Here is a 115,343-nt window from a genome sequence, read left to right on the forward strand (position 1 = left end):
ATATTGAAATTACTCAATACCGAGCAGATTATGTGGATACGCCGCCCAAGCGTTTCTATGAAACAAAGCAACAGGCTACCGAAGTGATGAACGCCATGATTTCAGGTGGTAGTTGTGTACAAGGAGCCTTACATGTTTTGTCTATCTACAAAGGGATTTAAGCACTAACTCATTTAAAACTTAATAACTATGAAACTCATCAATGATGAATTAACAAAGCGATTCAAAGAAGTTGGTAGACAAAATAAAAACCCGCTGGTTATCGCTAAGTTCTTTGACCCTGCTGGGTCAGCAACATGGTACGCTACTGAATATGATGGAGAAACAAACATTTGTTTCGGCTATGTTACAGGACTCGCGTTCGATGAATGGGGAAGTTTCTCCATTACCGAATTAGAAGCGATTAAGCGGCCATTTGGATTAACCATTGAACGTGATATTCACTTCAAAGAAATACCATTTAACACATTAATGAATACTAACTTTTAAAATTACATACACATGGAACACACAAACATTGTTGATGTTTTATTACAAAACATCACTGACGACCAAGAACTTCTTAAGGGCATAGAGCAAAAGATTGATGATGCCAAGGAAGAAAAGAAAGACGTTCAAGAACGCATTAAAGGATATCACAAGGATGCTTCCGCTATGATGAAATATGCAAGTGCAGAACAAATTGCAAAGATTGAAGCCTTAGATATTAATGTATCGGAGTCAAAACAAGGACTCAATTCAGTTGCAACGACCACCTTTGATATCATGATGAATACCAAGAAGAAATTGATGACGAATGGAGAGTTATATCAAGCGTATGTTGATAGCTTGGATGACAAAGAAAAAGCGGTAAAGTATACCGAATTTAATATTAAGTGTCGTCCATTATTTAACAATCAGCGATTGATTCGAACCAAAGGAAGTGACCCAAAGTCGTCACGTACTGATGTTATTACACTCAATGGAAGTTCAAAGGCAGCGATTAAAAAAGAAACAACTAAAAAGAAATAGTAACTAAAAAAACACCCACACAAATGGGTGTTTATCTTTTATAAATTCAATTTTTACTCTACTACTATTTGCTCAATGCAAAATAATTCCCAATTATTTCTAGTATTTTTTTTAAAAGTCCATGATCTGATTCCATTTTCTAAGGTACTTACAAATACCACCGCTATGTCACCATCATCGGAAAAAATGGGAGTAGAGATTGTCTGTATATGATGTCTTCTTTCGTTTTTCCAAAAAAAAGATTCCATATCCTCTCTTTTGATATTTACATTGTTTTCGACTAATTCATTAAGTTTATTTTTATTACTTTGTCTTTTCAACGAAAAATCGGTTATGACATGAGTGCTTGTTATACTGTCTGTATTCCAAGAACTATTGTCTGATCTAAACTTTTTTATATCAAACTTTGAAAATCTTGAGTCTTGTATGTCATTTTCGGGACATTTATTTATCATCTTCCCATTTTCAAATCGTTTAAATCCTGGATTCGTAATAATTTCATTTGATATAGAACTATTTAAAACGACTTTTTTCAAACCTATGCTGTCGTAACGAGCTTCATTAACGAGAGAGTCAATAATGATATTTGTTAGATTATATTTAATATTAGAAATAGATTTAGTTTTACACGATGTAATAATTATCGTTATCAATAGAAGTAAAAAAAAATTGTTGTATTTCATAATTTTAGTCATTACAAGTTAAAGTTGATGCTTTCGTCCCCTTAGCTTCATTTCCAGAAGATATTTCTTGAGCAATTACATTCTCGATCACTATCCTTGCAGGATTTAGAGGGAATGGCGGATATAATTCATCAAAAAATCCAGTATCTCTTAATCCAGACCATGCAAGCATTTTACAATACTGTAATAGACCATCATTTACTTGGTCATTAGGATTACTATCAAATTCAGTAAATTGGGCATCCGTATAATCAGATTTTGTTGTCGCCCATGTGTACATTCCGTTTGCTATTAAATCTTTTAAACCAACCATATAAGTATGTTGACTGATGTTGGTATCACCGATTTGTTGTCTTTTTTCAATGAAAGCTTCAACGAGTTCTTTGTAAGTTGGGTCAGCATTTGCAGGTGTTACCACTAGTCCACCCGAGTAATAAAAATGTAAAAGTACGGCATGAATGGCTTCGTGAATAGTTGCCCCGACAATTTTTAAGTCGGTGGAGTTTGATAATGATTCAGTATTAAAAACAGTCTTAAAGCTAAAGTCATTATCACTAGGATTACCATTGGTATATGCTGTCTGTAGAATAGTTCCTGTATTTTCTGCACTATACGTTACATTTAATGTCCCCCCATTTACATCAATAGCTGAATCACTTTCAAAGATAGCTCTGAATAAATCTAAGATAGGAGTTCTCAGGCTATATGATTCAATAATGATTTTCTTTTGGCAGGGGTAATCATTCAAAGATGAGTGTAGAATAATTTTTTCATCATACTCAACTTCTGAACCATCCATAAATTCATCAATAGCAACATCATTAAAATTAGCTGATTCAGCGTCACAGGAATTGGTTTCTAGGTAATTGAGCATAGGAATTGTTACAATTCTCAAAGCATCCTGCAACCATTGAATTTCAGTATCTAATAATGGTGGTAGTCCAGTACCATTTAAAGAGCTAAAAGAATTAGCGTTCATACAATTAACAATCTGTTGCCATGCAGGAATCACGGGAACTAATGGAATCTCTTCATCATCATGCGGGTCAGTATCATCAGGATTATTACCACCTCCCGATGGACTTCCAAATGGACCGTCGCCTCCTGTTGAGCCACCACCAATTTGTATACATCCTGTTACCACCCATGCTCCAGAGCATACTTCAAAAGCTCTATCACCTCCTTGTGCACTACAAGATTCGCCTGGTCCATGAGTTCCATCTCCTGATGGCTCCATGCAGTTAAAAGCAACACAATTTCCTGCACTTGCATCCCAACTGACAAGTTCTTGCATTGTACCTGTACAGGGATAAATGATTTCGGCATAGAGTAAGCTTTCATCAACAATATTCTGTACGGTTGCTGTTTGCATATTGTGACTTAGTTTTCCATTCACTTCTTCTAATGGGTATGTTGCCAATAGCTGATTGTAGTTTCCATCATCATATATGGTGAGAATATAGTTTTCAGCAGTGAAGATATCATAGGTACCTCTCATTACCTTAAAAGTATAGCTGGTATATCGGTCACTAGAAATAACTTGAATTTCATCGGTTTGAATGGTGAATCCATAATTATTTGAAACCACATCTTCCGTAGATAATTGATTATTCGTATTAAATTGTGTCCGCAAGAATATATCAAGGTCTTTATTGTCCTTAAAGAGTTCTTCTCCTTGTACACGCTTACCGCTCAGTTCATGAAGTGGACTTTGTGATTGTATTTCTTCCTCAGATACTGATTGTTCTTTTTGACATCCTGCTAATAGGAGAATACTTGAAGTGACGATAACTAATGCAACCTTAAAAAAGTGCTTCATTGATTTTAGTTTTGATGATGAAAAAATAGCAATGTTACTATGTTCTTTTTTCAAATTACAGGTAAATATATGCTTTTTCTTACAGATAAGCATCGTGTACAGTTATAACTGTAAGCAGAAACTTTTATTGTATGCGCTTTGATTGATTTGAAATGGTATGACGTTATATTTTTTTATTTCGAATTGGCTGTTCACTACTCCTTAACAATCTTATACGTAGATATTCGATGTTCACTATCAGTTAATTGTAACAAATACATTCCTTGAGGAAGATGACCAATAGAAAGTGATTGATTGTGATAGCTAGACGAAACTTTTTGTCCTTGCAGATTAAACACGTTAACATCACTTATTTGATATTCTGAATCAATTGTTAGAAGGTCTTGGGTTGGGTTAGGGAATATTTTGATTGATGTTTTGAATCTTACATCATTAACTGACAAGACAAATTGTTCATCGCTTAGATACACTCTCAAAAAGTTAACTCTCGTAGCTGATGGTGTTGTAATTGCCCCCACCGAATTATCAGCACTTCTTATTTCAAAATAATACAGGTTAAGAGTATCATCGTATCTAAAGCGAGGTGCTAAACTTTCTCCCCATCCATCGGGAATGCTATACCATTGCGATGGAACGAGAGAGTTCAGAGGATATTGGCTAAAATCAAAGCCGCTGGGGAATACTAAATACGATACGTGCGAGTCGCTTGGCGCAAGCGTACCATTACCCGTTTTTTCAACATAGTTAAAGACTGACGTTGCAGGAGCAACCTGTATCACTTGGTTATATTCACTATCTAAGAGGGGAACATAATTTGAGTTGTACACTACGGTATTAAAACCACCATTGAATTCGGGAAGTAAGGTTCCATCAATTTCGGGAGCATAATTTGAATCTTGCTCGTGTTCTGTTCCGTAGGTTTGAATACATTCTAGTACACCATTATCATATGAGACAAAGGAATACTTCGTTTCTAAAAAGAGGTAATTGTTATTCTCTCCCATCGCATTACCAAAGATGCGCATGTCGTATTTAGGATTCAACTTTTTGTCGTAATACCGAACAGAATTGGAGTAGAGACCAATAGGAGTGTTCACAGGAACGCTTCCGACCTTTGCAAAAATTACATCCTGTTCCGTAAAGAAGATATCGGTACTCACGGTAAAACTAATATGTTCTTTTGTGATATTCCAATTGTTATCAAGTTGAAAAACATCATCGTAATCAATAAGGTAGTAAGTTCCGCTTTCATACGGGTCTTCAGCCATTTCTGAGAAGGTATGCCCTGCGGTCACAACGACAGGCGCAATGATTTGCTGTGTAGTTGGGTTAACACGTAAATAAAAAATATTAAATACATCGTCTTGACCATAAATGGTACCGTTGACTTCCAAGGTTGCGAATGAGGACAGTTCAAGAACAATATCACCATTGCTCGCTTGAAACATATCTTGTGCGCTAAATTCGTTTGATGAGCTAATTTCATCGTTAAGTTTGATATGCCAATGTTCATCTAAGTTATCGTCATAGGCAAGCAGAACCACTTGTACTTGATTACCATTAGGGTCATGTGAAAAGCTAAAGTCATCCGTTCCATTGTTGGGTACATTATCTGGAGGGTCAGTTACATTAAAAAGAGCATAGTGTTCTTGTTGTCCTTTTAACATAGCCTTGCAAGATACATTCACAAGTCGCTTATCAAGCAATGGGGTATCTCCTGTGTTATCATACTTGGCAAACGAGTAGTAAATGTTTGAGAAAATATCCACTCTAATTGAACCAAATACCGCAAATTCAGTGTTGTTGATAAAGTGAGCAACTCTTGGTATTGAAACACAACAGTTATCAGCATTCTCATTGGTAAAGTTTATCGTCGTCCCTATTTGATTAAAATTTTGGTCGAATCTCATAATCTTTCCATAACCAAAATCTAATATGGCATCATCGGGTAGTGATAATATAAGGTATGAACCATCGTCGTTTTTAACAGCGAATTCAAACCAGTCGTCCGCTATATACTTGAAGTTATCAGCGAATTGGCAGTGTCCTATATAGGTAAAGAGGGCGCAAAAAAGGAGTAAAAGTTTCTTCATAATGTTCAGATTTAGATTACACGTTCTGCAAACATAATAAAAAAACATTTACCCAACAATTTTGTTGGGTAAATAATCAATCAATACTCCTATTTTACGAAATAACTTAACATTTCATTGATTGGAGGATAAGGAACTAGCGGAACTAATTCTAAGTATTGGTCAGCGTATACGTGAACTAAGAAAAGAACAAAACATGACCCAACTTGATTTAGGAATTAAGTCGGGTATGGAAGAGAATGCCGTTCAGCGACTTGAAACTGCTCGTACAAGTCCAACGATTAAGACCTTACACAGGATTGCGAAAGGATTGAATGTAGAGTTAAGAGAGTTGTTTTAGTAACTAACGCTCCAATCCTCTATCTTTAGATTTCTTATTCTGCATAGCATTAAGTTCATTCAATCGTGATTGACTACGTTCCTTTTCATACAAACGTTTTCCATCCTGTAAGCCAATAAAATAATCATTACGTGATTCACTCTTGAGAAGATTTTCAAGAAGTTGAGGTTGGTACTCCGCTAGAAGATATGCGTGATTCACTCCTTTGATATATTGTTGTTCATTTGCTATCTCCATTAGAAGATTGATTTACGATGAGTTTCTAAATAGGACATAATGGAATCGTAATCATACAAAATGATTTTCTTCTGTGGTTGCGAATATGAAATTGCTCCTGTATCACGTAGTTTTTGAATAGTCGTTCGACTCTTAACATTAAGAATTTCCATGGCACGTTCTTGTGATACCCACTTTTCTTGGTTGAGTTGTTGCTTCTCTTTTATTCGTCCAACTACTTCTTCAACGAGTTGATAGAATGCTTCATCATGTAAACAGATTACTTCCATGAACTAAAGATATGAAATATTTAGAAGTCCAATACCTTATTCAAAGCTTCATCTTCTTCTTTGTGCGTAAAGTTAGATTGATAGTTAATTGTTGTAGTGATTGAAGAGTGACGATACAATTTCTGTAAAGTTTGTATAGGAATCTTGTCGCCAGATATATTACCAAAGGTATGACGAGCAATATGCATCGTTAGTTTCTTATCAATTTCGCATTTAGTTGCGATAGAGGCGAGGTACTTATTAAACTTCTTGGTAGCGGTTTTTGTTTTAGCTAAGATGTCTTTTGGAGATTTTAGATTTGCTTTTTTCATTTCGGGAAAGATAAAGTCATCATTTCTTTGTTTTGAATCTTCGTAGTGTGAAATGATATCAATAGCCTTTTCGGGTAGTTGTAAGGACAACAGCTTACTATTTTTATTCATCCGATAGTTGAGGCGACCATCATAAATATCACTCCATTTTATCTTTATCACATCGCCAACACGCATTCCTGCAAGGTAGAAGCTAAAGAGCCATACATTTCGTGTGTGCTGTTCCTGTAAACTAAGCTTATCGCTATTCGCAATCGCTTGAACCTCTTCAATAGAGAGTCCAACTTTTGTAGATTCTGGAAATCGAATCACAATCTTATCTCTTCCGAATGGATAGTGTTTCTGTTCAACGATTCCAGCTCTAATTGCTCGGTTAAAGAGTGTTCTAACAACAACAAGATTGTTAACGATTGATCGCTGACTCACACCTTTTTCAATTTTCAAATATGACATAAATCGTCTAAGAAAGATTTCATCAATCTCACGGAAGTTGAGTGCCAGTGATTTTGAAAACTCAACGACATACTTCACACGCACCTTATCAGCAGATAATTGATTCAGTTTGTTGTTTCGTTCTAGTTCATTGAGATAATCTTGTCCAAGCTCATTAAAGCTTTTATCACTCATCGGATTCTTAATCTCCTTTTTGATTTGCTGTGCGCTAATCTCCATATCATTGGATTGGAGTTCAATGAGTGTACTGTTAGCTTCTGCAAGTTTAGATGCAATGAGATTATTTAGTCGTGCTGAATTTGGATGTGATTTTCGTACCTTGCGTTCATCTTCGTTCCAATACTTTTTGTCTATGTAGTGACCGATATATATGTACGAAGGCTTGCGATTTTTAATGATTCTGACCACCAGTGGGTAGAGTCCTTCTTTATTAACTTTGTTCCGTAACAGTACTTTTACACTTGTTGCCATTTTCCCTTCTTTTTATCTAAGTTACGAAATTTAGGTAAAACATAGGTAAAACATTTGGTGTTTTTTCATGGTTTTTTGTGAACAGTGAATTTAGTAAAACATTGGTAATCAATTGATTTTTAGTACACATACGCTCAAATGGGTTCAAATTGAACTGGATTCAAAATCCAGTTCTTTCGGGAGTGTGGGTTCGATTCCCACCTCGAGTACTAAAATGAAAATCTCAACAGAAATGTTGGGATTTTTTGTTTTAAAACTATTGCTCAAATGTTAATTACGGTGTTCCCGTAAGTAGTTAACAATTTGTTTTTATAATTTTCTGTCTAATCAAAACTTTATATTATGTTAGATAAACTTTCAAATCTGCAAGGTGTTCAAACACTGAGCAAAGAGGAGCAACAAATTATTCTCGGAGGTAATTGTTGTCTGAGTTGGTGCTCTAAACATTGTCAGTATCATTAAATTTATTCACAGCGAACTTCGGTTCGCTTTTCTTTTCTCCGTACTTTTCATAGTGCTTTTCTTCATTCTTCAATTAATATTTAAAGTTTCTATAATATTTACTATTCATAGAGACCTTGTTTAGATTTTGAGTTTTTTGATATAGTTTTTTTAATTCTATGTTCTAAGAAGCATTCAAGAAGTAAGAATGAGAACTTAAGAGCTTGTTTATTTTCTTCAAATCCTCAATAAAAAAGGTCGGTTTTAGAAACTTTTAGTGTACACAAAGGCTTTAGCAGAAATGTTAGAGCCTTTTTTTATTAGGTAAAACATAGGTAAAGGCATATCACTTTATCTATCAATTCTAAAAACTTGGCGGTGGCGGACAAATGTTAGGTTTCATAAACTCTTTAGGAATTTGATCAAACTTATCACTTTCAAAAAAATTGAATGTATGATGCCACCAAGCTTTTAAAGCTTTTTTTTCTGTAAATAGGTAAGAACTAACCACTTTATACTCACCATTTATCTTTGAAATCATGATAGAAATCGCAAAAAAGTAAACGTATTCAGCACTATTCTTTTTTAGCGCGTAATAGTTAAAATTATAAAATTCTTTTTTTGTAGTAGGCATAATGAAGCTTCCATAAAGAATAAATTCTTTGGAGTCTAAATCCTTTTTATACTTTGCCAAAGCGGAATATGTCCAAGTGTTTACAGGTGGTTTTCTTTTTTTAAATTGATCTATTTCTCCTATTTTTAAAGGAGTTATAAATTTATAGCCAATATCTTCTACCTTTTCAAATACTGCCGCATCTTGTGCAACAATACTGTTGATATTCAAAAATAAAATAACGATAAAAAATGTATATGTTTTCAATAGAATTATAATTAAATTGCCACTTTAAAAATCGTATAACGCTGTTCCAAATCATTAATATCAGCTTGTAATAAGAATGATTTTTCGCCAGTTTCCATCACTAATTTTGCGTAATTCTCTAAGGTTTTTGTGTATGAATTGTTTTGATCTGCATCTAAAATAGTAGTTAACGCTTCCATTAATTTTATAATTATAAAAGGACTTGAGCTTCCGTATTGTCTAATTAGATTAAAACCAGCATTCAAATAACCTTCAAACGTATCATTAATCGTAATAACTCTCAGTACATCATCTTCATCTTTAATAGCAGCATCTGGAATTTTAGCATTGGTCAATTGACATAAAATAGACGTTAAATTATCAATACAATTCATTGCAGTATACGGATTGTTCACGCCTGGCGATAATGCTTTGGAAGCAATCTCCACAATTTGATGAATCCCAAATTCAACATCTTGAAAAAAGGTTTTCTTCTTAGCGAGTATAAAGGTAGTTTTTAAAGAAAGTTCTTTTTCATCAATCACTTCGTTTTTATCTCGTTGAAAAATCTCAAAAATGGATTGATTCGCCACAATATAAGTGCCTGGTTTATATAATGTCTTAATTACAATATTGTGTTCACGTGCAATTTCGATTAACAAATTCAAATCAAAATATTGAATGTAGCCGCTAAACTCAGAAGGAATACTTTTTATCTTAGTAAGTGTTTCGGTTGGGTTTTCAGATTCAACAATTGTAGCGTTTTCATCAATCTGATGCGGATACATGGTATGAATGCTATTTTCAATTCGAACACGCAATTCGTTGATAATTTTACTCGGTTGAATACTCATGCTAATACTATGAATAAAAATCACCAATAAAAACACATTAAATACGGCAAGAATCAACGCAAATAAAATAGATAAATTTGGTATAAAAGCGTAGTCGTCATTATCTCTTATTGCATTAATCACAATAATACAATACAAAAACACACCAACATATTGTCCTAAAACAACTTGATTCAATCGTTTATACATAAAATTCTGAAGCAATCGCGGACCAAACTGCGAAGACGCAAGCTGTAATACAACAATCGTAATTGAAAACACGGTTCCTGCAATTCCAACCATGGAACCTGCAATAACAGTCAATACATTTCGCCCAGAATTTGAGTTCTCTGAAAAAACAATCTTAAAAACACCTTCAGGCGTAAATGGATGCGTTTTATCAACATATAAAAGAAAAATAGCGGCAAGAATGCTCATCACAATAATCAGTGTCGGTATAAACCAGAAACTATCTCGTATATTTTTAAAAAGGTATTTTAGGTTGAGCATTGGTCGTTTTTATTGATGCGACAAGATATTACTAAATTCTCACTTTGTTGTTTCAAATGTATAAGATTTGATTAATTTCGTAGCATGCTAAAAAATTACGAACACATTGAAGAATTACTTATTGATGCAACAAAAGAACAGTTGTATGAAAAATTAATAGCGCAACTCAACAAAGATTTTACACTCGCTAATATTGAAGAATCTTTCTCGCAGGAACTAAAACCCGATGAACTCAAAACAGAATTACACGAAATTGTATACCGATTAATTCAAGAAAAATTTGCGGAATACCTGAATCTACTCTACATCATGGATGTTTCTGAAGCCAAAATAAAAGCGTTAGATGGTTCTGATATGTTGCAACTTTCAGAAAACGTTGTTTTGCTCATGCTAAAACGCGAATGGCAAAAGGTTTGGTTTAAAAATAAACTCTAAAAAACGGCACCAACGCATTTGCATAAATACTTTTATCATCATCATGTAGCACATTATACCGAACACCAACGGTAATATTACTCGTTGTATACCCAACGCCAAAAAATACGGCTGGTTGCCAATAATTATCATCCACAAAAATTGGATCTTCAAAATTACGACTCACATTCAAATACTCAAACTCACTTGAAAGTTGAATTTCAGGTATCGGATTAAACAATCCAATAAAACTTCCACCAACAACAGTAGACTTAAAAAAATCATCATCATTAAAATAGGTGTAATTCAACGAAACTCCTGCCGCAAACTGCGCGTTAAAATCATAAATAGCACTTGGCGCTACTGTGGCACTAAAAATTCCGTTTCCAAAACTCAAGCCCAATCCGCCACCAAAACGAACATTTTGCCAAAAATCGCTTCCTTGCGAATTATTAGAATTGCGTTGTGAAAATGCGGAAAATGAAATTAAACACATGGAAATTATCAAAAACACGTTTTTTGAGCGGAAAAAAATAGAATCTTTCATTTCTTAAAAATCTTAAATATTAATCATATAAATATATGGAAAACATATGATGTGTTTTTTACAAAAGTTGTATTTTTGATAAAATTTTGTCAAAACAAGACAGGAAGTAAAAAACATGGATAGATTTTCCTTTTTAAATGCAGCGCATACAGCATATTTTGCTGAATTATACGATCAATATTTACAAAATCCTGATAGCGTAGAGCCAAGTTGGCGCGCTTTCTTTCAAGGATATGATTTTGGAACCGAAAGTTATGGAGAAGAGCAAGATGCTACGGAAACCGTTTCAAATGTTGTCATTCCTGAAAATGTAAAGAAAGAATTTCAAGTTGTAAAACTTATTGACGGATATCGTACTCGTGGACACTTATTCACGAGAACAAATCCGGTGCGCGAACGAAGAAAATACGAGCCAACATTAGCGTTAGAAAATTTCGGATTAAACGAAAATGATTTAGACAAATCGTTTGAAGCAGGCGAAATTATTGGTCTTGGAAAAACAACATTGCGAAACATTATTACACACCTAGAACGTATTTATTGCGAATCTATCGGTGTGGAATATATGTATATCAGAAAACCAGAACAGATTGAATGGATTCAACAAAAATTGAATGTAAACGACAATCATCCGCAGTTTTCGGCAGACGAAAAAAAGTATATTCTAAAAAAATTAAATGAAGCTGTTTCTTTTGAAAACTTCTTACACACAAAATATGTTGGACAAAAACGTTTCTCGCTAGAAGGTGGAGAATCGTTAATTCCTGCACTAGATGCAGTTGTTGAAAAAGCAGCAGACAAAGGTGTAAAAGAGTTTGTTCTTGGAATGGCACACAGAGGTCGCTTGAATGTGTTGAAAAATATCTTTGGGAAATCTGCAATAGATATCTTTAGTGAATTTGATGGGAAAGATTATGAAGAAGTAATTTTTGACGGTGATGTAAAATATCACTTAGGATTAACTTCAGATAGAGAAACCGTAAATGGTAAAAAAATCCGCATGAACATTGCGCCGAATCCTTCACACTTGGAAACTGTTGGTGCCGTTGTGGAAGGAATTGCACGTGCAAAACAAGATCGTGATCATGCTCATAATTTCTCAGAAGTATTACCAATAGTAATTCACGGTGATGCTGCAATTGCAGGACAAGGTTTGGTTTACGAAATTGTGCAAATGGCTCAATTAGATGGTTACAAAACTGGAGGAACTATTCATATTGTTGTAAACAATCAAATTGGATTTACAACGAACTATTTAGATGGACGTTCATCAACGTATTGTACAGATGTTGGTAAAGTAACGCTTTCGCCAGTATTACACGTAAATGCAGACGACGCAGAAGCAGTTGTACACGCAGCATTATTTGCGTTGGAATACAGAATGGCATTTAAGCGTGATGTATTTATTGACTTATTAGGATATCGTAAATATGGTCATAACGAAGGTGATGAGCCACGTTTTACACAACCAAAATTATACAAAGCAATTGCTAAACATAATAATCCACGTGATGTCTACGCTGAAAAACTTCAGAAACAAGGAATCATTGATGGAAACTATGTGCAAGAAATAGAAAAACAATACAAAGACTTACTAGAAGAGAAACTAGAAGACTCTCGTAAAGAAGAAAAAACAGTCATTACGCCATTCATGCAAGAAGCTTGGAAAGACTTAGGTCTAGAAAGAGTTGATGAAGAAGCAATGGCAAAAAATATAGATACAACCTATCCAACAGAAAAATTAACTGAAATTGCCAAAGTTGTATCAAAACTTCCGTCAGATAAAAAGTTCTTACGTAAAATAGAACGCTTAATCTCAAGTCGTTTAGACATGTTTGAGCAAGACAAGATCGATTGGGGAATGGGAGAAATGTTAGCATACGGATCTTTATTGCAAGAAGGATTTGATGTGCGGATCTCAGGACAAGATGTAGAAAGAGGAACATTCTCGCACCGACATGCAGTTGTAAAAGCAGAAGAATCGGAAGAAGAAATTATATTATTAGAACATGTAGCGAAAAATCAAGGAAACTTCTACATCTATAATTCATTATTATCAGAATATGGAGTTGTAGGATTTGATTATGGATATGCAATGGCAAGTCCGAACACACTAACCATTTGGGAAGCACAATTTGGAGATTTCAGCAATGGAGCGCAAATTATGATTGATCAATATATTTCTGCCGCAGAAGACAAGTGGAAAACACCAAACGGATTGGTACTATTATTGCCACATGGTTATGAAGGACAAGGAGCAGAACATTCATCGGGTCGTATGGAACGGTATTTACAAATGTGTGCAAAAGACAATATGTTTATTGCCGATTGTACAACGCCAGCAAATTTTTATCACTTGTTGCGTCGTCAGATGAAAGCAGATTTCAGAAAGCCATTAATCGTATTCACACCAAAAAGTTTATTACGTCATCCAAAAGCGGTTTCAGCTGTAGCTGAATTTGCAAACGGAACTTTTCAGAAGTTAATTGATGATGTTGATGTAAAAGCAGACAACGTAAAAACGTTGGTATTCTGTACAGGTAAATTTTATTATGATTTATTAGAAGAACGCGAAAATCAAGGAAGAGAAGCTGATGTTGCTTTAGTTCGATTGGAGCAATTATTTCCGTTGCCGAAAACAAAAATTAAAGAAATAATTGCAAAATATACCAACGCAGACGAGATTGTTTGGGCACAAGAAGAGCCTAGAAATATGGGAGCGTACAGTCATTTACTAATGCACATGGATGAAGTGAGAAACTTTAGAGTAGCTTCTAGAAGATTTTACGGAGCACCAGCAGCAGGAAGTTCGGTGCGATCAAAACGTCGTCATGCAGAAGTAATCACATATGTTTTTGATAAAACTAAAGACAACATGCGTTAAGGATTGATGCGGCATCCTTTTATCGTCAGTTCGAGTGAATTTGTGTGTTGAGCTTAAGCGAAATAACAAATTTGTATCGAGAACAAGATAAAAGATATAGCGGAAAGCCTGACCACAAGAAACCATTGCGCGAAGCAGAAATGGATTTTTGTGGAAACGCCCAAACAAAAATAAAATACAAACTAAAATATAGAACACGATGATTTTAGAAATGAAAGTTCCTTCGCCAGGAGAATCCATCACTGAAGTAGAAATTGCAGAGTGGTTAGTACAAGACGGCGATTATGTAACAAAAGACCAGGCAATTGCTGAGGTTGATTCTGATAAAGCAACGTTAGAGTTGCCAGCAGAAGCTAGTGGAACAATCACCTTAAAAGCAGAAGAAGGCGATGCAGTAGCTGTTGGACAAGTAGTTTGTTTGATTGATACAAGTGCAGAAGCTCCAAGTGGCGACGCACCAAAAGCAGCAAAGAAGGCCGACACACCAAAAGCCGATGCTCCAAAAGCAGAAGCGCCTAAAAAGGAAGCAGCGCCAAAAGCTACCGAACCTGCAAAAACATATGCTTCGGGAAGTGCTTCTCCAGCAGCTAAGAAAGTATTAGCTGAAAAAGGAATGGACGCAAACGCAGTAACAGGAACAGGAAAAGATGGTCGTGTTACAAAAGACGACGCAGTAAATGCGCAACCAAGTATGGGAACTCCTTCTGGTGGAACACGTGGAAGCGAGCGTAAAAAATTATCAATGTTGCGCAGAAAAGTCGCGGAACGTTTAGTATCTGCAAAGAATGAAACGGCAATGTTAACTACATTTAATGAAGTTGATATGTCGCCAATTTTTGCCTTACGTACAGAATACAAAGAAGCGTTTAAAGCAAAGCATGGCGTAGGATTAGGATTTATGTCTTTCTTCACGTTGGCAATTGTAAGAGCGTTAAAATTATATCCAGCGGTCAACTCAATGATTGATGGAAAGGAAATGATTAGTTATGATTTCTGTGACATTAGTATTGCGGTTTCTGGACCAAAAGGATTGATGGTTCCTGTAATTAGAAATGCAGAAAACTTATCATTTAGAGGTGTTGAAGCGGAAGTAAAAAGATTAGCAATTAGAGCAAGAGACGGACAAATTACCGTTGATGAAATGACAGGCGGAACATTCACAGTTTCAAACGGTGGAGTTTTCGGAAGTATGTTATCAACGCCAATAATCAATCCGCCGCAATCGGCAATCTTAGGAATGCACAATATTGTTGAGCGTCCAGTTGCTCTAAACGGTGAAGTAGTGATTAGACCAATTATGTATGTTGCGGTATCATATGATCACAGAATTATTGATGGAAAAGAATCGGTAGGATTCTTAGTAGCAGTTAAAGAAGCATTGGAAAATCCGACAGAATTATTGATGGATAATAATGTAAAGAAATCATTAGAATTGTAGAAAATTCAATTCAAATTATATAAGTAATAAATAACCATTGCAACTGAAAAGTAGTAATGGTTATTTTTTTTTGTAAATTTATAGGTGTTTACTTTTTAATGCTTTATTGTTTAAAACCAACCATTATGAGAACGATTCTTACCATAATTTCTCTTTTTTTCGCAACGTCTGCTTTTTCGCAATACACAATTACGATAGATGCTTTTGTTTTAGATGAACATACAAAACAGCCAATTCCGTATGTGAATATTCAATGTGTTGGAAAAGACATCAAGACAATTACAAATGCTTCTGGTAAATTTACACTTACGTTTGATGAAGATTTTGTAAGCGACACCGATACTTTTCAATTTATAACAATTGGGTATGATTCACTTTCGGTAGAAATGTCAAAACTTAGTAAATATTTGATGGTTTCCAATAAAATATATCTGACAGCGACTAAAAAAGAAACGCTCGGAAATACAATTAATGGAACTGTTTTTAGTGGAAAAAACATGACAATTCAAAATGCTGCTGTTCGTATAAAAAATACATTTATAGAAGTTCAAACTACCGTTGATGGACACTTTGAAATACCAACCAAAATAGGCGATACACTTGTAGTTGATTACATAGGAATGCACGAAAAAGAAATAATTGTTTCTAGTTTGAATTCTGTCAACATAAAATTAAAACCCAACGCAGAACTCTTGAAAGCAGTTTTGATTAAAGGAAATAAAACGAAAAAGAAAAAACGATATGTTGATACTGGATTTGGAAAAGTAGATTTCAATGCGTTTTCATTAGGTTCCATGTTAACTTCAGATGATATAGGTTCGCATCGTGTATATCTTACAGATGTTTTAAGAGGAAGAATTGCGGGTTTAAATGTAGCTATGGGCGAAGGAAATGTTCGTTCTCGATTTAATTCTTGGGCTCGAACAAGCTTTAAATCAGCGACAAGTAAAATAAGAACACAACCTGGACAACCAATTCTCTCCATCAGAGGTCAGGAAGCACTTATATTCTATGACGGATTTCCATATTACGGAAATATAAATGAAATAGATGTAAATACCATTGATACTATTGTGGTTTTAAAATCGTTGGCAACAACAGTATTGTATGGAAGTCAACCCACTATATTAATCACATCTAAAAATAGATTTCTGGAAAAAGATGAAAACGGACAAGCAATTGATGCCGCTTTGGTGACTGATAATTTATATACGGAATCAGTACCTTTATTATCTGGCACAACTCAAAAATCAAATTATATTTCAGCATTGCAAAACGCAAAAACGTATCAAGAAGCATTGAAAATATACAAAGCGCAATCGCAAAACGAGAAATTTCAAACCGTATCTTATTATGTAGATGTTTCTGAATATTTTATGAAGTGGAATCGAGAAAAATCAATAGAAATATTATTAAACATAGAAAAAATCGCGGGAAGCAATCCGAAAGTATTAAAAGTATTAGCGTATAAGTTAGAAGAATTGAAGCAGTTTGAACAGGCAAAATTAATCTATCAACGAATTGCGACACTTTTACCAAATGCAGCACAATCGTATCGCGATTTAGCTTTGATTTACAAAAACACAGGCGATTACCAACAATCGTTGGATTTGTATAAAAAAATGCTTGCGAATTCCATCGAAAACATAGATTTCAAAAGTTTGGAAAAACCATTATTAAGCGAAATGCAACAATTACTTCGAAGATATAGAAGTGAAGTAGCTTATAAAGATTTACCATCAAATGTATTAACGACAACTTTTAAATACGATGTTCGAATTGTGTTTGAGTGGAATACCGCTGACGCAGAATTTGAATTGCAATTCGTAAACCCAAATAGTAAATTTTACACTTGGGAACATTCAATCATTGCAAATAAAAATCGCATGCTTAATGAGGTAAAAAATGGATGTCACATGGAAGAATTCATTATTGATGAAGCGATGGATTCAGGTGAATGGATTATCAATGTGAAAAATCTAAAAGCAGCAAAAGCATTCAGTCCAACGTATTTAAAGTATACGATCTACAAAAATTACGGAATGCAAAATGAGGAACGAACTGTAAAAGTGATACAACTCAACAAGCAACAAGAAAAGGTTACCATTGATAAAATAAAATATCAACCAGCACAATAACTATCATGTTTTTAGAACAATGCATAGGCATTTACACAAAATCCTGCGATTAATAACAGCATCTGGAGTACAAATAATAAAGTAATTCGTTTGTTGTTTTGATTAAGGGAAGTCATAACAAGTTGGTGTTTGGTTTTCAATATGATAAAATTGCGAAAAAAAATAATTCCAAACAATACGTAAAATCACCTGTTTTTTAGTGAAACTCAGTTTTAAGAAGCCTGAAAGGCGAACTGAAAACTGTTAGTTGAACTAACTCCGTCGTAGGACGGAGTCTCTAAGAAGTTCCAATGTTTTTTTGGAGTCAAAGTTAAGAAGCCTGAAAGGCGAACTGAAAACTGTTAGTTGAACTAATTCCGTCGCAAGACGGAATCTCTAGGAAGTAATTTTTATCAAATATTTTAAAAGCCAAAAATGTACATTAAAAGCTGCTAGTTGAACTAACTCTGCATTAGTGCGGAGTCTTTAAGAAGTTATCATGATTTTTTGGAGTTAAAATTTAGAAGATATTAGTGCATTCATTTTTAATAAATTATTTTTAAAATACCAAAATAAGATTATTTCAAATACAAACAATTCTTATTATAATCGATCACAGCTTTTCCTTTTCGTAAAATATCTGCACCAATAATTCCGTGCACAGGTTCCGCTTCATGTTGTGTTAACGCTGTATTTACATGATCTAAATTGAACAAAACCAACGCAATTCGTTTTTTTTGCCATTTTCCAATAGAAACTTTATTTCTTTTAGAAATCTGCGTGTCCATATTAATAGCACCAGCGCCAGCAGCTTTAATCTTGGAATCTTTGGCAATCAAATTAAAAGTTTCAATAGATTCAAAACCAACACATGAAGTAGACGCGCCAGTATCTAAAATAAAACTTCCTTCAATACCATTAATCTTTGCTTTTACTTCGTAATGATTTGTATTAATTCTGTTTAATTTGATGCGCTGATAACCTTTGTCTAACAAAAACTTTCGTAAACTCTTTTTCATGTGTGATACTGCTTATGGTGGATTTATGCTAAAATACAAATCAAAATGCATGCCTACACGGAATTACTGTTTGTATTGTCATGCAAGAAGTGACAAGTGATGCGAAAATGATAGCAAATGTCATACTTTTTAAAAAGAAGCAGTACAAAGTTCCTGTCGAAATACTATTTTTACAGCATGACAATTACAGATACACATACACACTTATATAGTGAAGCGTTTGATGAAGATAGAAATGAAATGATGCAACGTGCTATAAACAGTGGCGTTCGTAGGTTTTTTGTTCCAGCAATTGATTCAACATATACGGAAAGAATGTTTCAGCTTGAAAAGGACTATCCAAACGAAGTATTTCTTATGTCAGGATTGCATCCAACGCATGTAAAAGAAAATTACAAAGAAGAATTAGCGCATGTTGAAGCGTTACTTTTAGAACGAAAATATTATGCAGTTGGCGAAATCGGAATTGATTTATATTGGGATAAAACATTCTTAAAGCAACAACAAGAAGCATTTCAATACCAAATTCAACTCGCAAAAAAATATAAATTACCAATCGTAATTCATTGCCGAGATGCGTTTGATGAAGTTTTTGAAGTATTAGAAAAAGAAAAAAGTGAGTCGCTATTCGGAATCTTTCACTGTTTCACAGGAACAAAAGAACAGGCTGAAAAAGCAATTGGATACAATATGAAACTAGGAATTGGCGGAGTTGTTACGTTTAAAAACGGGAAAATAGACAAATTCCTAAATGAAATTCCATTAGAACATATCGTCTTAGAAACCGATTCACCTTATTTAGCACCAACGCCATACAGAGGAAAACGCAATGAAAGTAGTTATGTAATGAATGTGTTAGAAAAAGTATCAGAAATCTATCAATTGCCAGAAACAGAAATCGCTAGCGTAACCACGGAAAACTCAAAAGCTGTTTTTGGCGTTTAAAACTTTGAATAAAAGTTAAAAGTGATGAGTTAAAAGTGAAAAGTGAAAACGAATTATCGAAAAACAAATCAACAAAAAACAAATTAACAAAAGTTAAAAGTGAAAACGAATTATCGAAAAACAAATCAACAAATTAACAAAGGTTATAAGTTATAAGTTATGAGTTGAGAGTGAAAACAAATCAACAAAAAAGATAAAATTTCAATGCTAATTGATGAATTTTAAATTAAAAAGTTTTTTTTAGCAACAAGCAACAAGCAACAAGCAACAAGCAACAAGCAACAAGCAACAAGCAACAAGCAACAAGCAACAAGCAACAAGCAACAAGCAACAAGCAACAAGCAACAAGCAACAAGCAACAAGCAACAAGCAACAAGCAACAAGCAACAAGCAACAAGCAACAAGCAACAAGCAAAATGACACAACCCAACATATTACTCATATATACTGGTGGAACCATTGGAATGATCAAAGATTTTGAAACAGGAGCTTTGCGTGCTTTTGATTTTGATAAACTCTTAGAGCGTATTCCTGAACTTTCACATTTAGATTGTGACATTGAAACCGTAACCTTTGAAAAACCTATCGATTCCTCAGACATGAGTCCGAAATATTGGATACAAATGGCAACTATTGTTGAGGAAAACTACGATAAATTTGATGGTTTTGTTATTTTACACGGAAGTGACACTATGAGTTATTCGGCATCTGCATTGAGTTTTATGTTGGAAAATTTAGCAAAACCAGTCATATTTACGGGTTCACAATTACCAATTGGAGATTTGCGTACGGATGCAAAAGAAAACTTAATCACATCCATTCAGATTGCTTCTTTACAAGATAAACATGGAAATCCACAAATAACAGAAGTTGGACTCTATTTTGAATACAAATTGTACCGAGCCAATCGAACTACAAAAATAAATGCAGAACATTTTGAAGCTTTTAACTCTTTAAATTATCCGCCATTGGCAGAATCTGGTGTGCATTTAAAAATTTTTAAAGAAAATTTATGGCGTCCAACAAAAGGAAAAGCATTAAAAGTTTACAAAGAAATTGACAATAATATTGCATTAATTAAACTATTTCCTGGAATAACTCGAGCTAGTTTGGAAGGTTTTTTAGTTTCAAACACCATAAAAGCAATTATTTTAGAGACGTATGGAGCAGGAAATGCACCAACTGAAGCGTGGTTTTTAGGATTTTTACAAAAAATAAAGGAAAAAGGTATAATTATTGTGAATGTTACGCAGTGTTCCGGTGGTAAAGTTATTATGGGACAATATGAAACCAGTGTTGCGCTAAAAAACCTAGGGATTATAAGCGGTAAGGACATTACAACAGAAGCTGCTATTGCAAAAATAATGTATCTTTTGGGGCGAAAAATCAACAAAACTGAGTTCAAAATTAGGTTTGAAACAGAAATAAGAGGCGAAATGTCTTAAATATACTAAGATATATTTCAAAAACTAAAATATTTTTTGTTATTTGCTCAACTATAAAGAGAGGTGGCCGAGTGGTCGAAGGCGCACGCCTGGAAAGTGTGTATGCGGCAAAACCGTATCGAGGGTTCGAATCCCTTCCTCTCTGCATAATTTATTGTAAATAATTATAAATTTTTTATATCTTTAACCCGATTAACTAACAAAATTTAAGTTCAAAAGAAATGAAAAAAGGATTTTCTATTATGGCTGTAGCCATGTTAACGATTTTAAACGTAGGTGTTGCAACGGCACAAACTGCGACTGAAGCTGTACCAGAAGCTCAAGGTTTTCACCAAGTATTGAAAGAATACTTTATAAAAGGGGGGCCAGGATTCATGGGTATTGTATTGTTATGTCTTATTATAGGACTAGCAATATGTATCGAAAGAATCATTTATTTGAATATGGCTTCCACAAATAACAAACGATTATTATCTAATGTTGAGAATGCATTAGCAACTGGTGGTGTTGAAGCAGCGAAAGAAGTTGCAAGAAACACAAAAGGACCTGTTGCATCTATTTTCTATCAAGGATTAGATCGTATGGACGAAGGAGTTGACAATGCTGAAAAAGCTGTTGTTGCTTACGGAGGTGTACAAATGGGACAATTAGAAAGAAACGTATCATGGATTTCTTTATTCATCGCAATTGCGCCGATGTTAGGATTCATGGGAACAGTAATTGGTATGATTCAAGCCTTTGATAAAATTGCGGCTGTTGGATCATTAGATGCTTCCCTTATTGCGAGTTCTATTCAGGTAGCCTTATTAACAACCGTATTTGGTCTTATCGTGGGTATTATCCTTCAGATTTTCTATAACTATATTATTGCTAAGATTGATAGTATTGTAAACGATATGGAAGATTCATCTATTTCTTTAATAGATTTATTAGTTCGTTACAAAAAATAATACGGTCAAATCTTATAATAATATATCACTTATATGAAAGCTTTAAAAACAATATTAACAATTATGATTGCAGCTCTTGCCTTGGTAGGAATCGTATTCTATGTGTTAATTTTACTCGAAAAGAACCAAGGTGGTGGAATGATCATCTATGGAGAAATTTTAGTAGTAATTACCGCTGTAATCTCAGTATTCTTCGGACTCTCTAATTTAGCTACAAACCCAGACGCATTAAAGAAATCTGCAATTTCTTTAGCAGTATTTGCAATTGTTGCAATACTATCTTATGTTGCGGCTGGTGATAGCATGCTAGAAGTCGGAGATATTACAATAACAGAACAAACGTCTAAATTAGTTGGAACTGGTATTTACATGTTCTACCTTTTAGCAGCAATTGCTATTTTGGCAATGATTGGATTTGGAATCAAAAAATCACTTAATAAATAATTATGGGAAGAAGAAACATACCAGAAGTTAATGCAGGATCTATGGCAGATATTGCATTCCTACTTCTTATCTTTTTCTTAGTAACAACTACTTTTGAAGTAGACGCTGGTATCAACAGAAAGTTGCCGCCAATGCCACCTCCAGGAGTAATACCTCCAATAATCAAGCAGAAGAATTTATTCACTGTTCAAGTAAACAAGAACAATGATCTTTTGGTTGAGGAAGTGCCGATGGAATTAAAAGATTTGCGTGAAGCAACTATTAAATTCTTAGATAACGGTGGAGGAACTAACGAAAACGGTGAGCCATGTAATTACTGCAAAGGAGAAAGAAAAGATGATTCGTCAGATCATCCTAACAAAGCTATTATCTCAGTTAAAAATGACAGAGAAACAGAATATAAAACATTTATTTCTGTACAAAATGAGCTTGTAGGTGCTTACAATTTCTTAAGAAACAGAGAATCCATGAAAATTTATGGTAAAAAGTTTACCACTTTAGATTCATTGTTCAGTGATCCAAAACTAAAAGATAATTCTCCTGAAAAGATAGAATTAAATAAGAAAATAGAAAGGATTAAGGAAATGTATCCTCAGAAGATATCTGAAGCAGAAACTAATAATTAAAACTGTAGCTACTATGTCTAAATTTAAAAAGAAAAAAAGTGGTGAGTTACCACCAGTATCTACAGCAGCTTTGCCAGATATTGTTTTTATGTTATTATTTTTCTTCATGACGGTAACAACGTTTAAGAAAGATGATTACAAAGTAAGACAAGATTTCCCTCGTGCTGATCAAGTTCAGATATTAAACAAAGAGGATAAAGTAATCTACATTTATGCGGGAAAGCCAAGTGAGAGATACCAAGCTGAAGTAGGAACACAAGCAAAAATTCAGTTAAATGATAAATTTGCTGATGTTTCTGAAATCAAGGATTATTGGTTCAACGAAATCAATAACAATCCAAAGCTTGGACAGCAATTTCAAAATATTGCCATCACTGCTTTAAAAGTAGATGGTGAAACGAATATGGGTTTAGTCTCTGATATTAAACAACAACTTCGTGAAATAAATGCTTTAAAGATTAACTATACTACCAAAAAAGGGAAGTTTAGTGATAATTTAAAGTAATAGAAAATTTTAAATTTTATATTCAAAAAAGCACTCTTTCTAGAGTGCTTTTTTTGTATTATCTTGTTGATATAATTGTGCAAAAAACAAATTCTGAATCAATCATTTTGAAGTTTATTTGGTATAATACAAGAAACAGCATGAAACACATTGTCATAGGAATATTAGTATTCTTTTTTGGATTAAATTACGTGATTGCTCAAGAACAAGTTCGTGACACCATTGCTGATGAAAATTACAGAGAAGATCAGTTTTACATCGGAATTACCTATAATATTCTTCAAAATCGTCCGAGTGGAATTTCTCAAAACAATTTATCCAACGGAATACATTTAGGTGTTATTCGTGATTTTCCTATCAATAAGAAGCGTAACAAGGCAATCGGAATTGGTTTAGGTTATTCCTATAATTCATACTTTCACAACTTAAAAGCTACGAAAACTGACATTGGAATTACGTATGAAGCTATTGATAACGACGAAAGTTTCAAGCGAAACAAATACCGAACGCATGTTGTAGAGCTTCCCATAGAATATCGTTGGCGAACTTCTACAGCTTCTGATTATAAATTTTGGCGCATTTATGGAGGATTCAAAGTTGGATATATCTTTTCTGGAATTTCAAAATTTGTAGGTGATACCGAAAGGATTAGATTTCAAAATGATGATTTGAATCGACTTCAGTATGGGCTCACACTAAGCGCAGGTTATAATACATGGAATTTTCATGTCTATTACGGTTTAAATTCAATGTTTAAGAATAACACAATGACTGTTAGCGGTGAACAGTTTGATATGAATACAATTAAAGTTGGCTTAATGTTTTACATCTTATAACCAATCATACAATACCAATAATTGCGGAATCCAGCCAATAAAAAAGCCAATAATTAATTCTACAAACGTATGTGCTTTCAAGAATAAGCGAGAAGTTCCTACAAGTCCAATCATTAAAATAAGAATGCTCAAAGCAAAAGTAATGTTGATTTGATACGCAATACTCAAAACGATTAAAAACATTACCAATCCAGAAATTCCCATCATATGCATACTTGCTTTTACGCGAAATAAAACTAAAATAAGGCAAGCAATCGTAGCGATTAATGTTGCCAAAAAGAAATCATACAATTCTGCAAAAATAGATTTCGTAATCACTTTGGTGACAATCAGAAACAACACTAAAATATACACATAAAGCGGAATTCTACGTTGTTTTACATCTTTCACAAAAATAGAATCGATCATTTTAAATCGTTTCAACAAAATAAAAAGTAGTATTGGAATAAAAATGGTGAAAATTGAAGTCGTGATAATAACGTCAATTTTAAAATTAGGTTCGTACAATCGTGGCGTGACTAAAAAATAGCCAATTGTTGCCATTGCTGGAATAAAAATAGGGTGGAAGAGGTATGATATTACCTTGAAAAAAGTACGCATTTATATTTTCTTGCGTAATCGTGCCACAGGAATATCGAGTTGTTCTCTATATTTGGCAACAGTTCTACGTGCAATAGGATATCCTTTTTCCTTTAAAATAGTTGCTAACTTTTCATCGGTTAATGGTTTTTTCTTGCTTTCTTCTTCAATAACTGTTTCTAAAATCTTTTTAATTTCTCGTGTAGAAACATCTTCTCCTTGTTCATTTTTCATGGATTCAGAGAAAAATTCCTTAATCAATTTCGTTCCGTAAGGCGTATCCACATATTTACTATTGGCAACACGCGACACTGTAGAAACGTCCATATGAATCAAATCTGCGATATCTTTCAAAATCATCGGTTTCAACTTGCGTTCATCGCCTGTAAGGAAATATTCTTCTTGATAATGAAGAATGGCATTCATGGTAACTAAAAGCGTCTGTTGTCGTTGCTTAATCGCGTCAATAAACCATTTAGCAGCATCCAACTTCTGTTTAATGAACATCACGGCATCTTTCTGCGATTTCGTTTTCTCACGCGTATCTTTATAGCCTTTTAGCATCTCATTATAATCTCTAGAAACATGTAATTCAGGCGCATTTCTGCCATTCAAAGTCAGCTCCAACATGCCTTCCACAATACGAATGGCAAAGTCAGGAACAATATGCTCAATCATTTTTGTATTTCCAGCGTACGATCCGCCAGGTTTCGGATTCAAACGTTCTATTTCTAAAATTCCATCGCGCAATTCAACTTCAGTAATATCAAACTTTTGCAAAAGTTTCTTGTAATGTTTTTTGGTAAAATGCTCAAATGACTTATCTAAAATATTAATAGCAAGTTCAATAGAAGCAGTTGGTTCTTTCCTGCGCAATTGAATCAATAAACATTCTTGTAAATTTCGTGCGCCAACGCCAGCAGGATCCAAATCATGGACAATATTCAAAATTTTCGCTACGTTTTCGTCCGTTGTGGAAATATTTTGTGTAAACGCTAAATCATCTACAATATCTTCCAAAGGTCTACGGATATAGCCGCTTTCGTCTACACTTCCAATTAAAAATTCGGCAATTTCCCGATCTTCCTCAGAAAGTCGAAACGTATTCAATTGGGTTTTTAAATGCTGACCAAACGACGTTCCAGAAGCATACGGAACACTTTTTTCATCATCATCGGCGCTATAATTATTTGCTTGCAAACGGTAACTCGGAACTTCATCATCACTCAAATAATCATCTACATTAATATCATCTGCTGCAATCGTTTCGTTTTCAGTTCCATAATCGTCGTCATATTCATTTGACAAATCAGCATCATAATCTTCTTCTAATTCTTTTCCAGTATCCAACGCAGGATTTTCCTCCAACTCTTGTGACAGACGTTGTTCAAAAGCTTGTGTAGGCAATTGAATTAACTTCATCAACTGAATTTGTTGTGGAGATAATTTTTGAGATAACCTAAAATTTAATTGTTGTTTAAGCATATAATTTGGTTGGTTTCTTCAAAATCTGCCATTTTACGGTCATTTGTTTTGGTCTCAAAAACTAAAGTTTTCTTGTAAAACCGCTTTTGTAATTCAAATATAGAGTAACCTCGTTGGTGATTTTGTTTGGCATTGAATCAAAAACAATACCATAGTCATTAAAGATACTATGTTTTTTTTACAGATAGATTTTAATAACACACAAATATAAAAAACCTACCATGTTATTAGAAGCTGTAATGGAAAAATTAGTGATGCATTTGCAGAGTAGGTCGTACTTTTTCCCGTAGTTAGAAAATATAACAGCAGAAAATTCACTTTAACAACAAATGAATTTTAAAATGAATTGTACAAAATTTGAATTATATTTTTTTTTGGATGAAATAGAAATGAATTTCATCGGTCATTTTAAAGTTAATTTGGCATTACGCATTCCATAAAAAAAGCAGACGTTCATAAATGAAGTCTGCTTTAAGATGTAGTGTACTAAAATAAATTTAAAACGCTGCGTTTTTCGGTGTTCTAGGATAAGGAATTACATCTTTAATATTACTCATTCCTGTTGCAAACATAACCAAACGTTCAAAACCTAAACCGAAACCAGAATGCACAGCAGTTCCGTATTTACGAAGTTCTAAATACCACCAAAGTTCTTCTTCTGAAATATCTAAAGTAGCCATTTTCTTTTTCAATATATCTAAACGTTCTTCACGTTGCGCTCCACCAATAATTTCTCCAATTCCTGGAAATAAAACATCCATCGCGCGCACAGTTTTTTCGTCTTCGTTCAAACGCATGTAAAACGCTTTAATGTTTGCTGGATAATCAAATAAAATTACAGGACATTTAAAATGCTTTTCTACCAAGAAACGTTCGTGTTCACTTTGTAAATCTGATCCCCATTCGTTGATTAAATATTTGAATTTCTTCTTCTTATTTGGTTTCGAATCACGTAAAATATCAATTGCTTCCGTATAACTTACACGTTTGAAGTTGTTGTCAACCACAAAACGTAATTTCTCTGTCAAGGTCATTTCGCTCCGTTCGGCTTGTGGTTTTGACTTGTCTTCTTGAATCAAACGATCTTCTAAAAACTTTAAATCGTCCGGATTGTGTTCTAATATATAACTCAACACAGATTTCATAAAATCTTCTGCTAAGTCCATGTTTCCGCTTAAATCCATAAACGCAACTTCTGGCTCAATCATCCAAAATTCTGCCAAATGACGAGATGTGTTCGAGTTTTCTGCTCTAAACGTTGGTCCAAATGTATACACTTTTCCTAACGACATTGCGTAGGTTTCTGCTTCTAACTGTCCAGAAACCGTTAAGTTGGTTTCCTTTCCAAAGAAATCTTGCGAATAATCAACGTTTCCTTCTTCATCCAATGGCGGATTTTTAGGATCTAACGTCGTAACTCTAAACATTTCTCCAGCACCTTCTGCATCACTTCCAGTAATGAGTGGCGTATGCATATTATAAAATCCGTTCTCGTTAAAATATTTATGAACTGCAAAAGATAATGATGAACGCAAACGCATTACCGCGCTAAATGTATTTGTACGTGTGCGTAAATGTGCTTGCTCACGCAAAAACTCCAAACTGTGTTTTTTAGGCTGTAAAACTGTTTTTGATACTTCTTCTGGATCTGCATCTCCCAAAATAGTAATGTCAGTTACCTTAACTTCTACCTTTTGACCTTTTCCTTGACTTTCAATCAATTCTCCTTTAATAGAAACCGCAGCGCCTGTACCAATACGTTGTAAAGTATCCTCGTTTGTATTTTCAAAATCAACAACACATTGAATATTATTAATGGTAGAACCATCATTTAAAGCAATAAAACGATTTGCTCTAAAAGTTCGCACCCAACCTTTTACAATAATTTCTTGTACTAGCGTTTCTGAATTTAATAATTCAGCGACTGTGTATGATTTCATCTCTGTAATAATTTAGGCGACAAATATAGCTTATTAGTGAAAACTTATGAAATGAGCCACCACAATTTTTTGATGCTAACTTAAATGGTTATTAGAGAATTCAATCTGACAGAATTAATAAGTATAAAATAAACAGATGAATGGTTATGGAATAAAATTGAGCGCACATTTTGTAAGTAACGTGTGTTTTTTTGCTGTGAGAATTTGCTAAAGCGTATAAATACTTAGAAATAAAAGGGTATTACCCGATAAAAAGGGGATTTTTCCCCTTGTCTGAACGCTCAAACAAGACATATATTTGTCATGGCTATTAATCAATTGCAATCTTAATTTATCTTTAACGATAAGGAAATTAAGGTAGGTTTGGGGGAACCTAATAGAGTCTGAATGCTGTAACAACAGCTTCAGGCTTTATTTTTTTGTATCAATTCATTCTTCTTCTTGCGATGCGTCTACATTCTTCTTTAATCCGAAAAGTGATTTTTTCTCCTTTTTCTTCTTCTCAGGAAAGATTCTAAAGTTTGGTTCTTTTAATACACGTTTGTTTGCAATGCTTCTTTCTAGCGAAAGCAATAAGGAAGGTAATAATAATAAGTTTGCCAACATCGCAAAGAGTAATGTTGCAGAAACCAATCCGCCCAAAGCGACAGTTCCACCAAAACTAGAAATCATAAATACCGAGAATCCGAAGAATAATACAATAGATGTATAAAACATGCTGACACCAGTTTCACGCAAAGCTGCATAGACTGATTTTCGAATTTTCCAGTTATTACTCTGTAATTCTTGTCGGTATTTTGCTAAGAAATGGATCGTGTCATCCACAGAAATTCCAAAAGCAATACTAAATACTAAAATGGTAGATGGTTTAATAGGAACGCCCAAAAAACCCATCATTCCTGCAGTAATAAGTAATGGTAATAAGTTTGGAACTAACGAAATTAAAATCATTCGGAATGAACGAAATAAATACGCCATAAACAACGAAATTAAAAAGATGGCAAGCGATAACGACATGATTAAGTTATCAACCAAATATTTAGTTCCTTTCAAGAAAACCAATGCTTTTCCTGTCAAAGTAACGTCGTATTTATCTTTGAATGTGCTATCTATTTTAGTTCGTAATTCTTGTTCAATCCGCTCCATTTTATCCGTTCCAATATCTTTCATAAACGTGGTAATGCGCGCATACCTTCCGGTAGAATCTACAAAACTTGTAAGCAGATTAACATCAGATTTCGATTTTGCCACATACGTAGAAATGATAGCGTTTTCATTAGAAGCTGGCAATGTATAATTTTTAGGAAGTCCGCCAAAATAAGCTTGACGCGAATATTTTGCCAAACTTACAATAGACATTGGTTGCGACAACTCAGGCGTATCTACAATGAGTTGCTCAAGCTGATCCATACGTTTGAGCGTCGGAAGTTTTAGGACACCATTTTTACGTTTGGTATCCACCAATATTTCTAGTGGCATAATGCCGTCAAATTCTTCTTCAAAGAAACGAATGTCCTGAAAAAAATCGGCGCGTTGTGGCATATCTTCAATCAAACTTCCTGAAATACGAATTTGACAGATTCCGATAATACTCAATATTAACAAACTTGCAGAAGCAATGTAAACTCCTTTTCTGTGATTTCGCACCGTTTGTTCCATCCAATTCACAAAACCACCAATCCAACGTTTGTTTAGATGATTTAAGTGTTTTTCTTTCGGCAACGACATGTAACTATAAATAATCGGAATGATTAATAGCGACAGTATAAATATGGCAATGATATTGATAGAAGCTACAATACCAAATTCTTTTAGAAGTTTGCTTTTTGTAATGATAAACGTTGCAAAACCAGCCGCAGTTGTCACATTTGTCATGAGCGTTGCATTTCCGATTTTCGAAATTACACGTTGTAACGACTTGGCTTGATTTCCGTGTTTTTTTATTTCTTGTTGATATTTGTTGATGAAAAATATGCAGTTCGGAATTCCAATAACAATAATTAACGGAGGAATTAATGCCGTTAATACGGTGATTTCGTAATGCAATAATCCTAAAATTCCAAAAGCCCACATAACACCAATAATCACGACAACCATTGAAATAAATGTGGCGCGAAACGAGCGAAAGAAAAAGAAAAATATGAGACTCGTAATGAATAAAGCCGCGCCAATAAACAAACTGATCTCGTCTACAATGTTTTGCGAATTTAAAGTTCGGATATATGGCATTCCAGAAACGCGCAAATCAAGTCCTGTTTCTTTTTCAAATGCAGCAATTATTGGAAGGACTTCATCATAGATAAAATCTTTCCGAACAATAGTATTTACAATTTCTTTGTCAAGATAAACCGCCGTTCGGATAGTTCCTTCGTCATTGAATAATAGACTTTTATAAAACGGTAAATTTTTGAAGAGTTCGTTTTTAATTTCGTCAACTTCTGCTTGCGTTGCGACTTCGCCTGTGACTAAATTTTCTAAATCAAAACGTTGATTTTCTTCGTCTTTAATAAGTTTTTTTAGATTTTCGGTAGAGATTACTGAAGCAACTTCAGGTTTAGCGTTGAACTGTTTGCTAAGTCGATTCCAGGCATTAAAATTTTCAGGTGTAAATACAGCACTGTCTTTTACAGCAAGAATGATTAGGTTTCCTTCTTCCCCAAAAATATTAAGAAATTTGATGTATTCAACATTAACAGGATGATTGTCTGGCAACAGATTGGCTTCTGTATAGGAAAAGCGCATGTTTTTCCATTGCATACCCAAAAAGACAGTCATGGCAGCGATTAGCAGTAGAATTATAATTCTATTTCTAAGAATTAATCTAGCTACAATTCCCCAAAACTGTGTATTTATCCATTTAATCATTATTCCGTTTTTGCAGTGCAAATTTAAGAAAAACCAATGAAGTCAGGCTTAAAAACCTAAATTAAAATAAAAGGTGAATTTAAAGGAAAGGTTATCTTCAAATTGTGGCAAACTGTAAGCTCCGTATCGATACATAAAGCTTAAACCAAATCCTTTGAAGAGTTTATTGATTTCGAATCCAGATTCAGAATATCCATGTTTTAAGGAACTGAATTGTTGTCCTAAGTGACGATCAATGTTTTCTGCATCACCAATGGCAAATCTGGAAATTAAGATCAATTCAGGACGGAATTTTGCAGTAATTTTAAATGGTTTGAATTGATGTTTTGCTTGAAGTGTGACGAATTTGTCAGAGAAAAATTCGTTGAAATACATCGTTTCAAAACTGTTTCTTCCCGCAATTGAAAAACGTTGTAATACTTCGTCTTTATTAGGATTATTTGGTGAAGTGTGATATAAATGTGAGATTGGAATATCGCCAAAACCCAATCCACCTTTTACTAAAAATGAAGTAACGCCTTTGCCAATTGGGCTGATTTCATGCGCTATTCTCAAATCTAACTTTGTAAAATTAAAATCTCCACCAAAAAAAGTATTGATACTTTGTGTTGCCTGAAACGCAAATTGTGGAAAACCACTTTTGATTTCCGTACGTCCGTGACGCGTTTGCATGTATTCACTAAATGGATTCCATTGTACCGAAAAGATTGCTTCTGTAATATCATACGCACTGAAAACGTCGCCATTATTCACAAAACCATAATCGTAAGTAGATGCTATATTACTTTTTGAAAGCATCAAATTTGCTTGCATTTTTGCTGTAATTTGATGTTCTAAGTTTACCGTTAAGCGTTTGGTTTCATAAAATAAATCAATATTGAATAATCGCGGTTCGAACAATGAAAAAGCACGTCTATCTGTGATAAATCGGGAACTTCCAGTTTCTACCAAATCATCGGTATACGACATACCAAACCAAGTTTCCGTACGTTTGTCTAATCGTGCTGCGCCGCCAAAACCAAATTTAAAATCTTTATCACGTGTTCCATAAACTCCGTAACCATTTAATTTATATTTGGTAGAAAAGTTTGCGCTTGTAACGCCACCAAGTCCTAATCGGAACGCTTCGTAATTGTTATATTTTAATAAATAGCGTAAATCTAAATCGATATATTTTGTTGGATAATATCCGCGAAGTAATTTACGAGCTAAGTAAATATCTTTTTCTACACCATCTTTTGCAACAACACTATCAAGGACAACATAGGTTTCTTTTCCGCGTTGCGTGATGCTATCCGTACGAAATTGATTCCAATACATTTCGTCTCTGTTGTGTGCTTTTTCATCAATTTCAATTGCCAATCCGCGACCTCTAATTTTTACAGGTTCGTTAATAGATAAATCAAAATTTTGTGTTTTTGAACTTAAGAAAATAAAATCGCTTACTTTTTGTTCATTGCTTCGAACTGTTGTTGTGCTGTCTTGTGGCTTTTCACGCTGTACATTTACGGTTGCGCCAAAGAGCGATACAGAATCGTCCGTTTTTCCTTTTTGAATTTGAATTTCTTTATCTGTTGGAAACCAAACTTCAAATGTTTTATTATAGTCAAAGTTTTGGACAGCTTTGATGTCAATCACACCTTTTATTTCGGCAATTCCTTTTTGCAATGCGTATGATTCTCTATCAATATAAAGAATACCTTCCAAGCCAGAAGTTTTTCCTTTCTTTTTTGGATTGTAATAAATCATGTACGATTCGCGCCCACTATTGATTACGGTATCAAGTATTTTATAATTGTATTTTGATAAAGCATTATTTGCTAATGGACTTGCATATGAAGTTCCAAAAAGTTCGTATTGATTTTGGTAAAAAGAGAACGACTGAATTTTGATGCCAAGTATTTCGTAAATCGGTTCTTTAAAACCTGCCATGCGTGTTGCCAAAACTTTTTCGCGCTTTCCTTTGGAAGAACTATATGAAACTTCACTGACTTTTTCCGTCAAGTAAATGTGGCTTCGCATCATGTCTTTTTTGAAACTGTAATTGGATGAATCTATTTCTTTAAAGACTAATTTTCCATCTTTTTTTGTGAAGATAGAATCGAGCTGTCCATTGATAGAATCTGGATTTGCAGTAACTAAAAGTTTGTTGTATGAATTTAGTTTGAACGAATTTAGCTTGCGTTCAGGATCGTTTTCTTTTTTACGATCAATAGCATCGCGTATAATTTGCAATGCAGGATTTTCCTTGTTGTATAAAACAACGGCATCTAATGATTCTTGAGAAAGTTCTAATTGTATTTTAAAATAGGTTGTATTTTTTTCTATAGGAATAGTTACTGTTTTGTAACCGATGTATGAAATGCGAATAGATGTGATTTCGCTTTTTAAATATATGGTAAACTTTCCTTCCGCATCTGTAATTGTGCCTTTGGTTGGAGAAATATAAATGTTAGCAAATGGTAATGATTCTTTGGATTGTTTATCGGTTACAACTCCCGAAATTTTTTGTTGCGCAAATGCAGCAATTGAAGTGAGTAGTAAAATAAAAATCAATACTGATTTTTTCATCTGTTATGGTATGTTTTCAGAGATCAGATGGAATGATTCCTGATGTGTCTTTTAATCTTCGTCGATAATTACTTCCGTTGATTACATTGTTTTTTACACTGTATTTGCACGGAGCTATTTGTATAACGAATAATATAGCATAATGTTACAAAAAATAAAGCGACCACTGGCCGCTATATTCTTAGTTTATTATAAGTTTAACGTTTTTTAAACCGTCATAATTTCTCTTTCTTTAATGACTAAAACGTCATCTATCTTTTGAGTGTAGCTATCTGTTAATACTTGTACATCGATTTCTGCATTTTTCTTTGCATCATCAGAAACATCTAACTTTTTGATTTCTCTATTTGCTTCTTGTCTAGCATTTCTGATTCCAACTTTGGCATCTTCACCTTCACCTTTAGACTGTTTTGCTAAATCTCTACGACGTTCTTCAGTTAATGCTGGCACGTTGATAATTACCGATTCCCCATTATTCATAGGATTAAATCCAAGATTTGCTAACATAATTCCTCTTTCAATTTCTTGAATCATACTTTTTTCCCAAGGTTGAATGGTAATTGTACGTGCATCGGTACTATTTACGTTTGCAACTTGCGATAATGGAGTTTGTGAACCATAATAATCGACCATAACATTAGAAAGCATTGCAGGAGAAGCTTTTCCTGCTCTAATACCCAATAATTGCTTTGATAAGTGTGCAATAGCATGATCCATTGATTCTTTTGTGGTGTCTATGATAAATTTAATGTCTTCGTTCATACTGTTTAAAATTATTAATGAAAGCGATTTACTACTTTCTAAATCATTACTAATTTAAAATATTTTTTTGTTATTGTTCGAATAAAATCAAAAATCAAGCCAAATTTTATATTATAAGTTGACTTTAGTCCCAATATTTTCTCCTAAAACTACTTTGAGTAAATTTCCACGTGTATTCATATCAAACACAATAATTGGCAATTCATTTTCTTGACTCAGCGTAAAAGCAGTTGTGTCCATCACTTTTAATCCTTGCTTTAAAACTTCATCAAAAGAAATATAATCAAACTTTACAGCTTCCGTGTTCTTTTCAGGATCTTTATCGTAAATTCCATCTACACGAGTTCCTTTCAAAATTACATCTGCATGCACTTCAATAGCACGTAATACAGCGGCAGAATCCGTAGTAAAATATGGATTCCCAGTTCCTGCACCAAAAATAACAACACGTCCTTTTTCTAAATGACGAATCGCTTTTCGTTTAATATAAGGTTCAGCTACTTCTTTAATTTCTAAAGCTGTTAACAAGCGTGTATGTACATCTGCGTCTTCCAACGCACTTTGTAATGCCAAACCGTTAATAACAGTTGCGAGCATTCCCATGTGATCTCCTTGTACTCTGTCCATGCCATTACTGGCACCAGCAACACCTCTAAAAATATTTCCACCACCGATAACAATGGCAACTTCGATTCCTAGCTCGACTACTTCTTTAATTTCTTTCGCGTATATGGCTAAACGTTTTGGATCAATTCCATATTGTCTATCACCCATGAGCGCTTCGCCTGATAATTTGAGTAAAATTCTTTTGTATTGCATTGTTTGTTGTGATGAGTTTTGCAAATATAGCAAATAATGAAGTGTACAAAAATGTTTTTAGTTGTAAGTATGATTAATCACAAATAATCATTCACAATAAAAAGGGAAGAATCACTCGAAAAGATTAAAAAGAACAAGCATGCCTTTTTTATACAATTATACAGCCTTTTGCGGATTACCGTAATTATATGTAAAAATTATGATTTACTTTAGTTGTAATACACTTACAAAAGTAAGATATTTTATATGTTTATAAATCCAAAAGCTTTAATTATGAGAAAATTACATCTATTATTAATTTTTACTACAATATTTTTTGTTGCTTGTAGTAATGATACGGAAAATCTAACAAATGATACACTTCAGCCTCTTAACTTTTCTTTATTATCTCCAGATAAAGTTTCGATTGCAAATTCAGTTGAAGAATTAAATGATAGAATTACGAATCAAAAAGGAACTATTATTGATATCGTATATGAAAAGGCAACAGATCAATCGATTGTTGCAACGATACATTATGAGTTAGAAGGTTTTGAATTTGCTATATTATTTGTGCGCGGTATTACAGATTTCAAATTTGAGAAAGATACCGTGATTAAGTTTGAGCAAGACACTGAAATTTCCAAATCTACAAATCAAGACGATATATACATTTCATGCTCAGGTGGCAATTGCTGCTATCCAAGCGGAACCTATAATCCTAATAACGGAGCAATCACTACTTCTTGCAAATGTGAAGGTGGTAATAATTCTGTTTGTGTAATGAGGATTAGTAAAAAAGCTCCAGAAGTAACGCCGAATTAATTGCTGCTTGTATATTAAAAACACAAAAAAGGCTCGTCAAATTGACAAGCCTTTTTATATACTTATAACTCCGAAGAGTAAATTTGTTTATCCTAAAGATACACGTTTGAAACCTGTTACAGCAACGTCTCCGTAAGAAGCAACATATTTAGCAACCGTAGACTTTTCATCTTTGATAAAGTTTTGGTCTAATAAACATTGCTCTTGATCTAACGTAGTGTTATCTGAAATAAATCTTTCCATTTTACCTGGTAAGATACGATCCCAAATTTTCTCTGGTTTTCCTTCAGCAGCTAATTCCGCTTTTGCATCCGCTTCTGCTTTTGCTAAAACTTCGTCGCTTAACTGAGACATAGAGATATATTGAGGAACATTTTTCAATGTTTTCCCTAAACGTACTAATTCTTCGTTATCTTTTTCAATTGCAGCAATTCTCGCTTCTGTTTCAGATGCAACAAAAGCAGGATCGAAATCTTTGTAAGATAATGTAGTTGCTCCCATAGAAGCAACTTGCATAGCAACATCTTTAGCTAAGGCTTCAATGTTATCAACTTTTGCAGAAAATCCTACAACAGCAGCAATTTTATTGATGTGTACATATGATCCAACATAAGCAGCTTCGATTTTTTCAAAAGCATTTATCTCAATTTTCTCACCAATAACACCAGTTTGCTCAATTAATTTTTCAGCAACAGTCATTCCACCGAAATCAGCAGCTAAAAATTCTTCTTTTGTATTATGCTCAATAGCTAAGTCTGCTAATTCTTTTCCTAAGGCAACAAAACTATCGTTTTTACCAACGAAATCAGTTTCACATCCTACAACAATTGCAACACCTGTAGTATTGTCTGCATTTACTTTTGCAACAGCAACACCTTCACTTGATTCACGATCTGCTCTTTTAGCAGCAACTTTTTGACCTTTCTTACGAAGAATGTCAATTGCTTTATCGAAATCACCTTCAGCTTCTACTAATGCCTTTTTGCAGTCCATCATTCCTGCACCTGTAGTTTTTCTTAATTTACCTACTTCTGCGGCTGTAATTTTTGCCATTTTATGTTTGTTTTAATGTTCATACGCTAATTCAGTATTTTCAAAATCAACAGTAAAACCGCTTATTTCTTTTTATTGAATTAACGTATCAACGTTAAATAATAATTATTTTTTATCTTCTTCTTTTGCTGGAGCTTCCTTTTCAGCTTTTGGAGCAGCAACTTCAGTTTCAGCTGGAGTTTCTTTAGCTTCTGCCTTTACTTCAGGTTTTGCTTCTGCTTCAGTTTTAGCTGTAACTTCTTTGGTTTCTGCCTTTACTTCAGGTTTAGCCGGAGCTTCTTTAGTTTCAGCTTTTGCTTCAGGTTTCGCTTCTGCCTTTGGAGCAGCAGCTACTTCTTTTTCAACTTTTTTAGCATCTTTTTCAGCTTTTCTCTCAGATAAACCTTCGATAACTGCATCAGTAACGTGCGTTAAAATGTTCTCGATCGATTTTGAAGCATCATCATTTGCAGGAATTACATAATCTACCTCTCTTGGGTCAGAATTTGTATCAACCATTGCAAAAATTGGAATGTTTAATTTCTGAGCTTCTTTGATTGCGATGTGTTCACGTTTGATATCAACTATGAATAATGCACCTGGAAGACGCGTCATATCGTTGATAGAACCTAAGTTTTTTTCTAATTTTGCTCTTAAACGATCAACCTGTAAACGTTCTTTCTTAGATAAAGTAAGGAACGTTCCATCTTTCTTCATTCGGTCAATAGTAGCCATTTTTTTAACGGCTTTTCTGATCGTTACAAAGTTAGTTAACATTCCACCTGGCCATCTTTCAGTGATGTACGGCATGTTAGCTTTCCCTGCTTTTTCAGCAACAATGTCTTTTGCTTGTTTTTTCGTAGCTACGAAAAGTATTTTTCTACCAGATGCTGCAATTTTTCTTAAAGCTTCATTAGCTTCCTCAATTTTAGCAACAGTCTTGTATAAGTTGATAATGTGGATTCCATTGCGCTCCATGTAGATGTACGGCGCCATGTTTGGATCCCATTTTCTTGTCAAGTGTCCAAAGTGTACACCTGCTTCAAGTAAGTCTTTAACTTCTATGTTATTTGCCATTTTTGTAAATAGTTTACGTTCGTTGAATTAGCAATAGATGAGTAGCAATTTGCATTGGTCTTATCTATTTAGATGCTAAACTAATTTCCGCTGTATGCGAAACAACGACAACATTATTTTAATTTCAATAATAAATGAACTGTACGTTTTTTTCGAAAAACGACAAAAATTAACGTTTCGAGAACTGGAATTTCTTACGAGCTTTCTTCTGTCCAAATTTCTTACGTTCAACCATTCTTGGATCTCTTGTAAGTAATCCTTCTGGTTTAAGTGCCAATCTGTTTTCAGGATCAATCTCGCATAATACTCTTGAGATTGCCAAACGAACAGCTTCTGCTTGTCCAGTAGATCCACCACCAAATACATTTACTTTTACATCGTAAGCATCAACTGTTTCTGTTAAAGCGAACGGTTGTTTTACTTTGTACTGTAATGTTGGTGTTGGGAAATACGTTTCAAACGATTTCTTGTTTACGGTAATGTTCCCAGTTCCTGGAGAAACATATACACGAGCAACAGCCGTCTTTCTACGACCAATTTTGTGAATAACTTCCATGTTACATTAAATCATTTAAGTTAATAGTTGTTGGCTTTTGCGCATCTTGATCGTGCTTTGGTCCAACATAAACTTTTAGGTTACGGAATAATGCGCTACCCAATTTGTTTTTTGGTAACATTCCTTTAACTGATTTTTCCACTAATTTTGCTGGGTCTTTGTCATAAAGTTCCGTAGCTGTTAGTGATCTTTGACCACCTGGATAACCTGTGTGACGAATATAAGATTTGTCAGTCCACTTGTTTCCAGTTAAGATGATTTTCTCCGCATTGATAATAACAACATTATCTCCGCAATCAGCATGTGGTGTAAAGCTAGGCTTGTACTTACCTCTAAGTAGTTTTGCTACCTTAGAAGCCATACGCCCTAGCGTTAGTCCTTCAGCATCAACCAAAACCCATTGCTTATCTGCAGTAGCTTTGTTCGCTGAAATTGTTTTGTAGCTTAATGTGTCCACACTAAATTTATTTAATTATTAAACATTCCTATCTCTTAAAAAGAGTCTGCAAAGGTAAGATTTATTATTTAGATAACAAATACATTGGGAAGAATCCTGAAATTAGATAAACGTATTGGTTTTCAATATTTTAAAAAATGTCTCAAAAAAGCAATTTTACTACTATCTTTATCGAAACTTTTATGAATGAAATTTTTGCCAAAAATAAAGAAGTTTTTTATTAATACAGCGATTGTTGTAGTGGTAACTTTTGTGTTGTTTGAAGTTTTATATAGATATTCGGTAATTGATTTTTATAAAGCAGAAACCGCTCATTTGAATACTGAAACTGACTTGGCAAATACTTCCGTAGATTTTTTAGTGTTTGGCGATTCGTTTTCGGCTACAGCAAAAGAAATTAATTATATAGATAAGTTACGAGAAAAGAATCCGAAAGCATCATTTGTAAACGTGAGTGTTCCAGGAATTGGAGTTCGGCAAGTGAATACCTTCGCGAAAGCAAAAATTAAAAAACATCAGCCGAAAGCTATAATCTATCAAATTTATGTTGGAAACGATTTGGTTGACGTAAATCATTTATGGAGTTGGGAAAAGTTTTCTGTTGCCAGAAATTTGTATTGGGAAGCTTCCGATCATTTTCTAAGTTTATCATATTTGAATCACAAAGCAACCGTTTTTAGTCCGCGCGTAAATAGTAGAACGCACACAATGGCAACCGACGATTTTTCTATTGATTTTTATGATGAACGCACCAAACGATTTTTAAACTTTGATCGTTCTTTTTTTAACAATACATTGCTGCTAAAAGAGCCTTTTAAAGCACGTTATGATGTTTGGTTGGGTTATATGCAAACTTTCCTAGAAACGATTCCAAAAGATATTCCTGTGTATTTGGTGTGGATTCCACATTGCTCGCAAGTGAATGATTATTACTTAAATAATTTGAATCAATTAGGAGCAACTTTTGATGATAAAACAACTGTTCAACAACTAAATTATCCATTCTTCGCGCAAGCAAAAAAGGATTTAAAAGCATTCACGAATGTGACACAATTAAATCCTTTAGAAACTTTTCAAGCAAACGACACAGAAAATTATCGTTTGTATTTTGCCAACGATCCACATATTAATGATAACGGAAATGTGGTGTTGCGTGATTTTTTGCAGACTGAGATTTCTTTTTAATCAAAACGTCAATTCGAGTAATTTTTCGAAATGAAATAAAGAAAAATTGTATCGAGAATCATTTACAACTTCAAAGTGGATCTCGATACAATTTCTTGTCAGAAATCACTCGATCTGACGAATTCTGTGTATGAAAACCATTCTTACACTTCTTCCTGTTTCTCAACAGTTTTTTCCAGCATTTCTTTCTTAGCTAATAAATTTTTCTGGTAACGACCTTGTACAATATCAATAATTACTAAGGTAATAATGACAAAGTAGAACGTTGCTTTGCTCATTGGCGTTACTTTGTTTCCAAAAAATTCTAAATGTGCAATATGTCCGCCTTCTGACAGCAACATGATTCCCACAATGAACAGAATAAATAATCCCAATACTTCGTACATTTTGTTCTTTTGTAAAAAGTTGGATACTTTATCCGCCATTACAATCATCAATAATCCACCTAAAATAACGGCAATTGTCATTAAAATTATTTGTGGTGTTTGTTCCATGTCGCTTGTTAATGCCATTGCGCTCAAAATAGAATCAAACGAGAATACCAAGTTCATCACCACAATCCAAGTAATGACACTTTTTACAGATCTTTTACTTTTAGTGCCTTCATTCTGCGCATGTTCTTTCATCAACATCATATGCCAAATTTCTTTTACGGCGGTGTAAATGATAAAAACGCCACCTGCCAATACAATAAGACTGTGTCCGTTAAATTTGAATCCAATAACTTCATTACTGACATTCCAAAATGACTCTTGGAAAAAAGAAATCAATTTTATCAATACAAATAATAATACAATTCGTAAAATTATAGCCAAACCAACTCCCATTTTTCGAACGAATGATTGTTTGTCTTTTGGTGCTTTTTGCGATTCTAACGAAATGTACAATAGGTTGTCAAATCCTAAAACAGCTTGCAATAAGACAAGCATAAATAAGGTAAAAAGACTATCTAAGGTTAAAAGTTGTTCCATGTTTCTTTATATAATTAGTTATTGATTTTTGTTAGTTGTTCAGTTTCTGGTACTATTACAGTTTCGGTTGTTTTTGGTGTTAATTCAGGTTTTAAATATTCAAACATTCTGGCAGCGACCAATTGATTTCCTAATTCGCCAGTATGGCAAAAATCACTAAAAATCGTTTTGTCAGAAGCATCAAACACATCGCTAATATCTATAAAAGTGCTATCATTTTTCATCAACGAATTTTTCCGAACCGTTTCATACGACAAGTCATATAGGTTTTCATAATACTGCTGATCGCGAAAATAACCTTGTTCAGCTTCAGTTAGGTTCTCTTTTGAATAAATTACTGGCTGTAAAAAATTGAACACTTTAAAATTGTAATTGTCTTCTAAACTTTTTGAAATTTTTACGTAACCTACATACGTGTCAGCAATGTCTGTTGCCAACGCATCCGAACGTTCGCCGAGTTGTATATATGCCGAATTTGTAAAGAGTTTTCGTTGCAATGTTGTGATAAATCGGTATAAATTACTAGACGTAATCATCAATTTAATGCGTTTCTTGTAATTGTGTGCAAGTTTGAATTCTTTCTTCCGATTATACCCATTTGATGGCAATCCGGCTTCGTTGTTTTGATGTGCCGAAATGACTTCGTTTACGCCATCATAAAAAATGACAATATCAGGAATATTGTTTTTAATCAATTCTCGCTGAAGCTGAATATTCTCTGTAGCACGCGTATATCCGTGACACCCAAAATTAGTAATTTCTACATTTTGATCGGGAAAATTTGTGTGAATCAATTTTGATAATTCAGACGGAATTGTATGTGCATCGCGTGCGCCAGCGCTGTACATGGTAGAACCGCCAAAACAAAATATTTTTAAGGCTGTCGCCGAATCTTTCAAGCTGAGATTTACTGTTTTTCGGCGCCCATTTTCGTAAATTGTATTGTGTTTTCCGTTCATCGGTTTAAAACGATAATGCAAATATGGTTCCCATTGCATGTCTTGTTGACGAAGTTCTCTAAAAATTTCTTTGACAGTTTCATCTTCCAAACCATCAAATGCGCCAGAAGCAATAATGCGTTCAGTATTTCCATCAATTCCACTTTCATCATGATAACTGTAAAAAATTCCCAATCCAATTTCTAACAAAAGAAAAATGATGAGCACATTTCTGAATAATATATAGGCAAATTTGAGTTTACTTTTCACGAATAAAACAGTTTATAAAATATACTTCAATTTTTTGTTCAGTTGAATCAACAAATAACTTGCAATCACAGAAAGTACAATAGTTACAAATGTTCTCACTGTGGGCGACAAAGAAACTACATTATAAATTAAAAAAATAATTAACGGATGCACTAAGTAAATTGCAATTGAATATGACGATACTAATTTACTATTCAAATTGGAGGTAATTTTGAACGTAAACGCTGCAATCAATAATGCTGGAGCCAAGAATACATAAGAAATATAGGTGTTAAGAATTGCTTCGCCAGTTATATAATAATACGTAATCAAATTCTCTGCAATTAAAAGTGTTAAACTTATAATGAGTAAATTTTTGACAAATTGTTTGCTGAGTTTCGTATGAAAATTTGTGCGTCGTATCACATAACCAATACTTAAAAGTGGTAATGCGAATAGCAAAAAATTTCGATGTAACGGAGGATAATTAATCAACTTATCTAATATTGGTTGTTGTGAAAATACATGAAGTTGTCCTAAATATTGAATGACGATTCCAATCAAAAATAGAATAAAAGCACTTATAATTAATAGCGTGTTTGAAGCATTCCGAAGTTGATACAATACCAATCCGCCAAGGATGAGCGCAGCCAAATACCATAAATGATTAAAACCAAATAGGAATGTTGAAATAATTTTTAACAAATTAAAGTCATTTAAATACACCCAAAAATAGCTGTAAATCAACATCCAAATGAGATATAAAATACCAACGCGTTTTGTCCAAGTTTGTATGCGATTATTTTTAAATACAGTAAATAAAAAGAAACCGTTCACACAGAAAAAAAACGGAACGGCAATTCTGAAAATTCCGTTTGTAACAATTTGAGATGCTAATTCACTATATTCAAACAAAAAGCCGCAATGTGTGCCAATCACAAAAAGTGAAGCAATGACTTTTAAAATATCGAGCAATATATTCCGCGAAGTTTTTTGCAAATCGGTTATAATTTTTGAATACTAAAGATATAGTTTTTCTCTTTGACAACACTTTTTTCTAAAATAAGTGCAAACGAAAGTCCGTTTTTAGAAGCGAGTTGTTTAATATGTTCTATTTCGCAATCTTCTGATAAAATCATCCACGTATTTGGAGCAATATGTTGTGGAAGTTGGGCAAATAATTTTTCAAAATACTCGAAATTTTCTCCGCAAAACCAAGCACGTTCTTTATCATTTTTCGGTGCTTTTGGATAATATGGCGGATTTATAATAATATACTCAAATGTTTTATCAACTAAATTTTCAAACAAATCAGAATAGACAATAGTTACATCAATTTCATTTTTGATAGCAGCGAGTTTTAACTCGCCAATTGCAATTTGATTAATATCAGAAGCAATCACTTTTGCACCTTTAGAAGCCGCAAACAAGGAAATAATTCCAGAGCCGCAACCGAGTTCTAAAAAGGTTTTATTGGTTAAATTTAATGGTTTTATAAAATCGAGCAGAATTTTTGTGCTTAACGTAAAATGTGGCGGAAATACTTCTGCGCTGATCTTGACTTCAATGCCTTCATATGTATAACTTCGTTGTTTCAAAGTATATTTGTCAAAGGCGAATTTCGCAACAGGAAATATGATTTTTTTAAGTTTCTTAAACATATTTCTGAGAATTATTCTGAATAGAAACCTTCAATTTCTGGCTGACGATATTTCCAAATTTTATGTAAAACTTTAATCTCGTACGGAAATTTATACCAACCATATTTAAAACGATAACCAGAAACTAATTTCAGCAACCATTTTTTATAGCCTTTAATTCTGAAATCGGAAGCAGTTGGATAATAGCCATTTAGCACCGTTTCAAAATTCTGAATCGTATCAATCATATACGGTTTTAACCAAGGCGTTAGCGGATTTCTTCGCAAATCGAATTTTTCCCAACTTGGTTCAATCCATTCTTCCAATTTCTCTGGAAATGAAAAACCTGCGTTTACAATTTGCTGATACAACTCCGAACCTTCTGTCGGCACCGGACTGTACAAATAAATAATAATTTCCGCATCTTCATTAATTGCTTTTATCTCACGAATAAAATTAATATCCCATAAAATCTGTTCGTAGACTTTCTTTTCGTTTGGTCCAGGCAAACCTAACACAAACGATAATTCAGGAATAATATCGACATTTTTCATGCGTTTCACAAAATCTTTAATCATTTGACCAGATTGTGTTCCACCTTTATTCATCTGCTTCAACACTTCATCGTTTCCAGTTTCTGCACCCAAAAACATCATCCGACAACCTGCTTTTCGCATTAAGTGTAATTCCTCGTCGGAGTATTTATTAATCGTATCAATTCGTCCTTCGCCCCACCATTCTATATTGTCATCTATGACGAGTTTGGAAAATTCCATCACACGTTTTTTGGACGTAAAAAAGTTATTATCGTGAAACTCTACGGCGTCAATATTGTACTCTTTTTTGAAATATTCTATATCTTTATAAACTGTCGGTGCAGCTTTTGCTTTCCATTTTGCGTTGTAAATTGGCACAACCGCACAAAAAGAACAACTAAACGGACAACCCATACTTGAGTGATACGCAAATGTTCTTCTTCCCATAAAAGTCTTTGCCAAATAATTTTCTAACGGATAAAACGTGTTGAAATATTCATACGGATACTGCGGTAATGAATCTTGATCGAGCAATGCTTCTTTTACGGTTTGCACAATTTTGCCTTCCTCATTTTTAAAAATCAAGTTGCGAATCAACATGAGTTTTTCGTCACTTTTCCCTTCTAAAACATCTAATAATTGCGGAAACGTATTGTCGCCAGGGCCATTAATAATATAATCCACATACCCAGAATTCATACAAGGTTTATATTGGTTTGAAGCAAAATATCCGCCCCAAATATTGATTGCTTCTGGATACAATTCCTTAATCTTTCGAGCAAACGGAATTGCTTGTTTCAATTGTGGTCCAGGCATCACTGTGAGACAGAAATACTTGTATTCGCCCGTAGCAAAATAATTAGAAATCTTTTCCCACGGATCCGTTTCCATGTTTCCATCAACAAAAACATATTCATATTTTCCATGAATTGCGGCACCAACTTGAATAATAGTATTCGGCAATCGATGCTTTGCATTGGCACTTCTTGGATTGAATATGATGATTTTATTTCCCATTAGTTGTTGAATATGTCATTTCTATTGGCTAAAATATAACTTGAAAGCTTCTCTGCAAAGATTTGGTTCGCTTTTCCGTTCGGATGCGGATCTAATTCGTTCACAATATAGTTGAATAGATTTTTATCTTGAAAAAACTCAGAAACATCTAAAAACAGTAAATTGTTTTTTTTAGCTAATGCTTGAATTTGTTGAACGCGAACTGAATCATACACCAAATCCATATAAAAAACGAGTCCTTTGCTATTATTTTTGGTTAAAATATCTTGAAATATTTGAAACTGTTCGTCCATATATTGCACATGTTCAGCTTCATATACAATTGGTTTCTGTTTTTGAGATTTTAGTTTGATGCTGAGTAGTTTCTTTAAATACGAATCCCAAAAAACATTTTTTCTTGGTTTAATGGTAAAATCGTCCATAGAAAAATCGGTGCCAATACGATAATGATCGTTAGAAGCACAAAACCCAATAACCACCAAATCTGGATTGTGTTTTAAGGCATTTCGTTCTAAAATCGTTATATAATTTGTCAACGCATAACCAGAAACGCCATAGTTGAATACTTTATAGTTGAATTCTGTAGCTGATTTATTCAACATGTTTTCTGTTTGTGGAACATACATTTCTTCTTCATGCACGCCAGTTCCCATGGTGAATGAATCACCCAAAACAGCAATCTTTTTATCACTTAGATATACTTCATCATACCGACCACGGAAACCTTCAGCATTGGTATGAAAATCGGCAAGTTTGTATTTGGTGTCTAAATTTGGAAGTAATTCATAAGTCAATTCATCTGAATCGGAATATTTCAGCAAGCCTGAATTATCTAAAATTCCAAACGAATTTGTGCGTGAATATGAAAACGCCGCGCTACCAAAAAAATAGACTCTGGCAACAATTTCTCCCAAAAATAGACTGAGTAAAAGCCCAATTCCGATGGAAATAATTTTAAATTTTAGATTCTTCATTGAAGTCATATAAACTTTTTGAAATGTAGCGAAAATTTAAGATTTTTTGCTTTAATAAAGCCTTTACTAAAAAGCACTACAACATCTACTGCAGGCAGTCAATAAACCGCCATTTTCATGTAATGTTGCTCTGAATTTTTTTAGCACACGACCATTCCAAATTTGCTTTAGATTTTCATCGTAAATATTTCCGAGTGTTAAATTATAACATCTTCCATGTGCAGGAATCACACTTCCGTCAGATTTTATCATGATATTGGTAAAAACGTCATTGCACATTTTTCCAATGATTTTTTCTGGTTTGTGATAAAACTCATGAAGCTTTTCTTTGGAAGCTATTTCTGGAGAAAAACTCACGGGAAACTTATAATTGGCTGCTTTAATTTCTGAAATTTCTTGCCAAAGTACGTCTAAATCAAAATTATCAATATTAACTTCATCTACGTTAGAAGCTGTTGCAGGATAAGATTGTGCCCAAATTTCATTGTGCGTATCCGCAATATGTTGTTTCGTAAAATTTGAATGCATAAACCCAATTTGACCTAACGGATATTCCTTGAAAAAATCTAAAAATTCCTTTAAATAGCCAATATTCCATTCAGTAATCACGCAAAATATAGAAATCGAAGCTTTTGGTTGCAAACGCAATAATTCTTCGATGCCTTCCACAGCTTTTTGAAACGATTTTTTATGACCTCTAATTTCGTTGTGAATATCTTGTGGTCCATCTAAGGAAATGTATAAATCTGTAACATTATTCTCAGCTAAAATCTTTGCTTTCTGTTTTAACGTTAATGCATTTGTTGTAATCGACGTTTGTACATTTTTCTTTTTGGCATATTCCAAAGAAGCTTTTAAATGCGGATATACCAAAGGTTCTGTAAATGCATATCCCAATTTTGATTTTGGATAATGCAATGCCATTTCGTCAATAATTTTTTCAATCAAAGGCAAAGGCATATTAATTGGATGTGTTCCTACTAAATTTTGCGCAAAATTAGTATCTAAACTTTTTGTGCCAACATCACACATTTTACAATGCAAATTACAAACATTATTCACGCCAAGAACAATCCATTCAGGAGAAAAAAGATAGTTTTGTGGTGCGTACTTTTTGTTAATATTTTTAAGCAATGTAGAACTCATCGATGAATTGTAATTTTTGATAAAGATACATAAGTATCAAGGGATTTCTAATTTTTTTTTGGTGTGAATAAAGATTCTTCTCGCAGAGACTGTATATTTGTTTGAACTGATCAAATTCCCAAAAGAACCATTTTGCTTAAAAAGTATATTTTCAAACCGCTCAAAAACCTGATTATCATTTTCGGGATTACGTTTATTTTGCTCGAAATTGTACTCGCAATCTACATTCGCACAGCAGAAATAAAGATAGAATTGCCAACGTATACGTTTCAAAATACACAGAATTTTTGGTTTGATTTGAATGAAGATTTTGGCACAATTCATTTGCCAAATGATGTGTACAGACAGAAGAAATATTGTTTTGATGTTGTGTATGAATCAAATTCAAAAGGCTTTCGCGATGCAGAACGAGAAGTAATTGCTGAAACCAAAAGAGTTGTAGCATTAGGCGATTCGTTCACGGAAGGAATTGGCGTGCAAGTGGAAGATCGCTTGACAAATTTACTTGAACAAGAAACAGCAATTCCACACCTCAATTACGGATTAGCAGGAAATTTTGGGCCTACACAATATTTTATGTTATATAAAACGCTTGCGCGAGAATATACACATGAAGCAGTTTTAGTCGGAATTTTACCTTCCAATGATTTTATTGATGACGATTATGAAATTGGTTTGCGATTTGGAAGTGACAGATATCGTCCGTTTTTAAAAGGCAACTATCCAAACTTTGAAATGGTATATCATACGGATAGTATTCACAAATCTAAAGCGTTGCCACGAAAGCAAAACTTCATCAACAAGGTTTTAAAGAACTTTACAAACTCATATAATATGTATAATTATATGCGTGTCATGCGAAGAGTAAAAGCAATCCCGCAAGATAAACTGTTGGAAGCTTCCAAAGTGCCAAGTTATTTCAACTATTCTGAGAAGCAATTCAATCGGATGCGATATACAATTGAAGAAATTAAAAAACTGGCAGGAAATCGTCCTGTAATGATCTATAGTATTCCGATTGAGAAAGAAATTAAGGCATATCGTGAACACGGAAAAAATCCGTTAGGAAAAGAACTCAAAGCAGTTTGTGACAGCATTAATGTTGAATATTTAGACTTGTTGCCAAAAACAGAAAACTTCACAGAAGAAGAATATAAAGCATTATTTTTATCTTGTGACGGACATTGGAGCGAAGCAGGAAATGCATTCGCGAAAAAACATATTGAATCGTATTTTAGCTACTATAAAAAATGATCAAATTTCTTAAAAAACACCAAGATCAATTTGGATTACTACTTTTGTGGTTGTTGGTGATTTTTATCATAAATCCAACAGGTGATTTCCCACTGAATGACGATTGGTGTTATGGGAAATCTGTCAAAACTTTAGTTGAAGATGGTTATTTAAAACTTTACAATTGGGGAGAAATGACCTTGGTCGGACATGTGTATTACGGCTATTTCTTTACCAAAATATTTGGGTTTTCATTTACCGTTTTGCGTTGGTCAACGTTGGTTATGGGATTTGCCACAATTCTTGGAATTTACGAACTTTGTAAACTCGCTAATATTTCTCGTTGGATTGCTTTATTCGGAACGGTTTTATGCATGATGAATCCGATATTTCTCTCGTTGTCGTTTTCGTTCATGACGGATATTCCTTTTTATTGCGTAACCATTTGGGCATTTTACTTTTTCGCGAAAGCGATCAAAACTGACACTTGGCAACCTATTATTTGGGCAATTTTCTTTTGTTGTTGGGCATTTACAATTCGTCAATTAGCGTGGGTTTTCCCGATTGTTTTTCTGCTAACTATTTTATTGACAAAGAAACGAACTGTGAAAAATCTCGCGAAAGCGATCGCTCCAGTATTCTTTTTAATTGTCTTTTCATTGATCTTTTCCTATTTCATGGAAACGAATGATTTGTTGCAGGAACGATACAATTCTAAGTTTGGTTTATTGATAGAAAACATCAAAAATGTAGATAAAAACATACTGATTCTCGTGTTTACATATTTCTTTAGATGTATGGCGTACATTGGATTTTTATTAGCGCCAATTCATCTATTTTACATAAATCGTTACAAATTTAAAGGTTATAAAATTTGGACAATCGTTTGGACAGTTCTCGTTACAGCTATTTTAATTAAAATCGGGCAAATATTGCCAAGTTTAGATAATATTTGGATTGATTTCGGCGTTGGTCCAACCACATTAGCCGATCACGCAGGAAACTTTACGACAAGTCCATCGCCACGTGCGCCCGAATTGTTTTGGCAAATAGTGACAGCAATTGGTGTGTTTTCAAGTGTTGCGTTGATTTTCCATTGTAGAACATTAATTATTTCAGCATTTAAGAAAAAAGAAGTTTCGCCAATCGTAGTCTTATCGTTTGTGTTTTATGTTGTGTATTTAACGCCATTTTTAATTGTTGGCGTATACGACAGATATTTATTGCCGTTGTTTCCAATTGCGATTGTGTTTTTGGGTGCGAATTCACAAAAAGTTCCACAAAAAATGTATCAATATTTCGCTTTTGGCTTTTTAGGATTACTCACACTTTTTTCAGTTTGTGCCACACACGATTATTTATCTTGGAATCGCACACGTTGGAATGCACTAAATGAACTTACAGCTTCAGGAATTCCTGAAAATCAGATTCAAGGCGGCGTAGAATATGTCACATGGAATTTCTTCTCAGAAGAAAAAGAAAAATGGTGGGAAGATGTAACTCCAGTTTATATGTTAGTTTTTAAACCTGCTAAAGACGATAAAGTTGTTAAGGAATATGAATATTCACGTTGGTTGCCTGGTGATGGAGTTATGTTTTTGGTTTTTAATGATGGGATTTTGGAGTAGTGGCTTTAGGACTTTTTTAATATTAATCCTATCTGCTTATGTACTTTAAAATTGATTTTAATTAATATAGATACTGAACTTAGGGTAATTCTCAAATAAAGAAACCTTTATGTTCCTGTTCAGTATAGTTTCTAGTAATCATATGTAATTGCAGTAATGTTTTAATCATAAAACAAGTTTACTGATAACTTCTCCTCAAATTATTTATACATAGCTTGGTAATAATTTGTTCCATGAAAATTAATTTTCCCATTCGCTTTAAACGAACCAACAGGTACAAACCCTATATCCATTAATTTGGTTACATTCTTTTCTAAATCAGTAAGAGTCGTCGCATTTACTATTCTATATGCCATTTGTTTTAAATTTTAATTATTTTCCTTTTTAATGTTTTCCACAATGAATAAAAAATTGGTATCATAGGAATCCCTATTATTTCTCATAAAAGTAAAACAAGAAAATAATTATATGTTACGGTTTTCCACAATTACATACAATTTCAATAATGAATCATAATCCAAACACTTATTTCAAAACAACAACACAGAAATAACTTCAATCACTCTCATAAAGCCTCAACCTGTTTTTTAAGGTATTTAATTCATTTCGCAACTCCATTTCCTTTTGTAGCAAATTAAACACAATATCAATGCCTTCTAAGTTGACATTTAGCTCGTTGTGAAGTCTTATGATTTTTTCTAAATCACTTATTTGATCTTGATGAATGCATTGAACTTGCTCCATAATTTCTATGTGAATAAGTCCCATTTTGTTCAAAGCATCTACAAATGAAATTTCAATGTTATAATGTGAACAAATGGTTTGTGTCGGTATTAAATGTTGTGCTTTCATTTGGCTTTTATTTTTTGAAGTTCTTTGAATAACTCTATTTCTCTTTCACTTAAATCTGTTGGTATTTTTATATGATACGTAATAATTAAATCGCCAAATACGCCTTCTTTTTTATACTTAGGAAATCCTTTTCCTTTCAATTTTACTTTCGATTCATTTTTCGTTTCAGGCTTTATTTTAAGTTTAACCTTTCCGTTAAAAGTAGCTACGGTTAGTTCGCCACCCAAAATAGAAGTGTATAAATCCAGCTCAACATTCTGATATAAATTATTGCCTTCGCGTTTGAATTCTGTGTGATTTTCGATTATAAATTTGATAAACAAATCGCCATTTGGACCGCCATTAACTCCTAATCCGCCTTTTCCTTTAATCTTTATCACTTGTCCGTTTTCAACTCCTGCGGGAATTGTAAGCCTTATTTTTTTGTCGTTGACAGTCAAAACTTGTTTTTGAGACGTATAAACATCTTTTAAATTCAGGTGTAATTCCGCATTATAATCTTGTCCTTTAAACTTTGTTCTATTGGCTTGACTGTAAGATGATCTTCCGCCTCCAAACATAGATTCAAAAAAATCTGAATATTCTTCATTCGAAAAATCTTGCGCACTTGATTGCTGTCGAGATTGCCGTTTGTGTTGCTGTTGGGCTTTTTCATATTCTTCGCCATGTTTCCAATTTTCTCCGTATTTATCATATTTCTTACGGTTTTCAGCGTGACTTAACACTTCGTTTGCCTCGTTTATTTCTTTAAACTTTAGCTCAGATTCCTTATTATCTGGATTCAAATCAGGATGATATTTTCGAGCAAGTTTGCGATAGGCAGTTTTAATTTCCTTTTCAGATGCGGTTTTTGAAATGCCCAGAATTTTATAATAATCTATAAATGCCATTATTTTTATGTTGTTTTAGTTCTTGATTGTCATACACAGAAAATTGAGATAGATAGTTTATATATGAAATTTTAATCCCGAACGCTGGTTATTTCTTATAAAAGTAAAACAAAGATTACACGTATGCAATGAGAGTTTCCGTAATTATTACAAAAAACACACATAAGATTCTGAATTGATACTGAATGAAGTTCAGCAGATGATTTAGAATGATAAAGAAAAAAGTAATAATCAAAAAATCACCTTTTCATAAAGTAACTCACCAATAATACGATGCGCATTTTCATTAATATGTAAATCTTGATCCCAATATACTTTTTCGGTTGCGTTTTGTAATGCAGGTTTCAAGTCGAAAAATTCAATATTTTCTTTACTAAGGAAGTCAGCCAATTTTTTTGATAACTCTTGGTTGATATTCATCGTTGCATCATCCAAATTGTGAAGTGTTTGTACTTCTTTTCGAAACGTTGGATTTACATCTAATTTGGAAGGCAATAAAGTTACGATCAATCGAATGTTTTCCTGTTTGCATATTTCTTGAATCTTCAATAAATACTGTTGCGCCAATTGCATTGTGCGTTCTTTTTCTGCTGGAAACGATTCAAAAAACAGCGTTTGTTCCAATCCTTGATTATACGGAATTGCTTTTTGATCGCTTGACTGAAACTTTCTGCGGAAGCGCATCCAAACACTTTTATAAACATTGGAAACACTCGTGCGATCATCTTCAAAAATAGCCGCTTCTCGGAAATCATTTCCTGTAAACACATTGATTAAAAATACTTCGGGTTTCAAATCTGTATACTTTTTTAAAAAGCCATGATAATTTCGAAACGTGTAAAAACCACTGCCGCCATTCATACAATTGTACTGAAATATACTATCGGAAGCATTCAGTTTTTCTTCCCAAATATTAATAAAAGATTCAGTATTGTGTTTCAAAACTCCATCGGTATGCGAATCGCCAGTAACCAAAATTCGATATTCGTTCGGTTGCTTTTCCACAATATCAACATCTTCCCGAAACCCTAAATTATTAGTGCGTCTTTCGGTGGAAATTTTCTCTTCTGGCGTTCCCCAATTATCCAAAAGATGAATATTAGGTTTGTGAATAAAAATTGCGATAGAATCTGGTTGAAAATACACTGCTTGTGCTGGCGCAGTAAAAGTGAAAAATGTCTTAATCCGATTGGCTTCTATAAAATACGCAGCAATACTCAAAATCAATAAAAGTCCAAAAAAAACGGCTACATTGATCAAAACAAGACGTATATATTTCATAAGAATAAGTTTGAAACAAAGGAACTAAAAATATACTAGAAACAAAAAAACTGGTATTTGTAATTTTAATAAGTTAAATCGCGCCAAGCGGACAAATAAAAAAATGGCAAACATATATTTTTAGTACATTTACGCTCGCATTTTACGAACAAACTATATGATTTTTGATTATTCAAAGTGGAATACAACCTTAGCAACGGATACAGAAAAGTATCAAAAAGCTTCGCCGTATTCGCATATTATTTTTGATGATTTTTTAGAAACGGCTGCTGCCGAAAAAGCATTGAACGTATTTCCGAAAATCAAAGATAAAGGTTGGATTCATTATGTACATGTGAATGAAAAAAAACATGGACTGAATAAACTAGAGTTGATTCCCGAATTTATTCGTGACGGAATTATCAAAGAATTAAATTCGCCCGAATTCATTCAATATCTTGAAAACCTTACGGGAATTTCTAATTTATTACCTGATACAACCATTGAAGGCGGCGGAATTCATCAAAGTGAAAATGGCGGATATTTGAATATTCATGCAGATTTTACCGTACATCCACACAAAAAAACGTGGCGACGTCGCGTAAATGTTTTAGTGTATCTCAACAAAGATTGGGAAACTTCTTTTGGTGGCGATTTGGAATTGTGGGAAAAAGACATGTCGAAATGTGCTGTAAAAATTGAACCGATTTTCAACAGAATCGTCATTTTCAATACAGATGAAGATTCGTATCACGGTTTTCCTGATCCGATGCAATGTCCAGATAATGTGACGCGAAAATCGATTGCATTATATTACTTTACGGAAGAAAAATCGGGTTCATTCAAACGAAGAGCTACCAATTATCGTGCGCGTCCAAATGATGGTTTCAAAGCTGTTTTTATTTGGCTTGATAAAAAAATGATCGCAATCTACACGTGGCTCAAAGGAACTTTAGGAATCAATGACGATTTTGTGAGTAAAGTGTTGAATTTTTTTCAAAAAAAGAAATAATTTTTTTGATTGAAAGATTAAAGAATTCAAAGATTTAAAAATCGCCTACGAATTCACAAATATTTTCTTTTCGTCATTACGAGGAGTTTGCGACGAAGTAATCTGTTTATCAATAAAAAGATAGCTTCATTTCATTCGCTATGACGTTTTTAACTTAGTTTTCAACACGTGCCAACAAACAAACTAAAAACTTTAAAACTTTAAATCTTTAAATTTTTTAATCTTTCAATCAATATTTACGAAAACCTCCTATATACTTTATAAACCAACAACACAATCCATTGCGTAATGCAAACACTTACTAAAATACCTAAAATTTCGTAGGTTTCAATCAGGAGGAAAATCAAGCTAATATTTACAAAAAAGCCAAAGAAACTAATGTAAATAATGGTGCGTTCTTTATGGTTTTTCATGAGTTCCATAATATTCAATGTGTAGAAATAACAAGGCAACGCAATCAATCCGCCAACTATATAATATTCATACGAAAAACCTAATTTTACAAAATATTCCATGATGTACCAAATGGAAAATCCGCCAAAAATAGTCAACGGAATTGAAACTGCATACAATTTATATTTGATCTTTTGTACAACTTCTTCCGACACACGATACACATGTTTTGTAAACGGAATTGTAATATAAGCCGCCAATGCTTGTAACATTAAAAATGCTGTGATTAGTAATTGGTATTCTGCTAATTGCGATTTTTCTAAGTAAAAATCTACCACATAAATATCCGTTTTTGAAATCAGCCAACTGCTCAATCCGAGAATGAAAAAAGGCAATCCAGCTTTAAACTCTTGTATGGAAATCGTTGCAGAAAATCGTTCTTTCCAGAAATTTAGTTGCAAACTTAAGGTTACTAATTTAATAGAAATTGCAATGGTGTAGATTTTTAAAAACGTTTCTAAATTGAACGTTTCCACGTAAAAAATACTTCCAAAAATGATTGCAAATGCTATAATTTCTGCCAATAATTGCGCACTAAATTTTTGATGATATACAACTAATGTGCTTAATGACGAATATGTAAATGTTAATACTACGAGTAAAATCGCCCAAAAGGCAATTTCAAAAGGAAAAAACAACAATAATAAAAGTGCAAAAGGTAACAGTAAACTTCTTGACAAAAAGTTGCTAAAAAATGCATGATACATTTTTCCGGGTTCTTGACTGTATTTTCGGAGTAAGTAATCTCTATTTCCCCAACCGAACATAAATGTTGCGAAGAAAACCCATAACATGACGTTGATTAAACTCGCCCAATCAGCTTTTCCAAAGATTTTTACACCGAAAACCACAATCAGAAAATTAAATGCAGGACTAGCAAATCCGCGAATTGTGTTCATTCCGATAGTGATCAATCTACGCATAATACAAATTTAGATATGCGTTTATAGATTGTTTTTCTGAACTCAATTCAATGCGATTTTTAGTTTTTATTTCTGTCGAAAGAAGTGTTTTGCAAGCTTCAATTAACTCGGTTTTACTGTTGCCAACGTTCCAGTTTTCTGATGTTTTTGCGAGTCCAACATCATACGAAACAAGTTGCATTCCTGAATATAAACCTTCTAAAAACACAAACCCAAACGATTCGTAAAAGCTTGTGTGTAATAGTATATTTGCTTGCGCCATTTTTTCTAAAACTTCGGTTCTTGGTAGTTTTCCCAAAAGTGTAATAGTGTTTTGCAAACCTTCTTTTTCAATTTCAGTTTCAATTTCAGTTTTCAATGTGCCATCGCCAATAATGACAACGTTGAGGTTTTTATATGTTTTCGCTATGGCTGAAATAATTTCGATAAAATCTGAATAATTTTTGATTGTATTCAATGAGCCAACTCCTAAAATATCAATTGTATTTTCTTGTAATTTTGGAAATTCAGCAACATCCAAATACCACGGAATAATAGTTGAATCTAAATTATAAGTTTTTAATAATTCTGCTTGATGATTCTCAGAAAGCGTCACCATTTTTGCATTTGAATTGATCAAATTTTTCGCATACGAATTCTCAATCGAAGCATCTTGTCCCATAACAGTTACGACATGATTTATGTTATGTTTTTGTGAAAAACGTTCTCCAATTCGTGAACATTCGCCAATCCAAAAACTATGAATTGTATCAATATTTTTCTTTTTGTGTAATTTTTCAAGTGTTTTAGATGCTTTTTTCCAAGTCCACAATTTCTTTAACTTTTTGTTTTGTCCGTTTAGCGGAATGACTTCAATTCCGTGCCAATCGTATTTCTTTTTCGTAAATGGAAACTGAAATGTAAGCAACGTTAATTTCGCTTTTGGCAACGCTTTTCGCAATGATTTTAAAAAAACTTGTAATGCAGGAATTGTGGTAGAATCACTTTCAGATTCCGCAAAACCTGGTGTTAAAAATACGATATGTTGATTCGTTGTTTTCATCTTCATTCCCGCCTTTCGACTCCGCTCAAGATAAACTCGTTGGGAATCTATCTCTTTGTTTTTAGTTATTCAAAATACGTCAGTTCGAGTGTTTTATCGTAATGAAATGGAGATAAAATGTATCGAGAACTGCTTTTTAGTTTCAAAATGTTCTCGATACAATTTTCTATCGAAAATCACTCGAACTGAAGTTTCGTTATTATTTTTCCGTTACACGGAGCGGAGCGGAAGTGTTCCACTCCACATTCGTAAACACCAAATCTGTTTCTTTAATCAATTCTGGTTTGCGCTGTAAATCTTCAAACGAAATCTGTGTGCCGTTGGTTTTATAAATGTATGTATATGCTTTTACATCGTCATACAAATTTGCGATTTCCTTTCGAATTTTCTTTTTAAATAATGAAAACCCAAACGTGTTTTCGAGTCGTATCAAAAGCTTATTCAAAAATACAGATGGAATGTTTTTGTGATATAATTGTTCGTTTAAAAAACTATAATGAAACGATACAAATAAGGTTGGATATTTTAACTTTTCTAGCGCTTTTCCAATAGTTGGTAAAATTTTAAATTCGGCACCTTCAACGTCCATTTTAATGAAATCTACTTGTTTAATTTGCTCCTTTTCTAAAAAATCAAACAAAGAAATCGTTTCTAATTCCAACGAGTTTTCGGTGTCGCGTTTTCGTTCTAAAATACTACTTGAAGAAGCTCCATAAGCTTCACGTGCAGACAAACGAACAGTTTTTTTCGTATTTGAAATAGCGGTTTTGTACGTTTTTATTTTTTCGGCTATAGCCGGATTTAAAGAAATATTCGTTTCCAATTCACTAAAACACACAGGATCAGGATCGAGCGCATGCACTTCTTTGGCAGTTTTTGCAGCATACAAAGTTAAAACGCCACTCCAAGAGCCAATATCTAAAACGGTAGATTTTTCATTGATGAATTTGTCAAAAATTGCAAACGTATTTGGTTCCCAATCGCCAGAATTAATGTGCTTCCAATGCAATTTATTTTGACCAGGATCTATCTGAAATGTGTGATTTTTGAGTTGAATTTTCATGTTAAAACGTATCTAAATCTGAATAGGTAAATATAAAATCTTTTAAATCGATTTCAGGATCAAAGTCTAAAAATCCAACTAACCAAGATTCTTTTGGTTGTACAATTGTTTGTAATTGTTTTGCCATTGTGGAAGTCGCATCTACTTGAAAAAGAAATTCTGTAATGCCTAAGAAAAATGCTTTTCGTTGTAATTTTTTGATCGCTTTTTGTAACGCTTCCGCAGATGGCGCATAGAACAATCCAACATGAATGATTGCTTGAATTTTCACCCAAAATACGCAATCATCAATCTCAATACAGTAATGACTTTTGAAACTATTCTTATACGCTACAAAGTCGTTTGTAAATTTCATTCGGTACTTTTCTTTGTGTTCACTTGTTAATTTATCAATTGCATCTTGCGAGAATTTCTTTTTAAAAAATAGATCGTAGAAGTTATTCCAACGAAATTTATTCAGCACTTTTGCTAACGGAAACGTTGGGACTTTTACGTGAAATCGCTGCATCCGTTCGTGTTCTTTCCAACCCAATTTTTTAGTGCTTCGATATGAGTTTTCACTATGAAATCCGCATATACATTTAATGTCGTTTTCCTTCATGATTTCATATGCGAATTTTGCCAATGCATTTTGCAATCCTTTTCGCTGATGATTTGGCAATGTACTCGTGTCGCTCGAATGCGCTATATATATCTCACGCTCATTGTTCTTAAATTTTTGAGGAATCGCACCATAAAAAGCAACGGGAATTTTGTCGCAATACGCAATGCTACAAATGTAATTTATACCTAAATATGACGTATTGTATTTGTTCTGTAAATACTGTAATGAAACCTTTTTCTTGAAGACTTTCCAGAACAATTCTTTGATTGCTGGAAAATCATTGTTGTCAACTCGTTTGAGACGATATATTTCTTTGTAGATCATATGTTAAAAATAAGAACCTTTTAGTAAACATGCCAATTGTTGTTCCAAAGAAATGTACGGATTCATTACAAAACGATTCTTCCACGCTTCGTTTTTGACATCTTCTTTTGTGTTGTAATCGACTAATAAAAGGCGTTCAAAACCTATTTCGGAACAATAATCAGCTAGTTCTTGATTGTAAAAACCAAACGGAAACGCAAATTCTGTAATTGGCTGATTGCAAATAGTTTCCAATTGTTTTTTACTGTTTAAAATTTCTTGTTTTGCAGCTGCTAATGGAATATCAATTAGACTTGCATGTGTTTCGCCGTGTGCGCCAATTGTAAATAGCGGATTGTCTGCAATTTCTTTGATTTGTTTTGCGTTCATGAGTTTCCAATAATCTTTCAAATCTTCTGTTGGTAATGCTTTCCAATCATCTTCAAAAACTTGATAGATCATTTTCAAAACATCGTAAGGCAATGCTTTGGCAACATTTTTTATAGAAATTTTATTCCAGATAAATTCTTTTTTTGCGCTTTTTTGATACAAATTCCGTTCAAAAACTACTGATGTTTTCTCTGTGTGATACGAAACTAAATCTAGAAAATCTGCCCATAAATACGGTGCTTTTTCGTGAATTGTTGTGATATAAAAACATGCAGGAATGTTGTATTTTTCTAGAATTGGAACTGCATATTTATAATTATTCAAATAACCATCATCAAACGTAATGGCAATATTTAAGGTGCCTTTTTTGAATTTATTCTGATAGAAATCATCCAAAGAGATCACATTATAATGTGTCGTAATATATTTGATAAATTCCTCAAAAAACGCCTTTGAAATAAAACGACTATTGTATTTTGTTTCGCCAATTGCATCAATTCCATGAAACAGCAAAATACGTTCACCATAGCGATTTTTCAATAGCAATTTCCCTAAACCAAGTTTGAACAAAATGGTTTTGTAAATTAATCCTAATCGATATTTGATACGCATCCAAAGCATACTTTTTGGTATTTTAGATTTTAATGTTATTCTGCAAACACATTGAGTTAATGTCAAAATGTGATTTGAAATCTATTTATTATTATATTTTTCAATACGTCACTTCGAGTGATTTTTCAAAGAAAAATTGTATCGAGAAGTGCTTTTAAGTCAGAAAGTAAATTGATGTTCAAAAGCTGTTCTCGATACATTTTATCTTCATTTCATTCTAATAAAACACTCGAACTGACGTCTTGTATTTATTTATAATATTTGATATTATTTTTTAGTTTTAATCTGATATAACTTCCATCCTTCAGGATGTATTTCTAAAATTTTCAACTTGTAATTTTTTTCAATAAATTCCCAGTTTAACATTGGATTTTTACCGTTCCATTGCACTTTATAACGTGACGGATCAAACAGAATTAAATCATTTTTAGAAAAATCTTGATAGCGTTCTAAATACATGTTTTTATAGTTAAAATCCAGTCCACGACCTTGCATTGCCAAATCTACATCAAAACTGTATAAAGTTTCTCCTTGATACGGTTTTATTAGTGTCGCCAATTCTTTTTCTATAATTGTACGTTCGAAAATCAGTTTAAAAGTCATTGTAAAAAAGATCAATTGTAATACGACACAGATAATTCCGACTGGAATAAAAAATCGTTTGATGAGCTTTATTTCCATCAATTTTGTAAAAGCGGGAAATAATAAAACTAATATCAGCGGAAATACCAAACCGAGAATTCGTGGGTTTTGAAACGGAATTCCTGCCAAAAAGAAAATGTACAACGCACTACAAATGAGCAGCATTTTTTGATGAAATGTAAAAAGTGTTTTATAATTTTTTAGTGAGATGAGACTCAGAATAAATCCTATAAAAATAAATCCAGGATGAAAGAAAACATATAATGTGTAGATCAAATTTGGGAACATATAACTAGTTGTGCCGTCTTCTGTAGCAAAACTCGATTTAAAATAATTTGCAACCGACCAAACTTTTAAAAAGTAGTTAGAAGAAGCTTCAAATAATGCGCCCCATTGGAAAATGAGAAATGGAATTGCAGCAATTAAACTTAATAATGTTGCGATAATGAGTTGTTGAAATTTTCTTCTTTTTACTACTAAATACGAAGAATAAACGATGATCGGAAATGTTATGAAAAGTGAAGCATAACGCGTCATGAACGCACACATTGCAAAGATGAAAATAGGTGCAAGGTTTGTGTTTTTATAATATGATTTAAAAAAAAAATAGAATGCTAAGACTACAAAAACCAACGTTAATGCGTCTGACATGACAATCAAGCCCATTTTTAATAGAAACGGGCAAAAAACTGCAAAAATCAACACGTAAAAAAAGTCAAATTTTGAATTTGGATAGAGTAATCGAATCGTTTTTAAAATGTAAACACACGAAATTGAAAAACTCACGCAACTTATCAATTGCAACGCCAATGCGCTTCCAAAGATAAAACCGAGCAAACTTCCTAATGTTGGATATAATACAGGCCAAAAATAATTTCCAGGATGAATTCCGCCAGAAATATATTCTTGAATAGCATTTGTATAGCGCAAATATTCATAGGAATCTTGTCCATATAAGCCATCAAAACCAGCTATTCTCAAGATGAAAATAAATAGTATTGGAATGCTAAAAAGCGTCAAATTCCCGTAAAAAGTAGTGGTGAATTTATGTAATTTCAATGGTGGTTTTGTTTTGCGTATATAAATATAGTTGTTAAATTGTCGAACGTAAAAGAATAGGAATATTTTTTGCGTTTTAAGCGCAAATAAGCCAAAATTCATGATTCAAACTAAAAAAGTAATCGTTGTACTTCCTGCGTATAATGCTTCGGAAACACTGCAAAAAACGTACGAAGAAATTCCGTTTGATATTGTTGATGAAGTCGTTTTGGTGGATGATAATAGTACTGACGAAACACTTCGAGTTGCGAAAGAATTAGGCATCATACATGTATTGAAACATGATGAAAATAAAGGGTATGGCGCAAACCAGAAAAGTTGTTATAGGAAGGCTTTATCGTTAGAAGGCGATATTATTATTATGTTGCATCCTGATTATCAATACACGCCAAAATTGATTCATTCCATGGCATATTTGATTGCAAATGATGTGTATCCTGTAGTAATGGGATCGCGGATTTTAGGAAAAGGCGCATTGCGCGGCGGCATGCCAATGTATAAATATATTGCGAATCGTTTTTTGACTTTATTTCAAAATATAGTAATTGGTCAAAAGTTATCCGAATATCATACAGGTTTCAGAGCTTTTTCTGCGGAAGTATTAAATTCATTGAACTTAGAACACAATTCAGATGATTTCATTTTTGATAATCAAATGTTGTGTCAAATCTTTCACAAAGGTTTTGAAATTGCCGAAATTACCTGTCCAACCACATATTCCGAAGAAAGTTCATCTATTAATTTTCAACGAAGTATGACGTATGGTTTGGGCGTTTTGAAAGTTTCAGTTCAATATTTTTTACACAAAAAGAAACTCATGTCGTTTCAAATCTTCAAATAGTCAGTATCTTTAACAAAAACCAATACCTGCTTTGAAAAAACACAAAATCCTCCTATATAATCCACTAGCCGTATTTTTTGACATGCCTTTAGCCTTGTTGGCGATTGGTTCTGTGTTGGATCCTGAGAAATATGAAGTCATTATTGTAGATGGTCGTATTGATGAAAATCCTTTGGAAACCATTGGAAAACATATTGACGATGCGTTGTGTTTTGGAACTTCAGTTTTAACGGGAAAACCTATAAAAGATGCGTTGGCTGTGACGCAAGCCGTTAAAAAGATGCGTAAAGATATTCCTGTTATTTGGGGCGGATGGCATACATCATTGTTCCCAACGCAAACCTTGAAAGATGAAATTTGTATTGATGTTACGGCGCAAGGACAAGGAGAAGACACATTTCAAGAATTGGTAGAAGTATATGCAACTAATGGCGATGTTTCTGATGTGAAAGGAATTTGTTACCGAACTGATGAAGGCGAAATTATAAAAAATCCGCCGCGTGTTATTGTTGCAATGGACACGTTTGCAGACATCAATTATGAATTGATTGATGTTGAAAAATATTTTGAAAAGAAAGGAAGACGACAATTGGATTATATTTCTTCGACTGGTTGTTATTTTAGATGTACTTTTTGTGCTGATCCTTTTGTATATAACAGAAAATGGACAGCCATTTCACCAGAAATTATGGTGAATAAATTAGCAGAGTTACAAGCAAAATATAAATTTACAGATGTAAATCTTCAAGATGAAACCTATTTCACATACCGAGATCGCGTAATTGAGATTTCAGAACTTATGATTGAAAAAGGATTGAATTTTACGTGGGCAGCAACAATGCGCGCCGATCAAGGTTCAAGAATGTCTGTGGAAGATTTCAAAATTTGTGCAAAATCTGGATTGCGACGTTTACTTATTGGAGTCGAATCTGGTTCGCAAGAAATGATGGATTGGCTTAAAAAAGATATTAAACTGGAACAAGTATATATGTGTGCCGAACGTTGTAAAGACTTAGGTATTGCCGTACAATTTCCATTTATTGTTGGTTTCCCAGAAGAAACTGATGAAAGTATCCGAGAAACAGTAAAAGTTGCACTCGAATTGAATAGTATGCATCCAAATTTTCACACACCAATTTTCTACTTTAAACCATATCCTGGAACTACGATTACACAAAACGTTGTGAAAGATGGCTACAAATTACCAGAAACGGTTCACGAATGGTCAGATTTTGACTTTGTAGGTTCGTCAGGACCTTGGGTAAGTGCTGAGAAATATGATTTTTTCGAGAAGTTTAAATTTTACTTAAAATTTGCATATTCTAACCAGAAAATGATTTACAAACCATTGCAATTAATAGCAAGATGGCGTTGTAAGCACAAATATTTTAACATTCCTGTGGAGAAGAAAATTGTAGATACTTTCTTTAAGAAACAGCAACTTGCATGATGTACGATTTTTGATTGCTGATTTTTGATTTTTTTCGCCATTGCGAAGAGTTTTGACGAAGCAATCTGTTTCTCGATAAAAAGATAGCTTCATTCCATTGGCTATGACGTTTCAATTCATAATCTTAAAAGTCTAGTTCGTCAGATCGAGTGAATTTGTGAAACAAATTTGTATCGAGATCTTCTTTGAAACTCGAATTAACGGTATGAATTTATTAAGTTAAGTTGCGAAAACTCATAACCCAAAACTCACAACTTTCCTTCACTCTTTCAGCAACATTTTTAGCGATTGCGCAATCTGATCTGAAGTCAATTCCGCGCCAGATTCATTGAAGTGAAAATCGTCATAGAAAGATTCCGTAGTTTTCGGAAGTTTCAAATCTACATAGGAAATATTGTTTTGATCGCAGACTTTCATCAATCGTTCATTAAAAACTTCCATGCCTTCATAAAATGCTTTCGTACTATAAAATGCTTCGTTGTTGGCAAATCCGCTTGTAACCATTAAATCTTCGTATTTTTTTTCTAAATCAGGTTTCCACATCGTGGCTTGCGTTACGAAAACTAACTTAATTTTCTTTTCGTTTGCTTGCTTTATGAGGTCTTTAATATTCTTTTCATAATGAGCTAAACCAGCTGTTAAATCGGGTAATTCATCAATAATTTTAGATTTTTGTTTTAATAGTTTGATGTCTTCAACTGCTTTTGTCAAATGGTCACTATGTTTAAAATAAAACAAAATATTTCTCTTTGCGCTAGAACCTAATTTGTACAAGGTAAATCGTTTGTAAAAAGGAAGATGATCGTCAGGAATATGCTGAAAAGCAAAACGTTTCAAGTCTTTATTTGGAGAGTTTAGATAGCTATCAGCTGAAATTAAATACGCAACAAAATCGTTCACGCCTTGCATAATGACAACTGTTTTTACATCACTCAATTCAGGTTTTTCTAATATATGTTTAAACTGCAATACATGATGATTGCTACTATTTCCGGGTCTTCCAAAATTTCCAACCCAATATGAATCGCCTAATTTTTTCTCCAATAATGCGGGCCAATCTTTTGATTGTGTCAATGCAAAACAAGCTGTTGTACTTCCGCCAAAAACGACAATTTTATGTTCTTTATCTTGATACTTTGAAATTGATCTCGCGCCTAATTCATCAAAGGAAACTTCCGAATCTTGATAAATTCCTGTAATTTCTTCTGAATTTATTTTCCAAGTAAATCCAGAATTTGGAGTCATTGTATAATAATCAGCAGGGAAAAGTTGAAAAAATGACAATATAATTTCTACCAAAACCAATAGAATCAATGTGAAAACACCTGAGAGTGCTAATTTTTTAAGGAATTGTTTCGAAAATAACTTCATGAAAATAATTTTTATAAGTATACTGAAAACTCTTTAATGTATTACGTACCACGAAAATGGCGAATCTTTTTTGCCTAAAATCTTATGAATGATATTCCGTTTATATGAATACAAAACATCAAAATGTTGGACTAAATTTTTGTTGTGATGATGATAATTCGCTGCCATTTCTGGAACACCTAGTTTGGTATAATATGCTTTTGTGCGTTCTTTTGCGGCAGGAATTTCAGAAGCTTCATAAAAAGGACTGTCTATAATATGAATTTCTCCTTTTGGCTTTAAAAACGATTTCAACAACGTTATTAATCCTTCAAAATCTTTAAAATATTGAACAGCACCATTTAATGTAATGACATCAAATTTCGCTTCAAACTGTTCGGAAACTTTGAAAATATCTGCGTAGACAAAATGTAAATTCTCTTTACGAAAAATGCGCGCTGCTTGTTCTAATTCTTCACGATTTACATCTAAACCAATCACTTGATTTTTTTCAGAAACTTCCGCAATTGTATTTGAAAACCAACCATTTCCACAACCAATATCCAAAATTTGCAAGTCATTATTTTTACAAGCAATATAATTCACAAAACGTTCTGTAGATTTTACTCGAAAAACCCATTCATTACGTTGTAAATAAGGTAATTGTCTAACTTCTGCATCTGTCAAAATACGATTTTCTTTTTCGCGCACAGCGAGATAATGCTTTGAAAAATTAGCATTTTCAGGCGTCAAATAATAAACGTTCTCTTGTTGTATGATGTGACTAAAATCTAGCATTATTTATATAATTTCATTGCAGTTTGCGCTAGAAGCGATTTCGTTTTCAGCTTTGCAGCAATAATCAAATTTCTATTTTTTCCTTTAAGAATTTCCTTGTTATAATTTACTTCATTGACAATTCGCCGAACGGCAAAATCATAAAATTTTCTTGAATACGTTCGGGTAAAATCAATGTCACGATCCGTTGAAGTATTCCATTCAGGTTGCACCGTAATTTTATCTTCAATTTCATTATACAACGAAGTTCCTTTAATTGGATACGCAATTGTAATTGTAAAATGTGTCGGATTTGCCGCTTTTAAATACGCAATCGTTTCGTTGATATCTTGTTCGTCTTCGCCAGGATACCCAACCATAATAAACGTTCCTGTTTCAATACCAAGTTTGTTCGTTTTCTGAATCGCTTCTTTTACAACATTCACATCTACACGACGATCCATTGCGTCAATAATTTTCTGCGAACCGCTTTCTGCGCCAATCCAAATTCGGAAACAACCAGCTTCTTTCAGTAATTGTAAAATATGATCGTTCAAACGTTCGGCGCGCGTGATACATTCAAACGGAATTATGGCATCTTGTTTTATCACTTCTTCATGAAAACTTTCAATCCATTTAAAGCTTACGCTGAATACATCATCTACAAACCAAATTCCATCAGGATTGTACGTTTCTTTCAACATTTTTAATTCGGCAGCGACCATATTTGCAGGTCTTCTTCGGTAACTTTGCCCGTAAACTGCCGTGCTACACCATTTGCACGTATACGGACAACCGCGTTGTGTACTTACCGTCATCGAACTTTGTCCGTGATGTGTTTTCCATGTTTCTAAATATTTTTGAACAGGAATTGCAGCTCTATTTGGCAATGGCAATTCTTGTAAACTTTTCATTTTTACGCGTGGCGGCGTTTTTTTGACTTCATCATTTTCTAAATACGCAATTCCTGTAATTTCATGTATATCGGAATCATTTTCAATTGCTTGATACAATTCTAATGTTGTTTGTTCGCCTTCGCCAATAATCAAATAATCAACGCCTGTATTGAGGTAATTTTCACAATTATACGTAATATCTGGTCCGCCCAAAATAATTTTTGGAAAACCGTATTTCTTGTCTGTTTTTAGAATATTTACCAACTTGATTACGTTGATTTTTGTCATCAAATTAGCGTAAATCGCAATAGTTTTTGGTTGCTTTTCTTCAATAAAAAGGAGTTGATCTTTTTTAGAATAAAATGTAGAGTCATACACATGATTTTCTACTTTATGTTCATTCAAATACGAAGAAATATATAATAAACCCAACGGCGCATACGGACGCATGATGCTTTGTTCTTTCTCATCTTCAAAAAGATAATATGTGTGTGTGAGAATGATGCTCATTTTGTCGCTGTTCGCTCTTTTGTTAATTTGTTGATTCGTGGGTTTGTTTCAACATTGTAAATATAAAGATGTTTTGATGACTTCTAAAGTGTAATGTTGTGTATTTCCTTATTTATAATATAGTTATATACAATTCTGAAAAAGAGTTGAACAACAGTAATAATAACTAGATAAATGTTGAATTTCAAATAAACAAATAAACAAATAAACAAATCAACAACCCAGCTCAAGTTCAATCAAAAAATGATCTGCGTATTTTGCTAATGCAGAAGCTGTTAAAATGGAATCTAATCCTTTGAAAATGTTTAACATCGGAAATTTAGCTACAAATGACTGTTCTAAGTACGATGGCGGAATTGTGACACCAATCGGTTTTATCTTTTTTGTTGTGTAAAATTTGTTCGCTATGGCGGAAATATCTTGTGGGTTGTAATACCAAGTTTCTACGCCAACGCCATCAACATTGGCAACAACGCTTTTTGTGGTGTTTCTGCGATTTGCTTTCGTTTTGTCTCCTTTTAAGGTAAAATAGAAACGTTCCCAAAGGCAATTTTTAGGCATTAAAACCAAGACTAATTTTCCGTTTGGAAGTAGTAAATCGCTTGTTTTTTTTATGAAATCGTGTAGCTGTTCGTGCGATAAACAATTAATTCCACCAAAATCAGAGAAAATTAAATCGAATTTTTTGTCAAAAGTGTTCTCTGTAATTGTATTGATATCTTGAACTTTAAATTCTAAGTTTTTTGGATGATTTTTTGCTTTCGCGATTGCAATCATTCCTTCTGAAATATCTGTTGCAATTACATCATGATTCATCGCTGCAAACGAAATTGCATCTGCGCCAGTTCCACAATTTAATTCTAAAATGGATAGTTTTTTCTCTTGTGAAATGATTGGATTTATATACTTAAATACCAACTTTCGTTGCGCTTTTCCAATGTTTGAATACGTGAAAATATCATCATATAATGGCGCGGCTACATCAAAATCGCTATGCATTGGTAGGTTTCATGTTTTTAAGTTGAATTTTATCTAAAAATGCTGATGGAACATAATATCCAAAAAGCAACATTGATCGTACTTGTGTTTTTGTAACTGAAAATGGATTTTTGAAGAATTTCTTAAAGTTTTCTATCGCTTGACTTTTACGATATTCTTTATGAACATATCGTTGCAATTTTCTATAAAACTCCGTACTGAATGTTCCGTTAAACATCATTGCTAAATCGTCAGAATCTGTCCAATTGGCTTTTAGTTGTAAATCGTCTTTTACTTTGTCGTAAAATTTAGTTCCTGGAAGCGGATACGAAACCGAAATTCCAATATTATCAGGAACCAATTCTTTTATCATATCAATTGTCTTCTGAATATCTTCTTTGGTTTCTTCCAAATATCCAAATTGAATGAAGAATGCCACACGCACATTTTTTGCTTTCAACAAACGTGTCGCTTCATAAATTTGCTCCACTTTGGTTTCTTTGTCCATTGCGTCCAAAATAGCTTGCGAACCACTTTCTGCACCAACCCAAACTTCTTCCAAACCACTTTCTGCCAACGCATCAATGGTATCTTCTTTCAATAATAAATCAACACGACTTTGTATGTAATACGAAATAGAAAGTTGTGCTTTTTTAAGTTCAATATTAAAATTTTGAACCCAATTCGGCTTTAAACCAAAAATATCATCACACATCCAAAAACGGTTTACACCGTAGGTTTCACTCAAATATTTTATATGTTTTGTGATATATTCGGGAGAATGTGAGTTATACCGATTTCCATAAATTGGTTTTGCACACCAATTACATTTAAACGGACAACCACGTGTTGTTGCCATATTTAGCGTGAATTCATTTCCGCCGTTTTCCCAAATCTTTCGGTAGGATTCTACATCAATTAAATCCCAAGCTGGCATTGGTAATTCGTCCAAATCGCGCAAAACTGCATGTTTCGGATTCTTTATAATTTCTCCGTTTTTCTCGAAAACGAGTCCTTTTATGGAATCTGTATTTTCATTGTTTGATAATGCATCAACCAATTCCTTTAACGAAATTTCGCCTTCTCCTTGAATGACAAAATCTGCGCCAGCTTCTAAATATTTTTCATAATGATCTGTAGAATCTGAACTACAAACAATGATGTTACAATTGAGTTTTTTAGCAATTTTAATCATTTCAAAAGCGGCTTCACGCATTGTGGTTAAGCACATTTTTGTCAAATAATTAAAGCCATCATCATACAAAACAAATGTTTTCGGTGTGTGTTTTTCTAAGTATGGTTGAATCGTTTTTGGATCGTCTAATAAATTCGCGTCAAACACACCAACTTTATAACCGTTTTCACGCAAATACGAAGCTGCATACAAAGTTCCCAATGGCGGATATGGTGTTTGATTTTTCCATTGTTTGGAATCAAACTTATAATAATACGAATGTGAAAAAACAACATCAAGCATGTTTTTCGGGATATTTCAAATTATATTGTTTGATAACTTCATTGTAACGTTCTTCAAGACGCGTCGTTACTTTATTTTGATAATTTTGTGGATGATGTTTAGAAACATGTCTCGTAGATTTCATAGCAATATCAAAATCTTCTTTTTCCAAATGTTTGAACTTCTTAATCCACTTTTTTAGTGTTATTTTTTGTAAAAACTTGTCTAATTTCAATCCTAAAGAACCATTGAAAATTTTTTGAATCAACTTAGATAAAGCACTTTTTTCCGTATCTCGTATTGTACTTGTCTTTGTAGTTGGTTTATTAGGAAAATAAGGTAATGCCCAAGTATTTTCTTTTAAGAAAGCTTCAAAAGTAGCTGTGCCATATAGCGGAATTAGTGTTGCAATTTCGGTTGCTGTAAATAAATTTTGTTCAGCAATTTCTAACTTATCAGTACTAATAAAATAATTTACGCAAAAATACTTCTTTGAGTTTAATAAGAATACTTTTTTGTAGAGTACTAATAATGTTCTGGCAATCCACAAACGATTTGGTTTTGTGATAATAAAAAAGTCAAAATCACCATCGTCATCATAAAAACCTTTTGATAATGCGCCAGATAAACACACACCTTTTACATACGGAAATTTCGCTATTCTTTTGGAAACTTTTATCGCTTTTGGCATAATGTTTCGCGCCATTTCATTTCCTTTCAATCTACGTTCTATACGATCAGAATCGTTTACATCAATATAAAAACCATCAAAATTAAAAATCACACCTTTGTCCAATAGTAAATCAATTTCACTATCAATTTCTTTTTGATTCGTATTGTTAGAGAATTGAAAAATCTCAGTTCTCGTTAACGGATACTTGAAAAGGGAAAAATATAATATGGTTTTTAGGGCACTCACGTAGTATAGGTTTTGCTACCAAAAGTACTTAAAATTCTAGTTTTTTGAAGTGCTATTTCTAATTAAAAACGACTGAAACCACAATTAATTCTACAAATAAGTGTTAATGTTTACGTAAAAGTAAATTAGATTTTGTCAACTTTCTTACATTTATAACAATCAATCAACCAAAAAACGACTCATGAAACCTTTCCTGTTTTTATGTATAGGATTTTTGTGTTTTCCCCTTTCGGGAATTTCGCAAGAAGCAACCAACACCATTCCCAAAAGAATTTACACCACAAATACCGTTAAAGGCGAATCGCCAAAAATTGATGGAATCCTAGATGATACTAGTTGGAATTCTGTTGAATGGGCAACCGATTTTATAGAAAATAGACCTGACGAAAATACGCCGCCAACTGAGCAGACAAAGTTTAAAATTATGTACGACGCAAAGTTTCTATATGTTGCGATTCGTGCTATTGATTCAAATCCTGATAAGATTGTAAAACGCTTGTCGCGTCGTGATGGTTTTGATGGCGATTGGGTCGAAATTAATATAGATAGTTACCACGATTTACGTACAGGTTTTTCGTTTACCGTAACTGCGGCTGGCGTAAAAGGAGACGAATTTATTTCGAATAACGGTAATAATTGGGACGGAAGTTGGAACCCGATTTGGTATACAAAAACTAATGTTGATAGCGAAGGTTGGACAGCCGAAATGAAGATTCCGTTGAGTCAATTGCGTTTTGGAAAAAGTGCAGCACAAGTTTGGGGATTGCAAGTGCAACGCCGATTTTTTAGAAAAGAAGAACGTTCTACATGGCAACGAATTCCGCTTGATGCGCCAGGTTGGGTAAGCGAATTTGGAGAATTGCACGGTTTAAAAAATATAAAGCCACAGAAACAAGTAGAAATTCAACCGTATATAGTGACAAAATATGATACATATCCTGAAGAAGCTGGAAATCCGTTTCGTGATGGAAATGATTTTAAATTAAATGGCGGAATAGATGGAAAAATTGGAGTAACGAATGATTTGACATTAGATTTTACCATAAATCCAGATTTTGGACAAGTAGAAGCCGATCCGGCAGCAATTGCGTTGGATGGTTTTCAGATTTTCTTTCAAGAACAACGACCGTTTTTTGTGGAGAATAAAAACATCTTCGATTACCAATTTGCTAACGGACAAGATAATGTGTTTTATTCCAGACGAATTGGACGAAGTCCGCAAGGTTTTCCAAATACAACAAGCGGCGAATTTGTAGATCAACCAAAAAATTCAACCATTTTAGGCGCAGCAAAATTTAGCGGGAAAACTAAAAATGGTTGGTCTATTGGAGTTTTGGAAAGTGTGACAGGAAAAGAATTTGCCGAAATTGATAACAACGGAACCCGAAGAGAAGAATTGGTTGAACCATTTACAAATTACTTTGTCGGGCGTTTGCAAAAAGATTTTAATGAGCGAAATACATATGTTGGTGGAATTTTTACCGCGACAAATAGACGTTTGGAAGACAATCTTAATTTTCTCCACAAATCTGCATATACAGGCGGATTAGATTTTAAACATAATTGGAAAGATAGAACGTTTTACGCAGAAGGAAACCTCGTTTTAAGTCATGTGCAAGGAAGTAAAGAAGCGATTGCAGGCACGCAACAATCATTGACACATTTGTTTCAACGTATTGATGCTGGACATGTTGATGTTGATTTGAATAGAACTTCGCTGACAGGAACTGGCGGAAAGTTTGAAGCCGGAAAAGCTGGTGGCGGAAATTGGCGTTATAACGCAGGAATTATTTGGCGTTCGCCAGAATTGGATTTGAATGATGTTGGTTTTCTGCGGCAAGCAGATGAAATACGTCAATATGCAATTGTTCGGTATCAAACGACAAAATCGGTTGGAAAATTTAGAAGGATTTCTGCAGGGTTTTCACAATTTACAACCTATGATTTTGAAGGAAACTACAATAGAATTCAATATGAATTTAGCGGAAATATGCAGTTTCAAAATAATTGGTGGATTGATTTTGGCGGCGCGCACAAACCACGAATTTTTATCAATACATTTTTACGCGGCGGTCCACGTTGGCGTTTTTCAGAAGAAAATTTTGGATATTTTGCATTTGGAACCGACGAACGAAAAAAGTTGCGTACAAGCTGGAACGTTGTGTATTCGCAAGCAAAAGAGAATAATTTTAGCTTTTTTGAAATCGGCGCTGATGTGACATATCAACCAACTGATGCAATGCGAATTTCTATCAATCCGTCGTATAATAGAAACCCGAATAAAACACAATATGTAACTCAAGCAGATAGTAACGGAACAACGCGTTATATTTTGGGGAGTATTGATAATCAGACGTTGAGTGCGTCAATTCGGTTCAATTATACGATCAATCCAAATTTATCAATTCAGTATTACGGACAACCTTTTGTATCTATCGGAAGATATAAAGATTTTAAATATGTGACCAATTCGATTGCAGATAATTTGAACGATCGTTTTTATCAATATCAACCGAATGAAATTACGTTTGATGCAGCTTCAGATTCTTATTTGGTTGATGAAGATACAAACGGAAACGTAAATTATTCTATTGGAAATCCAGATTTTGCTTTTGTGCAATTTCGCTCGAATTTAGTGTTGCGTTGGGAATATATTCCCGGTTCCGAATTATTCTTAGTTTGGTCGCAAGGAACCACGGGTTTTGGAAATGTGAAAGATCATTTGCTGCGAAGTTTGGATACTCAAATTTTAGGACAACAGCCTGAGAATATCTTTTTGATGAAGTTTACGTATCGATTTGTGTTGTAGTTTATTTTAATCGTGCCTGCAACTCAGGAATAATGTTTGTGTATGAACGCAACACACGATCCCATTCTTTAAATAATTCATCGCGTTTTACGCTAGTAATTGGCATTCTAGATTGCTCACTAACTAGCTTGACTTTAAAAACTAATGGATCGTCAGAAGATTGTTTTATAATAATTCGAGTTCTAACAGTATTTTGCTTAAATGTTTTAGCCGACCAAGCTGTTCGTAAATAACCAGTTTCTTTATCGGTCATTTCAATAACATCTATATAAGAGAGTACAATTTGGTTGATGAGACGCCAAGCTTTGGTTTTAGTTATTTTTTCGCATTTGAGTTCAATGTCTAAGTTTGCAATATCTGTTTGTTCTGAAGCATCGAAAGAATCATCTCTTTTAAGTTCTAAATAGTATGATTTAGGCGGTTTAGGGAAATTTCTTTTATTACAAAACTCGATTTTCTCTGTTAAGAAACCAATTTTTTTTACAATTACCACAATACAGTCTTTTCTTGGAATTACTAGTTCCATATTGCCTTTTCCTAATAATTTTCCATTGACAAAAATTTCCGCATCATTTTCAGAACAACCAAACTCGATTTTTCGTTTCCCTAAAGTTTCTGCATATTGTTCAGTTGCATATTGCGGAAGCGTAAATAATATTAAAAAGAAACTCAGTACTAGACTTTTTTTTGACATGACAAGTAGTTTTAGTAGTTTGTACCAAATAAACTTCAAAATGACCGACTAAATTCGTTTCTATTTCCTTTATATTTTAATATAAAATAGAACCGTAACTAAGGCTATGCTTACATTTTCTATTTCATCTAAAAAAAATATAATTCAAATTTTGTATCAATTATTTTAAAATTCAATTGGTATTACTAATGTAGTATCAAATTAAAATAAAAAAAATACCTAGTATTAGGTATTAGGTATTAGGTGTTCGCCGGAAAAATGTTGGTTTTAAGATAATTTTTTCAACGCATAGTTTACCAAACCTGTATTGCTTTTGATTCCGAGTTTTTTGTGAATATTTTTTCGATGTGTATCAATCGTGAATTTGCTAATTTTGAGTTGTTGCGCCATTTCTATGGTTGTGCGTCCTTTGGCGAGCAATCTTAGAATTTCTTTTTCTCTTCTAGTAAGCGTTCCTTCAATAGTGACGCTCTTTTTTTTGAACCAATGTTGAATTTCTTTGGGAAGATTTTCACTGATATAATATTCACCTTTTGTTACGGTATGAATGGCTTGAATTAGTGTTGCTTTTTCAACATTTTTGGTCACATAACCTTTTGCGCCAGCTTCTAACATTTCAATGACATCAACACTTTGATCAAACATACTTAAGGCGAGTACTTTTATTTTCGGAAAGTTTTTGTAGAGCATTTTAGTTACAGAAACGCCATCTAAAATAGGCATTCTGATATCTGTTAAGACAACATCTGGAATTAATCCATCTTCAATAAGTTTGTATAAAACCAAGCCGTTATTGGCTTCTCCAATGATTGAAATTCCTATTTCGTTGACTAAAATAGATTTGATTCCGTCGATGAATAATTGATGATCGTCTGCTATAATGATGTTTACGTTCATAGCGGAATGTTTAAAATGATAGTCGTTCCATTTCCTTCTGATGCATCTATAAATAAGTCTCCTTTTAACTTTTCGATGCGTTTTTCAATATTAATCAACCCAATGCCTGAAACTTTTTTTGTGATGTTGAATCCTTTTCCATTATCTTCTACAACAATATTTAGCATGTTATTTTCTTCCGAAAACTGTATCGTTGCTTCTGTAGCATTTGCATGTTTTATAATGTTGGTAAGCAATTCTTGTATGATTCTAAAAAGTTGTATTTCTAAGGTGTTTTCGAGACGTTTTTTTACATCAATATTAATGACATCAATGTGTAGTTTTTTCGTTTCCGAGATTTGTTTGGCAATCGCTTTTGTAGATGGAATCAATCCTTTATCTATGCGAGCACCGAAGTTTTTATTTTTAGAAATGTTTCTAATTTCGACATATGTAGTATCTAAAAGCTTTTTGATTTTATCATAATATGCCGTAAAATCTTCTTTATCATCATAACTTTCCATGTATAGTTTTAACGTCGCGACTTTGCTTCCTAAATTATCATGCAAATCGGCAGCCATATCCATGCGTTCTTTTTCTTGTGCGTCCAAAATGGCGTCAATTCCTTCTAATTCTTTTGTTTTTAATAATTGATTGAATTCTTGTTCTTTAATCGTTAAACTTTGTGCTGTGATGATACGTTTCTTCTTTGCATTTTTAAGCAGAATATATATAATAAATAAGGAAATTAGTAGAATACCTAAAGCTGCAAAGAGTAGATTTCTATTCTGTTTTCTTTTATGATTTGCCTCTGAATTGTCAGATTGTAATTGAATAATTTCCTTCTCACTTTTCGCTGTTTCATATTTAGTTTGAATCTCTAGAATTGTCTTTTGATTTTCCACACTCAGCAAACTATCATTCAATATTCTAGCTTTTTCAGAAAAATACAATGCTTTTTTTGTGTCGTTTAACCCTTCATAAGCACTTTTTAAATACGTATAAACGAGTGTTAATTGTTTTCCTTTTATGACAGGTTTTGCTCGTTCTAAATAGGAAATCGCTTTTTGGTATTCTTTATTCTTGAGATAAATAAATCCTAGATTACTCTCTGTAATTTCAATTCCTGATTTAAGGTTGAGTTCATTTTTTAATTGATATGCTTTTTCAAGATATTCCTTAGCTCTTTGCGATTCACTTTCCAGATAAATGTTTCCTAAGTTGTTGTAAATTAATGATAAAGAACGTTTGTCATTTAAGTTCTTAGCGAGCGTTTCTGCTTTTGTGTAATATCCGATCGCTTTTATAGTATCGCCTTTTTTAAAGTATTGTGTTGCTAAATTTGGGAGTGTAATCAATTGAAATTGCACAAAATCATTGTCATTGAAAATCTGAAGTGCTTTTTCGCTGTATTCAATGGCTTTGTCATAATTCTCTAATTCTGCAAATGCGCTGGCAATATTGCTATAACATTTGGCGGCATTTAATTCATCTTTATTTTTCTCAAAAAAAGAAGCACTTTCTGTGAGAATTTTTATAGTTTTCTCATAATTCCCTTGTCGTAATGAAATCGCACCTAAGCTAATATTGATAATTGCAACACGATTGCTATCGTTCAATTTCGACAATAATCCTTTTGAGTTTTCAAAGTAGATAGTTGCAGAATCCAAATTTCCTGTAAAAAAATGTAAACGTCCAATTTCGTTATTGGTTTCCGCATGTAATGAATCATTCGTAGAAAAAAGAAATGCTTCAAAAGCGTATGATTTTGCTTTTGATAAATCGACACGTTCATATAATTTTGCTAATTGAAGCTTTATTTTAGCACTTTCATAACGATCTGTTGCTGCATGTAAGGATTGTTTTAAGGAATCTATTTTTGGAGTTTGTCCGAGTAGTACGAATGGAAACAGCAATACGAATACAAGCAGACTTCTCATAAAAATGGCGGTTGGTTACTTCAATATACGGATTGTTTAGAAGTTATTCGGTTGTTTTTCAGTGTGTTTTGCGTTTTGAGAAATATATCTAGCGCAAGCACATAAGAATTTTACGCTTGCGCTAGAAGAGATAATTGAGTAATATCTTATTTACAATAATATCCAAAATCAGAAACAAATACGACTCTTGGATAGCGTTTTGCCATTCTTGCTCTAACGCTCGGCAAATCTTGTGCTGTTCCAAAACGCCAATATCCGCCAGCATCTTTTGCGCGTTTAGAATATACGCCTAATTTACTTTTGTAATACGCTTCTACATGTTCTCTAAATTGACTTCCTATGCCAGATTGCCAGCCATAACGTCCGTTTTCAGAACAATTGGTGCTTTTTATTGAGCCAATAAACATGACTTGTACAGAATTCAAATGATTTTGTTTCTTAGCGTCATAATTTACCCAATACATTGCATACGGATAATAGCTAATTGTCTTTTTTTGTGCAAAACTATTCGTGATAAATAGAAAGCACCCAAGCAACAATGCGATTTTTACAATACGTCTACTTTTCATAATATGGTGATTTATAAGTTTGATAGTATAAAAGTAAGCAGCGTTTTGCCTTTTGGATATACCTAATGCTAGGTATCAGGTTTTTGGAATTAGTGTAGTGTGTTTTTGATGGAAAAGGATATTTGTACTTGGATAGACTCAGTAGGATTAATTGGGAAACTATAATTGTCGTTACTAAAAGCACAGATTTGATCAAAGAGAATTATCCCTTGAGGAGATTTTGGAGATGAAATTACGCATTGGTTAACGCTTCCACTTTTTCCTCCAAAGCTAACAAAACACTAAATAGATGTTGCTTTATTTCATCATTCGTAAAGCGAATGAATTGTACGCCGTGTTTTTCAAGTTCTCCTTGTCGTTTTGCGTCGTACAATTGCTTATTATCATGACTGCTTCCGTCAATTTCTATTGCCAAAAAGATTTCATGACAATAAAAATCTACAATATAATGCAGCATTGGAACTTGTCTATGAAACTGAACTCCTAATGCTCTTTTTCTAATTTTTTGCCATACTATAACTTCGCAAAGTGTACTGTTTTTTCGAAGTTCGCGTGCGTAGAATTTTAATTCAGGATTGTATGGGATTATTTTGTTTCTCATGGATTGTTTTGGGAGTCGTTATGAATGAAACACTCCTGTTAATCCAATCAAGGGGATAATTGTTGGTGTGAAAATAGGTGCAAATAATTCGTGTATTCGTGGCAAAATAGATTCCTGCCTACGCAGGAATGACAAATTGAAACAATCAATAATCTGAATTATAATGAGATACTGTATTTCAACAAGTTCAGCAATCACGCATGAGTGAAAAATCAAAAATCAACAATCAAAAATCGTCAATCAAAAATCGGCTTAATGCGCTTCCAACCAATTCTGTCCAACTCCAATCTCAACATCTAATGGAACGTCCATTATAAAGGCGTTTTCCATTTCTTCTTTAATGATTGATTTAATGGTTTCTAACTCGTCTTTATGTGCATCAAAAACCAATTCATCATGAACTTGCAATAACATTTTCGATTTGAAATTTTCTTTCTCAAAACGATTATAAATATTAATCATGGCAAGTTTTATAATATCTGCCGCGCTTCCTTGAATTGGTGCATTTACAGCATTTCGCTCAGCCGCGCCACGAACAATCGCGTTTCTCGAATTGATATCTTTTAAATATCGACGTCTTCCTAAAACAGTTTCTACATAACCGTGATCGCGCGCAAAATCTACCTGACTCGCCATATACGCTCTCAATTTCGGATACGTTTCATAGTAGGTGTCAATCAATTCTTTGGCTTCACTTCGTGATAAATCTGTTTGGTTACTCAATCCAAAAGCAGAAACTCCATAAATGATTCCAAAGTTCACCGTTTTTGCATTGCTACGTTGTTCACGCGTCACTTCTTCCACAGGAACATTAAATACTTTTGAAGCTGTTGAGGTATGAATATCTACGCCATCTTTAAACGCTTGCATCATGGTGTCTTCTTTACTTAATGCGGCAATAATTCTGAGTTCAATCTGAGAATAATCGGCAGCGAGTAACACATAATTTTCATCTCTTGGTATAAACGCTTTTCGCACTTGTCGTCCGCGTTCGGTACGAATTGGAATGTTTTGTAAGTTTGGATTATTAGAACTCAGTCTTCCCGTTGCAGCAACTGCTTGCGCATAAACGGTATGAATTCGATGTGTTTTCGGATTAATTTCATTCGGCAACGCATCAACATACGTGCTTTTCAATTTATTATACTGACGCCATTCTAAAATATCACGGATAATTTGATGATCTTTTGCTAAATAGGATAACACATCTTCTGCGGTAGAATATTGTCCAGTTTTTGTCTTCTTCGGTTTGTCAACTAACTTTAAATTATCAAACAAAACCAATCCTAATTGTTTCGGAGAAGCCAAGTTAAATTCTTCGCCAGCTTGTTCAAAAATAGCTTTCTCTAAACGATCAACATCGGTTGTTAAATCAACGGACAATTCGTTTAAAAAATTAGGATCTAAATTAATTCCTTCTATTTCCATCGCCGAAAGTACACTTACCAACGGAATTTCAACATCTGTAAATAATTTTGTCAACTGACCACTTTCCAATTCTTTGATAAAATGTTCTTTCAATTGATACGTAATATCTGCATCTTCCACAGCATATTCCGTTTGTTGTTCCAATGGAACTTGTCGCATAGACAATTGATTTTTCCCTTTTTTCCCAATCAATTCTACAATAGAAACTGGTTGGTAATTCAAATAGGTCTCCGACAATATGTCCATATTATGACGCATATCTGGATTTATCAAATAATGTGCAATCATCGTGTCAAACAACAAACCTTTTACTGGCATATTGTAGTTTGACAATACTTTGATATCATATTTTAAATTCTGTCCCACTTTTTCAATCGTCATACTTTCAAAAAACGGACGGAATTCTTCTAAAATTTCTTTGGTTTCTGCCTGATCTTCTGGGAAAGCTACATAATATCCTTTTCCTTTTTCCCATGAAAATGCAACGCCAACGAGTTCAACTTCCAATGCTTTCAAACCTGTTGTTTCAGTATCAAAACACACACTTTGTTGTTTCAGCATTTTTTGAAGCAACATTTTTCGTGACATTGGTGTATTTGCCAATTGATAAAAATGATCGGTTGTTTTGATAGTTTCATATCCTGAAACGGTGACTTCTTCATCCACATTTCCACTTCCTGGAACGGCAAATAAATCAAATTGTCCAACTGGAGCGGCTTTTTTAGTAGTTTTTGAAGTTGTTTTGGTTTCCGCTTTCGCTGAATTTGCCTCAGAAGGACTAAATGTTTTAATCAAATTATCGTGCAATCGACGGAATTCTAATTCTGTAAAAATTTCTTTTACCGCATCTAAATCGGGTTGAGAAAGCTCAAAGTTTTCTTCATGAAATTCCACAGGAACATCTAACATGATTGTTGCCAATTGTTTTGAAAGAATCCCTAATTCTTTACTTGCTTCTACTTTCTCTTTCATCTTTCCTTTCAGCTCATGTGTATTTGCTAAAAGGTTTTCCATACTTCCGTATTGTGCCAAAAACTTCTTAGCGGTTTTTTCTCCAACACCTGGCAATCCAGGAATATTATCTGATGCATCGCCCATCATTCCTAAGAAATCAATTACTTGCTCCGGACGTTCTACACCAAATTTTTCTTGTATTTCAGGAATTCCCCAAGTTTCGTATCCGCCTCCAAACTTTGGACGATACATAAATATATTTTCAGACACCAACTGCGCAAAATCCTTATCTGGCGTGACCATAAAAGTTTTATAACCTTCTTTTTCCGCCATTTTTGCAAGCGTTCCAATAATATCATCGGCTTCATACCCATTTTTCACAATGATAGGAATGTGCATGGCTTTCAAAATAGTTTCAATATATGGAATGGCTAGTTTGATAGCTTCTGGCGTTTCTTGTCGGTTTGCTTTATACGCAGGAAATGCTTCCACGCGATCTACACTTCCGCCTCTATCAAAACATACGGCTAAATGATCTGGCCTTTCACGTTTGATAACATCTAACAAAGAATTTGTAAATCCTAAAATTGCCGAAGTATCTAAACCTTTTGAGTTGATTCGGGGGTTTTTAATAAACGCATAATATCCTCTGAAAATAAGCGCAAATGCATCTAATAAAAATAGTCGTTTCTGATCTGCCATGTATCGTAAATTTGATGGAAATTCAAATTTAAGAATATTAGCTAGATTCTCGGATAAAAAAGAAATTATTCACGTGTTGTTATAATTTTACAACTATATGTGTTATTCAAATAGGTTTCGGTTACAAAGTAATTCGTCTAATTTATCTTCATGAAGTATTAAGTAATCACAATACGCACCAAAATCTAAATTCTTGTATTATGGTAATCCTTTGTTAATCTTCTATTTAGAGCTTTTACCCTCATTTTTATGTTACTGGCTTTTTATAATTTTTACAGTTTAAGCGTTAATTACGGTAAAACCATAATTAGTTAATATTTTATTTTAGTAAGTTTATTCTTTAATAATTTTAAAACCATTAAATCATGAAAAAAGAATCTTTAAAAACGAATGAACTTAAAAAAGTTACGATCTCTAAATTCAACCAAGAAAAAATAAATGGAGGCCTCGCTAATGCAGGTGGTAAAATGGTTTGTGTTCAAGGCTCTATGAAGTATATATTTGTTAAAGATAATGAGTAGAATAAGCACGTTTAATATATTACATTTATTCATGCATATAAATTTCTTTTAGCGACTTTCGAGTCGCTTTTTTTTTCATTTTTACTACAGGTTTAAGAATTCAGTTTGTCAAGAATCATATCTGTTAGTTCTTGGGTTTGCTTTTCGAATTCTTATTTGCCAAATTAAAATTTTATATTCTAGTATAAATCAGTATCGTTACTTCTACTATTTTATCTTTATTAATCTTAAATTTTATATTAAAAAATGTGGAATAGAATTAAAATATGTTGATATAGTTTCTTGAGTTTTGTTTTTTAATGACAACAAATTTGTAATTTTGTGCCACTAAATTATAAGAGAAAATGCAAACCATTTCAATTGCCATTCACGGTGGCGCAGGAACCTTAGTAAAAGGGATGATGACACCGCAACTCGAAGCGGAATATAGAGCTGCGTTGCAAAAAGCATTAGATGCAGGTTATAAATTGTTGGAAGAAGGGAAATCGGCAGTAGAAGCCGTTGAAAAAGCAGTCATACTTTTAGAAGATTCACACTTGTTCAACGCAGGAAAAGGAAGTGTATTTACAGCAGATGAAACTCATGAAATGGACGCTTCTATTATGGAAGGAAAAACCTTGAATGCTGGAGCAGTTTCTTTAATTACAGGAATTAAAAATCCTGTTTCGTTAGCGCGCGATGTCATGGACAAAAGTGAACATGTGTTTTTAGCTGGAGAAGGCGCCATGCAGTTTGCAAAATTACAAAATCATACTATTGAAGATGAAGCGTATTTTTATGATGAATTACGACATAATCAATGGTTAGAAATAAAAGATACGGATAGTTTTCAATTAGATCATTCTGTAAAAAAAGATTCTAAATTCGGAACTGTTGGTGCCGTAGCTTGTGATATAAATGGAAATATTGCTGCGGCAACTTCTACAGGCGGAATGACAAACAAACGTTTTGGTAGAGTTGGCGATTCACCAATGATTGGCGCAGGAAATTATGCAAATAACGAAACCTGTGCAGTTTCATGTACAGGAAGCGGCGAATATTTTATTCGTGGTGTTGTAGCCTATGATGTTTCATGTTTAATGGAACACAAAGAATATTCACTCGAAAAAGCATCAGATATTGTCATCAACGAACGCATCTTAAAGCTCGGTGGCGACGGCGGATTAATCGCAGTTGACGCAAAAGGAAATATCGCAATGCCATTTAATACTGAAGGAATGTATAGAGCAAGTAAATCTTCAAACGGAGTGGAAGAGGTTTCTATTTATAAATAACATTTCGACTTCGCTCAATGTGCCTTGTTTGGTGCACATCCTTTTTATTTGGAATATGATTTCTTCAAACTGAACTAAACTGTTCTTGCGTATAACAGAATGCAGTTTTACAAAAAAAAAGTTTGTATGTCATCACGTGCAGAAGAGAAAATTCTGCGGAAACGAAAAAATCTATTCCTGCCACGAATGCACGAATATTTTTTAGTTTAAGAGTTGAAAGGTTTATAAGTTTACCTAATGCGCAAATAATTCACAGATTAAAATACGAAAAGCACTTGCATTGAGCGAAGCCGAAGTGAAACAATACTAAAGGCAAAGCCGTTTCCAAGAGCGAAGCGAGTCCAAGAGATTCCCGCCTGCGCGGGAACGAGTCTAACAGCGCAGCGAGTCTAAATAAAAGGTGCCTCAATCGGTAAAACAGAAACTTTACGGTTCTTAATATCAAACTGATCTCCGTTTGATAAAACGTGTACTCGCAAGTTTGCCATTGTCATTGGCGTTCCTACTTTCAATACTTTTTCGTTGTTATGTGTCAATGTAGAACCATCAAACACAATTGCCATTCCAGAGCCAATTACAGTACAATCATTACCATTTTTGATAATCATTCCTGTATCTTCTGCGAGTCCAATTCCGATCAAATTTGGAAATTTTGCCACAGCTTCTGATTGTCTTCCAAAACGTCCTCTACGGATAAAATGCGTGTCGATAATCACTTCTGGAATCAGGCTTAAGCCTTTATACATCGTAACTGCACCTTTAATAAATGCTTCTGTAGCACTTCCGCCAGCAATCATTTCCTTTGTCATTGCCATTGCGCCAGCACTTGTTCCTGCAATTACAAAACCTTCTTCATTTTGATACCGATTTACTAAAATATCATGAATTTCTGTATCGCCAATTCTATCTGTTATTTTAGATTGATCTCCGCCAGAAAACATAATACATTGTGCATTTTTAATTAAATCAATAGCTGATTGTTTTCTTGAATCTTTTTTGCTTCTAATATCTAAAACGGTTACATCTGTACAACCTAATATTTGAAAAGCTTCCAAATAATTTTCGCCAACTTCTACAGGAATGGAAGAAGCCGTAGGAATTACTACAATTTTAGCATCAATACCACCAGCTTCATTGACAACGTGAGATAAAATTCCCTCATCAATAAAATCTTGTGTGTCCATTTCGTCATCGCTCAATCCTTTGTCTTCGTTTCCACCAATAGGAATCAAAGTGCCTTTCATCTGCTGCATATTCTTGTAAATTTTGTGATTGCAAAAGTAAAATAAATTTTTACGTGTCAGTCTTTTTTTAAGGTAATCTTAATCTAAGTGCATAGAATCCTGAAAAGAACTATGAAATCTGTGAAATTTTTCTATATTTAGGACTGAACTTGTTATAAAACAATTCTGACTAATCAAGCAAACCAAAATAGCACATGGAAATAAGAAGTATAAATGCAATGAGAGGACCAAATTATTGGTCAGTGAGAAGACATAAATTGATTGTAATGGTTTTAGACTTGCAAGAGATGGAACAATCTCCAACCAATAAAGTTGATGGTTTTGGAGATCGATTAAAAGCGATGTTTCCATCCATGTATTCGCACAGATGTTCTGAAGGTTGTGAAGGTGGGTTTTTTATGCGTGTCGATGAAGGAACTTGGATGGGACACGTAATTGAGCATATTGCACTAGAAATTCAGACCTTGGCGGGAATGGACACAGGTTTCGGAAGAACTCGTGGATACGGAGAAGAAGGTGTGTACAATGTAGTTTTCTCCTATATGGAAGAAAAAGTTGGACGTTTTGCGGCAAAAGCATCAGTTCGTGTCTGTGAAGCTTTAATTTCTGGAGAAACCTACGATCTATCGGAAGATATTCAAGAAATGCGCGAAATTCGTGAAGAAGAACGTTTAGGGCCAAGTACAGGTTCTATTGTTGAAGAAGCAGTAGCGAGAGGAATTCCTTGGATTCGACTGAATAAATATTCGTTATGTCAATTAGGATATGGCGCTAACCAAAAGCGAATTCAGGCAACTGTAACAAGTGAAACCAGTAATATAGGTGTTGAAATTGCATGCGATAAAGAAGATACCAAATATTTATTGGAGCAAGCAGAAGTAGCGGTGCCAAGAGGTGAAATTATTCGCAGAGAAAGTGGTTTGGAAGAAGCATGTCGTTATGTAGGTTTTCCTTTAGTGGTAAAACCTGTGAGTGGAAATCACGGAAGAGGAATTACAGTTGATGTCAATACACTTGAAGAAGCAATCGTAGCTTTTAAAGCTGCGCAAGAAGTTTCTCGATCTGTCATTATAGAAAAATTTGTCACTGGAGATGATTATCGTTTGTTAGTGATTAATAATGTATTAGTCGCTGCAGCTAAAAGAACGCCAGCGCATGTTGTGGGAGACGGAAAATCTACAATTCAACAATTAGTTGACAAAGTAAATGAAGATCCGCGTCGTGGTTATGGACACGAAGAAGTGTTAACCATGATTAAAATCAATGATCTTACCGAAACCTTAATTGCTGATAAAGGATATACCTTAGAAACAGTTTTAGAAAAAGATGAGGTTATGATTTTGAAAGACACGGCAAACCTAAGTACAGGTGGAACTGCCGAAGATGTAACTGATATTGTGCATCCTGCAAATGTATTTATGGCAGAACGAATTTCTAAAATTATTGACTTAGATATTTGCGGAATTGACGTCATGACATCTGACATTAGTAAACCATTAGAAGATACAGGCGGCGCAGTTTTAGAAGTAAATGCTGGTCCAGGATTCAGAATGCACTTAGCGCCAACTGAAGGATTACCGAGAAATGTTGCAGCGCCCGTAATTGATAAATTATTTCCTCCAGGATCAACATCAAGAATTCCTATTGTTGCCATTTCTGGAACGAATGGAAAAACAACTACGACACGTTTGATTGCTCATATGGCAAAAATGAAAGGTTATAAAGTTGGATATACTACAAGTGATGGTGTGTACATTCAAAACCGATTGTTGATGAAAGGAGATTGTACTGGACCATCAAGTGCAGAATTTGTATTGAAAGATCCAACGGTAAATTTTGCAGTGTTAGAGTCCGCTCGTGGCGGATTGTTGCGCGCAGGTTTAGGATTCAAAAATTGTGATATTGGTATTGTAACCAACGTTGCAGCCGATCATTTAGGATTGAAAGGAATTCATACCATAGAACAATTAGCAAAAGTAAAAGGAGTAATTCCTGAAACTGTGTTGCCAGAAGGAACAGCAATTTTAAATGCAGATGACGATTTAGTCTATGCAATGCGTAAAAGCGTAGAATGTAACGTAGCATTATTCTCTTTGGATGAAAATAATCCAAGAATAAAAGCGATGCAAAAACGTGGCGGAATTTCTGCAATTTACGAAAATGGATACATTACAATATGTAGAGGCGAATGGAAAATGCGTGTTATAAAAGCCGTAAATGTTCCGTTGACTTTTGGTGGAAAAGCAACCTTTATGATTCAAAATGTATTGCCAGCAGTTATTACAGCTTATATAAAAGGATTTACGCTAGACGATATGCGAGTTGCATTGGAAACTTTTATTCCTTCCGCATCGCAAACACCAGGACGTTTGAATTTATTCAAGTTTAAGAATTTTCAAATTTTATTGGATTATGCACACAACGCAGCCGGAATGCGTGCTTTGAAACAGTTTACCGATAATTTAGACGCAACTGTGAAAGTTGGAATTATTGCAGGAATTGGTGATAGAAGAGAAGAAGATAATAAAGAAATGGGCGGAATTGCCGCTGAAATGTTCGATGAAATAATTATTCGTCAAGACAAAAATTTGCGTGGAAAAACGGAAGAGGAATTGATTAAAATGTTGAATGATGGAATTAAAATACACGATCCAAATAAGAAGATAACGATCATTCCTTCGGAAAAAGAAGCGATTTTGTTCGCTGTCAAAAATGCAAAAAAAGGCGCGCTTATTGTATTGTGTAGTGATGTGGTTCCTGATGCTTTAGATTTAGTCAAGAAACTCAAAGAAGAGGAAGCCAATGATTTGTATGACTTTACACCAGACGATATTCCAAATTTATAATAAAAACACACTTAAAAGCTCTCGAAACTATTCGGGAGTTTTTTGTGAATGTTAAAGTTCCTGTAAAACGTAAAACCAATTTATGGATTAAAGTTAAATTTGTTAAAATTTTATCAATGTTAAGATTCTTAGTCCCAATCATTTTAATTCTAATTCTAGAACTATATACGTTTTTCTCTATACGCGCATTAACTAGCAATAAATTCATTCTCATAGGATATTGGATTGTTACATTTGTTATTTACGGAATCATTTTTTATCAAATGAATGTAGCGGAGCGTGAAGGGCGATTTAGTATTTCTTTAGGATATACCATTGCAATGGCGCTGACTTTTTTGATTCCGAAACTCTTCATTTTAGCCATTTTATTTGTGGAAGATATTTTCCGCTTTTTCACGTCGTTGTTTAATTATTTTCAACACAACGGAATGACCGTGAGTGAAGCAATTCCTTCACGAAGAAAATTTTTGAGTCAATTAGCATTAGGAATTGCCGCAATACCTTTTGCAGGATTTATTTATGGAGTTTTTCAAGGTAGATATAATTACAAAGTCATTAAGCATACGATGTTTTTTGATGATTTGCCAGAAGCGTTTGATGGTTATAAACTGACACAAATTTCAGATATTCACTCTGGAAGCTTTGATAATAGAGAAAAAATAGAATATGCTGTTGATTTAATTAATGAGCAAAAAAGCGATCTGATTCTGTTTACGGGCGATATTGTAAATGCAGTTGCCGAAGAAATGAATCCTTGGATTGATACGTTTAAACGCTTAGAAGCAACAGACGGATTGTTTTCTATTTTAGGAAATCATGATTATGGATATTACGCATATGAAGATCAAAAGGATATTGAAGAAAATCATAAAAAAATAGAAAAAGTTCATGAAGCAATTGGTTTTGATTTATTGTTGAATGATAAAAGAACGATTGAAAAAAATGGTCAAAAACTAAATATTTTAGGTGTTGAAAATTGGGGCGCATCACGCCATTTTCCTAAAAAGGGAAGTTTGCGAGAAGCTTCAAAAGATGTTGCTGATGGCGAATTTAATATATTGATGTCGCATGATCCTTCTCACTTTGATTATAAAGAAATGGAGGTTCGAACTAAAGAAAGAGAAGATCCAGCAGTTATTACAGACGAACCAAATATTATCAACTTTGAGAAAAAAATACAACTTACGTTAGCAGGACATACACACGGAATGCAGTTTGGAATTGAAATTCCGTTCTTAAATTTAAAATGGAGTCCTGCAAAATATAGATATCCACGTTGGGCAGGATTGTATGAAGAAGCGGGAAAATACTTGTATGTAAACCGCGGTTTTGGCGTATTGGCGTTTCCAGGACGCGTCGGAATTTGGCCAGAAATTACGGTGATAGAGTTGAAAAAACGTAATAAAATAGCATAATCGCAATAAAATAGTACATTTGTAGCAGCGGTTGCATGTTTTTTTAGTTAAAAATATAGCAATTCAATATAAATTTAAACATTCGCTTATGTCAAAATTTGGTGAATTAATTAGTGCAAATATTCCAGTTCTGTTAGATTTTTATACAGAGTGGAATGAGCAATCTAAAGAAATGCATGCTGTGTTACGTGATGTAGCGGCTGCAGTTGGTGATCGTGCCAAAGTTATTAAAATAGACGTTGATAAAAATAAAGAATTAGCAGAAGCTTTACGCGTTAAAGGACTTCCAACACTGATGATTTACAAAGGTGGAGAAATGGTTTGGAGACAAAGCGGTGAACAAGATGCTAATACACTTATTGGACTGATTACCGAACATGTTTAAAGCGTTATACGTTCAAATGTATAGCCTAAATTACTAAAATGCTTCAAAACTTTTGGAAGCACAAACTGTAGTTTGTCATACGCTTTCAAACTATCATGAAACACCACAATACTTCCTGCTTCTGTAGCGTTGATTACATTTTTGAGACATTTTTCAGGAGTTAATTTTGTGTCAAAGTCGCCACTTAACACATTCCACATTATAATTTTATAGCCTAAATTCTGAAGCTTCTTTGCGAGTTGAGGTTTCATTTTGCCGTACGGCGGACGAAATAAGTTTGTAGTTGTCTTTTGTGACGATTTTGAGGCGTTTTCAAGCGTTTCTCTACAAAGTATGCTGTCTGAAATATAAGTTGCCTTAGAAACTTTCCAGGCGTTTACATGATGTTGTGTATGATTTCCGATGGAATGTCCTTTCGAAATAATGGCATTATAAATTTTTGGATGCTTCCGAACATTATCGCCAATACAAAAAAAAGTAGCTTTTGCATTATAGATGGCAAGTTGTTCCAAAACCCACGGAGTTACTATTGGAATTGGTCCGTCATCAAAAGTAAGATAGATTTTTTTCTCGGTAACTGAAAACTCCCATACTAGCGATGGAAAGATCCATTTAGCCAGTTTGGGAGTTTTTACAGTATAAAATTTCATGAGAAAAAGTGATTACTCTTCTAGATCGTCAAAAAGATCCTTAAATTCATTAACATAGCTTTGAAAAATCATGCTTTCTTTCTCTAACAGTTCTTTTTGATCATTTGCATCAAGCAATCCGATTAAGCTTTTATATTTTTCTAAATACCCGTAAATTTCTTCAATGTCATCGTATTTTTGACTCAGTTTTACGCTTTTATAATAGTCTAAATATTCAAGGTATTTGGTTTTCACCTGATTGTAAACAGCAATTGCTTTTTCAGTTTTTCCAATTTTGAAATATCCATCAATGAATGGTTCTGTGAAAATGTAATATCCAAAATATTTAATCGGCATTTTCTCAAGTGCCAAATCAATAATAGTTTCGGCTTTATCGTTTTTACCTTCTTTCACTAATTGCTCTACCAATTTCGCCAAATTTGTTCTGTACGAAATACTTTGTCTACGTGTTTGTGGATCGTGGTAAATGTCGTCACTATCAGAATTTCCCCAATCCCAAGTCATTACGTTATCATACATTAAATCTGTATTCACGCGTCCCATATCGTAATTGCTAGGTAGTTTTGTTTCAATCGGAATCAATTTGTAGACTAAACCATCTAACTGAAGAAAATCTTTCATCCAAATATATTCTGCTTTGTCAAAACTTCCACCTGTAAAGTAAATTGGGCGTTTCCAATCGTTTTGGTTCAAGATGTCAAGCATCATTAAATTGTTTTTATAAATCGCTGTTTTAGGCAATTCAATATCAATATGATCAACCATTAAATGACGATCTTCAGGACTCACATATTTTGCAGCATTTTCCTTGTTTACAGGAACTCTAATTTTTGTTACTGGATAATAGGTGAGATTTCGTTGACTCGCTGGCATATCAGGATCTTCTACATCGTAAACTTCATCGATTAAGTATCCGTATTTTGTTTCTTTCTTGTCGCTTAAAACCCATTTCATAAATCGATCTAATTCCCAAACCGTACTATCTGGAACTGATGGATGACGTTCATAACGAATATAATTCCGTGTTCCGTGTTTATATTTATCATGCGTCATTTCAGAAGGAACTGCTTCGCTTGTGTAAACTTTTCGTTTCATTTGGTCAATGTACCAATCGGTGCCTAGCAAACTTGTGTTAATGGTTCGTACATCTGTTCTAAAACCTTCAACATCTTGTGCATACCAAAGTGCAAAAGAATCATTGTCTCCAATGGTAAAAATCATGGAGCCAGCATCTTCTTCAATAGAATTTAAGTATGCTTTTGCGGTAGATTGCGCTGTATATCGATTAGATCTGTCATGATCGTCCCAGTTTTGAGCCACCATGAGTAATGGAACTGCTAACAATGCAACAATTGTAACGGCGCTTGCTGCAATTTTTCCATCGAGATATGTTCGTAATGAATCGAATAGTGCATAAACACCATATCCAATCCAAATGGCAAATACGTAAAATGAACCTACCAAGGCGTAATCACGTTCTCTTGGTTCAAAAGGACGTTCACTCAGAAATATTTTTAGGGCTAATCCTGTGAACAGGAAAAATACAAGTAACACCCAAAATTGTTTTGGCGCGCGCATTAATAAAAATATAAAACCTATAATTCCTAAAATTAATGGCAAGAAATAATACGTATTGCGAGCCTTATTGTTGGAAACGTCAGATGGTAAATTATCTTGTGAAGCACCTAAATGGATTTCATCAATAAAATTAATTCCGCTAATCCAATTTCCGTGATTGTCTAATTTTCCTTGAATATCATCTTGTCTTCCAACAAAATTCCACATGAAATAACGCCAATACATATGTCCCATTTGGTAGTTAAGCATGTAGTGTAAGTTAGTTCCAAAAGACGGCGGAATCACATTCACATATTCTCTAATTTTCCTCAAATAACTTTCGTAATCTTCTGCGTAAATTTCTCCGTTAGCAGCTCGTTTTTGGAAATCTCTGATAATTTCAGAAATTTCTTTATTATTTCGATATTCAGGTTTTAGCTCAATTTCTAACAAACCACTGTATTCCATATAATTTACCGCATTGTCTGAACTCCACATACGTGGTAAAAAACCTCTGTGGCTACTATCAGAATTCTGCTTGGCACCTTTCCATAGGTTTACAATCTTATATTTCCCTAATACTTCATCTTTTTCATATTTCGGTTTGTCGTCTACATATGGTTCCTCTGCATCGAGTCCTCCATAAACATCTGTATACATTGGTCCATACAAGACATGTGTTTCTGGATATTGTTCTAAATTGTAATATGCTATCAACGAACGTGCATCTGAAGGATCATTTTCATTAATCACTGTATTTGCATTGGCACGAATCGGAATCATTAACCAAGTAGAAAAACCTACTAAAATAAATGCCAAACAGAGCGTAATTGTATTTAATAAACGATAATTTTTCTTCTTTGTATAATTTAAGGCAAAATAGAATATTGCTATAAAAAATAATCCTGCCATAATATATCCGGTGTTAAAAGGCATTCCGAACGTATTCACAAAAAATATTTCCATTCCCCAAAAAAAGCTCAATGTTGTTGGTGGAATAATTTTAAACACAAAAAATAATACGGCAACCGAAATCACGTTTGCAATTATAAATCCTTCTATGGTAACAGTTTTGTAATTTTTAAAATAATAAATCATTCCAAGCGCAGGAATCGTTAATAATCCCATTAAGTGAACTCCGAAAGCGAGTCCAATGATCAAAGACATCAATACTAACCATCTGTCTCCTCGCGGCTTGTGCATTTCATCTGCCCAACGCAATGCCATCCAAAATAGAATAGACATTAAGCAGATTGCCATTGCATATACTTCAGCTTCTACGGCGCTAAACCAAAAACTATCTGAAAATGAAAATGTTAGCGAGCCAACCAATCCACTTCCTAGTATAGCAATTTTTTTTCCAAGTGTAAATTCTGGTTCTATTTCTGCTTCTCCATATTTCGGATTTGGCAATTTCTTTAAAGCAACTTTTTTAACTAAATTCGTAATTGACCAAAACATAAACAGAATTGTAAAAGCACTTGAAAGTACAGATACGAAATTTACCGTAATGGCAATATTTTCAGCACTTGTAGCAAACGTAGCAAAAACTGCACCCATCATTTGGAAAAATGGCGCTCCTGGCGGATGTCCTACTTGAAGTTTTGCTGATGTGGCTATATATTCTGCACAATCCCAATAACTAGCGGTCGGTTCAACCGTTAAGCTAAAAGTAATTAATGCTATAAAAAAAACTGTCCATCCTAGGATGGTGTTCCATTTTTTAAAATTTAAAGAAGTCATGTATATGCTTTTAAATAGGACTAACGGCGAATTTAAGAATTTATAATATATGAAGTGTATTTTTTTAGAAAACGTTAAGAATCATTTTATTTAAAAAAATCAAAAAAAATGTTTGCTCAATTCAAACTTTGTTTTAAATTTGCAACCGCATTAAAGCATTGGCCCATGGTGTAACTGGCAACACGTCTGTTTTTGGTACAGAAGAGTCTAGGTTCGAGCCCTAGTGGGCCAACGGAAAGCTCCTTTCAACACGAAAGGAGCTTTTTTATTTTCATAATACTTTCCTTAAACATCTTCAAATTATACAAAAAAAGCCGCGCAATTCATTCAAAATGAGCTTCAATGAATTTCTGCGTAAAAAAAACTTTCTTTCTTCAAAAGGATTTTCAGCTGATAAATAAACATTCTTAAACAAATTTCAACGAAAGTAATTTGGATAAATAATATTGCTTTTTGATACTTTTAAACATATAATTTGTTAAAAGTGAATCTATTTTTTATACATAACAATTTTAAAATGAGTTATTTAATGTGTTAGCGTGTTAATATTAATACATTTATTTTCAAAATTAATAGTAATACTATTATATTTGCGGTCATAAATATTAAAAAGGTGAACTGTTGACAATTTCATCGTATATTCACCAACCAAAAAAGTGAACGCTTTTAATGTAAAAAACATGGCAAAAACTCAATTATCACCTTGGCAAAGGTTTGTTGGCTTACTTCGGTTAGAGAAGAAAGATATTTTACAAATTCTGTATTATGCCATCTTTGCAGGAATCGTGACGTTGTCATTACCACTTGGAATTCAGTCAATTATCAACTTAATACAAGGTGCGCAAATGTCTACTTCTTGGGTTGTACTTGTAGTATTAGTGACACTTGGAGTTGTGTTTTCGGGCGCATTACAATTGATGCAACTTCGAATTATAGAAACCATTCAGCAACGTATTTTTATGCGAGCTTCTTTTGAATTAAGCTATCGTTTTCCAAAAATTAGAATGGATGAGTTGCGAAATTATTATCCGCCAGAATTGGCAAATCGATTTTTTGATACAATAACCATTCAAAAAGGATTATCAAAAATATTGATTGATGTGCCCTCTGCAATATTGCAAATACTATTTGCGCTCATTCTATTATCATTTTATCATCCGTTTTTTATCATTTTCGGAATCTTATTGCTTGTATTGATATATTTCGTATTCAAATTCACAGCACAAAGAGGTTTGCAAACTAGCTTGGACGAATCTAAACATAAATATAAAGTTGCGCATTGGATTCAAGAAGTAGCAAGAACAATGGTAAGTTTCAAGCTTTCAGGAAATACGAGTTTAGCACTTAAAAAAAATGATGCTTTGGTGGAAGAATACTTAAAAGCGCGTGAAAGCCACTTTCGGGTTTTGGTATTGCAATTCATTCAAATGATATCATTCAAAGTATTGGTAACCGCTTCTTTATTATTAATTGGTGGCGCGTTGGTATTAAATCAAGAAATGAACATTGGACAATTTGTCGCTGCAGAAATCATCATCTTATTAGTCATTAATTCGGTTGAAAAACTAATTGTTGGTTTGGAATCTTTCTACGATGTATTAACATCAATTGAAAAACTAGGACAAGTTGTAGACAAAGGTTTAGAAGCGCAAGAAGGCGAAACACCAAATTTTACATCTAGTATGACAATTGAATTGGATAAGGTTTCATACAAAGTAGAAGATAGAGAAAAACCAATATTAAAAGATATCTCTTTAGCAATCACGCCAAGAAGTAGGATTCTAATTCAAGGGGAAAGTGGTTCTGGAAAATCAAGCTTATTACGATTAATTGCGGCTGTTGTTGCGCCAACCGCGGGAAATATCTATGTCAATGAATTTTCAATAGAAAGTTTACACTTAAATCATTACAGATCGCACTTAGGATTATCACTTTCAGAAGAAACTCCTTTTGAAGGAACAATCCGCGAAAATCTAGCTTTTGGGAATGAAGAAGTTTCCGATGAAACGATATTTTGGGCACTTGAAAAAGTTGGGTTGACACAATTTATAAAAGAACAACCAAAAGGTTTAAAAACCATACTAAACCCAGAAGGAAAACAAATTTCGTATAACATTTCTAAAAAAATAGTGTTGGCTAGAGCGATTATTAAAAAGCCAAAAGTGTTGATTCTAGAAGATCCACTCGATCAATTTAACGCAGATGAAAGTAATGACATTATTGAATTCTTAACAGATGCATCAAATCCGTGGGCGCTAATTGTAGTGAGTAGCAACGAACGTTGGAAAACGAGCTGCAAAGGATTGATTATATTAGATAAAGGAGAAATTAAAAGTCGAAAAGCATGTTAAACATTTCAAATAATCAACTCAACAAAAAGGTCGATCTTACCAAATTCAAATCTGGTAAAAACATCTTTGATAAACATTATTACAAACAGTTCAATAAGTTCTTGTTGGCATTTGCTTTTATTGGAATTATTGTATTATTTCTTCCGTGGACACAGAATATTTCTGGACAAGGACTTGTAACTACATTGCGACCAGATCAACGTCCGCAAACGATTCAATCACAAATTCCAGGACGCATAGAACAATGGTTTGTGCGTGAAGGCGATTCGGTACGAAAAGGAGATACGATTTTGAAAATATCAGAAGTAAAAAGTGATTATTTTGATGACAGATTGGTGGAAAGAACTGGCGATCAAATCAAAGCAAAAGCATCTTCTGTAACAGCGTATAAAGGAAAAGTTGGTGCGTTGGAACGACAAATTTCAGCACTATTGAATGAAAGAGATTTAAAATTAGAGCAAACTCGAAACAAACTATTGCAAGCAAAATTAAAAATAAAAGGCGATAGTATTGATGTAGAAGCGGCTCGAATCAACGAAAGTATTGCACAACGTCAATATGATCGGACGGAAACGTTGCAAAAAGAAGGTTTGAAAGCAGTAAAAGATGTGGAAGAAAAACGCTTAAAATTGCAAGAAACACAAGCGAAATTAATCTCAATAGAAAATAAATACTTAGCAAATAAAAACGAATTGCTCAACGCTAAAATAGAATTATCTCGAACGCAAGCTTCGTATACAGATAAAATTTCAAAAGCACAAGGAGATGTTTTTACAGCACAATCGAGTCAGTTTGACACAGAAGCGCAAGTTACCAAACTCGAAAATGCGTATACAAATTACAAAGTCAGAAATGGCTTATTATACATTACTGCGCCGCAAGATGGTTTTATAAACAAAGCGATAAAAGGCGGAATTGGCGAAACATTCAAAGAAGGCGAAAAATTGGTAGGAATCATGCCAGCAGGTTACGAATTGGCAGTAGAAAGTTACGTGCGTCCAATAGATTTGCCATTAATTCACATTGGCGAAAAAGTACGTGTGCAATTTGATGGTTGGCCAGCAATCATATTCAGCGGTTGGCCAAATGTTTCGTACGGAACCTATGGCGCAAAAGTAGTAGCAATTGAAAATTTTATCAGCGACAACGGAAAATACAGAATTTTGCTTGCGCCAGATGAAAACGATCATGAATGGCCAAAAGCGATTCGAGTTGGTTCAGGTGCAAAAACAATTGCGTTGCTGAATGATGTACCAATTTGGTTTGAACTTTGGCGACAAGTAAATAGTTTTCCACCAAATTACTATCAGCCTGACGGAAAAAATAAAAATGAAAAATCAGCTAAGGAAAATTAATGATGAGATACATTTTTCTTCTACTTATAGTTCTTTTCAGCGGAAACGGAATTGCGCAAACTGAAAATTCATCAGATAGTATTCTATCGTTAAATGAATATCTTGGCTATGTAAAAACGTATCATCCAATTGTAAAACAAGCCAATTTAATTATCAACGAAAGTGAAGCGAAATTGTTGAAAGCGCGTGGAGCATTTGATCCTAAATTTGAAGTTGATTATGATCGAAAAAAATTCAAAAAGACAGAATATTACGATAAACTCAACGCAACATTCAAAATTCCAACGTGGTACGGAATTGAGCTAAAAGCTAATTTTGAAGAAAATACAGGCGAATTTTTAAATCCTGAATTTACAGTTCCAACAGACGGATTATACAGCGCAGGAATTTCGATTTCATTAGCAAGAGGTTTTCTAATTAATGAACGAATGACAATGTTAAAACAAGCCAAATTGTTTACACAACAAGCGCAAGTAGATCAGCAATTATTGGTCAATCAAATACTATATGAAGCTTCAATTACATATTTTAAATGGTTAAAATCGTATCGAAATAAAGAAGTATATCATTCATTTTTATCGAATGCGGAATTGCGTTTTGATGGAATTAAAAGAAGCTTTCGCGAAGGAGAAAAAGCTGCCATTGATACGCTTGAAGCACGATTAACGCTAAACACACGAAAGTTAGATTTGGAAAAAGCGCGGATTACGTATGTGAAATCGTCATTGGAATTGTCTAATTATTTATGGTTAAATGATAACACGCCAGTTGAACTGAAAGAAACCATCAATCCAGATACAACAACATTTGAACGGATTGATGAAGTATTGAATGTAACGGCTTTTAATACGGAAGATTTTGATGTAGAAACGCATCCAAAAATACAATCGCTGAATTTTAAATATGAAAGTTTACAACTGAATAAACGTTTAAAACAAAACCTATTATTGCCTCAAATAGATTTGCAATACAATTTTTTGTCGCAAACTCCAGACGAAACAGGAACGTTCAATACACAAAACTATAAAAGTGGCGTACACATTAGTTTTCCGTTATTTCTACGAAAAGAACGCGGAGATTTACGCTTGGCAAAATTAAAACTACAAGACTTAGAATTTGAACGCACCACAACGCGTGTGACGCTGAAAAACAAAATAAGCGCGATTACTCAAGAAATAATATCGTACGAATTGCAAAACAGACTTACGCAAGAATTGGTCAACGATTACCAAGTATTATTGCAAGCAGAAGAACGTAAATTTTTTCTGGGAGAAAGTTCGTTGTTCTTAGTCAATTCGCGCGAAGCGAAACTTATAGAAAACAAAATAAAGGCAATTGAGTTAGAGAATAAATACTTTGCTACAAAAGCAAACTTGTTTAATATAATGGCGAATTTGTTGTAGGTTTAGACTTCTGGATTGTAGTAAATAAAAAAGAGGCTGTCTGGAAAGTTAAACTTTCGTCAAGCCGAACTTGATTCGGTTTCCCATAATCATTGAAAATCAAAATAATGAGATTCTGAATCAAGTTCAGAATGAAGCCTATTAAAGTTTTTCAGATAGCCTCTTTTTTTATAAATGAACTCGTCAAGTTTTATTCACAAGTATAATGACCAGAATGACAAATTCGGTTGTACGGATATGTTTTAGGTCCACCAGAGCTATCACGTAAGCCACCTTTTAAGATTTCAGTAGCATTTAGTTGTGCAACTTTTGATTTTTGTAAGTGTAAATTGAGAATTGTTTTTTTTACTTTCATTGTCGATTAAATTTTAGATTTACTTCTAAAGCTACCATAACTTTGACAAAATAAGCTGCTGTTTTTGAATGTGTTAGTTGCAATTTATAAATTGCAACTCCTATTTTAAAGCTAATTATTTGATTATTAAATAGTTATATTTTTAACTTGTTTAATAAAATCAGAAGGTTGCATTTTGGTTTTTCGTTTAAAAGCTCTTGCAAAAGACTGCGAATTGTTAAAACCAACTTCCAAAGCGATGGCTTTTATGGTGTATAATAAAAAATGTTTGTCGTTCTGAATCTTATCAATTGCATAATCTACGCGCAAATCATTTAAGTATTCTGCAAAATTCTTATCCTTGAAAGTGTTGATGACTTTTGATAAATAGGCAGAATTTGTTTTAAACTTTTTTGCTAAATCTGTCAATGTAATATCCGCATGAATGTAAGCAGTCTCTTTTTCAAAAGTTGCCAATTGTTTTAGCAAGTGATCAACAATTTCTTGTGGAATTCCAATAGTTTCTTCCGTTGCTTGAACAGTTTGTGTCGGAATCAAAGTACTTTTTTGCGTATGTTGTGTTACAAACTCTTGAAAACGTCTTTTTAGTCGTTGTTGTTTGTAATAGAATAGTGCTAATAAAAATATAAATAAACAAAATACGGCACCTGCAATTTTCAAAAAAACGTTAAATTTCCGATCTTTCTTTTTCAATGCTGCGTTCAGTTTTTCTTGTTCGGACAATAACGAACGTCTATCAAATTTTTTAGAAATCGTCGCGCTCAAATACCTATAATTATTATAAAAAATACTATCGGCAAATAACTTTCTATTTGTGTAATGCAGTTGTTTCTGAATATCATTTTGCGATTTATAATACTGATACAACGCATCATAATTCTCCATAACTTTAGTCGAAATAAAATTGGTGTGTTCAGAAAAAACAGAATCTACTTTTTTATAATACACAATAGCAGTTTCCTTTTGTTGTAATGAATCATGCGCCTTTCCTAAATGAAAATAAGCATCAATAATACACGATTTGTCACGATCACTCATTAGTACAGGAATCGTTTTCTGAATACTATCAATCGCGGTTAAATACTGCTTTTTGTAAAATAAGCGCATGCCTTCATTCAGCACAAAGAGATTATAAATTCGTGGATTTTTGGTAAAAGCAGCTATTCGTATTCCTTTGTCAATATAAAAAGCCGCCGAATCCAATTGTTTGGTTTCAATATACAAATTTGCCAACGCCAAATGCGAAAGCATAAAATCTAACGTGTCTCTTTTTGGGTTGTTTTTTTCAAACGCATAACATTCTTTATAAATATCGAGTGCTTCTTGGTATTGTTCCAATCGCCATTTAACCGTTCCGATGTTGTATTTATTTACATAATACAACTCTAAATTTCCACTTTTATCTGCGGCATCCATCGCTTCCAAATAATTATCTAGCGATTCTTTATATTTTCCTTTGTATTGTAAAACAGCTCCTTTATACGTGTAAAAAATTGCAGGATAACGTTCATTGCTAAAATCTTTGCTAACAGCAATACCTTTATCAAAATAGCTAAAACTTTTGCGGTAATCAGTTCTAAAAGATTTGCCTAAAAACTCATATCCGATCATCTGATTGAGTTTATCTTTCTCTTTTATGGCTTTCGCCAGATAGGACTTTGCGTAAAATATTTTCTGAAGCGAATCCTTTTCAACGTTTTCAAATGCGGTACGTAATTCGTTGAATGTTTTCTGTTGAAGCGAATCTGGTATTACAAAGTCTGAATCTTCTTGTGCATATGTCAAATTCAAAAAAAGAAAGAAAAAAGTAAAGAAGAAATAACTATTCACAAAATAAGTGAACAAAATATGTAGTGTAGTGGGAAAATATTTTCTAAGCATACATACAAAATTGGAGATTAAAAAGCTGTTTGCAGTTAGGTAAATATACCTTTTTTAAGATGAAAACTTCGAAAGTGCTTCTAATACGGAATCTTATAAGAGACATCCTGCAATTTATAAATTGAAAGATGCAATTCATAAAAGGTGACAAACATTGTTTTTTCTCGGTACAAAATCATGCTACATTTGAGTTGTTGCAACACTTCAGAAACTTGTTTTGACTTCGATCAAAATTATAGCATTCATCTAACATCTAACATCTAAAAACATGAAAAAGCAAAAAGTAAAATTGAACACACTAAAATTCAAAAAATCAAACATCGCGAACCTTTTTGTTTTTGGCGGAATTCACAGCGGGTCGAGGAATACAGGAAAAACCAACATTTTAATTTTTCCGTAGTGTAGTAGTGATTTTTCGTTAAGAATTTTTGAAGCCTTGGAAAAAATTTAGAAAAATGAATACGGTTTTAGCTTTTTCAGCTAAAAACACCTCTGGAAAAACGCACTTTCTTTTTTTGAAGCCTGTGCTGAACTTGATTCAGTATTCTTTGTGCGAGCAAAGAAAAAGAAAATAAGAATCTAAAAATGAGGTTGTTATTAGTAATTTTTTTTTAAAAATACATTCAGCTCCGGTTATGTCAAAGTAAAAATTGAGTATATAATAATTTATAAAACAAACACAATGAAAAAAAAGAAAATCAACTTAGAAAAATTAAACCTAAACAAAACAAACATTGCTAATTTCCACATCAAAGGCGGAATGATGGAAGCATCCGTTTTTGTAGCATGTCCAGAGCCAGAACCTACGGGAATAGCTTGTAAGCCTTCAAAGTGGTGTAATTCGTGGCGTCCTACGGAATGCGATCATGGTGCTTGTGGTTCGTAAATATTCAATTGCTAAGGGAGAAACCTGAAAATCCTGATGTTTCTAAATCAAAAGAGTACGGAAAACCAAAACTATAAAAAGTATGAAAACATCAATTCATAAAATATTCTTACTGTCCATATTAATTACATTTTTCTATTCCTGTTCCGAAAATGAAACGTTTGTAGAAGAAGAAGCAATTGTTTCAAAACAAGTTATGATTGAAGTGGAAAAGCAATCTCCAGAACAACAAACATTATTTGAATATGCGCGTTTGCTGTCAGTAGCTATTGATACTCACGAAAACATGAATGAAGTGCTTCAAGAAAAAGCATTAAAATTACAACGTCTTGGATATTATGAACAAGAGTTTTATGTTGGAATGGAAGAGCAAAATAGCATGAAAGCATTTGGAAATAATTCGTTACGCAACATATTAGAAAAAGTCGGAAATGCAGAAACGCCATCGTTATTAAAAGAATTTACAAGAATAAATCCTGCAATGACAGTTTTATTACTTGGCGATGCGGAAGTGCAAGAATTTTCAAATCGAGTATATGTCGATAATGGATTTGATGATAGTAATTTGGCAGAAACGATTTATTTTTACGAAAATGGTATGTTGAAATCACAGCAATTAGGCGACAAACCATTGCTAAAATCATTCATTGTTAGAAATAGCGAAGTTGTGACGAGGTCAAATATACTATCTACTGAAAAGTCTAAAAACGAAAATATGCATACACTTTTTACGTATGATGATGGAAGATCGGTTAAAATCAACGCTGGAGCAATTATTGACACGCCAACCAATGCTGAATCAGTTTCGCCTGATGATATTGACGGCGGCGGTTCGGGCGGAACACCACCATCTAATTGCAACGCTCCTTGCGAACGTGATTGTGAAAGCGGAACAGAAAATATTTTACGATTTAGAACACATGATGATCGCGATAGCTTTTTCAGAGGAAAAGGAGAATGGTTTTTTATTGAAGCTTATATATCTTCATCAGGCGCATTCTTAAATATCAAACGAACACCGAAAATGAATAGTGTTCGTGGCGATTTTTCTTGGCATTATCCAAACTTTCTAATTGAAAACATAGACAGAAAAATTGTAAATACTATAAAAATATATTGTTACGAATCTGATGGCGGAAATGATACAAACATTTTATTCAATTTTGCTCCGCCATATCAAGGAACTACTGCTTATTACAATAGTTTAAGTACTGGAATTTATTCGGATGATGATTTTATAGGTTCTTACATTGTAGATTATTGCGACGGAATAGGTACAAATGGCGTCATGTATGCTCCGGCAAGTGATGTAGATGTACAACACAGCGAACGGTAAAAACTAAAAGAGGCTATTTAGAAAGTTAAAGTTTCGTCAAGCCGAACTTGATTCGGTTTCTCACAATCATTGAAAATCAGTGTAATGAGATTCTGAATCAAGTTCAGAATGACGGCTTTTAAAACTTTTTAGACAGTCTCTTTTTAAGTATTTCAATCTAAAAAAAACTTTAAATCCTAAAAGTAATCACAGGTCGCAATGCATGATTTACTAAATCTTCGCTAATACTTCCATTAAAAAAATGTGCCAAACCTTGTCTTCCGTGTGTGCTCATTCCGATCAAATCGGCATCAATAGTTCGTGAAAAATTCAAAATTCCGCGTTCAATCGTATCATCATTATAAACATGTAGTTCATATTTTGTAAGCTCATCAAAATCGGCAATAAAATCTTTCATCTTCTTTTCTGCGGCTGCGGTAGTCACAAAACGATTAGGTGTATTCACAAACAGTAAATGAAGTGTTGCATTAAAACTATTTGCAAAATCTAGGGCTTGCTCAAAAACAAGTTTCTGATCGTTTGTAAAATCGGATGCAAAAACGAAATTTTCAATATTAAAATTTTCAATATCATTCTTAATTACCAAAACGGGTACGTCAGAAGTCCGAACAACTTTCTCTGTATTAGAGCCAATAAACATTTCTTTCAAGCCAGAAGCACCACTTGAGCCCATGACGACCAAATCAATATCATATTGGCGAATTGCTTCTGTAATACCGTCAAAAGCTTTGTGTGTCTCCACGTTAACTTCTATTTTTATGTCTTTCAGAAAATCTTGTTCTAGCGTTTTTTCAAAGCGCTCATGTGCAATTTTCATAAATAATAACTGTTCTGGAACATCTAAATTTGTGTCTCCAGACAAAAAATGCGTAGGAAGTTCAAGCATGTGCATCAAATAAATAGTAGCATCATTTTGTTTCGCTAACGAAGCTGCAACCTTTAATGCGTACGTTGCTTGATCTGAAAAATCGGTTGGAAGTAGTATTTTTTTCATCTAACTATTGAGTTTTTAGAATAATAACTAAAGTTACAAATAAAATCCTTTGGTTGAATAGTTTTTAAGATTAGAAAAAATGTGTATATTTGCACCGTTATAAGAAGAAAAAACTAAAAATGAGGGGACATAAAGTCCCCTCTTTTCATACTAAAGAATGTTAAAAGAGAAGGTTAATAGTTTGTTACAAGAAGTGCTTGATGAAGATCAATCGCTATTTCTTATCTCTAAGGAAATTACCGCGGGAAACAAGATTGTGATTGTGATTGATGGTGATAATGGAGTTACATTAAGTGACTGCATGAAGGTAAGTCGTAACATAGAACACAACCTAGACAGAGAGGAAGAAGATTTTTCTTTAGAAGTATATTCTTCTGGAGTTTCAGAAGGAATTACCCATATTCGTCAATACAAGAAAAATATGGAAAGAAAATTGGAAGTAACTACAACAGGCGACAAAAAAGTAGAAGGTACATTGGTTGCTGTTGATGATGAGAAAATAAAGTTGCAATGGGAAGCGCGCGAGCCAAAACCCATTGGAAAAGGTAAAGTAACGGTTCAAAAAGAACAAGAAATACCTTATACAGATATAGTAAAAGCTAAAGTTATGGTAACATTTTAATTAAAGACATGTCATGGAGAATCTAGCATTGATTGAGTCGTTTTCGGAATTTAAAGACGACAAGCTAATAGATCGTGTAACACTAATGGCGATCTTAGAAGATGTTTTTAGAAATGCACTAAAAAAGAAATTTGGATCAGATGATAATTTTGATATCATTATAAATCCTGATAAAGGAGATTTAGAAATTTGGAGAAACAGAATTGTAGTTGCTGACGGAGAAGTAGAAGAGCCGAATCAAGAAATTGAATTAACAGCAGCACGAAAAATTGAACCAGATTTTGAAGTTGGAGAAGATGTATCTGAAGAAGTAAAATTAATTGACTTAGGGAGAAGAGCGATCTTAGCATTACGTCAAAATTTAATTTCAAAAATACACGAACACGACAACACAACGATCTACAAGCATTTCAAAGATTTAGTAGGCGATATTTACACAGCTGAAGTACATCACATACGTCACAGAGCAGTAATATTATTGGACGATGATGGAAATGAGATTGTATTGCCAAAAGAAAATCAAATCCCTTCAGATTTCTTCCGTAAAGGAGAAAATGTGCGAGGAATTATTGATAAAGTAGAGCTGAAAGGAAACAAGCCTATGATTGTCATGTCGAGAACGGCACCAGAATTCTTGGAAAAATTATTTGAACAAGAAATTCCTGAAGTTTTTGACGGATTAATTACGGTAAAAAAAGTAGTAAGAATACCAGGTGAAAAAGCAAAAGTAGCCGTTGATTCTTATGATGATAGAATTGATCCCGTTGGAGCATGTGTGGGAATGAAAGGTTCTCGTATTCACGGAATCGTGAGAGAATTAGGAAACGAAAATATAGATGTAATCAATTACACAACAAACTTACAACTATATATAACGCGTGCCTTAAGCCCAGCAAGAGTAAGTTCATTAAAAATTAATGAAGAAACAAAGCGTGTTGAAGTATTCTTAAAACCAGAAGAAGTTTCAAAAGCAATTGGAAAGGGCGGATTTAACATTCGATTAGCAGGACAACTCACAGGATACGAAATAGATGTATATCGTGAAGGTGTTGAAGAAGATGTTGAATTAACAGAATTCTCTGATGAAATTGAAGCTTGGGTAATTGAAGCATTTAAGAAAATTGGTTTAGACACTGCAAGAAGCGTATTAGAGCAAGAATTAGACTTCCTTGTAAAGCAAACTGACTTAGAGGAGGAAACTGTTGGAGAAGTAATACGAATACTAAAAGAAGAATTTGAAGATTGATAAAAAAGCAATTTTTTATATAAAAGAGGGTAAAATTTAAAATAGCTTATGGCTGAACAGAACAAAATAAGGCTTAGTAAAGTACTACGCGAATTAAATATTTCTATCGATAGAGCGGTGGACTTCTTGACGCAGAAAGGACATTCTGTGGAAAAAAGACCTACGACAAAAATATCGCAAGAAGTATACAATGTGCTGCTTGATGGTTTTCAGACCGACAAGAGCAAAAAAGTGGCTTCTAAAGAGCTTGGAGAAGAGAAAAGGAAGGAGAAAGAAGCACTAAGAGAGCAGCTTGTAAAAGAGCAGGAAGAAGCGCAACGAATCAAAGAAGAGCGAGAAAAAGTAGTTCGTGCAAAAGCAAACTTATCTGGACCGAAAACGATTGGAAAAATAGATCTAAACCCTCAAAAAGACACATCGAAATCGGAAAAGAAACAAGTTGCTAAAGCACCTGAAGTGCCTGCCAAAGCAGCTGAAAAAGCGCCAAAGCAAAAAGCGCCAAAAGCAGTAGAAAAACCAAAAGTGTCTAAAAAAGAAGACGCGCCAGTAAAAACTGAAAGCGCAAAACCAACAGCTTCTAATAGACCTACGTTTTCTAAACCGAAACAAGTTCAAAAAGTGGAGCCAAAAGCTAAAACAGCGGATAAGCCTGCTGCTGCAGAAGCTAAAACGGAAGAAGCTACTGAGCCTGAAAAAAAGACAATAGAAACAAAATATCAAAAACTTTCTGGTCCAAAAATGACAGGTCAAAAAATTGACTTGACACAATTTAATAAAGCCAAAAAGAAAAAAGAAGATAGTAAAAAAGAATCCGAAGCAGATAAGAGAAAGAAGCGTAAGCGTATTTCAAAAACTGGTTCAGGAGGAAATAACCGTTCTAATGCTGGAAATAATAGAGGTCCAGCAAGTAGAGGTTCTGGAGGAAATCGTGGTGGAAACAACCGTCGCGGACCTGTACGTAAAGCTCCTGTAGCTAAAGTTGAGCCAACAGAAGAAGAAGTGCAAAAACAAGTGCGTGAAACACTTGAAAAACTTCAAGGAAAAAGTAGTAAATCTCGAGGATCTAAGCATCGTAGAGATAAAAGAGATGTCCGTAGACAAAAAACTGAAGAGAATTTAGAACAACAAGAAGCAGAAAGCAAAGTATTAAAAGCAACAGAATTTGTAACTGTTGGTGAACTTGCTACGATGATGGATGTTGGAATTAACGAAATTATCTCTAAATGTATGATGTTGGGAATCATGGTTACCATGAACCAGCGTTTAGATGCAGACACATTATCTATTGTTGCAGAAGAATTTGGATTTACAGTAGACTTTGTTGCTGCTGATATTGAAGAAGCAGTACAAGAAGAAGAAGATGCGCCAGAAGATTTAAAACCTAGAGCGCCAATTGTAACGGTAATGGGACACGTAGATCACGGTAAAACTTCTTTACTAGATTACATTCGTGAAGAAAATGTAATTGCAGGAGAATCTGGAGGAATTACGCAACATATTGGAGCATACGCAGTAAGCTTAGAAGGTGGACAACGAATCACATTCTTAGATACACCAGGTCACGAAGCCTTTACGGCAATGCGTGCGCGTGGTGCGCAAGTAACAGATATCGCAATTATTGTAATTGCGGCGGATGATGATGTAATGCCACAAACAAAAGAAGCAATCAGTCACGCACAAGCGGCTGGAGTTCCTATTGTATTTGCGATTAACAAAATAGATAGACAAGCAGCAAATCCTGAAAAAATTAAGGAAAAACTAGCAGCCATGAACCTTTTGGTAGAAGATTGGGGAGGAAAAATTCAATCGCACGATATCTCTGCTAAAACAGGATTAGGTGTTGCTGAATTGTTAGAAAAAGTATTGCTAGAAGCTGAATTGCTAGAATTAAAAGCAAATCCTGATAAAAACGCTGTTGGAACAGTTGTAGAAGCATTCCTTGACAAAGGTCGTGGATATGTTTCAACAATTCTTGTTCAAAATGGTACATTAAAAATCGGAGATTATCTACTTGCTGGAAAGCAAAGTGGTAAAATCAAAGCAATGTATGATGAGCGTGGTAAAAAAGTAGAAATTGCAAATCCTTCAACACCAATATCAATTCTTGGTTTAGATGGAGCGCCACAAGCAGGTGATAAATTCAATGTATTTGAAGACGAAAAAGATGCAAAAGATATTGCAGCAAAACGTACACAATTACTTCGAGAGCAATCTGTTCGTACGACACGTAGAACAACGTTGAAAGATATTGGTCGAAGAATCAAAATTGGAGATTTCAAAGAATTAAACATTATCCTAAAAGGAGATGTGGATGGTTCTGTGGAAGCCTTAACGGATTCGTTCCAAAAACTATCTACGGAAGAAATAGAAGTAAAAATCATTCACAAAGGAGTTGGAGCAATCACAGAAAGTGATGTGTTACTAGCAAGTGCTTCTGATGCGATTATTATCGGATTTAACGTGCGACCTGCAGGAAATGCAAGAACGGTAGCAGATAAAGAAGAAATCGATATCCGTACGTATTCAATCATCTATGATGCTATCAACGATGTGAAAGATGCAATGGAAGGATTACTATCGCCAGTAATGAAAGAAGAAATCACTGGTAATGCTGAAATTAGAGAAACATTCAAAATCTCTAAAATTGGTACAATTGCCGGATGTATGGTAACCGATGGTAAAATCTTTAGAAACTCTAACATTCGATTAATTCGTGATGGAGTTGTTATCCATACTGGAGAATTATCTTCTTTAAAACGTTTCAAAGATGACGCAAAAGAAGTGAGCAAAGGATACGATTGTGGATTGCAAGTGAAGAATTACAATGATATCATTGAAGGTGATATTATAGAAGCTTTCCAAGAAGTAGCTGTAAAGAAAAAGTTGAAATAGACTTTAGTTATATAATACAAATAAAAAAGGATCGCAATTTGCGATCCTTTTTTTATGTCAACTGATTTTTTTCAGAACTTGTTATACCAATTATCACTTAAAATGCACCTAATAATTTGTTTCTATTGTGCCCATACTTCGACTCCGCTCAGCACAGGTATTTCAATATAAAATAAAACCGTAACGATGCTATGCTTTGATTTTCTATATTATCTGTACATACTATAATTAAAATTATTTTAGGCTCCTTTTAAATAATAATTGGTATTATTTCTTCTTTTTTGGAGGAATAAAAACAAAGGCGTTTGGAAATGTTTCTTTAACTTCTGCTAAATAACGATCTGCTTCTAAACTAGTTCTAAAATTTCCTACCCAAACTTTATAATTTGGTGTTTCAAACTTGATGCTCGCATGAATATCACTATACTTATATTCGAATCTTGACTTTGTGCGTTGTGCATTTTTAAGATTTCCATTAAAGATTTGAATCTTAAAACGGGTGTCGTTATCTGTTTCTTGGTTAATTTCTTTCTGATATGTAAGTAATTTATCAATTTTCGGGTCTTTTGAAATATTAATTTCTCCTTGTTGCGCATTGGCAACTCCCGAATAAAAAAAAGCCGATATGGCTAAAATAGCAATCTTTTCTATAGCTAAAAATCTCATAATGAATACAATTTTATACAAATGTAAAATATACAAACGAACTTTTAGTGAGAAATGTTATTTAGAATTACTATAAATTGCAAATTAACAGTTCACTAACATTTCTCAAATAAAACGCTATTTGTATTTTTGCTCAAATTTGGAATAAGCATGAACATCTAAGTTTAAAATATACTTAGAAAAAACCATGCCAAATTAAGAAGATATTAAAATATGAAAAAGGTGAATCGCCGTAATTCAATTTCAGGAATTTTAGGAATCGCGCTAGCGCTAATGCTAGCATTTTCAACTTCTCTTTTTGCACAAGATGATGCTGCAATAAAAGAAGGTGAGAATTTATTCAATGCTAATTGTGCAGCTTGTCATAAACTAGACGCCAAATCAACAGGACCAGCGCTAAGAGGAGTGGAAGCTCGCTTAGAGGAGAATGAAGGTTTAGATAGAGAGTGGTTGTATAAATGGATTAAAAACAGTTCTGCTTTAATCAAATCAGGAGATCCATACGCTGTAAAAACGTATGAGGCAAATAACAGAAGTGTTATGACTGCCTTTCCTCAGTTGAGTAACAAGCAAATTGATGATATCTTAGCGTATACAGCTCAAGAGAAAGTTGTAGTTACTACACCATTGGACCCTACTGCACCTTCGGATGGAGGTAATGGAGGTTTTTCAAATCAAATGGTGCTTTGGGCATTAATCGTATTATTCGGTTTACTAGCCTTAGGATTATTCTTAGTAAACAAAACACTTCACAAATTTGCAGTAGCAAACGGATCGTTGATTGAAAAAGATACTAAAGGAGGAACGCCAATTTGGAAAGCATTCGCTCAAAACCAATTCTTAGTAATTGTAACGTCGATTATTTTCTTATTAGGTTCTGCGTACTTTGCATACGGATATCTAATGCAAGTTGGAATCGATCAAGGATATCAGCCAATTCAGCCAATTCACTTCTCACACAAAATTCACGCAGGAGATAACAAAATAGAATGTAAATACTGTCACTCGTCAGCGAGAGTAAGTAAGCATTCAGGGATTCCTTCATTAAATATTTGTATGAACTGTCATAAAAATATTGCTGAAGTTGCTCCAGAAGTACTAGCGGAAGGTCTGAAAATTGGAGTTGATTACAACAAAGAAATTCAGAAAATATATGAAGCTACAGGTTGGGTTGCAGAAAAGCAAGATTATGTAAATAAACCGAAACCAGTAAAATGGATTCGTATTCATAACTTACCAGATTTTGTATACTTCAATCACTCGCAACACGTTTCGGTAGCTGGAGTTCAGTGTCAAACATGTCACGGCGAAATACAAGAAATGGAGATTGTTGAGCAACATGCACCATTAACAATGGGTTGGTGTATCAATTGTCACAGAGAAACAGATGTGAATTTCAGAGGAAGTGCTTACTACGATAAGATTCACGAGCAATTAAAAGAAAAATATGGTGTTGAAACATTCAAAGCGTCTCAAATGGGAGCGTTAGAATGTGGAAAATGTCACTATTAATATTAATAATTAAGAAGCTAATTTTATATATATAATATGGCATCAAACAAGAAATACTGGAAAAGTGTTGAGGAGTTAAATGAGAATAGCTCCATTGTTGAGACGCTTAGACAGAATGAGTTTGTAGAAGAAGTTCCCGTAGATGAATTCTTGGGAGACAAAGAGATGTTAGAGTCTTCTTCAACTTCTCGTAGAGACTTTCTTAAATATGTTGGTTTTAGTACAGCCGCTGCTACATTTGCAGCCTGTGAAGGACCCGTAATTAAATCGATTCCTTATGTAGTGCAACCAGAAAATATTATTCCTGGAGTTGCAGATTACTACGCAACAACTATTGCAGATGGATACGATTTTGCAAGTATCTTAATTAAAACAAGAGAAGGTCGTCCAATCAAAGTTGAAAACAACACTGACGCTGCTGTAAAAGGAAGTGCAAATGCAAGAGTTCATGCATCTGTATTATCTTTATATGATAGTATGCGTATAAAGCAACCAAAAATTGATGGTGCTGATGTTGATTGGAAAGAATTTGATGGCGAAATCACACAACGATTGCGTACAGTTAGAGATTCAGGAAAGCAATTGGTAGTACTTACGCAAACTTTTGCAAGTCCTTCAACGGCTAAACTAATCAGCGAATTCAAAGCGCAGTTCGGAAATGTAACACATGTAGTATATGATGCAATATCAGAATCTACTGCTTTAGATGCATTTCAAGCAGCATATGGCGAACGAGCATTAGCTGATTACGATTTCTCGAAAGCTGAAGTAATTGTATCTGTCGGAGCTGATATCTTAGGAGATTGGCAAGGTGGAGGATATGATGACGGATATGCTAAAGGAAGAATTCCTGCTGGAAAGCAAGGGCGTAAAAAAATGTCAAGACACATTCAATTTGAGTCTAACATGTCACTTTCTGGAGCAAATGCTGATAAGCGCGTACCATTATCGCCTTCTGATCAAAAAGTTGCGTTAGCAAAAATATACGCAGGAGTTACTGGAAACAGTGTTTCTGGTAGAAAACTATCTGACAAAGTTGAAGATGCAATTAATAAAGCAGTTGCTCAATTAAACAAAGCTGGTTCAAAAGCAGTTGTCGTATCTGGAATCAATGATGTAGATGCACAAAGCCTAGTATTGGCAATCAATGAGCATTTGAATAGCGAAGTGGTTGATTCAACTGCACCGCGTAAAATCCGTCAAGGAAATGATAAAGCCGTAGCAAAACTAATTAGCGATATGAAAGCTGGTACTGTTGGCGGAATTATCATGGCTGGAGTAAATCCAGTATATACATTGCCAAATGGTGATGAGTTTGCGGAAAACTTAAAGAAATTAGACTTTGCTGTTACTTTTTCTATGAAAGAAGATGAAACGGCATCACATACAAAATATGTTGCTGCAACTCCACATTACTTAGAATCTTGGGGAGATGTAGAAATGAAAAAAGGTCATTACAGCGTAATGCAACCTACAATTCGTCCATTATTTAATACAAGACAATTTCAAGATGCTATATTAAAGTGGACAGGTAACGAAAAAACATACTACGAGTATATCAAGGAAATTTGGTCTACTAACATTTTAGGACTTGGCACTTCGTGGAACAAAGCAATTCATGATGGTGTGTACAAGACTAGCATGACTATTGGTTTGGCAGAAGAAGCAAGCGAAGCTATTGAAAATTCTGAGGCTGTTGAAGGTGAAGAAGAAGTTGTTGCAACGCAAACTACAGATGCTGGTTCACAAGCTAGAAAATTAGCAGGAACAAAAGCGGCTTCAGGAATGGAGTTGGTTCTATATGCTAAAACTGGAATGGGAGATGGACAACAAGCAAACAATCCTTGGTTACAAGAATTTCCAGATCCAATAACAAGAGCTTCTTGGGATAATTATTTAACAGTTTCTCAAGCAGATGCAGATGCAAAAGAGTTGAAAAACTGGAATGTTGCAAATGGCGGATTAAACGGAAGTTATGTAAATCTTACTGTAAATGGACAGGTTATTGAAAATGTACCTGTAATCATTCAGCCAGGACAAGCAAAAGGAACTGTTGGTTTAGCTTTAGGTTACGGTAAAAAAGCCGGAATCAAAGAAGAAATGCAAACTGGTGTAAACGCTTATAGAGTTTATGGCAACTTCAACGCGGCTCAAACCGTTTCAATTGAAGCTGTTGGCGGCGAACATGAATTTGCTTGTGTTCAGTTGCAAAATACCTTAATGGGTAGAGGCGACATTATAAAAGATACAACACTAGAGATATTTAATACGCGCGATAAAAATCAGTACGGAGATTTTACCTTCAACGAGAAGCCAAAAGTGTCCAAAAATCATGAAATGATTGATGCCACTTCTCCAGAGGCGGATATGTGGGCTGAATTTGATCGTTCCGTCGGACATCACTTTAACTTAGCTATTGACTTAAACGCTTGTACAGGTTGTGGCGCATGTGTAATTGCATGTCACGCTGAAAACAATGTGCCAGTCGTTGGTAAAACTGAAGTTAGAAGAAGTAGAGATATGCACTGGTTGCGTATTGACAGATACTATTCTTCGGAAGAAACCTTTAATGAAGATACGGAAGCTAAAGATAATTTCAGTGGATTAGGTATTGGAGATTATATGTTTGGCGACGGAGAAGGAGATGGATCACTTTCTGGATTTGCTAGATTGGAAGATCCAGCGGAAAATCCGCAAGTAGCTTTTCAACCTGTAATGTGTCAGCATTGTAATCACGCACCATGTGAAACAGTATGTCCAGTAGCAGCAACATCTCACGGTAGACAAGGTCAAAATCATATGGCATATAACCGTTGTGTTGGTACGCGTTACTGTGCAAATAACTGTCCTTACAAAGTACGTCGATTCAACTGGTTCCTATACAATAAGAATGATGAGTTTGATTACTATATGAATGATGACTTAGGTCGAATGGTATTAAATCCAGATGTAGTTGTTCGTTCACGAGGTGTAATGGAAAAATGTTCTATGTGTATTCAAAAAACACAAAAAACAATCCTTGATGCTAAACGTGATGGAAGACAAATTAAAGATGGAGAATTCCAAACGGCTTGTTCTGCGGCATGTAGTTCAGGAGCAATGACATTCGGTGATATCAACGATAAGGAAAGCAAAGTGGCTGAATTATTTGAAGATGATCGTATGTATCATTTGTTAGAGCATGTAGGAACGAAGCCAAACGTACAATATCACGTGAAGGTTCGAAATACAAAAGAAGCATAAAAAAGAATTAATAAGAAACAATTATAAACGTATTATGGCGTCGCACTACGAAGCACCTATAAGAAAACCCTTAGTAACGGGAGACAAATCATATCATGACGTAACTCTTGATATAGCAGCTCCAGTAGAAGGAAGAGCAAATAAGCAATGGTGGATAGTATTCTCAATTGCTTTGATGGCATTCCTTTGGGGAATTGGATGTATCATCTATACAATATCTACTGGTATAGGAGTTTGGGGTCTTAACAAAACCGTTGGTTGGGCTTGGGACATTACGAACTTCGTTTGGTGGGTTGGTATTGGTCACGCAGGAACCTTAATTTCTGCTGTACTATTACTATTCCGTCAAAAATGGAGAATGGCAATTAACCGTTCTGCGGAAGCAATGACCATTTTCTCAGTAGTACAAGCGGGATTATTCCCAATTATTCACATGGGACGTCCGTGGTTGGCATATTGGGTATTACCAATTCCAAACCAATTTGGATCACTATGGGTAAACTTTAATTCACCTTTACTTTGGGATGTATTTGCAATCTCAACATACTTATCAGTATCATTAGTATTCTGGTGGACAGGATTACTTCCTGATTTTGCTATGATTAGAGATAGAGCTGTAAAACCTTTCCAAAAGAAAATATACAGTTTAGTAAGTTTCGGTTGGAGTGGACGCGCTAAAGATTGGCAACGTTTTGAAGAAGTATCATTGGTATTAGCAGGTTTAGCAACACCATTAGTACTTTCTGTACATACAATTGTATCCTTTGACTTTGCTACGTCTGTAATTCCAGGATGGCATACAACAATCTTTCCACCATATTTTGTGGCAGGAGCGGTTTTCTCTGGGTTTGCAATGGTAAATACACTATTAATTATCATGCGTAAAGTGTGTAATATGGAAGACTATATTACAGTACAACACATCGAATTAATGAACATTGTAATTATGATTACAGGTTCTATAGTTGGTTGCGCATATATAACAGAATTATTCATAGCTTGGTATTCTGGAGTTGAATACGAACAATATGCATTCTTAAATAGGGCAACAGGACCAAAATGGTGGGCATATTGGGCAATGATGACATGTAATGTGTTCTCTCCACAATTTATGTGGTCTAAAAAATTAAGAACAAGTATCATGTTC

The 115,343-nt window shown here is 33.8% G+C and carries 96 protein-coding genes and 3 tRNA genes (2 of these 99 only partly in view); 42 read left to right on the forward strand and 57 right to left on the reverse strand.

Translation table 11 applies throughout. The annotated features are described in order from the left end of the window. The 3 genes in view from IMCC3317_RS16740 to IMCC3317_RS16750 are tightly spaced (at most 28 nt apart) and all read left to right on the forward strand, a layout consistent with a single transcriptional unit that may run on beyond the window. Window positions 1-161: the end of a hypothetical protein gene (locus tag IMCC3317_RS16740; RefSeq protein WP_160130633.1), read on the forward strand. The gene continues 436 nt to the left of window position 1, outside the view; 161 of the gene's 597 nt are visible here — the last part of the coding sequence; its start codon lies beyond the left edge, outside the window; it ends in the stop codon at window positions 159-161. Between the two features lie 28 nt (window positions 162-189). Further along, complete coding sequence (locus IMCC3317_RS16745; protein WP_160130634.1) at window positions 190-489, forward strand: DUF2958 domain-containing protein; 300 nt, start codon at window positions 190-192, stop codon at window positions 487-489. A 12-nt stretch (window positions 490-501) separates the two neighbouring features. Continuing rightward, window positions 502-1,011, forward strand: a complete 510-nt coding sequence (locus tag IMCC3317_RS16750; protein ID WP_160130635.1) for a hypothetical protein — start codon at window positions 502-504, stop codon at window positions 1,009-1,011. A gap of 53 nt (window positions 1,012-1,064) precedes the next feature. Here the strand turns inward: IMCC3317_RS16750 and IMCC3317_RS16755 are convergent, their stop codons facing one another. From IMCC3317_RS16755 to IMCC3317_RS16765, 3 genes are all read right to left on the reverse strand, one after another. Next, window positions 1,065-1,694, reverse strand: coding sequence for a hypothetical protein (locus IMCC3317_RS16755; protein WP_160130636.1), 630 nt, complete (start codon window positions 1,692-1,694; stop codon window positions 1,065-1,067). Between the two features lie 4 nt (window positions 1,695-1,698). After that, window positions 1,699-3,567, reverse strand: coding sequence for a hypothetical protein (locus IMCC3317_RS16760; RefSeq protein ID WP_160130637.1), 1,869 nt, complete (start codon window positions 3,565-3,567; stop codon window positions 1,699-1,701). A gap of 140 nt (window positions 3,568-3,707) precedes the next feature. Beyond that, window positions 3,708-5,606, reverse strand: a complete 1,899-nt coding sequence (locus IMCC3317_RS16765; RefSeq protein WP_160130638.1) for a T9SS type A sorting domain-containing protein — start codon at window positions 5,604-5,606, stop codon at window positions 3,708-3,710. A gap of 121 nt (window positions 5,607-5,727) precedes the next feature. Here IMCC3317_RS16765 and IMCC3317_RS23905 point away from each other — a divergent pair, with 121 nt between their 5' ends. Continuing rightward, window positions 5,728-5,946 carry a helix-turn-helix domain-containing protein gene (locus IMCC3317_RS23905; RefSeq protein WP_160130639.1) on the forward strand — a complete coding sequence of 73 codons (219 nt, stop codon included), beginning with the start codon at window positions 5,728-5,730 and terminating at the stop codon, window positions 5,944-5,946. A gap of 3 nt (window positions 5,947-5,949) precedes the next feature. Here the strand turns inward: IMCC3317_RS23905 and IMCC3317_RS16775 are convergent, their stop codons facing one another. From IMCC3317_RS16775 to IMCC3317_RS16785, 3 genes are read right to left on the reverse strand one after another with little or no spacing between them, the layout of a single operon-like run. Then, a complete protein-coding gene (locus IMCC3317_RS16775; RefSeq protein WP_160130640.1) occupies window positions 5,950-6,183 on the reverse strand; it encodes a hypothetical protein in 234 nt (77 codons plus the stop codon). Then, window positions 6,183-6,452: a helix-turn-helix domain-containing protein gene (locus tag IMCC3317_RS16780; protein WP_160130641.1), complete on the reverse strand. Its 270-nt coding sequence runs from the start codon at window positions 6,450-6,452 to the stop codon at window positions 6,183-6,185. Before IMCC3317_RS16780 ends, IMCC3317_RS16775 begins: the two co-directional genes overlap by 1 nt. Before the next feature lie 20 nt (window positions 6,453-6,472). Further along, complete coding sequence (locus IMCC3317_RS16785; RefSeq protein ID WP_160130643.1) at window positions 6,473-7,687, reverse strand: site-specific integrase; 1,215 nt, start codon at window positions 7,685-7,687, stop codon at window positions 6,473-6,475. Window positions 7,688-7,819: 132 nt separating this feature from the next. Between IMCC3317_RS16785 and IMCC3317_RS16790 the strand changes: the two genes are divergently transcribed. Next, a tRNA-OTHER gene (locus IMCC3317_RS16790) sits at window positions 7,820-7,896 on the forward strand. 596 nt (window positions 7,897-8,492) lie between these two features. Here IMCC3317_RS16790 and IMCC3317_RS16795 read toward each other — a convergent pair. Both IMCC3317_RS16795 and IMCC3317_RS16800 read right to left on the reverse strand, forming a co-directional pair. Then, window positions 8,493-9,008: a hypothetical protein gene (locus IMCC3317_RS16795; RefSeq protein ID WP_160130644.1), complete on the reverse strand. Its 516-nt coding sequence runs from the start codon at window positions 9,006-9,008 to the stop codon at window positions 8,493-8,495. Window positions 9,009-9,019: 11 nt separating this feature from the next. Further along, on the reverse strand, window positions 9,020-10,330 hold the full coding sequence (locus IMCC3317_RS16800; protein WP_160130645.1) for a DUF2254 domain-containing protein: 1,311 nt from the start codon (window positions 10,328-10,330) through the stop codon (window positions 9,020-9,022). A gap of 84 nt (window positions 10,331-10,414) precedes the next feature. Here IMCC3317_RS16800 and IMCC3317_RS16805 point away from each other — a divergent pair, with 84 nt between their 5' ends. Then, window positions 10,415-10,765 (forward strand): hypothetical protein, encoded by a 351-nt coding sequence (locus tag IMCC3317_RS16805; protein ID WP_160130647.1) that lies wholly within the window; start codon window positions 10,415-10,417, stop codon window positions 10,763-10,765. Here the strand turns inward: IMCC3317_RS16805 and IMCC3317_RS16810 are convergent. Next, on the reverse strand, window positions 10,749-11,258 hold the full coding sequence (locus IMCC3317_RS16810) for an alpha-ketoglutarate decarboxylase (RefSeq protein ID WP_228055062.1): 510 nt from the start codon (window positions 11,256-11,258) through the stop codon (window positions 10,749-10,751). The genes IMCC3317_RS16805 and IMCC3317_RS16810 overlap by 17 nt on opposite strands. A gap of 148 nt (window positions 11,259-11,406) precedes the next feature. On the opposite strand from IMCC3317_RS16810, the gene IMCC3317_RS16815 reads away from it, so the two are divergent. The 3 genes from IMCC3317_RS16815 (at window position 11,407) to IMCC3317_RS16825 (ending at window position 17,751) form a co-directional block, all read left to right on the forward strand. Then, window positions 11,407-14,175, forward strand: coding sequence for a 2-oxoglutarate dehydrogenase E1 component (locus tag IMCC3317_RS16815; RefSeq protein WP_160130648.1), 2,769 nt, complete (start codon window positions 11,407-11,409; stop codon window positions 14,173-14,175). A gap of 199 nt (window positions 14,176-14,374) precedes the next feature. After that, entirely contained in the window at window positions 14,375-15,613 is a 1,239-nt protein-coding gene (gene odhB, locus IMCC3317_RS16820) for a 2-oxoglutarate dehydrogenase complex dihydrolipoyllysine-residue succinyltransferase (protein WP_160130649.1), read from the forward strand. Window positions 15,614-15,738: 125 nt separating this feature from the next. Further along, a complete protein-coding gene (locus tag IMCC3317_RS16825; RefSeq protein ID WP_160130650.1) occupies window positions 15,739-17,751 on the forward strand; it encodes a carboxypeptidase-like regulatory domain-containing protein in 2,013 nt (670 codons plus the stop codon). Between the two features lie 557 nt (window positions 17,752-18,308). On the opposite strand, the gene IMCC3317_RS16830 is transcribed toward IMCC3317_RS16825, so the two are convergent. Continuing rightward, window positions 18,309-18,749, reverse strand: coding sequence for a retropepsin-like aspartic protease (locus IMCC3317_RS16830; protein WP_160130651.1), 441 nt, complete (start codon window positions 18,747-18,749; stop codon window positions 18,309-18,311). A gap of 177 nt (window positions 18,750-18,926) precedes the next feature. Between IMCC3317_RS16830 and IMCC3317_RS16835 the strand changes: the two genes are divergently transcribed. The 8 genes from IMCC3317_RS16835 (at window position 18,927) to IMCC3317_RS16870 (ending at window position 24,500) form a co-directional block, all read left to right on the forward strand. Beyond that, window positions 18,927-19,694, forward strand: coding sequence for a TatD family hydrolase (locus IMCC3317_RS16835; protein WP_160130652.1), 768 nt, complete (start codon window positions 18,927-18,929; stop codon window positions 19,692-19,694). 416 nt (window positions 19,695-20,110) lie between these two features. Next, window positions 20,111-21,139: an asparaginase gene (locus tag IMCC3317_RS16840; RefSeq protein ID WP_160130653.1), complete on the forward strand. Its 1,029-nt coding sequence runs from the start codon at window positions 20,111-20,113 to the stop codon at window positions 21,137-21,139. Window positions 21,140-21,196: 57 nt separating this feature from the next. Then, a tRNA-Ser gene (locus IMCC3317_RS16845) sits at window positions 21,197-21,284 on the forward strand. Between the two features lie 76 nt (window positions 21,285-21,360). Continuing rightward, complete coding sequence (locus IMCC3317_RS16850) at window positions 21,361-22,089, forward strand: MotA/TolQ/ExbB proton channel family protein (RefSeq protein WP_160130654.1); 729 nt, start codon at window positions 21,361-21,363, stop codon at window positions 22,087-22,089. A gap of 33 nt (window positions 22,090-22,122) precedes the next feature. Next, window positions 22,123-22,533: a hypothetical protein gene (locus IMCC3317_RS16855; RefSeq protein WP_160130655.1), complete on the forward strand. Its 411-nt coding sequence runs from the start codon at window positions 22,123-22,125 to the stop codon at window positions 22,531-22,533. Window positions 22,534-22,535: 2 nt separating this feature from the next. Next, entirely contained in the window at window positions 22,536-23,159 is a 624-nt protein-coding gene (locus IMCC3317_RS16860) for an ExbD/TolR family protein (RefSeq protein ID WP_160130656.1), read from the forward strand. Window positions 23,160-23,172: 13 nt separating this feature from the next. After that, the gene (locus IMCC3317_RS16865; RefSeq protein WP_160130657.1) at window positions 23,173-23,664 is read left to right on the forward strand and encodes an ExbD/TolR family protein; all 492 of its coding nucleotides are present in this window, start codon (window positions 23,173-23,175) and stop codon (window positions 23,662-23,664) included. Between the two features lie 140 nt (window positions 23,665-23,804). Continuing rightward, on the forward strand, window positions 23,805-24,500 hold the full coding sequence (locus IMCC3317_RS16870) for a porin family protein (RefSeq protein ID WP_160130658.1): 696 nt from the start codon (window positions 23,805-23,807) through the stop codon (window positions 24,498-24,500). Here IMCC3317_RS16870 and IMCC3317_RS16875 read toward each other — a convergent pair. The 7 genes from IMCC3317_RS16875 to pyrH form a co-directional block, all read right to left on the reverse strand. Then, window positions 24,495-25,100, reverse strand: coding sequence for a hypothetical protein (locus IMCC3317_RS16875; protein WP_160130659.1), 606 nt, complete (start codon window positions 25,098-25,100; stop codon window positions 24,495-24,497). The genes IMCC3317_RS16870 and IMCC3317_RS16875 overlap by 6 nt on opposite strands. Continuing rightward, window positions 25,101-26,564 (reverse strand): RNA polymerase factor sigma-54, encoded by a 1,464-nt coding sequence (rpoN, locus tag IMCC3317_RS16880; RefSeq protein ID WP_160130660.1) that lies wholly within the window; start codon window positions 26,562-26,564, stop codon window positions 25,101-25,103. A gap of 497 nt (window positions 26,565-27,061) precedes the next feature. Further along, a complete protein-coding gene (gene asnS, locus IMCC3317_RS16885) occupies window positions 27,062-28,504 on the reverse strand; it encodes an asparagine--tRNA ligase (protein WP_160130661.1) in 1,443 nt (480 codons plus the stop codon). A gap of 429 nt (window positions 28,505-28,933) precedes the next feature. Further along, complete coding sequence (locus IMCC3317_RS16890; protein ID WP_160130662.1) at window positions 28,934-31,369, reverse strand: efflux RND transporter permease subunit; 2,436 nt, start codon at window positions 31,367-31,369, stop codon at window positions 28,934-28,936. A gap of 48 nt (window positions 31,370-31,417) precedes the next feature. Then, window positions 31,418-33,940: a DUF5686 and carboxypeptidase-like regulatory domain-containing protein gene (locus IMCC3317_RS16895; protein ID WP_160130663.1), complete on the reverse strand. Its 2,523-nt coding sequence runs from the start codon at window positions 33,938-33,940 to the stop codon at window positions 31,418-31,420. A gap of 207 nt (window positions 33,941-34,147) precedes the next feature. Further along, entirely contained in the window at window positions 34,148-34,702 is a 555-nt protein-coding gene (frr, locus tag IMCC3317_RS16900) for a ribosome recycling factor (RefSeq protein WP_160130664.1), read from the reverse strand. A 111-nt stretch (window positions 34,703-34,813) separates the two neighbouring features. Beyond that, window positions 34,814-35,521 carry a UMP kinase gene (gene pyrH, locus IMCC3317_RS16905; RefSeq protein WP_160130665.1) on the reverse strand — a complete coding sequence of 236 codons (708 nt, stop codon included), beginning with the start codon at window positions 35,519-35,521 and terminating at the stop codon, window positions 34,814-34,816. Between the two features lie 273 nt (window positions 35,522-35,794). Between pyrH and IMCC3317_RS16910 the strand changes: the two genes are divergently transcribed. Then, the gene (locus tag IMCC3317_RS16910; RefSeq protein WP_160130666.1) at window positions 35,795-36,325 is read left to right on the forward strand and encodes a hypothetical protein; all 531 of its coding nucleotides are present in this window, start codon (window positions 35,795-35,797) and stop codon (window positions 36,323-36,325) included. An 87-nt stretch (window positions 36,326-36,412) separates the two neighbouring features. On the opposite strand, the gene tsf is transcribed toward IMCC3317_RS16910, so the two are convergent. The 4 genes from tsf to rplM all read right to left on the reverse strand — a co-directional run bounded on the left by tsf (window position 36,413) and on the right by rplM (window position 39,447). Further along, a complete protein-coding gene (gene tsf, locus IMCC3317_RS16915) occupies window positions 36,413-37,378 on the reverse strand; it encodes a translation elongation factor Ts (protein WP_160130667.1) in 966 nt (321 codons plus the stop codon). A gap of 105 nt (window positions 37,379-37,483) precedes the next feature. Then, on the reverse strand, window positions 37,484-38,434 hold the full coding sequence (rpsB, locus tag IMCC3317_RS16920; protein ID WP_160130668.1) for a 30S ribosomal protein S2: 951 nt from the start codon (window positions 38,432-38,434) through the stop codon (window positions 37,484-37,486). Between the two features lie 169 nt (window positions 38,435-38,603). Continuing rightward, entirely contained in the window at window positions 38,604-38,990 is a 387-nt protein-coding gene (rpsI, locus tag IMCC3317_RS16925) for a 30S ribosomal protein S9 (protein WP_160130669.1), read from the reverse strand. Window position 38,991: 1 nt separating this feature from the next. After that, the gene (gene rplM / locus IMCC3317_RS16930; RefSeq protein WP_160130670.1) at window positions 38,992-39,447 is read right to left on the reverse strand and encodes a 50S ribosomal protein L13; all 456 of its coding nucleotides are present in this window, start codon (window positions 39,445-39,447) and stop codon (window positions 38,992-38,994) included. A gap of 186 nt (window positions 39,448-39,633) precedes the next feature. Here rplM and IMCC3317_RS16935 point away from each other — a divergent pair, with 186 nt between their 5' ends. After that, window positions 39,634-40,632 (forward strand): SGNH/GDSL hydrolase family protein, encoded by a 999-nt coding sequence (locus IMCC3317_RS16935; protein ID WP_160130671.1) that lies wholly within the window; start codon window positions 39,634-39,636, stop codon window positions 40,630-40,632. Window positions 40,633-40,775: 143 nt separating this feature from the next. On the opposite strand, the gene IMCC3317_RS16940 is transcribed toward IMCC3317_RS16935, so the two are convergent. From IMCC3317_RS16940 to IMCC3317_RS16970, 7 genes are all read right to left on the reverse strand, one after another. Further along, entirely contained in the window at window positions 40,776-41,603 is an 828-nt protein-coding gene (locus tag IMCC3317_RS16940; protein WP_160130672.1) for a TerC family protein, read from the reverse strand. Window positions 41,604-41,617: 14 nt separating this feature from the next. Next, complete coding sequence (locus IMCC3317_RS16945; RefSeq protein ID WP_160130673.1) at window positions 41,618-42,811, reverse strand: SGNH/GDSL hydrolase family protein; 1,194 nt, start codon at window positions 42,809-42,811, stop codon at window positions 41,618-41,620. A gap of 12 nt (window positions 42,812-42,823) precedes the next feature. Then, on the reverse strand, window positions 42,824-43,765 hold the full coding sequence (locus IMCC3317_RS16950) for an acyltransferase family protein (protein ID WP_160130674.1): 942 nt from the start codon (window positions 43,763-43,765) through the stop codon (window positions 42,824-42,826). A gap of 29 nt (window positions 43,766-43,794) precedes the next feature. Beyond that, window positions 43,795-44,451, reverse strand: a complete 657-nt coding sequence (locus IMCC3317_RS16955; RefSeq protein WP_160130675.1) for a methyltransferase — start codon at window positions 44,449-44,451, stop codon at window positions 43,795-43,797. Window positions 44,452-44,462: 11 nt separating this feature from the next. Next, the gene (locus IMCC3317_RS16960) at window positions 44,463-45,983 is read right to left on the reverse strand and encodes a B12-binding domain-containing radical SAM protein (RefSeq protein WP_160130676.1); all 1,521 of its coding nucleotides are present in this window, start codon (window positions 45,981-45,983) and stop codon (window positions 44,463-44,465) included. After that, the gene (locus tag IMCC3317_RS16965) at window positions 45,983-46,957 is read right to left on the reverse strand and encodes an SGNH/GDSL hydrolase family protein (RefSeq protein ID WP_160130677.1); all 975 of its coding nucleotides are present in this window, start codon (window positions 46,955-46,957) and stop codon (window positions 45,983-45,985) included. Before IMCC3317_RS16965 ends, IMCC3317_RS16960 begins: the two co-directional genes overlap by 1 nt. 66 nt (window positions 46,958-47,023) lie before the next feature. After that, window positions 47,024-48,103 (reverse strand): radical SAM protein, encoded by a 1,080-nt coding sequence (locus IMCC3317_RS16970; protein WP_160130678.1) that lies wholly within the window; start codon window positions 48,101-48,103, stop codon window positions 47,024-47,026. A gap of 132 nt (window positions 48,104-48,235) precedes the next feature. Between IMCC3317_RS16970 and IMCC3317_RS16975 the strand changes: the two genes are divergently transcribed. Both IMCC3317_RS16975 and IMCC3317_RS16980 read left to right on the forward strand, forming a co-directional pair. Next, window positions 48,236-49,357: an SGNH/GDSL hydrolase family protein gene (locus IMCC3317_RS16975; RefSeq protein WP_160130679.1), complete on the forward strand. Its 1,122-nt coding sequence runs from the start codon at window positions 48,236-48,238 to the stop codon at window positions 49,355-49,357. Then, window positions 49,354-50,964: a glycosyltransferase family 39 protein gene (locus IMCC3317_RS16980; RefSeq protein ID WP_160130680.1), complete on the forward strand. Its 1,611-nt coding sequence runs from the start codon at window positions 49,354-49,356 to the stop codon at window positions 50,962-50,964. The genes IMCC3317_RS16975 and IMCC3317_RS16980 overlap by 4 nt, the downstream gene beginning before the upstream one ends. Before the next feature lie 200 nt (window positions 50,965-51,164). On the opposite strand, the gene IMCC3317_RS16985 is transcribed toward IMCC3317_RS16980, so the two are convergent. From IMCC3317_RS16985 to IMCC3317_RS17000, 4 genes are all read right to left on the reverse strand, one after another. Next, window positions 51,165-51,320 (reverse strand): hypothetical protein, encoded by a 156-nt coding sequence (locus tag IMCC3317_RS16985; protein ID WP_160130681.1) that lies wholly within the window; start codon window positions 51,318-51,320, stop codon window positions 51,165-51,167. A gap of 199 nt (window positions 51,321-51,519) precedes the next feature. Further along, window positions 51,520-51,816: a chaperone modulator CbpM gene (locus IMCC3317_RS16990; protein ID WP_160130682.1), complete on the reverse strand. Its 297-nt coding sequence runs from the start codon at window positions 51,814-51,816 to the stop codon at window positions 51,520-51,522. Continuing rightward, window positions 51,813-52,706: a DnaJ C-terminal domain-containing protein gene (locus tag IMCC3317_RS16995; protein ID WP_160130683.1), complete on the reverse strand. Its 894-nt coding sequence runs from the start codon at window positions 52,704-52,706 to the stop codon at window positions 51,813-51,815. The genes IMCC3317_RS16990 and IMCC3317_RS16995 overlap by 4 nt, the downstream gene beginning before the upstream one ends. Window positions 52,707-52,937: 231 nt before the next feature. Continuing rightward, window positions 52,938-53,987 carry a hypothetical protein gene (locus IMCC3317_RS17000; RefSeq protein WP_160130684.1) on the reverse strand — a complete coding sequence of 350 codons (1,050 nt, stop codon included), beginning with the start codon at window positions 53,985-53,987 and terminating at the stop codon, window positions 52,938-52,940. A 157-nt stretch (window positions 53,988-54,144) separates the two neighbouring features. Here IMCC3317_RS17000 and IMCC3317_RS17005 point away from each other — a divergent pair, with 157 nt between their 5' ends. Then, on the forward strand, window positions 54,145-54,978 hold the full coding sequence (locus tag IMCC3317_RS17005) for a 2OG-Fe(II) oxygenase (protein ID WP_160130685.1): 834 nt from the start codon (window positions 54,145-54,147) through the stop codon (window positions 54,976-54,978). Between the two features lie 236 nt (window positions 54,979-55,214). Here the strand turns inward: IMCC3317_RS17005 and IMCC3317_RS17010 are convergent, their stop codons facing one another. From IMCC3317_RS17010 to IMCC3317_RS17035, 6 genes are all read right to left on the reverse strand, one after another. After that, a complete protein-coding gene (locus IMCC3317_RS17010) occupies window positions 55,215-56,354 on the reverse strand; it encodes a lipopolysaccharide biosynthesis protein (protein ID WP_160130686.1) in 1,140 nt (379 codons plus the stop codon). Continuing rightward, window positions 56,347-57,396, reverse strand: coding sequence for a glycosyltransferase family 4 protein (locus IMCC3317_RS17015; RefSeq protein WP_160130687.1), 1,050 nt, complete (start codon window positions 57,394-57,396; stop codon window positions 56,347-56,349). Before IMCC3317_RS17015 ends, IMCC3317_RS17010 begins: the two co-directional genes overlap by 8 nt. A 199-nt stretch (window positions 57,397-57,595) precedes the next feature. Beyond that, window positions 57,596-58,459: an FkbM family methyltransferase gene (locus IMCC3317_RS17020; protein ID WP_160130688.1), complete on the reverse strand. Its 864-nt coding sequence runs from the start codon at window positions 58,457-58,459 to the stop codon at window positions 57,596-57,598. A gap of 1 nt (window position 58,460) precedes the next feature. Beyond that, complete coding sequence (locus IMCC3317_RS17025) at window positions 58,461-59,387, reverse strand: GNAT family N-acetyltransferase (RefSeq protein WP_160130689.1); 927 nt, start codon at window positions 59,385-59,387, stop codon at window positions 58,461-58,463. Window positions 59,388-59,390: 3 nt separating this feature from the next. Further along, window positions 59,391-60,368 carry a polysaccharide deacetylase family protein gene (locus IMCC3317_RS17030; protein ID WP_160130690.1) on the reverse strand — a complete coding sequence of 326 codons (978 nt, stop codon included), beginning with the start codon at window positions 60,366-60,368 and terminating at the stop codon, window positions 59,391-59,393. A gap of 267 nt (window positions 60,369-60,635) precedes the next feature. After that, window positions 60,636-62,069, reverse strand: coding sequence for an ArnT family glycosyltransferase (locus IMCC3317_RS17035; protein ID WP_160130691.1), 1,434 nt, complete (start codon window positions 62,067-62,069; stop codon window positions 60,636-60,638). Window positions 62,070-62,169: 100 nt separating this feature from the next. On the opposite strand from IMCC3317_RS17035, the gene IMCC3317_RS17040 reads away from it, so the two are divergent. Together IMCC3317_RS17040 and IMCC3317_RS17045 are read left to right on the forward strand one after the other, a co-directional pair. Then, entirely contained in the window at window positions 62,170-62,910 is a 741-nt protein-coding gene (locus IMCC3317_RS17040; protein WP_160130692.1) for a glycosyltransferase family 2 protein, read from the forward strand. 31 nt (window positions 62,911-62,941) lie between these two features. Next, entirely contained in the window at window positions 62,942-64,360 is a 1,419-nt protein-coding gene (locus tag IMCC3317_RS17045; RefSeq protein WP_228054832.1) for a B12-binding domain-containing radical SAM protein, read from the forward strand. Between the two features lie 261 nt (window positions 64,361-64,621). Here IMCC3317_RS17045 and IMCC3317_RS17050 read toward each other — a convergent pair whose 3' ends face one another. The 6 genes from IMCC3317_RS17050 to IMCC3317_RS17075 form a co-directional block, all read right to left on the reverse strand. Beyond that, window positions 64,622-65,731, reverse strand: a complete 1,110-nt coding sequence (locus tag IMCC3317_RS17050) for an SGNH/GDSL hydrolase family protein (RefSeq protein ID WP_160130693.1) — start codon at window positions 65,729-65,731, stop codon at window positions 64,622-64,624. Window positions 65,732-65,764: 33 nt separating this feature from the next. Continuing rightward, window positions 65,765-66,508: a class I SAM-dependent methyltransferase gene (locus IMCC3317_RS17055; RefSeq protein WP_160130694.1), complete on the reverse strand. Its 744-nt coding sequence runs from the start codon at window positions 66,506-66,508 to the stop codon at window positions 65,765-65,767. Further along, window positions 66,508-67,893 (reverse strand): B12-binding domain-containing radical SAM protein, encoded by a 1,386-nt coding sequence (locus IMCC3317_RS17060; RefSeq protein ID WP_160130695.1) that lies wholly within the window; start codon window positions 67,891-67,893, stop codon window positions 66,508-66,510. Before IMCC3317_RS17060 ends, IMCC3317_RS17055 begins: the two co-directional genes overlap by 1 nt. 213 nt (window positions 67,894-68,106) lie before the next feature. Beyond that, window positions 68,107-68,892, reverse strand: coding sequence for a class I SAM-dependent methyltransferase (locus IMCC3317_RS17065; RefSeq protein WP_160130696.1), 786 nt, complete (start codon window positions 68,890-68,892; stop codon window positions 68,107-68,109). Continuing rightward, on the reverse strand, window positions 68,885-70,348 hold the full coding sequence (locus IMCC3317_RS17070; RefSeq protein ID WP_160130697.1) for a B12-binding domain-containing radical SAM protein: 1,464 nt from the start codon (window positions 70,346-70,348) through the stop codon (window positions 68,885-68,887). The genes IMCC3317_RS17065 and IMCC3317_RS17070 overlap by 8 nt, the downstream gene beginning before the upstream one ends. Further along, window positions 70,341-71,246, reverse strand: coding sequence for a nucleotidyltransferase domain-containing protein (locus IMCC3317_RS17075; protein WP_160130698.1), 906 nt, complete (start codon window positions 71,244-71,246; stop codon window positions 70,341-70,343). Before IMCC3317_RS17075 ends, IMCC3317_RS17070 begins: the two co-directional genes overlap by 8 nt. A gap of 181 nt (window positions 71,247-71,427) precedes the next feature. Here IMCC3317_RS17075 and IMCC3317_RS17080 point away from each other — a divergent pair, with 181 nt between their 5' ends. Beyond that, entirely contained in the window at window positions 71,428-74,055 is a 2,628-nt protein-coding gene (locus tag IMCC3317_RS17080; RefSeq protein WP_160130699.1) for a DUF5916 domain-containing protein, read from the forward strand. Between the two features lies 1 nt (window position 74,056). Here IMCC3317_RS17080 and IMCC3317_RS17085 read toward each other — a convergent pair whose 3' ends face one another. The 6 genes from IMCC3317_RS17085 to polA form a co-directional block, all read right to left on the reverse strand. Further along, on the reverse strand, window positions 74,057-74,749 hold the full coding sequence (locus IMCC3317_RS17085; protein WP_160130700.1) for a hypothetical protein: 693 nt from the start codon (window positions 74,747-74,749) through the stop codon (window positions 74,057-74,059). Window positions 74,750-75,016: 267 nt separating this feature from the next. Further along, the gene (locus tag IMCC3317_RS17090; RefSeq protein ID WP_160130701.1) at window positions 75,017-75,646 is read right to left on the reverse strand and encodes a response regulator; all 630 of its coding nucleotides are present in this window, start codon (window positions 75,644-75,646) and stop codon (window positions 75,017-75,019) included. Continuing rightward, the gene (locus IMCC3317_RS17095; RefSeq protein ID WP_160130702.1) at window positions 75,643-77,565 is read right to left on the reverse strand and encodes a tetratricopeptide repeat-containing sensor histidine kinase; all 1,923 of its coding nucleotides are present in this window, start codon (window positions 77,563-77,565) and stop codon (window positions 75,643-75,645) included. The genes IMCC3317_RS17090 and IMCC3317_RS17095 overlap by 4 nt, the downstream gene beginning before the upstream one ends. Window positions 77,566-77,711: 146 nt before the next feature. Beyond that, on the reverse strand, window positions 77,712-78,134 hold the full coding sequence (locus IMCC3317_RS17100; RefSeq protein WP_160130703.1) for a hypothetical protein: 423 nt from the start codon (window positions 78,132-78,134) through the stop codon (window positions 77,712-77,714). A 232-nt stretch (window positions 78,135-78,366) separates the two neighbouring features. Then, window positions 78,367-78,735 (reverse strand): endonuclease domain-containing protein, encoded by a 369-nt coding sequence (locus IMCC3317_RS17105; protein ID WP_160130704.1) that lies wholly within the window; start codon window positions 78,733-78,735, stop codon window positions 78,367-78,369. Between the two features lie 252 nt (window positions 78,736-78,987). Continuing rightward, window positions 78,988-81,819: a DNA polymerase I gene (gene polA, locus IMCC3317_RS17110; protein WP_160130705.1), complete on the reverse strand. Its 2,832-nt coding sequence runs from the start codon at window positions 81,817-81,819 to the stop codon at window positions 78,988-78,990. 365 nt (window positions 81,820-82,184) lie between these two features. Here polA and IMCC3317_RS17115 point away from each other — a divergent pair, with 365 nt between their 5' ends. Both IMCC3317_RS17115 and IMCC3317_RS17120 read left to right on the forward strand, forming a co-directional pair. Beyond that, window positions 82,185-82,340, forward strand: coding sequence for a hypothetical protein (locus IMCC3317_RS17115; RefSeq protein WP_160130706.1), 156 nt, complete (start codon window positions 82,185-82,187; stop codon window positions 82,338-82,340). 344 nt (window positions 82,341-82,684) lie between these two features. Then, window positions 82,685-83,614 carry an isoaspartyl peptidase/L-asparaginase family protein gene (locus IMCC3317_RS17120; RefSeq protein WP_160130707.1) on the forward strand — a complete coding sequence of 310 codons (930 nt, stop codon included), beginning with the start codon at window positions 82,685-82,687 and terminating at the stop codon, window positions 83,612-83,614. Window positions 83,615-84,003: 389 nt separating this feature from the next. Here the strand turns inward: IMCC3317_RS17120 and IMCC3317_RS17125 are convergent, their stop codons facing one another. Beyond that, window positions 84,004-84,867 (reverse strand): cyanophycinase, encoded by an 864-nt coding sequence (locus tag IMCC3317_RS17125; protein ID WP_160130708.1) that lies wholly within the window; start codon window positions 84,865-84,867, stop codon window positions 84,004-84,006. Between the two features lie 185 nt (window positions 84,868-85,052). Between IMCC3317_RS17125 and cphA the strand changes: the two genes are divergently transcribed. From cphA to IMCC3317_RS17140, 3 genes are all read left to right on the forward strand, one after another. Next, window positions 85,053-87,704: a cyanophycin synthetase gene (gene cphA / locus IMCC3317_RS17130; protein ID WP_160130709.1), complete on the forward strand. Its 2,652-nt coding sequence runs from the start codon at window positions 85,053-85,055 to the stop codon at window positions 87,702-87,704. A 116-nt stretch (window positions 87,705-87,820) separates the two neighbouring features. Then, entirely contained in the window at window positions 87,821-89,119 is a 1,299-nt protein-coding gene (locus tag IMCC3317_RS17135; RefSeq protein ID WP_160130710.1) for a metallophosphoesterase, read from the forward strand. Window positions 89,120-89,207: 88 nt separating this feature from the next. Continuing rightward, window positions 89,208-89,504 (forward strand): thioredoxin family protein, encoded by a 297-nt coding sequence (locus IMCC3317_RS17140; protein ID WP_160130711.1) that lies wholly within the window; start codon window positions 89,208-89,210, stop codon window positions 89,502-89,504. On the opposite strand, the gene IMCC3317_RS17145 is transcribed toward IMCC3317_RS17140, so the two are convergent. Together IMCC3317_RS17145 and IMCC3317_RS17150 are read right to left on the reverse strand one after the other, a co-directional pair. Then, complete coding sequence (locus tag IMCC3317_RS17145) at window positions 89,501-90,154, reverse strand: polysaccharide deacetylase family protein (RefSeq protein WP_160130712.1); 654 nt, start codon at window positions 90,152-90,154, stop codon at window positions 89,501-89,503. The genes IMCC3317_RS17140 and IMCC3317_RS17145 overlap by 4 nt on opposite strands. A gap of 12 nt (window positions 90,155-90,166) precedes the next feature. Continuing rightward, window positions 90,167-93,454 carry a glycosyltransferase family 117 protein gene (locus tag IMCC3317_RS17150; RefSeq protein ID WP_160130713.1) on the reverse strand — a complete coding sequence of 1,096 codons (3,288 nt, stop codon included), beginning with the start codon at window positions 93,452-93,454 and terminating at the stop codon, window positions 90,167-90,169. Window positions 93,455-93,613: 159 nt separating this feature from the next. On the opposite strand from IMCC3317_RS17150, the gene IMCC3317_RS17155 reads away from it, so the two are divergent. The 4 genes from IMCC3317_RS17155 to IMCC3317_RS17170 all read left to right on the forward strand — a co-directional run bounded on the left by IMCC3317_RS17155 (window position 93,614) and on the right by IMCC3317_RS17170 (window position 98,563). Beyond that, a tRNA-Gln gene (locus IMCC3317_RS17155) sits at window positions 93,614-93,686 on the forward strand. Window positions 93,687-94,134: 448 nt separating this feature from the next. Continuing rightward, window positions 94,135-95,805, forward strand: a complete 1,671-nt coding sequence (locus IMCC3317_RS17160) for a peptidase domain-containing ABC transporter (RefSeq protein ID WP_160130714.1) — start codon at window positions 94,135-94,137, stop codon at window positions 95,803-95,805. After that, complete coding sequence (locus IMCC3317_RS17165) at window positions 95,799-97,160, forward strand: HlyD family secretion protein (RefSeq protein ID WP_160130715.1); 1,362 nt, start codon at window positions 95,799-95,801, stop codon at window positions 97,158-97,160. Before IMCC3317_RS17160 ends, IMCC3317_RS17165 begins: the two co-directional genes overlap by 7 nt. A 2-nt stretch (window positions 97,161-97,162) precedes the next feature. Further along, a complete protein-coding gene (locus tag IMCC3317_RS17170; protein WP_160131951.1) occupies window positions 97,163-98,563 on the forward strand; it encodes a TolC family protein in 1,401 nt (466 codons plus the stop codon). A gap of 190 nt (window positions 98,564-98,753) precedes the next feature. Here IMCC3317_RS17170 and IMCC3317_RS17175 read toward each other — a convergent pair whose 3' ends face one another. Both IMCC3317_RS17175 and IMCC3317_RS17180 read right to left on the reverse strand, forming a co-directional pair. Next, window positions 98,754-98,918: a hypothetical protein gene (locus IMCC3317_RS17175; RefSeq protein ID WP_160130716.1), complete on the reverse strand. Its 165-nt coding sequence runs from the start codon at window positions 98,916-98,918 to the stop codon at window positions 98,754-98,756. A gap of 126 nt (window positions 98,919-99,044) precedes the next feature. Then, complete coding sequence (locus IMCC3317_RS17180) at window positions 99,045-100,709, reverse strand: helix-turn-helix domain-containing protein (protein WP_160130717.1); 1,665 nt, start codon at window positions 100,707-100,709, stop codon at window positions 99,045-99,047. Between the two features lie 772 nt (window positions 100,710-101,481). Here IMCC3317_RS17180 and IMCC3317_RS17185 point away from each other — a divergent pair. Beyond that, the gene (locus tag IMCC3317_RS17185) at window positions 101,482-101,685 is read left to right on the forward strand and encodes a hypothetical protein (protein WP_160130718.1); all 204 of its coding nucleotides are present in this window, start codon (window positions 101,482-101,484) and stop codon (window positions 101,683-101,685) included. An 82-nt stretch (window positions 101,686-101,767) separates the two neighbouring features. Next, a complete protein-coding gene (locus IMCC3317_RS17190) occupies window positions 101,768-103,021 on the forward strand; it encodes a hypothetical protein (RefSeq protein WP_160130719.1) in 1,254 nt (417 codons plus the stop codon). A gap of 169 nt (window positions 103,022-103,190) precedes the next feature. Here IMCC3317_RS17190 and IMCC3317_RS17195 read toward each other — a convergent pair whose 3' ends face one another. Beyond that, entirely contained in the window at window positions 103,191-104,015 is an 825-nt protein-coding gene (locus tag IMCC3317_RS17195) for a universal stress protein (protein ID WP_160130720.1), read from the reverse strand. 157 nt (window positions 104,016-104,172) lie between these two features. Here IMCC3317_RS17195 and rimP point away from each other — a divergent pair, with 157 nt between their 5' ends. Genes rimP through infB form a run of 3 tightly spaced genes read left to right on the forward strand, consistent with a single transcriptional unit; the run spans window position 104,173 to window position 108,775 of the window. After that, a complete protein-coding gene (gene rimP, locus IMCC3317_RS17200) occupies window positions 104,173-104,637 on the forward strand; it encodes a ribosome assembly cofactor RimP (protein WP_160130721.1) in 465 nt (154 codons plus the stop codon). Between the two features lie 13 nt (window positions 104,638-104,650). After that, on the forward strand, window positions 104,651-105,883 hold the full coding sequence (gene nusA / locus IMCC3317_RS17205; protein ID WP_160130722.1) for a transcription termination factor NusA: 1,233 nt from the start codon (window positions 104,651-104,653) through the stop codon (window positions 105,881-105,883). Between the two features lie 48 nt (window positions 105,884-105,931). Next, the gene (gene infB / locus IMCC3317_RS17210) at window positions 105,932-108,775 is read left to right on the forward strand and encodes a translation initiation factor IF-2 (protein WP_160130723.1); all 2,844 of its coding nucleotides are present in this window, start codon (window positions 105,932-105,934) and stop codon (window positions 108,773-108,775) included. A 267-nt stretch (window positions 108,776-109,042) separates the two neighbouring features. Here the strand turns inward: infB and IMCC3317_RS17215 are convergent, their stop codons facing one another. Then, window positions 109,043-109,441, reverse strand: a complete 399-nt coding sequence (locus tag IMCC3317_RS17215) for an SPOR domain-containing protein (protein ID WP_160130724.1) — start codon at window positions 109,439-109,441, stop codon at window positions 109,043-109,045. A 213-nt stretch (window positions 109,442-109,654) separates the two neighbouring features. Between IMCC3317_RS17215 and IMCC3317_RS17220 the strand changes: the two genes are divergently transcribed. The 3 genes in view from IMCC3317_RS17220 to nrfD are tightly spaced (at most 36 nt apart) and all read left to right on the forward strand, a layout consistent with a single transcriptional unit that may run on beyond the window. Then, complete coding sequence (locus tag IMCC3317_RS17220) at window positions 109,655-110,953, forward strand: cytochrome c3 family protein (protein ID WP_160130725.1); 1,299 nt, start codon at window positions 109,655-109,657, stop codon at window positions 110,951-110,953. A 36-nt stretch (window positions 110,954-110,989) separates the two neighbouring features. Then, on the forward strand, window positions 110,990-114,196 hold the full coding sequence (locus tag IMCC3317_RS17225; RefSeq protein ID WP_160130726.1) for a TAT-variant-translocated molybdopterin oxidoreductase: 3,207 nt from the start codon (window positions 110,990-110,992) through the stop codon (window positions 114,194-114,196). A gap of 34 nt (window positions 114,197-114,230) precedes the next feature. Next, window positions 114,231-115,343, forward strand: partial view of an NrfD/PsrC family molybdoenzyme membrane anchor subunit gene (gene nrfD, locus IMCC3317_RS17230; protein WP_160130727.1) — the 5' portion only. It continues 279 nt past the right edge of the window; 1,113 of the gene's 1,392 nt are visible here — the first part of the coding sequence; it begins with the start codon at window positions 114,231-114,233; the stop codon falls past the right edge of the window.

The sequence above is a fragment of the Kordia antarctica genome (assembly GCF_009901525.1).
GTDB lineage: Bacteria > Bacteroidota > Bacteroidia > Flavobacteriales > Flavobacteriaceae > Kordia > Kordia antarctica.

Bases quoted from the DNA above. Each gene is read 5' to 3' on its own strand.
- IMCC3317_RS16745 (WP_160130634.1), top strand. From the start codon at position 190: ATGAAACTCATCAATGATGAATTAACAAAGCGATTCAAAGAAGTTGGT.
- IMCC3317_RS16750 (WP_160130635.1), top strand. From the start codon at position 502: ATGGAACACACAAACATTGTTGATGTTTTATTACAAAACATCACTGAC.
- IMCC3317_RS16755 (WP_160130636.1), bottom strand. From the start codon at position 1,694: ATGAAATACAACAATTTTTTTTTACTTCTATTGATAACGATAATTATT.
- IMCC3317_RS16765 (WP_160130638.1), bottom strand. From the start codon at position 5,606: ATGAAGAAACTTTTACTCCTTTTTTGCGCCCTCTTTACCTATATAGGA.
- IMCC3317_RS16775 (WP_160130640.1), bottom strand. From the start codon at position 6,183: ATGGAGATAGCAAATGAACAACAATATATCAAAGGAGTGAATCACGCA.
- IMCC3317_RS16780 (WP_160130641.1), bottom strand. From the start codon at position 6,452: ATGGAAGTAATCTGTTTACATGATGAAGCATTCTATCAACTCGTTGAA.
- IMCC3317_RS16785 (WP_160130643.1), bottom strand. From the start codon at position 7,687: ATGGCAACAAGTGTAAAAGTACTGTTACGGAACAAAGTTAATAAAGAA.
- IMCC3317_RS16800 (WP_160130645.1), bottom strand. From the start codon at position 10,330: ATGCTCAACCTAAAATACCTTTTTAAAAATATACGAGATAGTTTCTGG.
- IMCC3317_RS16805 (WP_160130647.1), top strand. From the start codon at position 10,415: ATGCTAAAAAATTACGAACACATTGAAGAATTACTTATTGATGCAACA.
- IMCC3317_RS16815 (WP_160130648.1), top strand. From the start codon at position 11,407: ATGGATAGATTTTCCTTTTTAAATGCAGCGCATACAGCATATTTTGCT.
- odhB (WP_160130649.1), top strand. From the start codon at position 14,375: ATGATTTTAGAAATGAAAGTTCCTTCGCCAGGAGAATCCATCACTGAA.
- IMCC3317_RS16825 (WP_160130650.1), top strand. From the start codon at position 15,739: ATGAGAACGATTCTTACCATAATTTCTCTTTTTTTCGCAACGTCTGCT.
- IMCC3317_RS16830 (WP_160130651.1), bottom strand. From the start codon at position 18,749: ATGAAAAAGAGTTTACGAAAGTTTTTGTTAGACAAAGGTTATCAGCGC.
- IMCC3317_RS16835 (WP_160130652.1), top strand. From the start codon at position 18,927: ATGACAATTACAGATACACATACACACTTATATAGTGAAGCGTTTGAT.
- IMCC3317_RS16840 (WP_160130653.1), top strand. From the start codon at position 20,111: ATGACACAACCCAACATATTACTCATATATACTGGTGGAACCATTGGA.
- IMCC3317_RS16850 (WP_160130654.1), top strand. From the start codon at position 21,361: ATGAAAAAAGGATTTTCTATTATGGCTGTAGCCATGTTAACGATTTTA.
- IMCC3317_RS16855 (WP_160130655.1), top strand. From the start codon at position 22,123: ATGAAAGCTTTAAAAACAATATTAACAATTATGATTGCAGCTCTTGCC.
- IMCC3317_RS16860 (WP_160130656.1), top strand. From the start codon at position 22,536: ATGGGAAGAAGAAACATACCAGAAGTTAATGCAGGATCTATGGCAGAT.
- IMCC3317_RS16865 (WP_160130657.1), top strand. From the start codon at position 23,173: ATGTCTAAATTTAAAAAGAAAAAAAGTGGTGAGTTACCACCAGTATCT.
- IMCC3317_RS16870 (WP_160130658.1), top strand. From the start codon at position 23,805: ATGAAACACATTGTCATAGGAATATTAGTATTCTTTTTTGGATTAAAT.
- IMCC3317_RS16875 (WP_160130659.1), bottom strand. From the start codon at position 25,100: ATGCGTACTTTTTTCAAGGTAATATCATACCTCTTCCACCCTATTTTT.
- rpoN (WP_160130660.1), bottom strand. From the start codon at position 26,564: ATGCTTAAACAACAATTAAATTTTAGGTTATCTCAAAAATTATCTCCA.
- asnS (WP_160130661.1), bottom strand. From the start codon at position 28,504: ATGAAATCATACACAGTCGCTGAATTATTAAATTCAGAAACGCTAGTA.
- IMCC3317_RS16890 (WP_160130662.1), bottom strand. From the start codon at position 31,369: ATGATTAAATGGATAAATACACAGTTTTGGGGAATTGTAGCTAGATTA.
- IMCC3317_RS16895 (WP_160130663.1), bottom strand. From the start codon at position 33,940: ATGAAAAAATCAGTATTGATTTTTATTTTACTACTCACTTCAATTGCT.
- frr (WP_160130664.1), bottom strand. From the start codon at position 34,702: ATGAACGAAGACATTAAATTTATCATAGACACCACAAAAGAATCAATG.
- pyrH (WP_160130665.1), bottom strand. From the start codon at position 35,521: ATGCAATACAAAAGAATTTTACTCAAATTATCAGGCGAAGCGCTCATG.
- IMCC3317_RS16910 (WP_160130666.1), top strand. From the start codon at position 35,795: ATGAGAAAATTACATCTATTATTAATTTTTACTACAATATTTTTTGTT.
- tsf (WP_160130667.1), bottom strand. From the start codon at position 37,378: ATGGCAAAAATTACAGCCGCAGAAGTAGGTAAATTAAGAAAAACTACA.
- rpsB (WP_160130668.1), bottom strand. From the start codon at position 38,434: ATGGCAAATAACATAGAAGTTAAAGACTTACTTGAAGCAGGTGTACAC.
- rpsI (WP_160130669.1), bottom strand. From the start codon at position 38,990: ATGGAAGTTATTCACAAAATTGGTCGTAGAAAGACGGCTGTTGCTCGT.
- IMCC3317_RS16935 (WP_160130671.1), top strand. From the start codon at position 39,634: ATGAAATTTTTGCCAAAAATAAAGAAGTTTTTTATTAATACAGCGATT.
- IMCC3317_RS16940 (WP_160130672.1), bottom strand. From the start codon at position 41,603: ATGGAACAACTTTTAACCTTAGATAGTCTTTTTACCTTATTTATGCTT.
- IMCC3317_RS16955 (WP_160130675.1), bottom strand. From the start codon at position 44,451: ATGTTTAAGAAACTTAAAAAAATCATATTTCCTGTTGCGAAATTCGCC.
- IMCC3317_RS16960 (WP_160130676.1), bottom strand. From the start codon at position 45,983: ATGGGAAATAAAATCATCATATTCAATCCAAGAAGTGCCAATGCAAAG.
- IMCC3317_RS16965 (WP_160130677.1), bottom strand. From the start codon at position 46,957: ATGAAGAATCTAAAATTTAAAATTATTTCCATCGGAATTGGGCTTTTA.
- IMCC3317_RS16970 (WP_160130678.1), bottom strand. From the start codon at position 48,103: ATGAGTTCTACATTGCTTAAAAATATTAACAAAAAGTACGCACCACAA.
- IMCC3317_RS16980 (WP_160130680.1), top strand. From the start codon at position 49,354: ATGATCAAATTTCTTAAAAAACACCAAGATCAATTTGGATTACTACTT.
- IMCC3317_RS16985 (WP_160130681.1), bottom strand. From the start codon at position 51,320: ATGGCATATAGAATAGTAAATGCGACGACTCTTACTGATTTAGAAAAG.
- IMCC3317_RS16990 (WP_160130682.1), bottom strand. From the start codon at position 51,816: ATGAAAGCACAACATTTAATACCGACACAAACCATTTGTTCACATTAT.
- IMCC3317_RS16995 (WP_160130683.1), bottom strand. From the start codon at position 52,706: ATGGCATTTATAGATTATTATAAAATTCTGGGCATTTCAAAAACCGCA.
- IMCC3317_RS17000 (WP_160130684.1), bottom strand. From the start codon at position 53,987: ATGAAATATATACGTCTTGTTTTGATCAATGTAGCCGTTTTTTTTGGA.
- IMCC3317_RS17005 (WP_160130685.1), top strand. From the start codon at position 54,145: ATGATTTTTGATTATTCAAAGTGGAATACAACCTTAGCAACGGATACA.
- IMCC3317_RS17010 (WP_160130686.1), bottom strand. From the start codon at position 56,354: ATGCGTAGATTGATCACTATCGGAATGAACACAATTCGCGGATTTGCT.
- IMCC3317_RS17015 (WP_160130687.1), bottom strand. From the start codon at position 57,396: ATGAAAACAACGAATCAACATATCGTATTTTTAACACCAGGTTTTGCG.
- IMCC3317_RS17020 (WP_160130688.1), bottom strand. From the start codon at position 58,459: ATGAAAATTCAACTCAAAAATCACACATTTCAGATAGATCCTGGTCAA.
- IMCC3317_RS17025 (WP_160130689.1), bottom strand. From the start codon at position 59,387: ATGATCTACAAAGAAATATATCGTCTCAAACGAGTTGACAACAATGAT.
- IMCC3317_RS17030 (WP_160130690.1), bottom strand. From the start codon at position 60,368: ATGCGTATCAAATATCGATTAGGATTAATTTACAAAACCATTTTGTTC.
- IMCC3317_RS17040 (WP_160130692.1), top strand. From the start codon at position 62,170: ATGATTCAAACTAAAAAAGTAATCGTTGTACTTCCTGCGTATAATGCT.
- IMCC3317_RS17050 (WP_160130693.1), bottom strand. From the start codon at position 65,731: ATGAAGTTATTTTCGAAACAATTCCTTAAAAAATTAGCACTCTCAGGT.
- IMCC3317_RS17055 (WP_160130694.1), bottom strand. From the start codon at position 66,508: ATGCTAGATTTTAGTCACATCATACAACAAGAGAACGTTTATTATTTG.
- IMCC3317_RS17060 (WP_160130695.1), bottom strand. From the start codon at position 67,893: ATGAGCATCATTCTCACACACACATATTATCTTTTTGAAGATGAGAAA.
- IMCC3317_RS17065 (WP_160130696.1), bottom strand. From the start codon at position 68,892: ATGCATAGCGATTTTGATGTAGCCGCGCCATTATATGATGATATTTTC.
- IMCC3317_RS17070 (WP_160130697.1), bottom strand. From the start codon at position 70,348: ATGCTTGATGTTGTTTTTTCACATTCGTATTATTATAAGTTTGATTCC.
- IMCC3317_RS17080 (WP_160130699.1), top strand. From the start codon at position 71,428: ATGAAACCTTTCCTGTTTTTATGTATAGGATTTTTGTGTTTTCCCCTT.
- IMCC3317_RS17085 (WP_160130700.1), bottom strand. From the start codon at position 74,749: ATGTCAAAAAAAAGTCTAGTACTGAGTTTCTTTTTAATATTATTTACG.
- IMCC3317_RS17090 (WP_160130701.1), bottom strand. From the start codon at position 75,646: ATGAACGTAAACATCATTATAGCAGACGATCATCAATTATTCATCGAC.
- IMCC3317_RS17095 (WP_160130702.1), bottom strand. From the start codon at position 77,565: ATGAGAAGTCTGCTTGTATTCGTATTGCTGTTTCCATTCGTACTACTC.
- IMCC3317_RS17100 (WP_160130703.1), bottom strand. From the start codon at position 78,134: ATGAAAAGTAGACGTATTGTAAAAATCGCATTGTTGCTTGGGTGCTTT.
- IMCC3317_RS17105 (WP_160130704.1), bottom strand. From the start codon at position 78,735: ATGAGAAACAAAATAATCCCATACAATCCTGAATTAAAATTCTACGCA.
- polA (WP_160130705.1), bottom strand. From the start codon at position 81,819: ATGGCAGATCAGAAACGACTATTTTTATTAGATGCATTTGCGCTTATT.
- IMCC3317_RS17115 (WP_160130706.1), top strand. From the start codon at position 82,185: ATGAAAAAAGAATCTTTAAAAACGAATGAACTTAAAAAAGTTACGATC.
- IMCC3317_RS17120 (WP_160130707.1), top strand. From the start codon at position 82,685: ATGCAAACCATTTCAATTGCCATTCACGGTGGCGCAGGAACCTTAGTA.
- IMCC3317_RS17125 (WP_160130708.1), bottom strand. From the start codon at position 84,867: ATGCAGCAGATGAAAGGCACTTTGATTCCTATTGGTGGAAACGAAGAC.
- cphA (WP_160130709.1), top strand. From the start codon at position 85,053: ATGGAAATAAGAAGTATAAATGCAATGAGAGGACCAAATTATTGGTCA.
- IMCC3317_RS17135 (WP_160130710.1), top strand. From the start codon at position 87,821: ATGTTAAGATTCTTAGTCCCAATCATTTTAATTCTAATTCTAGAACTA.
- IMCC3317_RS17140 (WP_160130711.1), top strand. From the start codon at position 89,208: ATGTCAAAATTTGGTGAATTAATTAGTGCAAATATTCCAGTTCTGTTA.
- IMCC3317_RS17145 (WP_160130712.1), bottom strand. From the start codon at position 90,154: ATGAAATTTTATACTGTAAAAACTCCCAAACTGGCTAAATGGATCTTT.
- IMCC3317_RS17150 (WP_160130713.1), bottom strand. From the start codon at position 93,454: ATGACTTCTTTAAATTTTAAAAAATGGAACACCATCCTAGGATGGACA.
- IMCC3317_RS17160 (WP_160130714.1), top strand. From the start codon at position 94,135: ATGGCAAAAACTCAATTATCACCTTGGCAAAGGTTTGTTGGCTTACTT.
- IMCC3317_RS17165 (WP_160130715.1), top strand. From the start codon at position 95,799: ATGTTAAACATTTCAAATAATCAACTCAACAAAAAGGTCGATCTTACC.
- IMCC3317_RS17170 (WP_160131951.1), top strand. From the start codon at position 97,163: ATGAGATACATTTTTCTTCTACTTATAGTTCTTTTCAGCGGAAACGGA.
- IMCC3317_RS17175 (WP_160130716.1), bottom strand. From the start codon at position 98,918: ATGAAAGTAAAAAAAACAATTCTCAATTTACACTTACAAAAATCAAAA.
- IMCC3317_RS17185 (WP_160130718.1), top strand. From the start codon at position 101,482: ATGAAAAAAAAGAAAATCAACTTAGAAAAATTAAACCTAAACAAAACA.
- IMCC3317_RS17190 (WP_160130719.1), top strand. From the start codon at position 101,768: ATGAAAACATCAATTCATAAAATATTCTTACTGTCCATATTAATTACA.
- IMCC3317_RS17195 (WP_160130720.1), bottom strand. From the start codon at position 104,015: ATGAAAAAAATACTACTTCCAACCGATTTTTCAGATCAAGCAACGTAC.
- rimP (WP_160130721.1), top strand. From the start codon at position 104,173: ATGTTAAAAGAGAAGGTTAATAGTTTGTTACAAGAAGTGCTTGATGAA.
- nusA (WP_160130722.1), top strand. From the start codon at position 104,651: ATGGAGAATCTAGCATTGATTGAGTCGTTTTCGGAATTTAAAGACGAC.
- infB (WP_160130723.1), top strand. From the start codon at position 105,932: ATGGCTGAACAGAACAAAATAAGGCTTAGTAAAGTACTACGCGAATTA.
- IMCC3317_RS17215 (WP_160130724.1), bottom strand. From the start codon at position 109,441: ATGAGATTTTTAGCTATAGAAAAGATTGCTATTTTAGCCATATCGGCT.
- IMCC3317_RS17220 (WP_160130725.1), top strand. From the start codon at position 109,655: ATGAAAAAGGTGAATCGCCGTAATTCAATTTCAGGAATTTTAGGAATC.
- IMCC3317_RS17225 (WP_160130726.1), top strand. From the start codon at position 110,990: ATGGCATCAAACAAGAAATACTGGAAAAGTGTTGAGGAGTTAAATGAG.